Origin of the sequence: Flavobacterium sp., from assembly GCF_031423415.1 — a bacterium.
Lineage (GTDB): Bacteria > Bacteroidota > Bacteroidia > Flavobacteriales > Flavobacteriaceae > Flavobacterium.
The window spans coordinates 1-115343 of record NZ_JANPFL010000123.1 but is presented as its reverse complement, the minus strand read 5'-3'; the positions used below and the strand labels follow the sequence as shown (position 1 = coordinate 115343).

Sequence of the window (115343 nt, the reverse complement as noted above, 5' to 3'; positions counted from 1 at the left end):
ATACTTTTGATGACTTGTTCTTGTAAACCTTTGAATTGGCTAAAGCCAAAAAACTTCTTTAATTCTCTATGGATGTCAATTTCGTTTGAATTCATTATTTATTAATGGTATTTTATCTAAATTTGCGTTTCATAAAGATACTACTTTCTTTCATACATACAAATTTTTATAAAAAATTCTACTTTGAACACAAAAGAAAATATATTGATTTTAGCAAAAAAAACCATTCTTTCTGAGAGTGAATCTATTGCAAAACTAATTGATTATATTGACATTACCTTCGCCGAAGCCACTCAAATCCTATTCAATTCTCACGGAAGATTAATTGTTACGGGAATTGGAAAAAGTGCCATTATTGCTCAAAAAATGGTTGCCACATTTAATTCAACAGGTACTCCTTCACTTTTTTTACATGCTTCAGAGGCTATTCATGGCGATCTAGGCATGGTACAACCAGAAGATATTATACTTTGTATTTCAAAAAGTGGTAATAGTCCAGAAATAAAAATTCTGATTCCTATCGTGAAGCGTTTTGGCAATATTTTAATTGGGATGACTGGCAATATGACTTCGTTTTTGGCAAAAGAATCCAATTATGTTTTGAATACCACTGTCGATGCTGAGTCCTGTCCACACAATCTAGCTCCAACAAACAGCACCACGGCACAACTCGTTATGGGAGATGCTCTTGCTATGTGTTTAATGGATTTGCGAAATTTCACTCGTGAAGATTTTGCAAAATACCATCCAGGTGGTTCTTTAGGTAAAAAACTTTTACTTCAGGTAAGAGATTTAATTGAAAACTCATTGAAACCAATGGTAAGTCCTGATGCCTCAATAAAAAAGGTAATTTTTGAAATTTCAGAGAAAAGGTTTGGAGCCGCGGCGGTAGTCGAAAATGACAAAGTAATAGGCGTAATCACCGATGGTGATATTCGTAGAATGCTCAATGAAAATGATACTTTTTCGCATTTGACAGCCAAAGATATTATGACAAAAAACCCAAAAATGGTTCAATCTTCAGCAATGGTTGTTGAAGCTTTTAATATTTTGGAAGATTTTTCAATCACTCAATTAATTGTTAGCGACAATGACCAATATATAGGAATTATCCATTTGCATGATATTTTAAAAGAAGGAATCGTATAATGGAGAAAAAGGAATTGAAAGAAATGTCTTTTTTAGACCATCTTGAAGAATTAAGATGGCTTTTAGTAAGAAGCACAATCGCCATAATCATAATGGCGTTCCTAACCTATTTTGTAAGTGATTATTTGTTTGATACCATCATATTTGGACCAACAAGACCGTCTTTTTATACCTACAGATGGTTTTGTGATTTGTCGCACCAATTGAATTTTGGCGAAAGTATTTGTGTTGAAGAATTGCCTTTTATAATTCAGAATACGGAGATGGAAGGACAAGTAAATATGTTTGTATGGATGTGTCTTTTGGCTGGTTTTATACTCGCTTTTCCATACATATTGTGGCAGATTTGGGGTTTTATAAGCCCTGCTTTGTATACCAACGAAAAGAAAAATGCTAAATTTTTTATCTTTATTTCTTCGTTATTGTTCTTTTTAGGCGTGCTTTTTGGCTATTTTATAATCATCCCAATGTCAGTAAATTTTGTGGCTACATTTACAGTTAGCGAAATGGTTAAAAATCAATTCACTTTGGATTCTTATATTGGAATGTTTAAAACGTCGGTTATCGCGGGAGGGTTGTTTTTTGAATTGCCAATAATCATTTATTTCTTGACAAAACTAGGATTAGTTACGCCGGAATTTCTAAGAAAATACCGAAAATATGCGATAGTAATTGTACTGATAGTTGCAGCAATTGTAACTCCACCTGATGTCGTAAGTCAGACAATAGTTGCCATTCCGATGTTGATAATTTTTGAATTAAGCGTAATCATATCCTCCATTGTATATAAAAGTAAAAAAAGGTTGGAAGATGCAAGTTAGAAGATGAAAGATTGAATTGATAGTGAGGAGTTTTGAATTTTGAATACCAGCAGAGATGCTGAAATAAATCCAGCAAAAAATGAAGTTAAGAGCCGAAAATCTAGTAAAAACATATAAAGGAAGAAGTGTTGTAAAAGGCGTTTCGGTAGAAGTAAATCAAGGCGAAATCATTGGACTTTTGGGTCCAAATGGTGCTGGGAAAACCACTTCTTTTTATATGATTGTAGGATTGGTAAAACCAAATATGGGTAACATTTATCTCGATGATTTAGATATAACTGAATTTCCAATGTACAAAAGAGCGCAACAAGGCATCGGTTACTTGGCTCAAGAAGCCTCAGTTTTTAGAAAACTAAGTGTCGAAGACAATATTTTGAGTGTTTTGCAGCTCACCAAACTTTCCAAAGAAGCCCAAAAACAAAAAATGGAAAGTTTAATAGAAGAATTTAGTTTGGGACACATTCGTACTAATCGTGGCGATTTACTTTCTGGAGGCGAACGTCGTCGTACTGAAATTGCTCGTTGTTTGGCGACCGACCCAAAATTTATTCTACTTGACGAACCATTTGCGGGCGTTGACCCCGTTGCAGTAGAGGACATTCAACGTATAGTAGCCCAATTAAAAAATAAAAACATTGGGATTCTTATTACCGATCACAACGTTCAGGAAACTTTGGCGATTACCGATAAAACCTATCTAATGTTTGAAGGTGGAATTTTGAAAGAAGGAATTCCTGAAGAATTGGTCGAAGACGAAATGGTACGTCGTGTTTATTTAGGACAGAATTTCGAATTGAGAAAGAAGAAATTGGAGTTTTAAAAGAGTAATCAGTGGTCAGTTTTTGAGTGATCAGTTTGAAAAACAACTAAAATTAGTGAACAATGAATCCAAACAAAAAAATAACCGAAGACTGGAGAGACAATGATCCTGACAAAGAAACTTCAGAAAGATGGAAAAACAACCCTAACAACTGGAAATTTGGAGGTTTCATTTATTTTAACAAAGAAGACAAACGACTTTTTATATCAAAAAAGGTAGAATGGATGGGAACAACTATCAACTTTGATAATCCAAAAGCGGTGCTTTTTATGATTGGATTTATTTTATTTTTTGGTTTTGTAAACTTTATGATATTGAGAAATAAATAACTACTCCATAGTTATAAACCGCAACTGCCCAACATCGCCATTATAAATATTGACATCTACATTGCCATTGATTCCGGAAATTGTAGCTTTTTCGGTGAATTGCCAAAACAGCCAATCGTCTTTTATTTTTTCTCGATAAAAATTATAATTGGCAATCCAAAAAAGATAACCTGAGAAGTCTTTTTTTAGAAAATCATCGTAGTATTTCTCCCCTGTATAAATAATAGGTTTTACTTTATAATGTGCTTCGATAGCTTTCAACCAACGCCTTAACCCTATTTTTAAACTGTCTAAAGATTGTCCTTTTGGTAGTTTTTCTATATCTAAAACGGGCGGTAAATCGCCTTTTTTCAGATGAACCGTTTTGATAAAAAGCTGTGCTTGTTCTAATGAATTTTCGTTGGGACGATAATAATGATATGCCCCTCGAATGATTTTTCTTTCTTTGGCACCAAGCCAATTTTCTTCAAATTGACCGTCTTCTCTATCCTTTCCAGCGGTGGCACGAATAAAAACAAATTCAATTGGATATTCGTTTTCTATGTTTTCGACCAAATCCCAATCGATTTTTCCTTGATATTCTGATAAGTCTAGCCCAATTGCTTTGCCTTTGTGTTTTTCTAAAACTTGGTAATTACGAATATCCGAAATGCGTTTGGCTTCAGCTTGTTCGTACTTTAATTTATAGGATTTAAATCCGAGGTAATACAACAATCCATCGCGATAATGATAACCTACTCCAAGAAAAAGTAAGATAAAAAATCCAATTATTGAATACTTACGAAGTTTTCCCCAGAAAAATGAAGCTTTCTTTCTAGGTTTTCTTCGGATAGTAGTTTTGCTTCGGGTTATTTTTTGCCTCATGCTGTAACCTACTTTTTCAGAAATTTGTTATTAATAACGGACAATAAAACGTACGAAATTATTACCAAAGGAATGGCCAAATACTGAAAGAAAATCAACAATATAACACATAAGCTCAAAAATACAATTTGAAGCGCGTTTTTCTTGAATGTAAAATCTTTTATTTTTAAGGAAAATAAGGGGATTTCGGCATTCAGGATGTAAGCACTAAATAAAGTAATCACCAGCAAAATCCAGTTGTTAGTCAACATATCAAAAAATATCATCGAATCAGAATACTTGATAACCAAAGGTAAACTAATTATAAAAAGGGTATTGGCGGGCGTTGGTAGACCTATAAATGAATCGGTTTGACGTGTATCAATATTAAAATTTGCCAATCGGTAGCAGGATCCTAAAGTGATAATAAATCCTAAATAAGGTATAATCTGCTTTCCATCTGCTGGATTTTGGCCTTGCTTTAGCATACAAAACATCACAAAACCTGGTACAACTCCGCTAGTAACCATATCAGCGAGAGAATCTAACTGCAAGCCTAACGGACCAGCTACTTTGAACAACCGTGCAAAAAAACCATCGAAAAAATCTAGAAAAATACCAAGACTCACAAAATAAAAAGCCATTTCAAAATTCAACTCTGATGCAAAAACGAGGGCAATACAACCACAAAAAAGATTCAATAACGTAATGATATTTGGTATATGTCTTTTAATTTGCATTTTTAGATGGTTTAGATTATCAAAGTTCACAAATTTAATATAATAAGTCAATCATAAGTGCGTTTTTAAAAGAGATTTATTTTTTACGAGTCTACAATTCTGAAAGGGTTGTTAAAAAAGAGATTAGCTCGGTAAAAAATTATATTTTTGGAAAAATTTTAAATGTCCTCGAGTCGGCAAACTAATTCATCTTGAAAAATAACTTATTCTTCCTTCTCCTATTGCTTTGCGCCAGTTCGCCTGCACAAACCTTAAGAAAATATTCAAACGAGTTTATGAATATTGGTGTCGATGCAGCAGCCTTAGGAATGGCAAACGCAACAACTGCAAGTACCAATGACGTGAATTCGGGTTATTGGAATCCAGCAGGATTGGTGCATCTCGAAGACCACCAATTGTCGCTGATGCACGCAAATTATTTTGCTAATATTGCCCAATATGATTATATCGCTTACGCCAATAGCATCGATGACGAAAGTTCTTGGGGCATTTCCTTGATTCGTTTTGGGGTTGATGATATTATGAATACGACTGAATTAATTGACAGCCAAGGTAATATTAATTATAATCGCATTAGTCTATTTTCGACTGCTGATTATGGTGCTACTTTTTCTTATGCACGAAAACTTCAAGTTCCCGGATTTCAGTATGGTATAAATGCCAAAGTGATTCATCGAATTATTGGAAAATTTGCCAGTTCTTGGGGTTTTGGATTTGATGCAGGATTGCAATTCGAAAAAAATGATTGGCAATTTGGTTTGATGCTGCGGGATATTACAACTACGTATAACGTTTGGAGCATTAACGAAGTCGAATATAAAAAGATTGCTAACGCTATTCCGGGACAAAATCAGGAATTACCTGAAAATACCGAGATTACAGCTCCTAAAGCACAATTAGGTTTGTCTAAAAAGTTTATTATTCGCTATGACTACAGTATTTTGGCTGCAGCCAATCTCAATATGCTGTTTGCCAAAACAAACGATATTATTTCGACAGATTTTGTGAGTATTGACCCTGCTTTAGGTTTTGAATTTGGTTATACCGACTTGGTTTTCCTTAGAGCCGGTGCAGGAAATTTTCAAAAAATTCAACAAATTGACAATTCAGAAAAAATAGGTTTTCAGCCCAATATTGGTTTGGGATTTAAATACAAAGGCATCCAAATTGACTATGCTTTGACTAATTTAGGCAATCTAAGTGCGGCTTTATACTCGAATATTTTTTCGGTAAAAGTAGATTTGGGACTTTTTAGAAACTAAAATCATTTAAAATGAAATCCTTTTCATTAAAAAAAATAGCTCTGTTGTTCTTTCTAATTGTATCGATGAACTGCTTTGGACAAAATATTTTATTGTCAAAAAATGCTCGTGCAAGCGTGATTACTTGCGATACTGGTAACGAATCGTATTCGCTTTTTGGACACACCGCTATAAGAATTACTGATTTAGAAAACAATCTGGATGTAGTTTATAATTATGGCGCTTTTGATTTTGGAACTCCTAATTTTGTTGCAAAATTTGCCAAAGGCGATTTACAATATTTTGCTGTTGCCAATACTTTTTCGGACTTTATGAGTCAATATACGTTTGAGCAAAGAAGTGTTTTCGAGCAAGAATTAATGATTCCGCTAGCTTATAAACAAAAATTATTCGATAATTTGACTACCGTTTTAGCGTCAAGCGAAAGTTATTATACTTATAAATTTATTGATAAAAACTGTACTTCGATGGTTGTGGACATCCTGAACAAAACGTTAGGCTCTAAAATAATCACTAAGAAATTTGACACTGACAAAACGTATAGAAGTATTTTGTTTCCATATTTTGACAATTTCTTTTATGAAAAATTAGGTACAAGCATCATTTTTGGAACAAAAGTCGATGAATATAGCAATCACATCTTTTTGCCATTTGAACTTCACAAAAGTTTACAACAAACTCGGTTCAAAAATCATTTGCTTTGTAAGGAAAGTACAAATTTACTAGAATTCAAAAAACAAATGCCAAATTCTTGGTGGAATAACATCTACACGTACCTAATTTTTCTTGTACTTATCCTAGTTTTAAACAAAAAATATAGTGATATTTTTTATCTTTTAGTTATGGGTCTTTTAGGGGTGTTCTTCGCCAGCGTTGGTTTTTATTCTTTTCATCAAGAGCTGTCAAATAATTATAACACACTGTTGTTTAACCCAATGTTACTAATTTTAATGTATTTTGTGGCAGTGAAAAACAAAAAATGGAGTATTAACCTGGCCGTATTTAATGTCATTTCGATCGGGGTTTATTTCTTCATTATTATTAATAAAGTACATCTATTTATTGTACTTCCGCTGATGCTAACAAGCCTATTTTTATTGGCTAAAATCATATACAAAAACAGTAAACGTATTCCGGTAGTTATTTGATTATTGACCTCTATAAAATAAAATAGTACTAAAAGTTTTAATGGTAATATTTAAGTCCAAAAAGATGCTTCGATGTTTTATATAATACAAATCATATTGTAGTTTTATAAGACTATCTTTTATAGATTCGCCATAGGAATAATTAACTTGAGCCCAACCAGTTAGTCCTGGTTTTATAACGTGCCGCGTTTCATAAAAAGGCATAATATCTGCGATTTCCTTAACAAAAAATGGCCGTTCAGGTCGTGGTCCAATAACGGCCATCTCCCCTTTTAAAATATTGACGAATTGAGGTATTTCATCGATTCTTGTTTTGCGTAAAAATTTTCCAAATGTTGTTATTCGGGTGTCACTTGAAGTCGAAAAAACAGCTCCATCTTTCTCAGCATTTTTAATCATAGTCCTAAACTTCAATATCTGAAATATTTTACCGTTTTTGCCCACTCGTTCTTGAGTGTAAAATAATTTTCCACGATTTCCGAGTGCATTTCCCAATATTATAACCGGCATTAGTAGTAATCCAACAACAATTCCGATGATGGAAAATATCGTTTCCATTATTCGAACATGCAACAAGTAAAACTGATTGTTATTACTGCGATTAAATAGGAAAAATTTATAAAAATCTCGAGTAATGTGATGAAGAGGTATCCGTTGTGTTTTATCCTCATACACTTGCGTATACTCACGAATTGTCATCCCTGATTCCAATAAATGGAGCAATTGCAAATACAAATTCGGAGTTATATCTTCGTTATTTTGTGAAGCAATAATAATTTCAAATAATTTATTTTTATTGACAAACGTAACCAAATCATCTATCCAAATATGTTGAAGATTTTCATTTTGCAGAACATCATTACTATCTCTATCGTAGTTTACATAAGCAATAACTCTATAATGAGGATCTGATTTTTCTAAATCATTTACCAATTCTTCTAATTGATTGCGATTACACACCAATAGTACATTTTGAACAAATCGATTAGAGGCCAAAAATTTTACGTAAAAAACCCTCCATAAAATTAAGGCAAAAAGTATGGTCAAATAAAATACTATTATTTGTAGTCTGTTTTTAGGCAATTCAGCTGATAAAACCGGAGTAAATAAATAAATAAAAAAAGTAGAAGAAGCAGTTAAAATAACACTTTTCAATACTTGGTATTGGTTACTAGCTACTTGTAGATTATACATTTCGAAAACTGTTCCCAAACTAGTTACATATAAAGCTATTATTATTAAATAATACTTATATTTTACTGAATCATTTAAATATTTCAAATCCAAAAAATGCCCCACCAAATATAGCGCTCCCAAAACAAAAACTACATCAAATACCTTCAGCAAAACTTTTCGCTCGGAGACTTCAAAATGTATTTTATTGTTCTTATTCATTACTTTCTTTATTTGAGTATTAAAGACCACAAATTTACACAAACATTCAGTAAAATCATCAAGATAGAACAACAACTAATTGAAAATTTTCTAGTAAGTGTGTAAATAATCCTAAAAAATTATTATGGTTGTACAGGTATCTGGTCTTCTTTTTTTGGTGTAGCAACTAAATATACATTAATTAAAGATAATGAGTAAACAAATGCTGGAGCTGCTGTACGCATTGCTGCATGATTAATTGTAAAAAACCAAAATGCGACAAAACACAGTAAATACATATTGAACTTGTTATCTACATACAAAAAAAGTGGTGTAAAAAACAAAATTAGTAAACCGAATATGCCCAAAGTCCCATGTTCAGCTAGCATCCTCGTAATTTCATCGTGTGACAAAGTTGCAATTCCTGTTTTGTCAAAACGAACCTCTACACCTTTTCCCACTCCAACACCGAAAATGGGATTATCTAAAAAAACGTCTATTTCTCCCTTGGCAACTTCTTCCCTACCTGTAAATCTACCTTCTTTAACCCTTCCAGCAGCATCTTGATTAGCATAACGCTTGTCTATTAGTCCCCTAGTCTGAAAAGAAGTATAGGTCCAAGTCGCAATCATCGTTACAGCAAACAAAACTATTAAATAATTTAGTTTTATCCTTCCAGCAAAATTTGATTTTGTATAGAGAAAAAATAACAATAAGACAATCATCAAAAATCCTGTAATCATACCTCCTCTCGAAAAAGTAATAATACCGCGATAACTGATATTCAACATGATTAGCAAATTGATGATAAGCATATATTTTGTTCTCGATTCCAAAATAATTCTTGAAAAAAAAATAAACATCCCTAATCCTAATATAGTAGAAACCTGATTAGGACCAAAACCCCCTGATGTTTCAAAATTTGATTGCGTACTTGTAATTGTGTCCCGAATATTTGGGGTATAAAAGGTAAGATATGTCATGCAGGTAACAATCGGCAAACCCATGCAAAGCAATATAGAATTCATTTGATCAATTAGCACCGTACGTTTAAATGTATAGAGCGACGCTACAGCGAGACAAGCAGGACCAGAAATATTAAACGCGATAGCATTTTTAATATTAGTGTCAAAATTCAAAACAAATGTAGAGAGAATAACACCCGGAATCAGCAATAGTATAAAAATCCAATACGGCGTGGCGTTTTTTGAAATTCCGCTGAAATACATACCAATAAAAATAAAAACCATTACTCCATATTTGGAAATTTCATACAATGGATTTCCTCCTGTCATCCTTAAAAAAACCTCACTTCCAACGACATAAGCAGCTGCCATTAATGCTTCGTGATTCTTATTTTGATTCTTAATTATATAAATAGTAGCCAAAATAAATATGGCATAGCCATATAATTGAGAAAGAGCTGGAAATAAAAAAATTAAAAAGCCTACTCCAATATGAAATAGAATTAAATTGAGATATAAGATTTCATTTTTAGTCATTTGATACTATTTTAACCATTTCAAATACAAATGTAAAACGGCTTCTTCTGAATAATTATTTGCTATTGTTTTTTCAAGCTTAGTGCCAAAATCAGCACGTAATGTATCACTTTCAATTAATTTTACTAATGCAGCATAAAATAATGGCGCCGAACCTGTTTTAATTAAATAGCCATTTTTTCCACTCTTAATAACTAGAGGCATTTCACCTACATTAGTAACTACAACTGACTTTTCATATAAACCGTATTCCAATAAAGCAACGGGCAAACCTTCTGATTGCGAAGTTAAAATTCCTATTTCTGATTGATTAAGAATATTTTTTATATCATTTCTAGAACCATAGATAAAAACTATATCGCTCAAATTATATTCTAAAATCAACGATTTGATTTGATTAGAATATACATCATCAAAATCTTTGCCGACCAGATGAAATGTCCATTCCGGATGTGAGACTTTAATTTTTTTGGCTACTTCCAACAATAAAAAATGATTCTTCTGAACTCGTAAATTAGCCAAAGATACTATTCGTTTTCCTTGAATTCCTTGCAAAATTGTTTGTTTTGAAATTTTATTCTCAACGGATGGGAAATTAGGCAAATAAACAACATTTTTAAACTTTAGTTTCTGTTCTGCCCAAATTTTTAGGTTTTTGTTTACTGCAATAATTCCATTAAAAAATGAAAGAACAAAATTCAATACTAAAAAAGGTCTTTTGTTCAAAAATTCACTGTCTCCATAATGATCATGCCAAATCAATTTTACAGTTGGATAGGTAATTTTCAAAAGAAAAGCTAAAAAAAAAGACGTACTATGTGCATGAATAATTTCTACTTTATTTGCTATTACAAATTTTCGAAATTTGAAAACGGATTGAATATCAAGAACACTTTTTTTATTCAAAAAAAGATAGGACACATTGTTATTTATTTGACTCCAAAGTGGTCCTTCCTTTCGACTTACTACCAAGCCAGAAAATTGAATTGTATTCGCAAGCGCATTAGCATAATTTACCGCCATTCGCTCTGCTCCTCCGGCTTCTAGAGAATCTATAATTTGAAGTATTCTCATAATTGCAACATTTCTTTTAGCTCCATTTCGAAAACATCTAAAGTATATTGTCTAGACCAGTCACTCGCTTTTCGGCTCATCTTTTTATAAAAGATTTCATCTTTCAAAAGAGTTTCCAATTGACAAACATCTTTTTCCAAATCTAATGCAATCAAAACGCCTCTGTCGCCATAATCAAGCATAAACGGCACACAAGAAACTTTTGTAGCAACAGGAACACAGCCCCAAAACATACCCTCGGCAATTGCTTTTGGCCAGCCTTCACTTTCGGAAGGTAAAATAACAAAATGACTTCTTTCGTAAGCCATTTTGACAGTATCCTGAGTTTGATTTCCTTTCAACGAAACAACATTGTTTATTTTATTTTGATTGATATAGTTTTCTAAATTTTCTCTCTCAACGCCCTCACCAAACAATTCTAATGCAACATTATATCCCTTTTTATGTAACATTTCAACTAATTTAATGGCGTAAAAAGGTCGCTTTCCCGAAACCAAAGCGCCCACAAAAATAAAACAAATTTGGCTTTTGAAATCCTTTTGAATAATTGGTGATTTTTCGGATTCGTGATATGTAGCTGTAAAAAAGGGCTTGATGTTTTTAGAACTTCCCTCCCATTCACCATAAACCAAAACCTGCATATTTCGTGTCAAAAAAGTAGAACTCAATATCCATTTTTGCAAACGGTACGTTAAAGGCTGCTTAGACTTTGGGTCACAATTTCCTGCATATTTAGCAGTTTTGGTTTTATTTGGAAATAAAATCTGAACCATACTTCCTAGTAAACCAATATTCCCAGGGCATCTCAAATGAATATGATCGGCTTTTTGCATAGCGGAATAAATCTGCCAACTAATTTTTGGAATTCTAAAAATTGTATTAAAAATTGCCTTTACGCTTAAGATATCAAAACTTTCGATGGCAACAAAATCAATATTTCTATGCTCATAATTGATTTCAATAGGACTTTTTTGTGATTTAGATTTTGGAGCTACAATAAGTATTTTATCGGCGTATTTTGACCAAACATTCATTTCGCGAACATAAGGCGCATATGCGAAATATTGATTTTGATCTAGAATATGCGGCACATGAGTGATGATGGCAAAAGTCATTATAAAGTACTAAGTTGCAAATAAAATTTATTGCGGTAAATGTATTGCTAAATCTAATGAATATCAACACCCATATTTAAATTTTATAGATAGCAGTATTAAATAAAAGCATTCGTAAAATTACGAAACCATCAAAAAAACTACTGCTAATCAAAGAGTAACAAATGTTAACAAAATAGATTTTCAAAAACCATAATTAATTGTATTTTTACCATTCAAAATTTAGATATATAAATGGGCAAAATCATTGCGATTGCTAATCAAAAAGGTGGTGTTGGAAAGACAACAACTTCAGTAAATCTGGCAGCATCACTTGGTGTTTTAGAAAAAAAAGTGTTATTAATTGATGCTGATCCTCAGGCAAATGCTAGTTCAGGATTAGGAATTGATGTCAATACAGTAGAAATTGGAACTTATCAAATTATAGAACACAGCAATACTCCAAAAGAGGCTGTCGTGAAATGTTCTGCCCCAAATGTTGATGTGATTCCTTCTCATATTGACCTTGTGGCTATCGAAATCGAATTGGTTGATAAACCTGAAAGAGAATATATGCTTAAAAAAGCGTTGGAAAGTATCAAAAACGAGTACGATTTTATTATTATCGATTGTGCTCCATCGCTAGGATTACTTACTCTAAACGCATTGACTGCCGCTGATTCAGTAATTATTCCTATTCAATGCGAATATTTTGCACTAGAAGGATTAGGGAAATTATTGAATACTATAAAAAGTATTCAAAAAATTCATAATCCAGATTTAGATATTGAAGGATTGCTTTTGACAATGTTTGACTCCAGATTGCGTTTGTCCAATCAAGTGGTCGAGGAGGTTCAGAAACATTTTAACGATATGGTTTTTGAAACTATTATTCAGAGAAACGTGAAGTTGAGCGAAGCACCAAGTTTTGGCGAAAGCATTATAAACTATGACGCAACGAGCAAAGGAGCAAATAATTACCTGCAATTAGCTCACGAAATTATAAAGAAAAACAGCAAATAATTTTATGGCACAAGCACTAAAAAAACAAGCCTTGGGAAGAGGATTATCGGCATTATTGAAAGATCCGGAAAACGATATAAAATCAGTAAATGATAAAAATGCCGACAAAGTGGTTGGGAATATTATTGAGCTTGAAATTGAGGCGATAGAAATCAATCCGTTTCAGCCAAGAAGTAATTTTAACGAGGATTCATTAAGAGAATTAGCAACTTCCATCAAAGAATTAGGTGTCATTCAACCTATAACTGTTCGAAAACTTGACTTCAATAAATACCAATTGATTTCGGGAGAACGACGTCTTCGTGCTTCCACTTTAGTCGGATTGACAACGGTTCCTGCTTATATTCGAATTGCAAACGATAATGAATCCTTAATTATGGCATTGGTTGAAAACATTCAACGCCACGATTTAGATCCCATAGAAATTGCACTTTCCTACCAAAGATTAATTGACGAAATTCAGTTAACACAAGAACAAATGAGTGAACGTGTTGGAAAAAAACGTTCTACCATCGCTAACTATTTGAGACTTTTGAAATTAGACCCAATCATTCAAACTGGTATTCGAGATGGTTTTATCAGTATGGGGCACGGTCGAGCTATAATTAATATTGAAAATCAGGACATTCAAGCCGATATTTACCAAAAAATAGTGAGTAATAATCTATCGGTTCGAGATACAGAAACATTAGTCAAAAATTACCAAGAAAGCCTAAAACCAACCCGAGGCGAAGCCGAACAGAGCGGAGCTAAACCAGCTGCTAAAGCAAAAACAACCTCTTTTGAAATTGACGAGGCGAAAAAAACCAGGTTCAATTCTTATTTTGGAACGAAAGTCGACGTTAAAGTGGTTAGTAATGGCAAAGGAAAAATCACTATCCCCTTTCATTCTGAAGAAGATTTCAACAGAATTATTAAACTAATAAAAGGGTAGTGAATAAAATTTATTTCATAGTACTATTCCTTATTGCAATAGGAAATACTCCTGTTTTTTCACAAGCGAAAACTAAAGCAGCCCTAATTGCAAAAGATACTTTGAAATCGAATGACATAGACCCATTAACCCCAGCGAAGGCCGCTTTTTATTCGGCTATTCTTCCTGGTTTAGGGCAGGCATACAACAAAAAATATTGGAAAGTCCCTATCGTTTACGGAGCAATTGGAGTCAGTATGTATTATTATATTGACAGTAATCAAAAATACAATCAATATAGAGATGCTTACAAACGACGTTTAGAAGGCTATTCGGACGACAAATTTAGTTATTATGACAACGATAGATTAATTGCGGCGCAGAAATTTTATCAACGAAATAGAGATTTATCTGCTCTGTTTGTTGTTGGTTTTTATGTTTTGAATATTGTCGACGCTAGTGTTGATGCTGCTTTAATACAATTTAACGTAAATGAAAATTTATCTGTAAGGCCAGATATTTATAGGAATGATGTAACATATAAGGCTAATGTTGCACTAACGTTTAATTATAATTTTTAAACACACAAATCCCTAAAAGGGATATAAACAATAAATTTACAACGAATGAAAATTGCACTTTTAGGATATGGAAAAATGGGACAGACCATCGAAAGAATTGCGCTAGGAAGAGGACACGAAATTGTTTTGAAAAAAGATGAATTCAATACCTATGAAGGACTTTCGAATGCCGATGTTGCCATTGATTTTAGCATTCCAGCAGTTGCTGTTGAAAATATTTCGAGCTGTTTTTATGCCAATGTTCCTGTTATTTCAGGAACCACAGGTTGGCTAGACCGTTATGACGAAATGGAAGCTCTTTGCAATGAAAAAAAAGGAGCGTTTATTTCTAGTTCCAACTTTAGTTTGGGTGTCAATCTCTTCTTTGGACTCAATGAATATTTGGCTAAAATGATGTCGAAGTTTGATTCCTACACTGTAAATATGGAAGAAATTCATCACACTCAAAAACTAGATGCACCAAGCGGAACCGCAATCTCTTTGGCAAAAGGAGTTATTGAAAACAGTAATTACACCAATTGGACAATGGAAACTCCTGAATCCAACCAAATTCACATCGAAGCAAAAAGGATTGGCAATGTTCCAGGAACACATACTGTAACTTACAATTCTGGCATTGATACCATCGAAATAAAACACACCGCTCATAATCGTGACGGATTTGCACTTGGAGCTGTAATTGCAGCCGAATGGATTGTCGGAAAACAAGGGGTTTTTACAATGAGAGACGTATTAGAATTAAAGTAAACTTGTTTCAGGTTTAAGGTTTAAAGTTCCAAGTTGAACAACCTTAAACTTTAAACTTTAAACAAAATAATTATGACAGCATATCAATGGTTTGTATTTTTCTTACTAGTACAAATAATCCACTTTTTGGGAACTTGGAAAATCTATGAAGCGGCAGGTAGAAAACGTTGGGAAGCAGCTATTCCAGTGTATAATGCTATTGTTTTGATGAAAATAATTGGTCGACCAACTTGGTGGACCGTTTTATTTTTCATTCCAATCATTAACCTAATAATGTTCCCTGTTATTTGGGTTGAAACCTTGAGAAGCTTTGGAAAAAGATCTTCTTTAGACACCTTTCTAGGAATTATCACCTTGGGTTTTTACATTTACTATATCAATTACACCCAACAGTTAAATTACGTTTCTGATAGAAGTTTGAACCCTGAAAACAAAGCGGCAGACACCGTAAGTTCGTTACTTTTTGCTGTCATTGTTGCTACATTTGTACATACTTATTTCATTCAACCCTACACTATTCCAACTTCATCATTAGAGAAATCTCTATTAGTTGGTGACTTTTTGTTTGTGAGTAAAATGAATTACGGAGCAAGAGTTCCTATGACTTCGGTGGCTTTGCCAATGGTTCACGATTCTATTCCATTGACAAAAAGCAAATCGTATTTAAACTGGCCACAAATACCTTATTTTAGATTACCCTCGTTCCAGAAAATTGCTAAAAATGACATTGTAGTTTTCAATTGGCCTGTCGATACTGTATATCGGTTCTTTGATAAATCTGGAAGAAAAGCGGTAACTAAACCCATCGATAAAAAATCGAATTATGTAAAAAGATGTCAAGGAACTCCGGGTGATATTTTAGAAATAAAAGACGGTTTTGTGTATATAGACGGAAAACAATTAGTCCTTCCAGAAAGAGCAAAACCGCAATACCAACATACAGTGTACGCTGCAAAAGGAGTTTCGAGCGAGGTTTTATTAACGACGGGTTCAACCGAATTCAATAGAATTTACATTTTGAAACCAAACAGTGAGGAACAAATAAATGCTGTTCAACCTTATATATTGAATGCTTCACAAAACCAAGATAAATCATTTACTGTAATGACTGGTTTTACAGGAATTCCGTTGAAAGTAATTGAAAGTTCTGGGATTTATGCTCAAGAAGTTTATGAAGCGAAAAACGATGTAAATCTTACTTTAAAAGGCGCTGAAGATTTGCGAAAAAATGCTTCCATAGATTCTGTTGTACGATTTATTGCTAAAAAAACAGCCGCTTTCGACAAAGGAATTTTTCCGCACAATACCAATTGGACAGTGGATAATTTTGGTCCTATTACCATTCCTTCAACAGGGAAAACAGTTCAATTAAACCAACAAAACCTACCGCTTTACAAAAGAATAATTGTAAATTATGAAGGCAACACTCTAGAAAACAACGGACAAACCATTAAAATAAATAGTGAAATTGCCAATTCGTACACTTTCAAGCAAAATTACTATTGGATGATGGGAGACAATCGTCATCGCTCTGAAGATAGTCGTTATTGGGGTTTCGTTCCAGAAGATCACATCGTTGGAAAACCTGTTTTTATCTGGATGAGTTGGGATACCAATGGCAAAGGATTGGGAAAAATTCGATGGGAACGCTTATTTACCACAGTCGGCGGTGACGGACAACCACAATCTTATTTCCAATTTTTCTTGATTGCTTTGGTTGCCTTTTTTGTAGGTGAGTATTTTTGGAAAAAAAGAAAAGCAAATAAAGTATAAATGTTTAAAAGTTTAATATTGTTTAAAGGTTTAAGGTTCTATAGCTGGGGGAAAATTAAACTTTTAAACCATTTTAAACAAGAGTAAACCCTATTAAACTGAAAATAAAATGAATCTTTTACTACATCCCTCCTATTTTCCTTCGATTAGTCATTACGTTGTTATGGCTCAATCAGAGAAAATTGTGTTTGAAGTCGAAGATAATTTCCAAAAGCAAACCAATCGCAATCGAACTTACATTTATAGTCCCAACGGTATTCAACTACTGAATATTCCTGTAAAACATTCAAAAGAAACACATCAAAAAACAAAAGAAGTCAGAATTGAAAATGATTTCTATTGGCAAAAACAGCATTTCAAATCACTAGAAGCTGCATATAGATCCTCGCCTTTCTTTGAGTTTTTTGAAGATGAAATACGCCCAATTTTCGAAAAAAAACATCAATTTTTGATGGATTTAAATTTTGAAACCTTGGAATTTGTTACAAAATGTCTCCGAATGAAATTGGATTATGAAACCACAACTGAATATTTTCACAAAGTAGATTCAATAGCTATTTTAGATTGTAGAACTTTGGTTGACGGAAAAAAAGACAAATCTCAATTTGAAAGCTATACTCAGGTATTTGATGACAAACATGGATTTCTAAATAATTTGAGCGTTTTGGATTTAATCTTTAATGAAGGAAAATACGCGTTGGATTATTTGAAAAATCAAAAGCTGCAAATCAAATAAAATATATCCTCTCTATTCCATTGAAAGTCTTGCCATAATTGGATAATGATCGGAATTTTCGAAATCAGGAAAGCTTTCAAATTTTTTGACTTTCATCGTGCCGTCTGCAAAAATGTAATCGATTCTGGCAGGATAATAACGAAACTTATAAGTCGCCCCAAAACCAATACCTGCTTCTTCAAAACTATCTTTCAATCCGCCTTTTATATTTCGATAGACGTATGAAAACGCACTGTTATTCATATCACCACAAATAATGATGGGATACGGACATTCTTTTTTACTCTCCTTAATAATCTCAGCTTGTTGCTGTTGTTGTTTGAAAGCAATACTTATTCTATTGAAAAGCTTTTGTGATTTACCTTGATTAATTGCATCGATATTTTCATCAATTTCAGTTACATCAGGAGATATTTTTATGGATTGCAGGTGCATATTATAGACTCTAATAATGTCTTTTCCTTTTTTTATGTCAGCATAAACGACATTATTACTAGAGTTTGGAAACACAATATTCCCTTGATCTATAATAGGAAATTTAGAAAAAATGGCTTGACCAGTTTTAATTTGATTTCCATCTATGTAAATATAACGGTGCGGATAAAGTTTTAAATCGATATTGGCATAATTAGAATACTCTTGAATACACAATATATCTGGATTTTTTTCATTGATGAAACTTAGAATATCATCGGGAACATCATCTCGATCCAACCATTTGAATACGTTCAATAACCGAACATTATAACTCATTACAGTAAAATCCTTATCATCCTCGGGATATTCTTTAGCCGAAAATTTATAGAATTTATTGATAAAAGTAATTCCCATCATAAGTACCAAACCCGACAAAATCATTCTCTTCTTGAATTGGAATCCCCAATACAAGAAAAATAAGCCATTCAAAATAAAAAACAAGGGCATAAACAAAGTAAATACTGAAAGCAATGGGAAAAATTTTGGAGCCAAAAAAGGTAAAAGATACGCAACGAACGTTGATACAGTAAGAACTATATTCAAAAAAAACATTAGTTTATTAAACCAAGAAAGGTTTTTCATTTTTTTAGTTTCAAGTTTCAAGTTTCAAGTTTCAAGTTGCTCAACTTTAAACCTGAAACCTGAAACAATTTCATTTCCCTACTTTAAACAAAAATTCTTTTTCTTCTTTTGTTAAACAATCATAGCCAGAACGACTGATTTTATCTAAAATTTCATCGATTTGCTGTTGTGTTTTATCCTTAATTACAATCTTTGAAGGCGCATTTTCAGTAGGCTTTTTATAATTCCTATGCACCTTTTTGAAAGGAGTAGATGACTTTTTTGTGAACAAATTAACAAAAAAATCGAATAGGTTTGAAACAATTTTACTCAAATCGGTTCCGTTTTGTAGTAATTTAATAAAAATAAACCCAAAAAAAGCCCCAGCCAAATGAGCAATATGTCCGCCAGAATTCTCTGATTGAATTTGCATTAAATCAATCAAAAGAATAACAACGGTAAAATGCCAAAGCTTTACATTACCAATAATCAACAAACGTAGATTCATCAAGGGTTGATACGTTGTCGTGGCAACCAAAATCGCCATAATCGCTCCAGATGCACCCACAATTGGTGAAACAATATTCATTAAATAAAAAGAAAAAACAAAAACTACTCCCGAAAAAATAGCTGCCAACAGATACAATCCCAATAACTGTTTCTGATTGAAAAACGTCAAAAACAATTGACTGGAAAAATTTAGAACAATCAAATTAAAAAAAATGTGAAAAATACCCGAATGAAAAAAAGAATAGCTAATGATTGACCAAGGTTTCCACAATAAATCCATTGGATTCGAAGACAAACTTACATAGTGAAGAAAATCGATGTCGATGCTTACAAATCGCAACAATCCAAAAATAACGTACGAAATTAGAAAGCAAGCAATATTCAAGTAGATTAACCTTTGGGTTATTCCACCGAATTTGTACTGCATTTTTAAGTCGTCTAATATACTGCTCATTTTTAAGTTAGAAGTTAGAGGTTAGAGGTTAGATGTTGGATTTCATCACAACAACTGAACACTACAAATGGGAATACTGAACACTAATTTTTAATTCCATCTGTTTTTGTTAAATTGATTTTTCTTCCAAAACCACATCATCAAGAAACCTGTTATTGCACCGCCAACGTGTGCAAAATGCGCTATTCCAGTACTTCCTGCTCCAAAAATAGAACTTCCTTTGAATCCCAAAAACAAATCGATAGCTAAAATTCCGGGTACAAAATATTTGGCTTTTATTGGAATTGGTATAAACATTATCCCCAGTTCCGCATTTGGACACATATAAGCAAAAGCGACTAACAATCCATAGATAGCACCAGAAGCACCAAGCATTGGCACTTTAGAAATCATCGAAGCTTGTAGAATGGTATCAAATTGTTGTTGACTACAATGCACTCTTTCCAAAATAGTATTAATTTCTCCTGCCATCATCTGACCTTTGTCGTCAAACAATGAACTATAATCGGCATTCAATAATAAATGAATTTCAGAAGAAGATAATTTCAAACTTGAGACATCCGACAAGAAAGAATGTATCTCGTAATAATTCATTCCGGTATGCAATAATGCAGCTCCAAGTCCGCAAGAAATATAGAAAAATAAAAATTTTTTTCCACCCCAAAAATGTTCCAAAGCACTTCCAAAAGAATACAGTGCAAACATATTAAATAAAATATGTGCCACATTGGGAAATGGCGCGTGCATAAACATATGAGTAATTAACTGCCATCCTTTGAAACTATCGCTCTCAGGGTAATAAAGAGAAAATAAATCATAGGATACTGGCACAAAATACGAGCCAATAAAAAATAGAATGTTAATAATCAATAGTTGTTTTACAACTGGCGTGATATTCATCATAATGCAAACTTTTTATCTAAATCTTCCACACGCATCGTAATGAAAGTAGGTTTTTGAAATGGAGAAACATTCGGGTCTTTGCAAGCAAAAAGTCCGTTGACCAAGTTTTCCTGTTCTTTTTCGGTTAAATAGGTTCCGGTTTTTACAGCCAAACTTCGAGCCATCGATTTGGCAATCGTATCGTTCTGACTAAAACTACTTTCTGGAATTCCGTCTTGCAAATCACTCAAAAGCTGTTCCAAAACTATCGATGCTTCACTTTCGGAAACATTGACAGGCAATCCTGAAATGACCACGCTATCAACGGTGGTCTCTTCAAAAACAAAACCTGTATTGGTCAATGAAGGTTTCAATTCAGAAATTAATTGCATTTCATCATTCGAAAAATACAAATGCAACGGAAACAACAACTGCTGACTTGAAGCCAAATGAACTGTGATATTGGTCAGAAATTGTTCATACAAAATGCGTTGGTGCGCCCGTTGTTGATCCACAATTAACATTCCTGACCTTATTGGATTGACAATGTATTTTTTATGAATTTGATAGGTTTTATGTACGGTTTGCTCTACTTCGTCATTATTAAATAAAGAAGATGTTACAGTCTCATTTTCAAAAGTCATTGTATCAATTTCCTCTGAATCTTGTTTTAATCCCACGTACAAACTTTCCCAATTCGAAGTCGGTTCAGGTCTTCTGTAGCTTGAACTGGAATTCGTAAAATGTTTGTTGGGTTTATCCGTTTCAGAAAACGGATTAAAACTACCATCCACCTGAATCGTAGGTGTTTCTGCATCTAAATCTTTGTAATGGTAAGGAGTATCTAAATTGGCATCGCGCTCAAAATCTAAAATGGGTGCCACATTAAACTGTCCTAAACTGTGCTTAATCGAAGCCCGCAAAATAGCGTACAAAGCCGACTCGTCGTCAAATTTAATCTCCGTTTTTGTGGGGTGAATATTGATATCTATCGTATTTGGCGGCACTTGAAGGTAAAGAAAATAACTGGGTTGTGCGCCATCTTTTAGCAAACCATCGTAAGCAGCTATTATGGCGTGATGCAAATAACCACTTTTTATAAATCGATCATTCACAAAGAAAAACTGTTCTCCCCGATTTTTTTTGGCAAATTCAGGCTTGCATACAAAACCTTGAATATTTACAATTTCGGTTTCTTCGGTAACGGGAACCAACTTTTCATTGGTTTTTCCCGAAAAAATAGTTACAATTCGCTGTCTCAAACTGGAAGCCTGCAAATTGAACATTTCGCTACCGTTGTGATAAAACGTAAAATAGATTTGCGGGTGTGCCAATGCCACGCGCTGAAACTCATCAACAATATGGCGGTATTCCACCGTATCGGATTTTAAGAAATTGCGACGAGCAGGAATATTAAAAAATAAATTTTTAACGGCAAATGAGGTTCCTTTTGGCAAAACAGCTACGTCTTGCGAAACAAATTTGCTACCTTCAATCACAATATGCGTTCCCAATTCTTCCTGATCCTGCTTGGTTTTCATTTCGACGTGGGCAATTGCGGCAATCGATGCCAATGCTTCTCCACGAAATCCTTTGGTGTGCAATGAAAATAAATCTTCGGCTTGACGAATTTTGGATGTGGCGTGACGTTCAAAACACATCCGTGCATCGGTGACGGTCATTCCTTTTCCATTATCGATAACTTGAACCAATGATTTCCCGGCATCTTTTATAATGAGTTTGATGTCATTTGCTCCAGCATCAACGGCATTTTCAAGCAATTCTTTGACCACTGAAGCAGGTCGCTGAACGACTTCTCCAGCAGCAATTTGATTAGCAACGTGATCAGGAAGTAATTGAATAATACTCGACATTAGTTCAGTTTATGGTATTTTGTTTATGGTTTATAGTTTGATCTGTAGTGAGCAAATTTAAGTATTTTCTATTGGGATTACTACCAAAATAAATCATAAAAAAAACAAAAAACCTATACCATCAATAGAATAGTATAGGTTTTAGTTCCGATAGCGATCGGAAGCAATATTATTTTATTCCTCAATCATCTTCAAACCTTCAACTTGCAAAGGTCCAGTAGACAATAATTGTTGATTTTTGAGTTGGTGACTAAAGGACGCTTGATGTCTTAAATACGCCATTTTTATAGCTGCAACAGCAGCTTCGGTTCCTTTGTTTCCGTGCTTTCCGCCGCTTCTGTCTAAGGACTGTTGCATTGAATCATCGGTCAAAACGCAAAAAATTACTGGAATATCAGTTTGCACATTCAAGTCTTTGATTCCTTGTGAAACGGCTTCACACACAAAATCAAAATGCTTGGTTTCGCCTTGAATGACACAACCAATAGCGATTACAGCATCGACATTTTGAGTTTGTAACATTTTTTTTGCTCCATAAATGAGTTCAAAACTCCCTGGAACATTCCATCTCAGGATATGTTCTGATGGCACTTCATTTTCTAGAAGTCCTGTAACTGCCCCTTTAAAAAGTCCTTCAGTTATCATATCATTCCATTCTGAAACAACAATCCCAAACCGAAAATTTTTCGCGTCTGGGATTGAGTTTTTATCGTATTCGGATAAATTTTTATTTATAGTTGCCATCTTTAATTTAAGATTTTAAAGTTTAGATTTAATATGGTAAAAATACGAATCTTAAATCTAAAATCTGCAATCTAAAATTATATTATTGTGCTAATCCAATTAACACATCAATTGTGGCAGCTTCTGACGAAGCATCAAAATTGTCTTTAATATCTGTAAAATATTTAAGCGCATCTTCTTTATTTCCTAATGCCAATGCTGTTTTTCCTGCTTTCAACAAGAAGCGCGGTGTAGTAAAATTATTTTTATCAGATTCTGCAGCCTTAACATAATTCTCTAAAGCTTCTTTAGGCTGATTTTTTTGCGAATACGCATCTCCTATTGCTCCTTTTGCCATAGCACTCAAAACAATGTCATCAGATTTGAATTTTCCTAAATACTCAATAGCTTCTGTGTATTTTCCGGTGTTCAAATAAGCAACACCTGAATAATAATTAGCTAAATTTCCAGCGTCTGTTCCCGCATATTCGTCGGCAATTTTTATAAAACCAAATTTACCTTCTGAACCATTTAAAGCTAATTTATATAGGGAATCGCTAGCAACTCCTTCTGTAGCCTTTTGAAAATTTTGTTGCGCAACAAACATTTCGATTGCAGCTTCTTCCTCTTTTGGCGCTGAAACAAATTTTTGATAGGCTAAATATCCAACTGTCATTAAGGCGATAGCACCAACAACTCCTATAATAATTCTTTGATTTTTGGCTACAAAATCTTCTGTTTTTGACGCAGTTGCATCTAATGTGGAGAAAACTTCAGCAGTTTTACTGTTTTTTTCTAATACAGATATATCTTCAGTTACTTCTTTAACTTCTTTTTCTTTTGCTGGTTTGTATCCTCTTTTATTATAAGTAGCCATTTAATTTTTAATTTAGTGAGCCGCAAAAATAAAATTTTTATTCATATCGTCATAAAAAAAATGGCTTTAAATTCAAATAAAAATACATTATCTACTATTTAATTACTACTTTGTTTCTATCTGAAAAATATTTACCATTTGAAAATGCCAAAAAGTAATTTTTATCGATAATTTTCGATAATTTGCACCCTCTTAAAACACATTCTCAAATACCTAATTTTCTATTCCAGTAAGACCTAAATGTATTTAAAAAAAATTTCACTATTCAATTACAAGAATTTTTCTGAATCAGAGTTTGAATTTGTGGGCAAAATAAATTGTTTTGTAGGCAAAAACGGAATCGGAAAAACCAATGTCTTGGATGCGATTTATCATTTGTCTTACGGGAAAAGTTATTTTAACCCCTTGGCGGTCCAAAACATCAAGCACGGCGAGGAGTTTTTTGTGATTGACGGCGAATTTGAAATCAACAACAGAAACGAACAAATTATTTGCAGCCTAAAGAAAGGACAGAAAAAAATATTGAAACGCAACGGAAAAATCTACGATAAATTTTCGGAGCACGTTGGGTTCATTCCTCTGGTAATTATTTCGCCTGCTGACCGAGATTTGATTGTAGAAGGTAGCGAAACCCGCAGAAAATTTATGGACAGCGTGATTTCGCAATTGGATTCTAAATACCTAAAGCAACTCATTCAATATCAAAAAGTAATAAGTCAGCGCAATGCTTTATTGAAATATTTTGCTTTGAATTTTGTTTTCGACAATGATACACTTTCTATATATAATGAGCAACTCGATACTTTTGGAAAATACATTTTTGAAAAACGCAAAGATTTTATAGAACAGTTCATCCCAATTTTCAATACCCATCATCAAGCGATAACGGGATCTCAGGAAACGGTACAATTGGTTTATGAAAGTCATTTATTAGAGAAAGATTTGCTGTCGCTTTTAGAAGAAAACATCAACAAAGATAGGGCTTTGCATTTTACAAGCGTTGGAATTCACAAAGATGATTTATCTTTTGAAATTGATAATTATCCAATTAAAAAATTCGGCTCACAAGGGCAGCAAAAAACATTTTTAATTGCCTTAAAACTGGCGCAATTTGAATTTTTAAAAACACAAAGCGGTTTGAAACCCATTTTATTATTCGATGATATTTTCGACAAATTAGACGAAAATCGAGTTGCCAAAATCGTCGATATGGTTAATAGCGACACTTTTGGACAACTTTTTATTTCGGATACACATCCTGAAAGAACCGAACAAATCGTCAAGTCAACACATCAAACGTATAAAATATTTAAACTATAATTACAGTAAATATTTTAACTTTTACTTTCAAAATCAATGCTATAAATTACTTATTTTAGCCATTTAAAAATTTAATCAAGAATGAAACTAACTACCAAATTCTACAGTTTATTAATCTTTTTAACCATCCTGTCTTGTAAGGGACAAACGTCTGAAAATATTATAAACGTTGATCCGAAAGGCTTTTCAAAAGAAATAGCAATGATTGAGGAACCTCAGCTAATCGATGTGAGGACTCCTGAAGAATTCAATGCAGGACATATTTTAGATGCTAAAAATATAAATTGGCTTGGCAATGATTTTGTACCAAATATTGAAAAACTAGACAAATCACAACCCGTTTTCGTTTACTGCAAAAGTGGCGGAAGAAGCTCAAATGCCGCTAAAAAATTAGAGGAATTAGGATTCAAAAAAATCTACAACCTACAAGGCGGGATGATGAGTTGGGATGCAAACGATGTATCAAAATCGAGCGATCAAATTATCGGAATGTGCAGTCAAGAATACGCTGCGTTATTAAATACGGACAAAAAAGTACTTATAGATTTTAATGCCAAATGGTGTGCGCCTTGCAAAAAAATGGCTCCTTATTTAGACAGAATGCAAAAGGACTGCGCAGAGAAGGTAGTTATCATCCGATTGGATGCAGATGAAAATAAAACTTTAATTAAAGAAATGAAAATCAGTGAACTTCCTACTCTCCTATTATATGAAAAAAAGGAATTGAAATGGAAAAATTCGGGATATATTAGTGAAGAAGAATTGAAAAAACAATTACAATAATCTAAGAAATATGCTTTCAAAAGACAGTTTACAATTTCTTGACGATTTAAAATCCAATAACAATCGCGATTGGTTTTTAGATAATAAAAAACGTTATGAAGTTTTCAAAAAAGACTATCAACAACTGGTTGGGGATTTTCTGGACGCGATGAAACCACTTGACCCATCGCTAGAAATGCTTGAAGTAAAAAATTGCACCTTTAGAATCAATCGGGACATTCGATTTTCAAAAGACAAATCGCCATACAAGGACCATATTGGAGTTTGGCTATCCAGCGGTGCCAAAGGAATGAATCGTTCTGGTTATTATGTTCATCTTGCAAGAAATGGTAGTTTTATAGCAGGTGGATTATACTGCCCTGAAGCTGAAGATTTAAAAAAAGTTCGAAAAGAAATTGCCTATTTCCAAGAAGATTTGGAAGAAATTCTTAAAGAAAAAAGCTTTCAAAAGGAATTTACTGATTTTGATCGGAATGAAACAAACATGCTGAAAAATCCTCCACGAGGTTACGAAAAAGAGCATCCTGCCATTGAATTACTCAAATTAAAAAGCTTTGAAACTTCTCAGAAATTCAATATCGAGGAAGTTACCAATGAAGATTTTGTTGCCAAAATGACAAAAAAACTTATCGTCTTGAAACCCTTGAACGATTTTATCAATCGAGCACTAACTTCCGAAGATTAATTTATAAAAATGAAAAAAAGAAAAATACTTTTTTTGGGAGAAACCTACCGAGCGGACGCTATTACTTGGATGAATGGACTAAAGGATTTTGGCGATTTTGAAATTATCACTTGGGAATTAAGGACGCCAAACCACAATTTATTTAGCCGTACTTTTAGAATGTTAGAGTTTTGTACTGTGCTTTTTCAAATTAGAAAACTAGTCCAATTAAAACAACCCGATATGGTCATTGCTGAAAGAACAACTAGTTATGGTTTTCTTGCCGCATTATCCGGTGTCAAACCCATTGCCATTGCCCAACAAGGAAGAACTGATTTATGGCCCGAAAATTCTATTTTATTGCCTCTTAAAAAAATTATCCAAAATTACGCTTTTGAAAAAGCCGATTTGATTCACGCTTGGGGTCCAGTAATGACTATCTCGATGCAAGAAGCCAATGTAGAGATGAAAAAAGTGTTGGTCTTACCAAAAGGAATCGATTTTAATCTATTTGGTACTAATAAAAACAAATCTTCCGAAAAATTAACTGCAATCGTAACGCGATCGTTAATGCCTGAATACCGCCACGATACCATCCTCAAAGCCTTTGGTATCATAAACCAAAAAGGAATAGATTTTGAATTGACTATTGTTGGAGACGGAAAATTGCTACCGCAGTTAAGAGAACTAGCAACGAAAATGAATATTGAAAAAAAGGTTAATTTTACGGGTAGAATTCCAAATACAAAATTACCAGAATTGTTGCAGCAGTCCAATTTTTATATTAGTATGCCCATAACTGAAGGCGTTTCTGCTTCATTGTTTGAGGCGATGGCTTCGCATTGCTATCCCATTGTAACTGATATTCCTGGAAATCAAAGCTGGATCAAACACCGCGAAAACGGTCAATTAATAAGTATTGATGATACTGAAATGCTGGTCGATGAACTCCTTTGGGCTTTTGAAAATAAAGTATATCGAAACGCAGCCGTATTAGAAAACAGAAAATTTGTGGAAGAAAATGCAAATTATACAGTAAATATGAAGATTATTGCCGACAAGTATCACGAGTTAATTAACAATACAAAAACCAATTAGCTATGTGCGGAATTAATGGAATCTTGCATTTGCAATCAAATAAAAAAGTAGACGAACGCATTCTAACAAAAATGCGTGATGCGCTGGAACATCGTGGTCCTGACGATAAAGGTTTATTTATCGAAAATAATATTGGTTTGGGGCATAGAAGGCTTTCTATTTTAGATGTTTCGGCAGCCGGACATCAACCATTTCTATCCGATGATGGTCGATATGTTATGACCTATAATGGAGAAATATACAATTTTAAAGACTTTTATCCTGAACTAAAAGCGAAAGGATTTGACATAAAAACTAGTTCAGATACCGAGGTTTTAATAAAACTTTTCGAATTGTATGGAACAAAAATGCTCAATCGTCTTAACGGAATGTTTGCATTTGCAATCTGGGACAAGAAAGAACGAAAACTTACTGCTGTTCGAGACAGAATGGGTGTCAAACCTTTATATTATTCGTTTTACAACGAGACTTTCTACTTTGCTTCGGAACAAAAAGCACTTTTCACAGCTGGTGTTCCGTTAAAAATGGCAAAAGACGGTATGGAAGAGTATATTTTTAATCGGTTTGTGGCTGGTGAAAATACGTTGTATGAAAACATAAAAAAAGTACTTCCAGGACACATTCTAACTATTGAAGAAAGTGGAAAAACTACTTCCGAAAAATGGTGGGATTTGAAAGCTGAAATTCAGAATCAGCCAAAAATTAAAAATCCAGTAGAATGGTTTCGTGAAACCTTTGACGATTCAGTAAAATTGCGAATGGTAAGCGACGTTCCTGTGGGCGTTTTACTAAGTGGTGGACTGGATTCATCCTCGATTTTGGCTTCACTAAAGCAACAAAATTTCAAAGACATCCAAACATTTAATATTGGTTTCAAAGAAAAAGAACACGACGAATCGCAGTTGGCCAAAATGATATCCGATAAATTTGGTTATGAATTTCACACCATGCAATTGGAGGACAATATCCTTTTCGAAAAGCTAGTTGATTCTACTTATTTTCAGGATGAACCCATTATGCACTTGAGCGAACCCCATATCTTGGCTCTTTCTCAATTAGCAAAACCATCCGTAAAAGTATTGCTTTCAGGCGAAGGCGCAGATGAATTAATGGGTGGTTATGTGCGGTACAAAGCATTGAAATATCCAAGCCTACTAAATACAATAGGAACTATTGGACATATGGATTATTTTACGACCAAACCACGATATGAAAAACTGGCACGATACTCCCAGATAAAAAATAATGATGATTTGGTTATATTTAATGGTTGCAACATTTACCCAAAAGACATTGCAAAAACTTTTGGCATGGTCAATCCTCCAATAAACGAATACAGAAAGCAAATTTTGGAAGACGCAAAATCACTATATCCAAATAATTTAAGAAGACAAGCACTGTATTTTGACCAACATACGTATTTATGCTCGTTACTCGACCGAAATGACCGTTGCACAATGGGCGCTTCAATAGAATGTAGAGAACCATTTTTAGACCAAAGACTTGTTGCAGGATTAGGTTCACTAGATGATGAATGGCTTTTTACAGGTAAAAAATGGAAATACGTTTTAAAATCAGCAATGAAGGATCGGCTTCCTGATGAAATTCTCAACTTCAAAAAAATTGGATTGAGTGTTCCTTGGGGTGATTATTTAATTAAAAGTCCAGGATTTATTGTTGAATTAGAGTCGTTTTCAAAAAGTGATTTGTTCAAAATGCCTTATTTCGAGCATATCGATGCCAAAAAACTTGTCGGGAATTTACGAAAAGGTGATACCACAATGATTCCGTACATTATGCCACTATTTATGATGCATACTTGGCTGAAAACGTACGCAAATAAATTTTGATATTGATTTCAGATTAAGGCTAGAAACCTAATGATTCTTATGGAACTACAACTTAATTTTTCTCTAAAAAACTATAATACTTTTGGCATTCAAGCCAATGCAAAAGAATTTGCTGCTGTGCACAATATTGCTGAATTAAAAGCAATTCTAGAACAAAGTAAATTCAAAAAAAAATTTATTTTGGGAGGCGGAAGCAATATGCTTTTGACCAAAGATATTGATGCCTTGGTAATTCACATCGATTTGCAAGGTAAAAAAATCATCAAAGAAGACGACGATTTTGTGTGGGTCGAAAGTCAAGCAGGCGAAAACTGGCACGAATTTGTGCTTTGGACGCTAAACCAAAACTTGGGTGGACTAGAAAACATGTCTTTGATACCAGGAAATGTGGGAACAACTCCTGTACAGAATATTGGTGCATACGGAACTGAAATCAAAGATACTTTCGATTCTTGCGAAGCGATGAACATTGAAAACCAAGAAATGAAAACTTTTACCAAACGGGAATGTCATTTTGGTTACCGCGAAAGTATTTTTAAAAACGAGGCAAAAGACAAATACATTATTACATCGGTGGTTTTCAAATTGACGAAGCGCAACCATAAAATTAATACTTCCTACGGAGATATTACTGCTGAATTGGCAAAAAACAACATCACGAATCCGACTTTAAAGGACGTGAGCAATGCTGTAATTGCCATTCGACAAAGCAAATTACCCGATCCAAAAGAACTTGGAAACAGTGGTAGTTTCTTCAAAAACCCTGTCCTTTTGAAAACTGATTTTGAGAAAATTCATCAAAGTTTTCCAGACATGAAATATTACGTCGTTTCTGAAACTGAAGTAAAAGTTCCTGCTGGTTGGCTCATTGAGCAAGCCGGATTCAAGGGAAAACGTTTTGGCGATGCAGGAATTCACAAAAACCAAGCTTTGGTCTTAGTCAATTACGGAAATGCGACTGGACAAGAAATTTTGGATGTTTCCAAATACATTCAAGAAACTATTTTCAACACTTTTGGAATTCATATAGAAGCAGAGGTCAATATTGTTTAAAGCCATACAGCATCATATTAAATTCATAATTGATAATTGATAATTGCTAATTGATAATTGATAATTGATAATTCATAATTGATAATTGATAATTCATAATTCCTAATTCCTAATTCTTAATTCATAATTCCTAATTCATAATTCCTAATTCATAATTCATAATTCGTAATTCCTAATTAATAAGTATCTTTGTACCGATTTTAAAAGAAGCCAAGCCTATATGTTACTCATTACTTTATACTTTTTTATTGTTATAATTGCCATTCAACTTGCGTATTATGTGATTGTTTTCGGGAAATTTGCCTTCGCCAAAACACAGAAATCAAATCCAAAAAGAATTTCTATTTCCGTTATTGTTTGTGCCAAAAATGAAGGCGAAAATGTGGCAAAATACATTCCATTGCTTGCTGAACAAGAGTATCCCGATTTTGAAATTATCGTGATAGACGATGCTTCAAGTGACAATACTTTGGAAATTTTCGAAGAATTTGAAAAACAATATTCCAATGTCAGATTAGTAAAAGTAAAAAACAACGAGGCGTTTTGGGGAAACAAAAAATATGCCTTGACACTGGGTATAAAAGCTTCTAAAAAAGACTATTTGTTGTTCACAGACGCCGATTGTTATCCCAATTCCAAAGATTGGATTACCACGATGAGTTCGCAATTTACAATGCAAAAAACCATCGTTTTAGGGTATGGCGCCTACGAAAAAGTAGCGAATTCTTTCTTGAATAAAATCATTCGTTTTGAAACCTTGCTGACCGCAGTTCAATATTTTTCTTGGGCAAAAATAGGTCATCCTTATATGGGAATTGGTCGCAATTTAGCCTATAAAAAAGAAGAATTTTTCAATGTAAACGGCTTCATCAGTCACATTCAAGTGCGTTCTGGTGACGACGACTTGTTCATCAATCAGGTTGCGACAAATAAGAATACTGCACTTTGTTATTTGCCGGAAAGTTTCACTTATTCCGAGCCAAAAACAAAATTCAAGGATTGGTTCACCCAAAAAAGAAGACACGTTTCCACTGCAAAATTGTACAAACCTTTCGATAAAATTCACTTAGGACTTTTTTATGCTTCACAGTTGTTGTTTTTGATTATAGCCTCAGTTTTATTGGCGTTCCAATACCAATGGATAATTGTTTTGAGCTTAGTAGCTTTCCGTTATTTGTTCACTTGGATTACGTTGGGATTATCGGCAGGAAAATTAAAAGAGAAAGATGTGATGTACTGGTTTCCCATTATTGAAATTGTGCTTATCTTCGCCCAATTAAATATCTTTATCACCAATATTTTTTCAAAACCTGTACATTGGAAATAAACCAACAGATAGAAAAAGCGAAAAAAGGCGATCAAGCGGCCTTCACTTTTCTATTGGATTTTTACTGGAATGAAGTCTATGGTTTTATGCTCAAACGTACCGAAAACGAAACCAATGCCGAAGATATTACCATAGAAACCTTCTCGAAAGCTTTTGATAAAATAACCACTTACAATCGCGAATTCCAATTCAATACTTGGCTGATTGCCATTGCTAAAAATGTTCATATCGATTTATTACGAAAAAAGAAAGCGAGTCTTTTTATCGAAATCACCGACGACGAAGACCAGCAAGCTTACAACATTGCCGACACCACTCCATCGGCGGAAGATGAATTGATTACCGAGCAAAACCTTTCCCGATTACTACAATTCATCAAGGAACTCAAACCGCATTATCAAGAAGTAATTCAACTGCGTTATTTTCAGGAAATGAGTTATCAGGAAATTGCCAACAAAATCGACGAACCACTCAGCAACGTCAAAATAAAACTACTTCGTGCCAAAAAATTACTAGCCGAAATTATTCAGGATAAACGTTGATTAATGGTTATGTATTGTCAATAATCTACGATTGTACTCGACAAATATTCACAAATAAAATTAACTATTGTTCGTCAATTAAATCCTAAATTTATACATTAGCAAGAAATTGATTACTACTTCATTGATTAAAATATGGAAAGACGGAATTTCATTAAAACAACATTGCTTTTTGTAACTTCAACGAAGTTGTTTTCAAACAATATATTCAATGCAAATTCAGCAATTGTAAGTAATTTTAAATATATTTATACTAACAGCAAACTCAAAAACGAGTTTTTTCTGTTTTTAAAAAACGTATTCAATTTATATCCTGAAAAGGAGTTTCATAAGTTAATTTATGACAATACCATTTCAAAAAATACTGATAAAGAGATTTATACAACGACGCAATCACAATTGGACGATATTGCCCCGATTTTATCAAGTTTCCGATACCAACTTCCTGCCTTGATGCACCAAAAAAATGAAATGTCCAAAGAAACTGTTGCTCTACTTGGAGAAGGTACCACATATAATGGTTATTTAGAAATAGGTTCTTCTGGAAGGTATTTAGATTATCTTGAAGAAAACATTTCAATTAAAGGCAAAAGGTATTACGCAGATGGTAGAAAACCAAAATATTCATTCAGTGAAATGGTTGATCGTGGACAAATTGCCGTAGGAGCCGAATACATACAATTTACGGATTACAAAACTAAATTTTCCGAACATATTCCAGCCAAAAGTTTAGATTTAGTAACAATATACATAGGTTTTCATCATTGTCCATTGGATTTACGTGTTCAATATATCTCTTCCATTAGAGACACTATGCGAGTTGGTGGAAAATTAATTTTAAGAGATCATAACTGTGACACCGAAGACCAAAAAGTTTTAGTAGCACTTGCTCACGATGTCTTCAATATGGGCGTTAATGAAAATTGGGAGTATAATAGTAAAGAGATTAGAAACTTTTATTCACTAGATTTTATTTGCAATTTCGTTGAAAAAATCGGATTTAAGTTTCATAAAAAAACATTATACCAAAAAGGAGATCCTACAAAAAATGCTTTGATGCTTTTTACAAAAATCTAACTTCTGCAGTACAAATTTATGAAAAAAATCTTCCATTTTATTCAAGTACTTTTAACTTATTTAATAAAGTTCATAAAACTTATCTGCTTTAGAATTAGTAAAGTAATCCAAATTATCAATCGCAAAAAAAGATTAGCAATCCCTTTCTATAGCTTAATTGCATTTGTTCTATACATTTTCTTATTAATCCAGTTTTCGGGAGACCCTGAATTTACTAAGACTCTTGAAAATAAAACACTAAACGATGTTACGCAAATAAATCCGATACAGGTAAATAAAATCATTAAACCTAAAACGGTAAACGAAATTGTTTATGCAATAAAAAATACTTCTGGACCAATTTCTATCGGTGGTGGAAAATACAGTATGGGAGGACAAACTGCTTTTGAAAATAGTTTGCATATTGATATGAGATCCTTCAATAAAATCATTAAAATAGATACGACAAAAAAACAAATTACAGTACAAGCAGGAATTCGATGGAGAGATATTCAAAAAGTAATTGATCCGTTGAATTTATCTATAAAAATAATGCAAACTTACTCTAACTTTACGGTTGGAGGTGCAATATCCGTAAATTGTCACGGAAGGTACATTGGTCACGGCCCAATCATTTCGTCTGTTTTAGAATTAAAAGTTATTACTGCCGATGGTAATATAATTATTGCAAATCGAAAATTAAATCAAGACGTTTTTAATGCTGCAATTGGCGGATATGGCGGAATTGGAGTTATCGCCGAAGCTAATTTGGAATTGGCGGATAATATAAAAGTAGAACGATTCCATAAAATAATGAATGTTGAAGAATACAAAACGTATTTTGATAAAAACATTCGAAATAACAAAGATGTTATATTCCAAAATGGTAATTTGTATCCGCCGAAGTATGACAAAATAATGAGCGTTTTATGGGTAAAAAGCACAAAACCATTAACCGATAAAGAAAGATTAATATCCGAAGATGAAAATTATTGGCTAGAATCAAAATTAACAGGTGTCGTTTCTTGGGGAAAATCGGGAAAATGGATTCGAGAATTTACCATTGATCCTTTGTATTACTCTAATAAAATAGTGAGATGGAGAAATAAAGAAGCTAGTTATGATGTAAGAGAATTAGAACCTACCTCAAGGGAAAACGAAACTTATGTCTTGCAAGAATACTTCATCCCTGTTGAGAATACAAAATCATTTATTCCAAAAATGTGCGCTGTTTTTCAAAAAAACAATGTCAATGTTATCAATGTTTCGTTAAGACACGCTTTGCCAGATAATGAAAGTGATCTTTCGTGGGCAAATAAAGAAGTTTTTGCATTTGTAATTTATTATAAGCAAAAAACAAATCAAGAAGCAAAAGACATGGTAAAAAAATGGACACTCGAAATGACCGATTCTATTTTAAGCGAAAATGGAACTTGGTATCTACCCTATCAACCGCACGCTACAATCGAGCAGTTTCAAAAAGGGTATCCAAACAGTGCTAAATATTTCGCATTAAAAAACAAGCTAGATCCAAATCAACGATTCACAAATAAGTTATTGGATAAGTACAATCCTTATTCAAAAAGTGAGCTAACTCAAGAAAAAAAGAAAATTAAAGAGTATTTCAGAGCCGAGGAACAAACAATTCTTACGGTTCCAGAATGGTACTTAGTTTATAACCCGAAAGAATATGCTGATTACCTAGAAAGTGGTAAAAACCCATCCAATTTCCCTTTCTACAAATCTATTGATGAGTATTGGAAACTTTACGATCGTTCTATAAAATTAACTTCAAAGGCATATCCTGAAAACAGTGAATACAAAACGATGCTACAAGTTATTGGTGTTAGTATGACTATGGAGTATGGATCAAAAATAATTTATGAAAACACGGTAGGGCTATTCTTTGCTTTATTTTCAGAGGAAAAAATATCCAAAGAAGAAGAAATAATAATTGAAGCACAAAGAGCCTACAGTAATTTTATATACCAAACAGCTTGGTACGAATTTAAGTTTTTACCTTGGATTAAAAAAGTATGGACCGCTTCTGAAAAATCAAACTGCAGTACACTTCGAAAATGGGAAAGAACCTTAATTTTTACATTCGAATTTTCATTCAAAGCATTTTATTCACAACTAATTGAGTGGGCAGCAAAATCTACTTATGAAACTCCTGCAAATTCTATTTATTTAATCGTTTCTAATGTTGATTCCGTTAAAGAAAATAAAAACTTAAAAATCATTAAAAGAGATGGCGACAAAATGATTATTGCCATTACTAGATGGGCAAGTTTTACAACTGAAATAATCAAACTATCAAATCAAGATCTGAAAATTTATGAAATTTCTGGAAATGATGAAATTTCAGTTTCTACAATTACCGGGAACCAACAAGAAATAAATTCTAATGACATAAAGTTATTGTACCAATCAAAAATAGTTACTAATGACAGTGTAAAAAGAAATCTTTACTTTTTACCTGTTGGCAAACTGTTGCCTTTTATCAAAAATGTATTGCGCACACACGGAACAGTTGAACATGTTTATGATTATTAAACTGGTACCTTCTATCCAAAAACTGAAATAAAATAAGACGTTATCGAAATATTGGAAAGCTATGCGAAATCCCCGTTATGATCAAGCATAGAAAAGTAAATAAACATCATAAACTATAATGAAAAACCAAAATAAAGTTAGGGTACTATTCTTTGCCAGTTTGTTGGTTTTACTATCGGCCTGCTATACTCAAAGACTTGCTGACACAGAATATTTTAAAGGTACAGCTCGAATTACAAGATTTGGAGTAAAATATATTCCCAATTCAGGTTCGATGGATACCGTATATAGCGGAATCATTAAATTAAAAGAAACTGGGAAAGCCACTAGGCTTTATCGTTTCAAATCAACCCTAAAAACGTGTGAGAAAAAAAGATATTTCGTTATTCACTTCAGTGACAAAAATGATAACTTTATTGCACCAGGGCTATCATTTGATATTAGTCAGAATGGCTTAATTATGGGTCAGTATGCTACTCTGGTTATAATCAATACAAAAATTGAAGATAGTAAAATGACAAAGGCAGCAATGCTAGAAATAATTCTTACTTGGTTAAATAAAGACCGCTACAAGTAGTAAAATTTAACACTTTAAAAACGACTAAAGGTTTACCTGCCCATCGCGGCAGCTAAAATAAATTGGAGTTTCCATAGTTAAATGAAGTGCTAACTGCTCATAGCTGACAAACGTATAGAAAGAAATCGGTATGCTTTCCTCCTCCCCTTTTCGAATTCCACAGCAACCCTAAAATCGAACAATTAAAAATCAAATGCAACGTTAAACAAGTTATGACTCCAAAAATAAAAAAAATGAAATTTTTGAAACTTATTGTATTGACGATGATAACTCTTGCAGTTGTACAAGAAAGTATTGCGTGTAGTGGGTATAAAATTACAGTGGGTAATACCACCATACTAGGAAGCAACGAAGATGCGTGGAGACTAACACCTCATATTTGGTTTGAAAAAAAAACAGTCAAAAGCAACTTTGGGGCTGCCTTTACCGGTTCGAGATATGACGGAGGAAACGGCTACGCTCCGCAATCCGGAATGAATGAAATGGGTTTAGCCTTTGAGAGACTTGCTTCTTATCACCCAACACAAGAAATTTTTCCAAACAGAATAACCATATCCAACCCAACACAGTATCTAAAGGACATTCTTCATACTTGCAAATCAGTAGAAGAAGTTAAAGAATTCATTAGTAAATACGACCACAGTTATTTTATAGAAGACGTTTTTATTTACGTTGATAAATCAGGCAAATATCTAATTGTTGAGCCTTACACTTTGACAATAGGAAACCAACCAACCTACGTTATATCCAACTTTTGTCCTTCCATAACGCCAGAAAAAAATGCCAATAAATTAGACCGCTACCGAAACGGAGTTGCATTTTTAAAGAATGGCATTGACACTTCACTAGCGTTCTGCGCCGCCTTATCCGATACGATGCACGTGTGTAGAAAAAAAATTGGCGATGGAACTTTACTTTCTTCAATCTGGGACTTAAACAACGGGACGGTGAACTTGTATTTTTATCACGACTATAAGACAAGCGTTCAATTCAAATTAAGCGAAGAATTAAAAAAGGGCGACCATAGTATTGCGATTGACACATTATTCCCGCCTAACCCTGAATTTAAAAAATTACGCAATTTCAAAACCCCAAAAAATAGCATTGTAATTGGAGCGTTTATAGTGGCTGCTGCTGGATTTTTTTTACTGACTTCGATATTCTTTTTGATTCAATATTTAAGAAGAACCGAGCGTAAAAAGTATGCTTACATTCAACTAGTACTGTTTCCACTGGGGCTTATTTTGTTCTATTATATGTTTGTTTTAAGCGGAAGTGTCAACGTTTTCTACTTTCCTGCGCCATACAAAGACCCGACAAATGTTTTTAAAAGTGTAACCTCATACATTCCATTCCTACTACTGTTACTTATAATTCCCTTTTCTGTAATTAATTATAGGCTTTTTAAGGAGAATAGTTGGAATGTACTTGCCAAGTGGCTATTTACCTTAAACAATCTTATTTACGTGATACTCATTGGCCTATTTGCGTATTGGAGATTTTATGATATTTTCAGCTAATAGACAGAGCGCGAAACGCTAACAGCGCCTCACGAAAAGTTACGGTTCAGCGGTTAAATGAAGTTTTATGCTTGAAAAGTGCTAACTGCTTGTAACCTGAACTCGATTAATATTGAAAATTTTAAACCACACTTCGACTTCACACAGTGCAGGCTAGGAAAATATTGTTTTTTAATAGAAAGACGCGATGCTTATCATAGATTTCATAGCTATGTTTAAGTAAAACACCTATGAAAATCTTTGCTAATTATTATTTCACAATTTCTATGTGGTTAAAAATTATTATATCGAACTCCGGTTCATAGCTAAAAACGGTTAAGAAAGCATTTATAGCTACTATCTATTTTTTTTAAAGCAATGTCCAGAAAAAGGTAACTATAAAAAATAAGGCTATTTTTTTTTTTCTAGAATAGCTAACGAGCAATTTCTGCCTCAAAATTAACTTTGAAAAATTCAATTCTATTATCATTGTAACCTTCAATCAGCCCAAAAACAGACTATCTCATTCTTCCTGTTAAAATAATTGTAAAATAATCAACATTTTATATATTAAAAATACAATTATTTGCGTTGTATGTTAAAACCACTAATTATGACTCGATAAATACTTAACCCTTAAAATCATATATTATGTCTAGATTAAGTATTTACGAAACCCGCTGGATTGACCTTGTTTTCGAAAACAAAAACCAAGAATACGGTGCATATCAATTGCGCCGCGATAGTTCAAGAACTACCGTGATGGCTTTTTTCTCAGGAATTTTATTAATTGCTGCTTTTGGAACCATATTCACAGTAGCGCATTTACTCCGAAACCCAATAATTGTTGAAACGAATCCTATTATCGACGAGCCACTTATTGTTACACCATATCACATTGAGCCGCTACAACCGAAAACACCCATAAATACAGGGCATTCAAAAGCACCTCAAGAACCAACTGTGCTGCGTCCGATGGTAGTTGCTACAACTCCAGATGTTTTGGTTGATGTTCCAACAAATAGAGATGTCTTAGAAAATCATCCTTTAAGTTCGGGAACAGAAAGTGGAACTGGAATAAATACTACCTCTGGAACCATCGAAAGTCCGACATTACCAATCGATGATGTAAAAGAAATCAACAATACTACTGAATTAGACAAACTTCCTGAGTTTCCGGGTGGAATTAATAAATTCTATACGTATGTCGGCAACAATTTCGAAAAACCAGAAATTGATGGAATCAATACTTTCCGAGTGTACGTATCCTTTATAATTGAAAAAGACGGCAGTATGACTGATATCCAAGTAAAAAGAGATCCGGGTTTTGGCTTGGGAAAAGAAGCTGTTCGCGTTCTGAAATCCTTGAGAACCAAATGGTCACCGGGAATGATTGATTCAAAACCAGTTAGAACCGCTTACAACTTACCCATAGTTGTCGAAATGCAGTAACATAACCCCTTTCACGTCTCTTCGAGTGATTTTGAATAGTAATGCGATAGCTTTACTATTCAAAATTGTATCGAGAAGCTTTCGATGTTAGGTTGATTCTCGATACATTTTGTTAAAGTAAATAAAATCAAAATATTTACAAGACAAACAAAAAACAAAAAAAGCAGAACTAAAAAGTTCTGCTTTTTTTATACACAAAATTGAAATTCAATTATTTTTTCTTCGTAGCAGGTTTTTTTGTGGGTTTTGTTGTTGGTTTTTTTGTAGTCGTTTTTGGTTTGGCTACGACTGGCACTTGATGTACGTATGGTTTATACAACCCTTCATTTTCAGCTCTTTTTCTAGCGTTTTCAGCTCTTTCTTTAGAGTCCGGATGCGAACTCATCATTTTAGTCAGAAAATCAGTTTGAGCTCCTTCGCTCATTTTTGCCAAAATAGTAAAAGAAGATTCCACCGCATTCACGTCATAACCGTTATTCTTCATAAAATCATACGCAAACAAATCGGCTTCCGATTCTTGTTTTCGGCTGTGCTTGCTGTCAATCATTGCACTACCTATTTTTCCCAATTGACTATCTGTAATGGTTGCAACAGTTTTCGATTGCGAAGCAACACCATCTATCAAAGCTTCCTTTTGATACGCTGCTTTGATGGCATCTCGAGAATCGTGATTGACCACGTGACCAATTTCGTGACCAATAACCACTAGCAATTCGTTATCATCCATAACATCCATTAATCCAGTGTAAACACGAACACTTCCATCGGCAGTGGCGAAAGCATTTACTTCTTTGAGAACATATACTTGATAGTTTAAAGCCAACCCGTAAGCATTACTATATTTTCCAAAAATCTTGTTGAGACGAATAGCGTAAGGATCCGTTGGACCAGCAATTGTGTGCTCAGCATCCATTTTAGCTACGGCTTCTTTTGATAATTGAGCCGCTTGTGCATCGCTAAAAGTGAGTCCAGCAACTCCTTTCTGTAGCGCTCCCAAGGCTTTATCTCCAAAATTAATTTGTGCATTGGCAATTGAATAACCAAAAAAGGCAGGTAATACGGCTAAAAATACAGATTTAATTTTCATTTTTTAAGTATAAATTGATTAAGGACAAATATAAACCCAAGTTTGGATAAACAAAAATAAGAATTTAATTTTTTTAATAGAATAAAAAAAATCACATTCTAGAATCGTTAAATAAAGATTAAAAAAAAATTAAACAGTTGTTTAAATTAAACAGTTGTTTAATTTTGCATCTTTAAAATCAAAAAGTGAAAAACGATCTAAACGACAAACAAATTCAAATTCTCGAAGTAGCACAAACGCTGTTTGCCGAGAAAGGTTTTGACGGCACTTCGATTCGCGATATCTCAAAAGTGGCTAAAATTAATGTAGCTATGGTTTCGTATTATTTTGGGAGCAAAGAAAAGTTACTGGAATCCTTAGTATTATATAAAACATCAGGTCTTAATGAACAAATGATTCATTTGATTGACGAAAAACTTGAACCTTTTGCTAAAATAAATAAGCTTATTGAATTATATATTAACCGACTAAATAGCGATAGAGGAATGTACCGCATCTTGCATTTTGAATTAGCCTCAAAAAAAAGAGTGTTGGAGCTTCCCTCCTTTTCGGAAATAAGAAAGGCAAATTTAAAATCCTTAGAAGTCATTATTAAAGAAGGACAAGACCAAGGAGTTTTTAGAAAAAATATCATCATTCCGCTGTTGACGCCTACTATTTTGGGAACCTATTTTCACTTTCAAATGAATAAACCCTTTTTTGAAGACATTTTAGATTTGAAAACGGAAGACGCTTACAATAATTACGTGAAAACAGATTTAACAAAACACATTCAACAAACCATCAAAGCACTTCTAATAAATGAAAATTAATTATCTTTTACTTTTGGCAATGTACTTCATCGGAATCTCATCCGTTGGGGCGCAAGAAAGAACTAGTTTGACGCTTGACGAAGCCATTCATCTGGCTTGGACGAAAAGCAACGAAGTGAGCTTGGCCAATTCAAAAGTAAATTCATCGAAATACGAATTACAAGCCAAAAAGAATTCGCAATATCCTGATTTGAAACTATCAGGACAATATCAAAGTTTTATTGAGCCAAAAGTGGATATTAAATTTGGCGAAAGCGGTAAAGCTTTTCCCTCAGGAAACCAATTAATGATTGGACAATTGAGTGCCAGTCTTCCTGTTTTTGCTGGTTTCAAAACACAAAACAACATCAAGATTTCGGAGAACTTGTTTCAAGCTGAAACCGCAAACGCTTTGCAAACTAAGGAAGAAATTGCGATGCGAGTGGTCAATTATTACGCTAGTTTGTATAAGACTCAAAAGACTTTGGAATTGTTGAAAGAAAATCAAAAACAAGCCGAGCAGCGCGTGGTAGATTTCATCGAATTGGAAAAAAACGGAATTATTCCAAGAAACGACTTATTGAAATCGCAATTACAGGTCTCGAACATACAATTGTCTGTCGATGAAATGAACAAAAATTTGAATGTGGTCAACTATTATTTGGTTTCCCTTTTGAAATTGCCCGAAAACACCAACCTAAAAGTCAACGAAAGTGATTTTAGCAATTTCCAGATGAATAATGTTCCAACGGATGAAAAACCAGCATTGGAAAATCGTAAGGATTTAGAAGCGATAAGCTATAAAGAAAAAGCCAGCGAAGCCAGTGTAAAATTAGCAAAAGGGAGTTATTATCCTTCGGTTTCTCTCATCGGTGGTTACGCTACTTTGGGTATAGAAAATATAATTACCAGTCAAAACGCTATCAATTTTGGTGTAGGTGTTTCGTATGATTTGAGTGGCATACTTAAAAACAACTCTTCGATAAAAATGGCCGAAAGCAAATCAGTTGAAGCTCAAAATTACAAAGAAATCCTTACCGACAACATCAAGGTTCAAGTAAGAAAAGCCATTGAAGACTACAATTTAGCTTTAAAACAAAAAGAAGTGTACCAAGAAGCAGTAGCGCAAGCGACAGAAAATTATCGAATTGTAAAAGACAAATACGATAACGGACTTTCGAATACCAATGATTTACTCGAAGCAGATGTAGAGCAACTGAGTTCTGCTATCAATAATGCTTTGGCAAAAGCCAATATTATTCAAAAATATTACGAATTACTTTCAGTATCTGGACAATTATCACAAACTTTCAATCTCCCGATGGCTGTCGGGACAAAAATATAACCAATCTCTATCATGGAAAAGCAAAAAACCAATAAAAAATTCATCATTATAGTAACCATTTTGGTCATATTGGGTGGCACTTATGGAACCTATAAATACCTACATTCTTTGTCTCACGAGCATACTGATGATGCACAAATTGAGAAAAAAATGAACCCAATTATTCCTAGAGTTCCAGGATATATTAGCAAGGTTTACGTAAAAGACAATGATTTTGTAAAAAAAGGAGATACTTTATTCACGATTGATCAAAGAGATTATCAGCTAAAAATTGATGAAGCTTCTGCTGCTTTATTAGGTGCTGAAAGTCAATTTGAATCCGCAAAAGCTGATATTGGAAGCGCCAATGCCAACATTTCGGTATCGGATGCCAATATGAAATCGGCAAGCGGTTCAATAGAAAGTGCCAAAATCAGGTTGAGACAAATTACCAGCGATTACAACCGTTACAACAATTTATACAAAACGCATACAATCACCAAGCAACAATACGAACAGGCATTGGCAGCAAAGGATGAAGCCGAAAGTCAGGTTCGTGTTTTGGAGCAACAACAAAAAGCGAGTTCATATCAAAAAGCGGTTATAGAATCTAAATCGAAAGTTTCAGACAAACAAACCGAAGTGGCTGCAGCCAATATCAAAAGAGCTAAATCCTTGTTGGACGTTGCGAAATTGAATCTTACTTACACCGTTATTACAGCAGCTATTGACGGCCAGGTTTCAAAAGTAGATATTCAACCAGGACAATTGGTACAAGCAGGACAATCGCTGTTTTACATTATCAATAATAAGGAAGCTTGGGTTGTGGCAAATTTCAAAGAAACCCAATTGGACAAAATGATTGTGGGTCAAAAAGTGAGTTTGAAAGTAGATGCTTATGCTGATTATGAATTCAAAGGAGTTGTAACTTCATTTTCTCCAGCAACAGGTTCCCGTTTCTCCTTGTTGCCTCCTGATAATGCTACAGGAAACTTCGTAAAAACCATACAACGTTTACCCGTTAAAATTAGTTTAGAAACAGAAAACGATCCTGAGAAAGTGAAATTATTGCGTCCTGGAATGAATGTTGAAGTAGATGTACATTTGAATTAAGATTTTAGATTTCAGATTGGCATTACTAATGAATTATAGATTTTTAAAAATCATCCCTTTATTAGTAAATCCATTTTATAATTCATCCAAATGACAAAAGTACAAGCAGCAGACGACGATTTAGTAGAATACGGCTACCGACGTGTAATCATTACGATTACCGCGGTACTTTGCGCGTTATTAGAAATCGTTGACACAACCATCGTTAACGTGGCGCTAACCGATATGCGTGGTAGTCTTGGAGCTACATTAACTGATGTGGCTTGGGTGATTACCGCTTATGCCATTGCGAATGTAATCGTGATTCCAATGACCAGTTGGTTATCGCAACAATTTGGGAGACGCAATTACTTTGTAGCCTCTATTATACTTTTTACGGTTTGTTCCTTTTTGTGTGGAAATGCCACTAATATTTGGGAATTAGTCGCTTTTCGATTCGTTCAAGGAATTGGTGGTGGCGCCTTATTGGTAACGGCTCAAACCATAATTACAGAAAGTTATCCTGCTGCCAAACGTGGCATGGCTCAAGCTATTTATGGGATGGGCGTAATTGTTGGTCCTACTTTGGGTCCGCCATTGGGAGGTTATTTGGTCGATCATTATTCTTGGCCTTATATATTTTACATCAATATTCCGTTGGGAATTATTGCCGCAATTTTGGCTATTTATTTCGTGCGAAGTCCTAAATATGGCGAAAAATTAAAAGCAAATCAAGTGGATTGGTGGGGAATTGCATTTTTGGCATCTTTCATCGGGTCGTTGCAATTTGTTTTGGAACACGGACAACAAGATGATTGGTTCAATGATAATTTGATTACAGGTCTAAGCGTCGTGACCGTTTTTGGTTTAATACTTTTTATTTGGAGAGAACTCACTTACAAGCATCCCATTGTAAATTTAAGTGTTTTAAAGGATGGAAACCTTCGCATAGGAATCGTGATGTGTTTTATTCTTGGTTTCGGATTGTATGGATCCACCTTAATTATTCCAATTTACACTCAGGCAATCTTGGGTTGGACTGCTACTGATGCGGGATTACTGCTCATTCCTGGGTCTATAACTACAGCCTTTATGATGCCAATAGTTGGTACATTAATTCAAAAAGGAGTGCCACAAGGGTATATGGTTGGCGTTGGATTTTTAATCTTTTTCTTGTTTACTTTTATGATGCATAATAATATGACTCCCGATACAGGAACAGAACATTTATTTTGGCCACTAATTTTAAGGGGAATTGGTTTGGGATTGCTTTTCGTGCCAATAACTACGCTTTCTCTTTCCACTTTAAAAGGTAAGCATATTGGCGAAGGAGCAGCTTTTACCGGTATGATGCGACAATTGGGTGGTTCTTTTGGAATTGCGATTATTACAACCTTTATCACGCGATTTACTCAGGAACATAGAGTCAATTTACTTTCCCATCTAGACCCAAGTAAATATGAGGTGCAACAGCGAATTACTGCTTTACAAAGAGGTTTTATGTCAAAAGGTTTTAGCAGTAACGAATCCCTTCAAAAAGCGTATCAAGTATTAGATTATTCTGTTCTAAAACAAAGTACCGTCTTGTCTTATATGGATATTTTTCTTTATTTGGGGATTCTGTTTTTATGTTGTATTCCGATTATTCTTTTCATCAAAAGAGGAAAAAACAAAGTTGATTTATCTGAGGCGATGCATTAAGATTGCAGATTTTAGATTTGCGATTTTTGATTGCTGATTTGTGTTGATAAATCCGAGATTTCAATTTTATGAAGTAAAACTTCTGAAATCAAAAATCGTTAATCTGCAATCAAAAATCATTTTATCTTGTAAAAACCAACTGGTTCCCTTTCGATAAATTGGCATCAAACTGATAGCCTTCATAGTCGAACCCTTTCAAATCTTCGACTGTTTCCGCATTGGTATCGATGATGTAACGCACCATTAAACCTCTCGCCTTCTTGGCAAAAAAACTAATTATTTTTAGTTTTCCGTCTTTATAATCTTTGAATTCTGGAGTTATTACAGGAACTTTCAAGGCTTTTACATCTACAGCCGAGAAATATTCGTTGCTCGCCAAATTGATAAACAACTCCCCTTTTTTGAGTTCTTTGTTTAATGCTTTGGTAATAATTGGTTTCCAAAAATCATATAGATTTTTGCTTTCGCCAATGGGTAATTTCGTTCCCATTTCCAGACGATACGCTTGCATCAAATCCAAGGGTTTCAAGAGTCCGTATAAGCCCGATAAAATTCGCAAACGGTCTTGTAAAACATCCAATTTCTCCAATGGAATCGAATACGCATCTAATCCTGTATACACATCTCCATCAAAAGCAAAAACAGCAGGTCGTGCATTTTCTGTCGAGAATGGCGTTTTCCAATCTTGGTTGCGTTGCCAATTCAAATCGGCCAATTTATCTGAAATATCCATTAATTCAGAAAGCACTGTTGGCGATTTTTGCTTCAATATTTTGTGTACTTGACGTGACTCTTTTAGAAACAAAGATTCCGAAAAATTTTGTGTTGGCAATACTTTTTCGAAGTTTAAAGACTTAGCTGGTGATATAACGATTTTCATAAGGGTTGACTCTGGTTTGAAAGTTTCAAAAATACAAATTGAAAATCCGAAAAGAAAATTGTTTTCATTTTATTTGTGTATTTTTGAATGAATTATGAATTTATAATCCAATCCATTTATGAATCCAATTACCATTAGAAAAGCAACCATTTCCGATCTTGAAACCATCCAAGAAATCAGTCAGCAAACTTTTATAGAAACTTTTGCAGCAGTAAACACGCCTGAGAATATGGAAAATTACATTCAGAAAAATTTAAATTCTCAACAAATAGCCTCAGAAATCAACAATCCCGAATCGGCATTTTATCTCGCCATTTTAGATCATAAAACTATTGCTTATTTAAAACTAAATTTTGGAAACGCTCAAACTGAAATTCGAAGCGCTCAGTCTATGGAAATTCATCGCATTTATGTTCTGAAGAATTTTCACGGAAAAAAAATTGGACAATTATTACTAAATAAAGCTATAAAAATCGGACAACAATCTGGCGTTGAAACGATATGGCTTGGCGTTTGGGAAAAAAATCACAAAGCAATACAATTTTACAATAACAATGATTTTGTTGAATTTGACAAACATAATTTTACTTTGGGCAAGGATGTACAAACCGATTTATTGATGGAACTCCGAATAATCAATCAAGCTAATTACTTATAATAAAGTGGATTTCTTGTTTTTGAAATAGGTTATGAACAACGCACATTATCACGAATTACTTTGTAGTATTTCAAGATAGAATAAAAAATTAATCTCCAAAACTTATTCCAATTCCTTTAGCGGTTTTTACCAAATCGCAGTCTGGATCCACTAATTTTGCATTGTCTATAGCATCTTTAAAGGGAACTGAAATAATATCGGGATGGCGATAAGCCGCCATTTCACCAAATTTACCTTCTAAAACCATTTCAAAGGCTTTCACACCAAATTGTGTAGCCAAAATTCTGTCGTAAGCGATTGGACTACCACCTCTTTGCAAATGTCCCAAAACGGTTTCACGCATGTCTGGCTCAAAACCTATCGCTTTTAAATCATTAACTAATTTGCGGGCAACTCCACCCAATCTTAGATTTTCATACCCTATTTCATCGCTCTTTTCGGATAACAGCGTTCCGCCTTTAGGCATTGCACCTTCAGCAATTACTACTATCGCATTTCCTTTTCCTTTCGAGTTGTAACGACTTTGCAATCTTTGCGCCACAAGCTCTATATCATAAGAAATTTCAGGGATTAGACAGACTTCAGCTCCACCGGCAATAGCGGCATTCAAAGCAATCCAACCCGCATTCCGACCCATTACTTCAAGAACCAAAACCCGATTGTGACTTGCGGCAGTGGTCACCAACTTATCAACAGCTTCCGTTGCAGTTTGCACTGCGGTTTGAAATCCGAAGGTAAAATCGGTTGCTGATAAATCGTTGTCAATGGTTTTTGGAACACCAATAATATTCAACCCTTTTTCAAAAAGTCTTTGTGAAATTCGTTGCGAACCATCGCCTCCAATACTTATCACGGCATCAACTCCCATAGACTGCAACTTACGGATCATTTCCTCCGATCGGTCAACAGACTTCCAAGTTCCGTCTTGATTTTTTATAGGCCAAGCAAATGGACCACCTTTATTGGTCGTGCCAATAATAGTACCACCATCAACGTGAATTCCTGCAACTGCTTTGTCATCTAGGGTTACAATTTCCAACTCATCCTGAAGAATACCATCAAAGGATTGAATACTTCCAATAACTTCCCAATCTTTTTCCTGTGCAGCTCTTTTTACAATTGCTCTAATCACGGCATTTAAGCCCGGGCAATCGCCTCCGCCTGTGGCAACTAATACTCTTTTCATTCTATATCTTTAAATTAATTATTTTGATCTGATTTTTCTAAAACTGATGGTAAATATAATAAAAAATAAAATGCTTGAAAATGATATATATCAGGTCACATACATAAGATAAGTTAAATGCATTTTTTGACTAATATGCTATACGAAGCGTCCAATTTGCATAATTCCTAATGTACCGCTATTAAATAAATTTCTTTTTAGAAGCGAAATCGGAAACATTCTCAGAGCATTATCAACGAATAAATTACAAATAAATCCTCCCGATAGCTATCGGGATTATCCGCCAAAATCCGCGTCATCAGCGTTCCATTTACTCCTCCTCCTCGCTAGTATGCGTCTTCGAATAGCCTCGCCATTTATCGAAACAATCCTGAAAATCTTGCGGTAATTCGGTATCAAAACGCATCATTTCTCCCGTTGTCGGATGCTTAAAACCAAGCGTTTTAGCATGCAAAGCCTGACGAGGCAAAGCCTTGAAACAGTTTTCTATAAATTGTTTGTATTTGGTAAACGTAGTTCCTTTTAGAATCAAATCACCACCATAACGGGCGTCATTAAAAAGTGGATGACCAATGTGTTTCATATGCACTCTGATTTGGTGTGTTCTTCCCGTTTCCAGATTACAAGAAACCAAAGTCACATAACCAAAACGTTCCAATACTTTATAATGCGTCACCGCAGGTTTTCCTATTTCAGGATCGGCAAAAACCGCCATTTGCATACGGTCTTTTAGGTGTCGGGCAATGTTGCCTTCAATCGTTCCTTCATCGGCGATGACATTTCCCCAAACTAATGCGATGTATTCTCTTTCGGTGGTTTTGGCTTCAAATTGTTTGGCGAGATGCGTCATTGCGGCTTCAGTTTTGGCAATCACCAAAAGTCCTGAAGTGTCTTTATCAATGCGGTGCACCAGTCCAGGACGTTCGCTGCTGTTCATGGGCAAATTCTCAAAATGAAATGCCAAAGCATTCACCAAAGTCCCTGTATAATTGCCGTGACCGGGATGAACCACAAAATCAGGCGGTTTATTAACAAGCAAAAGTGCATCATCTTCATAAACAATGTTCAGCGGAATATCTTCCGGGTCAACTCGGTTTTCAAATGGTGGATGCGACAACAAAATCCGAATCACATCCAAAGGTTTTACCTTGTAATTCGATTTTACAGGAATATCATTTACATAAATATCACCTGCAGTTGCGGCATTTTGGATTTTGTTTCGAGTCGCGTTCGGAATCATATTCATCAAATACTTGTCGATTCTCAAGAGCAATTGCCCTTTGGGAACGTCAAATCGATAATGTTCGAACAACTCGTCTTCTAAATCTTCGGGAGTGTCACTATTATTGTGCATTTGTAGGTATCGCTTCTATTGGTGTGGCTGTAGTATCCACTTCTTCTACATAACTTTCCTTTCCATCACCCAAAACCAAATCAATTTTGGAAGCTTTCAAAACGCGGTCACCCACCTTTAAATTTCTTCCTTTAAAACGCATTTCGAGCACCATATCTTTTCCAAGATTCGGAATATACGTAATCGTTCCTTCTTCAAGTCCTAAGGCTTTCAAGGTTGGAACTGCTTCACGATAGGTTTTGTCAATCAAATCAGGAATTCTCACAGACGAAAATCCCGAAGCGTTTATTTTAATATATACTTTTCTACCCTCTTTCACTTTGGCTCCAGGTAAGGGATCTTGCTCGACAACGCTGTATTTTGGATATTCACTATTGTAATCTACACTGTCCAAAAGCACATAATCCAAATCCAACTCGTCTAACTTGTCTTCCACTTGCTCCTCTGTCAACTTGGCTAAATTGGGCACAATGATTTCGTGACCGTGATCGGTAGTAAAAGTCAACCAATGCATAAACAAATAGGTTAAAACAGCAAGAATAACAAGAGCGATTGCTAGTTGTCCGAAAAACACGCGACTGCTAAGATATTTACCTAAACTCATAAATTTATTTTTATAAGTCACAAAGATAAACCTATTTCGTTTGAAAAAAAATTCTAATTTTGTTTAATCGTTTTCAGGAGCTAGTTCCCGCTATCCGTTACAAACGAAGTTCACTGAACTCCTATGTAAATGAAAGCATAGTGAAGTAATCTTTCGTGCCGAACACCGGCACAAAAGGATTTCCACTACTATCGGGGCTAGAAACATCCTAATAACAATAACATTTTTTTTCCAAAACCCAGAACCCAATACCCAATACCTAAAAATATGAAAAACATTGCCATCATAATGGGCGGATATTCAAGCGAATATAAAATCTCACTAATCAGCGGAAATGTCGTCTATCAATTTCTAGACAAAACCAAATACAACGGCTTTCGAATCCATATTTTCAAAGAAAAATGGGTGTATGTTGATGAGAACGAGGCTGAATTTCCAATTGAAAAAAACGATTTTTCGACCACAGTAAATGGTACAAAAATTACTTTCGACTGCGTTTTCAATGCCATTCACGGAACGCCAGGAGAAGATGGCTTGATGCAGGCTTATTTCGAATTAATTGGAATGCCGCAATCTTCCTGCGATTATTACCAATCGGCGTTGACTTTCAACAAACGAGATATGCTTTCGGTATTGAAACCGTACGGAATCAAAACCGCTACTTCTTATTATTTGAATAAAGGCGAACACATCGACACTGCCGCTATCGTAAAAACGGTTGGCTTGCCTTGTTTTGTAAAACCAAACAAATCGGGTTCTAGTTTTGGAATTTCAAAAGTAAAAACTGCCAATGAGTTGCCGATTGCCATTGAAATAGCCTACAAAGAAGACAACGAAATCATCATCGAAAGTTTCCTTGACGGCACAGAAGTTTCTGTTGGCGTGATCAATTATCAAGGAAAAGTTATTGTTTTACCGATAACCGAAATAGTTTCGGAAAATGATTTCTTCGATTATGAAGCCAAATACCACGGGAAGTCACAGGAAATCACGCCCGCCAGAATCTCCGACGAAATGACCCAAAAAGTGAGCGATGTAGCCAAACGAGCCTACGAAGTTTTGAAAATGAAAGGCTTTTCGAGAAGCGAATTCATCTTTGTGGATGGCGAACCTTATATGCTCGAAATGAACACGATTCCCGGCTTGACCACCGAAAGTTTGATTCCACAACAAGCCAAAGTAGCTGGAATTTCTTTGGAAGATTTGTTTAGTAATGCTATTGAATTGGCTTTGGCTTAATTAGACATTTTTAGGCCACGGATTAAACTGATTAAACTGATTTTCGCGGATTAATTTGTGAAATTTATAAAGAAAAATAATCTGTGGAAATCTGTAAAATCTGTGGCGGATTTTTTTTGGAAATCAAATAAATAATTTAAACTATGAACAAAAACCGACTCGAAGCCTTTAGCGATGGGGTATTAGCGATTATCATTACGATTATGATTTTGGAAATTAAAGTGCCTGAAGACAGTAGTTTCGAATCCTTGAAACCGCTAATTCCTGTGTTTTTGAGTTATGTTTTGAGCTTTGTTTACGTAGGGATTTATTGGAATAGCCATCATCATATGTTGCAAGCTGTTAAGAAAGTGAATGGTTCAATTTTATGGGGCAATCTTTTTTTACTGTTTTGGCTATCACTTATTCCTTTTGCTACTAGTTGGATTGGTTCGCAACATTTTGCGGCAGTCCCAATGAGTGTTTATGGATTTATTCTTTTAATGTGTGCTATTTCTTATACATTGCTTCAAAATCGAATTATAAAACTCGAAGGCAAAGATTCCATCTTATACAAGGCAGTTGAAAAAGATGTCAAAGGTAAAATATCCTTACTATGCTATATTTCAGCAGTTCCATTGGCATTTGTTTCGCCTTGGATTTCAGGATTACTTTACACCACAGTTGCTCTAATGTGGATTATTCCAGACACTAGAATTGAAAGACAAATCAATAAAAATTAAAATGAAAAAAGCCATATTTCCTGGGTCGTTTGACCCTATTACATTGGGACACGAAGATATCATAAGAAGAGGAATTACTTTATTTGATGAAATTGTAATCGCCATCGGAATTAATGCCGAGAAAAAATATATGTTTTCACTCGAAGAAAGAAAAAAATTCCTAGAAGAAACCTTTGCTGACGAACCTAATGTTTCCATTATTACCTATGAAGGGTTAACCATTGATTTGTGCAAAAAAATAAAGGCCAACTTTATCCTTCGTGGATTGCGAAATCCTGCCGATTTTGAGTTTGAAAAAGCCATAGCCCATACTAATAGACGAATGTCTAAAATTGAAACCGTGTTTTTATTGACTGCTGCAAAAACGTCCTATATCAGTTCCAGCATCGTAAGAGATGTAATTAGAAACAATGGAGAATATGAATTATTAGTACCTGATGCGGTGCGAGTTAAAAAATAAAATTTAAAAAACTCCTATTAAAGCCTACATTCGGAAAAAAAATAACAAAACACAAAATGAGTATAGAAAGAGAATTAATCAAACGTAGTGGCGGAAAATGTGAGCTTTCAGGAGTTATCGAAGATCTAAAAGTATATCAAATCCTTCCCGCACGAAAAGGCGGAATGGACGAAAGTATTTTAATACATACAACCCTAATCGACCAAATCGAGCATCCAGAAAAAATGGATGTCAATCTTTGGCGATGCCTGAATGACAGTATGTGGAGCGAACATCTTCCCGTTCAAGTGGTTTCTTGGCGAATGTTGAGCCGTTTGGGCAATCAAGAATTGTTAGAGCAAATGTATCTTGACGAAGAGGATTTGGCTTGGGCGCAAGCCACCGGCGAAGGCGAAGAAGACGAAAATAAAGTAATCCACCGTGACAGCAACGGAGTAATTCTTGCTGCAGGAGATTCCGTAGTTCTCATCAAAGATTTGAAAGTAAAAGGTTCGAGTATGGTGGCCAAACAAGGAACTGCGGTTCGTAACATTAGACTAGACCACGAAAATGCCGAATATATCGAAGGTAAAGTAGACGGGCAAACGATTGTGATTATTACGCAATATGTGAAGAAAATATAGTTGCTTAGCAATTTATAAGATGGTGATGGAAGACAAACTCTTAAATTATTTTTCAAGAATAATGCCTATTTCAACCGAAGAAGCTGATGCTATTGCGGCAACTATGGTCATTAAGCATTATAAAAAAGGGGAAGTTTTACTAAAAGAAGGACAAATTTCAACAGAGGCTTATTTCGTTTTGGAAGGTTGTGTTCGACAATATTTTATAGTTGATGGAGAAGAAAAAACGGCTAATTTTTTTAGCGATGAACAATGGGTAATTTCTTTAAATAGTTTTAGTAACAACCTTCCATCAACTCATTATATGGCTTGTGCTACTGACTGTTTTTTGGTAGTTGGTAACAGAGAAAAAGAAGAAGATTTATACCGTCGTTTTCCTAAATTAGAAACCATTTCCAGAAAAGTAATGGAAAAAGTGTTTGCTGAGCAGCAGGAGCTAATGTCAACATATACCACTGACACTCCTGAACAACGATACCTGAAACTCTTAGATACAAGACCTGCATTATTTCAAATAATACCACAGTATCAAATAGCTAGTTATATTGGAGTAAAACCAGAATCTTTGAGCAGAATTAGAAAAAGAATAATTACTAAAAGCTAACGTATTTCTGGTCATATATTGATAATAATATTGCGTAAGTAGATAGAAAAATAGGCGTGATTTTACAACCTTGGAATATAATTATTAACAGAATTTGCTTGTTGTAAACTGAAGCTCTTCTGTTGTGCTTTCTGACTCGTAAAAAACATCTTGCTTCGAAATGTCCGTTTTATTTATTCATTTTGACTTTTCGTTTCGATTGCTTTATTGTTTCTGCTCCATTCACTCCAAGAACCAACATAAAGTTTTGGAATTTCCAATTCAGCATACGCAATGGCTAAAAGTGTGTGACAAGCGGTAACTCCCGAACCACAATGAACAATTATATTTTCCGTTTCAACGCATCCAAATAGTTCTTGATACTTCTTTTTCAATAAATCTGGAGATAAAAACAAACCGTTTTCATCTAAATTTCCTGTAAATGGAACATTAATTGCTCCAGGAATATGTCCAGCAATTAAATCTATTGTTTCCGTTTCCCCATTATAACGCTCAACATCGCGAACATCAATTACAATATGGTTTTCAGTCTGTGAATTTTTTTCCACTTCTTCTATTTCGGCAATTCCTAATTTCCAATGGTCGACTTTATATAATTCAGTTTCGTTTCTAATTTCTATTTTTGAACTTAATGGGTAGCCGCTAGCTTCCGCTTCTTGAATTCCACCATTAAGAACTTGAACTTTTTCGTGACCGATAGATTTCAGCATCCACCAAAATCTAGCGGCGGCGTTCGAACCATTTTTGTCGTCGTATAGTATGATATGACTTTTTGGAGAAATACCCAGATTTGATACTGTTTTTGCAAAGTTTTCAATTTTCGGTAATGGATGTCTTCCTCCATTGGACAAATCATTTTTAATTTCTGCAAGCTGAGTGTTTAAATCTACAAATAGTGCTCCATCTAAATGTTTTACATCATAATTTGATTTTGCGTCTTTTCCATTACTTACGTCAACAATAATCAAATTGTCAGATTTATAGGATGTAAGCAATTCTGATGCTTGAATAATTGGGGAAATTTTTTGGTTCATTTTCTTTTATTTTTTATACTATCGAGACTTAAATTATAAATTAGTTTTGGCTTAGTAGCCATGTGGCGTATTGTTAGTGCTAAAATTCCAAATAATTCCAAAATTTGAATTTCTTTCTTTCATAATTTTTAATTTTCACAAACCATCCTCTAATTTTTTAGTAGAATTAATGGTTTAAAACAACTATAAAGTGATAGCTACATTTCCTTTTTTATGTCCTTTTTCAACATAAGTATGCGCTTCTGCCATTTCTTCCAATAAATACGTTTTATCAATTACTGGTTTCAACTGACCTATTTCAATTAGCGTTTTAAGAAAATTGATGTCGTCCGCACTATGACTAATCAGACCAGTTAGCACTTTTATTTTTTTGTTGCTTGTCATTGCTATCCAAGCACCTTTTAACGTTTCCGATAATCCTGCTGCACTCAAAATCAATGTTCCATACATTTTTAATGAGTCCAAACCATCTGAAACCGACATTTTATTTACCGAATCAAAAATCACATCATACATTTCTCCGTTTTTAATAAAATTTTCTTTGGTATAATCAATCACTTTGTCTGCACCTAATGATTTTACTAAATCAACATTCATAGAACTACAAACTCCAGTAACAATGGCTCCATAATGTTTTGCCAATTGAACAGCAGTAGCGCCAACTGCCCCTGAAGCACCAAAAATAAGCACTTTTTGCCCAAGTTGTATATCTGCTTTTTTGAGAAAATGCAAAGCTGTAACTCCTCCAAATGGGATTACTGCCGCTTCTTGATGGGTAAAAATTTTAGGTTTTAATGCAATAGAACTATTTTCCGGAAAACATTTATATTCAGCATAAGTGCCAAAACTCATATCCGTATGACCAAAAATTTCATCACCAATTTTAAAATGCTGCACGTCCGAACCAATATTCTCGATTTCACCCGAGAAAACACTTCCAAGAACAGTTGTTTTTGGTTTAAAAAGTCCAAAAAATAAGCGCACTGCAAAGGGATCTGCTTTTCGTAGTCGTACCTCACCCGAATTAACGGCTGTAGCTTTAATATTTATTAGGATTTCATTGTATTTTGGAATTGGTTTTTCGATATCTTTCAATTGAAGAACCTTTGGAGAACCGTATTCTTTAAAAACTATTGCTTTCATAAAACTTGTCTTTTTTTAATTAAATATTTCGGAAGCAAAAGTATTTCTATCTTATATTAATTTCATTGACTTGAGTTAAGAAACATTATGCAAGACTACAACTGCAGAATATTTCGAAAGTCGTTTGATGGTCAGGCGATTGTAATTGTTATACGATACGCAAAGAAGTTAGAAGTGGGAAGTTACCTGCCTGCCGGCAGGCAGGGAAGTTAGAAGTAAACAAAATAAAGAGTGATCAGTAATTGCTGTAAATTATAAATCGTTAACTGTAAAATAAATTACGGTTAACGATTTTTTTTATGCTTATCTCACTGACTACTAAAAAACTGAACACTGATCACTAATTACTCCTCTTCTTTCTTAATCACTTTCCTCGCTATTTCAATTTTAAATTTCTTGCCTTTCATTTTTTCGTCCTTGATGTTGTGCAGCAAGTCTTTTACTTTATTGTATTTTACTGCAGCAAACGAAATAAAATCCTTCACTTCGATTAGTCCTAAATCGCCTTTCTCCAACTTTCCTTTTAGGAAAAAGAAGCCTACAACGTCTATTTTATTCAATTTATTTTTCTTTCCGCCACTGATGTAGATGGTTTGAAATTCAGGTGGTTTGGGTAAAGTGGTTGAATTTTCAACCTTCAAAAGTGGCATACCATAATCGATATAATCCAGTTTTTTTTCGCTTTCGTGAGTAATAATATAAGCTGTCCCAGAAGCTTGCATTCGAGCCGTTCTTCCGTTTCGATGGGTAAACTCATCTTCCTTTAAAGGCAAATGGTAATGAATAACGTGCTTCATTTCGGAAATATCCAAACCACGAGCAGCCAAATCGGTGGTGATTAAATAACTCATACTGCCGTTTCGGAACTGGATTAGCGCCCGTTCGCGTTCATCCTGATCCATTCCTCCGTGATAATAGGTGGCGTAAATTCCTTTTTCATTCAAAGTATCGCTAATCCGTTCTGCCGCATCGCGATGGTTGCAAAATACCAATGCCGATTGCGATTTCAAAGAACAAATCAAATTGAACAAACTTCCCATTTTGTCTTTTTCCTTTGAAAGGACCATTTTGGTCGCCAGATTGCTGGTTGCGGCTTCAGTTGGAATAAAATCCAATATCGTAGGATTGACAACTCGGGTATATTTAGGAATTTCAATATCGGAAGTTGCCGACACCAAAATGCGTTTGTTTAGTTTGGATAATTTTCCAATGATGAACGACATTTGCTCGTGAAAACCCAATTGCAAGGATTTATCAAATTCATCGAGAATCAAAGTTTCTATTTTGTCCAAACGAAAAGTACCTCGGTCAATGTGATCGGCGATTCGTCCCGGGGTTCCAATTAAAACCGCTGGAGGATTGCTCAAATTCTTAATTTCAGTATCGATGGAATGTCCGCCGTAGCAAGCGTTTACTTTGTAATCGGTTCCCATTTTTTTCCAAACTTGTTCAATTTGAAGCCCTAATTCCCGTGATGGCACTAGAATCAAGCATTGTACAGAAAGTATTTCGGGTTTTAACATTTCGAAAATAGGCAAAAGAAAAGCTAATGTTTTCCCAGAACCTGTTGGCGAAAGCAGTAAAATATTATTGTCGCTCAAAATGGTTTCTTGCGCAGCAACTTGAATTTCGTTTAGGCTTTCAATACCTAAATTGAGAAGTATATTGTTGGAATGGTGTTTTGTATTCATTTGGCAAAGATAGGAGAAAAGTGTTCAAGTGGGAGAAGTGGGAAGTTGGGAGTTAGAAGTGGGAAGTGGGAAGTTAGAAGAGGGAACTTAGAAGTCAGAAGTTAGAAGTTAGAAGTTAGAAGTTTGAGGAAAACTGCAATCTAAAATCTGAAATCTAAAATCATTATTTCCCTATTCTGTTTTTCTCATCTTCTAATCCAGTGCTTCTATTTCTGGCTTTTTTTACCTGCTCGCTACCAAAATTATAACTCAAATTGAACCGCACTTGTCTGCTGTCGTTACCACCATCACCAGTAATCACTAAATTAGGAAATGTGGCATTTGCTCTCCAAGGCGATGTAAATAAAACATCTGAAAAAGCCAATCTTGCATTGAGTTTTTTATTTAAAAATTGTTTTTGAATAGCCAAATCTAAAGACCCTAAACTCTTAGTTCTAAAGGTGCCACCCCAAACAGATGGAGAACTAAACCAGCCTGAAACCTCTAAATTGAAATCTTTAGGTAACGAAAAATTGTTTTGCCCATATAGCGTTAAAGTCTCCTGAGTAACTCCCGTAAAGCTATCATTTGTTGCCATGTATTTACTTTGAAAAGCGTTTACAGAGGCATAAATATTCCACCATTGATTCACTTTAAAAGGATAAGAAATACCTAAATCTACGATTTGTTGGTTAGCCACATTTCTTGCAATCAGGAAGCTTTTGGTATCACCATCAGCCACGCTCACTTGAGCAAAGAAATCAGTGATATAGCTATAACTCAAGGAGGTATTTAAAGTGTATTTGTAGGTATGGTTTAATTTAATATTAGTGGTGTATTGTGGTTTTAAGAAAGGATTTCCTTTTTGGAAAGTCAATTCATCAATTTGAAATTCAAATGGATTTAAGGATTGGTAACTTGGTCTTTCTATTCTACTGCTGTACAGTAAGGCAACGCTATTGTTATCATTGGCTTGATAGGTAACACCGCCACTGGGGAAATAATCCGTATAATTTCTTGGTACGTTTTGATTTGCATTTTGTTGTGTACTAATCAGATTGCCTTCTGAATTGGTGTTTTCGACGCGTAATCCAGCCTGGAAATTAAATTTTTTAACCATCCGGTTGTAATTGACATAGACTGCATTAATGTTTTCATCAAATTTAAACCGATTGCTCAACTGTGCATTAAAAACGGGTTGTCCAGCTGGATAATTAAAAACTTCAAAAGTATTATTGGTTTTAACCAAAGAGGTTTTGAATCCTGCGCCAAACTTTCCCTTCCATAACCTTTGCTCGTAGTCGCTTTTTAAGGAAAAAATATCAATCACTATGGGCGTGTTTTGCGAATTGATGGATTGACTTAAAATACTAGTTTCGGTGTTGTTGTAGTAATAGTTAGGTAGAAAATTAGTTCTATCGCTGTTGTACTTTCCGTAATCAAGATCGGTACTCAATGATGTGCCCGTAGTATCTTGATATTTATAATTAAAGTTTGAATACAAATTGTAATTCGTATTACGAGCATCGCTTCTTGCTACCAAAATTCTATCTATGGTTGATGAATTAATGCCGGTAATGGGTGTTCTTGTATTTCCGTTTTCAAATGAATTATTAAAATTACCACTTACTACCACGCCAAATGTATTTTTTGCATTCGCATAAAAATCATATCCCAATTTGATATTGTTAGCATTGGTTTGGTTTACGGATGACGAACGAGAATCGAAGATCGTATTGCTTTGCAAGCGGTTAATATTAATATAGTCGTAATTGCTGCCAAAGCGGTTACTATAATTCCCGTATAAATTGTTCTTTTTATTTCTATTGTTAAACGAGGCCGAACTTAATGAGGTACCATATTTTCCGTAATTATAACCCGAACTGATGCTGCCATTTGTTCCGTAATTTTTATTCTTTTTTAGCTTGATGTTTATGATTCCTGCATTTCCGGCCGCATCATATTTAGACGAAGGTTGGGTGATGATCTCTATAGCTTCAATATCGTTGGCTTGAATGGTTTTTAAATAGTTCGACAAATCAGTTCCTGTTAGAAAGGATTGCTTACCGTCTATATAAATCAAAACACCTGATTTTCCTTCCACAATAAGGTTGTCATTATTATCGATCACCACTCCTGGGGCTTTACGCAGCAATTCAAATCCTGAAGTTCCTGTGGCATTGATGGTGTTTTCAACATTAAAAACCGTTTTATCCGCCAGTACCTGCACCATTGGTTTTTCCTTTTTGATGACCACTTCTTTCAATTCCGACGTTGCTTTTTGCAAAGCTATTACCGGCAATTCAACATTTTTATCAGCAATAGTAATTACTGTACTCATGTAAGATTCAAAACCGATATAGTTAATTTTTAGTACATAATTACCCGCCTTAATACCTTGGAAAGTGAAGCTTCCAGAAGCATCAGTAACCACAGCTTTCAAAAGGTTTTGATTGTTTTCAGGATAAAGAAGCACCGAAGTAACGGCCATTTTTTCGTTATCCTCTAATGCAATTTTGCTGGTGATGGAGAAGGATTGGGCGTTTAAAAAATTTATGGCGAAGACTAATAATAGTAGTAATTTTTTCATCTGATTTTTGATTTTTGATTTGTTGCATTAGTAGAAGAAGTGGATAATTGTTACAAATTATTTTTAAAAAATCCTCGCAGGATTCAAAACCATGGGGGGTTAGCAAAGTTAATTCTAAATTCAACCTGAAACCCGAAACCTAAAATCTAAATCCATCAAGGTTGCAAATCCGCGCTGTCCAGACAAGAACTATTTTATAAATCCGAGCGACCGGGTTTATATTCTTCTGCAATCATCCATTTTTCACGTAGGCGAAAGGCAGGAATGGTTTGCCTTTTGGCTTTGTTGGCAGCCACGTTTGGTTTAATGGCTTTTTGCAAAGCCCATATTGAAAGCGGAATTATTTTTTTTGCCGTAAGTATGGTTATTCGTTTGTGCAATGTTTCTTGCAACAACAAGGCAAACAATTCGGTAAAACCTCCAAATTTCATTGTTGATTGGTACCGGGTAAATAGCGGATAGTATTCGGTGTTCTTGCTTTTGTTTTGAATGATAATAGGCGGTAATCCTGCATTCATTAACTGCAAGTTGATTAAAACCCTCCCCATTCGTCCGTTGCCGTCAACAAAAGGGTGAATGGTTTCAAACTCTGCGTGGAAATGTGCAATAGCATCTAAAAAATAGCTGGTTTTATTTTGGTTGTAATTATCCACCAACTCGTGCATAAGCGTAACTACAAACTGCGGATTTGCACCCAAGTGATTGCCAACCCTTACCCATTCTTTACCACTTCTAAAACGACCTGCAATGTTGTCGTCAATATGGGTAAGTAAGGTTTTATGCAAACTTAAAATGAACTTGATGTTGAGTGTAGATTTATACTTTTCTAATAAGGTTTCAGTGAGTTTTGCCAAATTTTTGGCTTCGTACACCTCACGTATATTTACTTTCCGCTCTAAACTGCCTCCCGAAAGAATTTTTTCGGTGTCTTCTAAGGTAAGTGTTGAGTTTTCGATCGCGTTTGAGTTATAAACCATTTCGGGAATTTCGGCAAGGGCTATCTCTTTCAGCAAAGGTTCATTTCCCTTTGCCAAGTTTATGTATTGCTGGTGCAATGCCTCAATTTTATCTTTTGTAGTTTGGTTTATCATTTTACGCTTGTATATTTATCGTGAAAATCTGTGCAAAAATACACATTTTCACGATTAATTAGCTCTTGCTGTTTATAATTCCCTACGAAAAGTGTGTTCTTAAACGCTGTATTTCATACGTCACGAGATCCTGATAAATATCCTGTTAGATAACCATAAAAAACCGAGCAATTTACTTGGTTTTTTGTTGGCTTGTTTTGGTTGCTCCCCAAGATTGTCTATTGGAATGGGTGCGAAGTCGGAGACATTCGCACAGCACCCTAAAATAGAACTGTATTTTTATTGTAGGAAAGACTTCGTTGAGCGAGCCTCGTAGAGCGGGAGACTTCGCAAAGCAATCCGTTAGTTTTAATGACGTTTTCTTTATATCGAACACTTCGTACAGCTGGGCATTTTTGCATATTATTTTTTTAACCTTTTTATATCTTCTTCAATTTCTTTCAAGCTTTGTTCTTTTTCAATTATTTTTTGCTCTAATTTAAATTTTTGAAATTCCTCTTCCGATTTGTCTATTGCCATTTGATGCGAAATAGTGCCCGCATGTGTTAGTAATTCTCGCCCATTCAATTGAAGTAGACCATCTAATCTTGCAATCCAATCTTTCATATACATAGGAGTTTGTTGTTGTGTCATAGTTTCAGCAAAAGCCAAATACTGCTCCACTAAAAGTCCTAACAACTTCAATTCATCTTCATTCAAATAATTTTTAGCAACGCTAACTTCTTGTTTTGTTACCGATTTTGCTTCTTTTTTATCATACGAGAGCATCCCCATTAATGGCAAACTGGCATCTACTCTTCGATATACCAACTCGGCTGCGGTATTTTGAGAAATCGCCCAAAGCAATTTATTTTGAACGATTTTAAAAAATGAAACTGTCTTTTCGTCTTTTGGGTCATAATCTATACTGGTGGTGTAAATATCTTTGATTTTTTGGTAAAAGAACTTTTCAGACAAACGAATTGCACGAATGCGATTTTGCAATTCATTGAAATAATTCATTGATGAACCCGATTTAAAACGGTCATCATTCAGGGCAAAACCCTTTATAATATATTCTTTTAATCGTTGCGTTGCCCAAATTCTGAACTGTGTGCCTTGTTGTGATTTTACGCGATACCCTACGGAAATAATGACATCAAGGTTGTACAGTGTAACTTCTTTTTCTTGTGTTTTGCCTACAATAGCACCATGAGAAGTGGTATGTCGGAATTTCCGACTGACCACTTTTTCACTCAATTCACCTTCCTTGAAAATATTACCAATATGTTCCGTAATGGTACTTCTACCTTTCCCAAATAGTTGTGCCATTTGGTCTTGCTTTAGCCAAACGGTTTCTTCCTCTAGCCGAACATCCACTTTAATGTTGCCTTCTTGGTTTTGATAAATTAGTATTTCGCCTGTGTTCATACTTTAATTATTTTATATCCGAAACCTTTTGTTCCTGTTACAAAGATAGCAGAAAAGTGTTTAGTTGGAAGTTAGGAGTTGGGATTATGAAGCACTAGTTGTCTATTGGAATGGGTGCGAAGTCGGAGTTTCGAGGAGCTATCGGAATCGCACAGCGCCCCAGAATAGAACAATAATTTTATTTTAAGGAAGACTTCGTTGAGCGGGGAAGACTTCGTTGAGCGTGGGGATTTCAACCCTATCTCTAATGAAAATTGCTTGCTTTGCGATACTAAACTGAAATGGTCTCATTTAATTTGTATAATCAAAAATTTAATACCAACGATTATAAGCCAAACCAGCCACAACGTGCTTCCAATAAAACCCGCCATATCCCATACCGGAAAACCTTTTAGTACCGTTGCAAATAATTCAGCTTGTGCCAATAGGTAAATGACAGAACTGATAATCCCCAGCCCGTTTACCCATTTTGGCATCAGTTTTAATTTGGCAAAGGAAAGGGTCATCATCACGGTCCATGCAATGGTAAAAAGCTGTCCTAAATGTTCACCCAGTAGCACGCCTCCAAACTGATGAATGGTTTTAAAGGAAACGATGGCAGCCGCTTTCGTTGCTTCGTCTGTTGCGTGTACAAACGTATCAGCCAGTATCGGTACAACAAATGTCCATCGTAATAACCCAATCATCTGAACAATTAAACCAATTACACCAAGGGTTGTCGCCGTGCGCACCAATGGTGCCTTGTTTTCAAATTTTTGCCCGAGCATGATATAAGCAGGGAGTAACGGGATACCGGTTATGGCGAACGCAAACCATGTCCATATCAAAGAATTTCCACCTTGGTAAAATTTGGTAAGGATGATTCCGGTGTCCTGCCTTAAAATATCAGGATACTCAAAAATGATGGTTAACATCGTATACGGAATGAGTAATGCCACCGCACCTATAAGGAATAAGATTCCTATTGTTTTTTCTGTTTTCATAAACCTATTTTTTAAAATTTGAATGAAATGTACTGTCATCTAATTTATATTTTCCAATATGCGGCACCACATCACCACCAAGATATAAGAAACCGTTTTGCTCTTTTACTGCGCCTGCTTCGGGCATAATAATTCCTTTTGTATCAAAAAGGGACTGAAGGATTTTCCCCTCTGCAGAAACATTTAAAACCATCCCAAATTGATCTGCTTTGGGCTGAAGAAAACCCGGGAGTGCATACACTAATTTTTTAATTCCGGTTTTGGTATGCATTTTATCCAAAGCATCATTGCGCTTAGTGGTAAAGCCAAGCCAGTAGCTGCCGTCTTCCCTGATAGAAATTCCATTTGGGAAGCCGGGAAGATTGTCAATGAAAGTTTCTGTTTGCCCGGCCTTGCTCCCTTTTAACCAATAACGCAGCACCCGGTATTTGGTGGTTTCAACCAACAGCACATAGTCTTCATTTTTTGAAAGTACCACACCATTGCCGAAATAAGTGCCATCAATTAAGGTGGCGACTTTCTTTTGTGCTGGGTCGTAGCAATAAAGCCCACCCAATGGCTTCATTTCTAAAATTATCTTCCGGCCATACTTAATACTATAGCCTGATTTTTCAGAACTGCTGGAGAAATAGATTTTTCCATCGGAAGCGATATCCAATCCATTGGGAATTAAAAATGATTTACCATTTTCATCTTTGGTTGCCAGCACCCTTACTTTTTTATCTTTACTGATACTGATTAGCCCTTCTTTATGACTAAGGGCAATCAGGTTTTCGTTTGAATCAAAATGCAAACCAGCGACCCACGAACCAGCGTTGTAATAAATTTCAATCGTACCTGAAGGATCTATTTTCAGAATCTTCCCATCGCTGAAATCAGTTGCTTTACTATGAACGCCACAATACATATTTCCTACCTTGTCAAAAACAATGTCTTCTGGGCCGTACCAGCCATCAAGTTCAATTTTTTGAGCAGCAGTTAATTTTTCATTGAGCGCTGTGGCGCCTGCAAATACCGGTTTTGGCAAAGGTTGCCAAGCAAGTGGCTGTAATGCACAAGAGTTAAATACTAGTAGTATACTATGTGCAGCTGCAATTTGTAAGATTCCTATTGTTTTGTTATTCGTTTTCATTTTGTTTTAGTTTTTGAGATTGTCGAGTACCATTCCACCGTTTCTTTTACGATCTCTGATGGATACGTAATGTGGTTACCGAAGCGGTTTACATATTTATCATGGTTAACCTAGTAGGGATATTCAAACTGATACGCCATTTCATAAAGTTCTCTGATGAATGAATTAAATAGTCCAGCGATCCGGATGATAAACTTTGGCGTAACAGATGATTTTATTTTTTTATTGGTCACCACTTCAAACAGGTGAACCCATTTATCCAAGCTTAATGCAGGTGCATTGGGTACGTGCCATAGTTGTCCAAAGGTATCATTGGCGGTACCCACATTGATCATTGCTGCTGCAAAGTCATTGATATAAGTAAAAGTGTGCGGTAAGTCGATATTGCCAAACAACATCACTCTTTTTCCATTGTGTATACGGTCTAAAAAATCGGTTCCGAATATCCCTTTGTGAATGCGTGGACCGATAAAATCTGCCGCCTTTACAAAAGCAACCCTATTGTTGTAGGATTCGCCAGAGTACAGCAGCGTATTGATAACCCCTGCTCGTATTTTTCCCTTTTTAGTTTTGGCGGAATGTGGCATTTGTTCGTTCATTTCTTTGCCCATTACATTTCCGTAGGAGTACAAGTTATCTGCAAAAACCAACTTTGTATTGGTTTCACGCAATGCATACGCTAGTGCACTGGCTGTTGCTGGATAAAAATGCGCCCATTGATCATACGGCACATCGGTACAATTAAAAATTAAATCCGACCTTTTGGCAATAGCTGCCATAGCGGTTTTGGAGGTTGCATCTGCTGCGGTTAGCTCTACGTTTGCCGGAAGTGGTAGGTGCAGTTTTCCAGTTCTGTTTACCAATACAATTTCTTCGTTCGGGTTTTTATCCAATAGCAATTGCATAATGGCAAGTCCCAGTTGCCCAGTTCCTAATATTGTTTTCATACAAATTATTTAAAAGAAGAATGAATAACTGATACCAGGTGTTGGATTGATTTTCACATCATGCCCGTTGGCGGCTACACCAATTACACCAATTCTGACGTTTAGCCCTTTCCAAACCATCCAGCGAAAACCAGCTTCTACTGCCACAGCATTCTCTTTTTCATAATCAAGGTTCAACCCTCTTAAATAAGAGGCACCTGCGTAAAAAGAAGACGGGTTTTGTTTTTTGCCAACAGGCAGAAACCAAAGCGTGGCACCAGTTTTAATAAACTTGGTGGTTACGCCACTTTCAAATGCGGTAACGTAATAGCCTGCGTGAACGGAGACGTTCTGATGACGGTATTCTAAACCGACCGAAGGATTGCGGAATCCATTGATGCTGAATTCGTTTTTTGAAAATTTGCTTTGAGAAAAAGCAGCTGTTGAAGCGAGTACACTAAGTACGATAATTAAATGTTTCATGTTTTTTACATTTTTAATTGTTAATTAATAGTGCAAAGATTGAAACATAGGAGTTCGTTCTACTAGACAAATGTCTAAAAGAGAAAATTAGCGTATTTTACCTCTTATTCTACTCAGGTGGCGTGGAGTTACGCCAAGCATAGAGGCTAAATGTTGTAGTGGGATTTGCTGTAAAAAATGGGGTTCGTTTTTTAGCATTTTTTCGTACCGCTGTTCTGCTGTTAGTACAATCAGGTCATAGCGACTGCCATCAATGCCACAAAGAGAGGATTCTAGTAAGCCAATATAAAAGTCCTTGAACGCAGGAATTTCATGCAACAACATTTTTAGATTTGTTTTACTAATCATACTTATGCTGCCATCCACTAGCGCTTTTACATTCTCTAAGGACGGTGTTTCGCTAATAAAACTTAAGACCGAAGCAAAGAACGTGTTTTCGATAGAGACATAGTTGGTTTTTTCTTCCCCGTCTTGAACCACATAGTATTGAAACATACCCGTTTCTACAAATCCCATATAGCGGCTGGTCTTCCCCTCCTCTACTACAAAATCATTTTTTTTGAAGGACTGTAACTCAAAAGCATCTACTATTTTTTCTAAGTCAACACCTGAAAAACCAATCGTTTCAAAATATTTTCTAACTTTTAACATATCTTTTATTTTAAATTAGGAGATGTCTTTTTAGGCTTGCAGTTCACGGCAGTTGGTCTAAAAGCCCTACCCTGTCCATACAAGAACTATTTTATATATCCGAGCGAATGGGGTTTGTGTAAAGTTTTATTTCCTAAATCCCATACTTTAGGTTTTATGCATTCATCATTTTTTTTGAAATAAGTTTCATTTGTTTTTTTTAAAACTTGTTTGTTAACTTGCGTAGAAATCAAAACACTTGATAGAGCCATTTATCTAAAGTGGCAATAGCGATATCCTATTGGGAGCTAATTACAATCATTTATTGAATTCATCATCAACCCATTTTTTAGGATTGTCAATTATATATTGTGAAATTGCATCATACGATTTTGTATTTCTAATAATGTGGTCATGAAATCGGGATTGCCAACCAAATTCAGGATTTATTTTCCTTGCCTGGATCGTAACGGCAGATTTGAATCCACGTAATATAGATGACAAATTTTTAGATTGTGGACCAAATTCATTTTTGTAAATACCATTTGTAGAGACGCCATGCATGGCGTCTCTAACATGCATGGCGTCTCTACAAATCGTATCACCATCCGAATTGAATTCATTATTTCCAATAAATATAATCCCGTGAAAATGATTGGGCATTACCACAAATTCGCCTAATTCTAAATTCATATCAGGTCTTATGTCGGGCGTTTTAATCCATTCTTGTTCAACAATGATTCCAATCGCAGAAAGAGACGCCGTGCATGGCGTCTCTCCTTGATTTTTTATTTTTCCAAAAAAATGTTCTCTATTGGCGGTGCAAATGGTTATGAAATATGAGGCTTGTCGAGAATAATCCCAATTTTTCAATCGGGTTGATTCTATTCTATATTTGTTTTTGAATATTGCCATTATAATTTATTTTATGGCCCGATAATTTAGATGCCAATAATTTAGACGTCAATAATTTAGACACCGCTACCGCACAAATCCCTTCGTGTGTTTTTTGAATTAATTTGTTAACCTATAACGCTCTTGTAATTCCTACTCATTTTTTAAACTTTTCGAATTTCAAATTTATTACTATCGTTAGCATTTTACGCGTTAGCTGGGTGGGGGGCAAGAAATAAAAATTGATTTACTCATGAGTTACTATTTTTAATTGCTTCTTCAACCCAACTTTCAATATTGCTTTTAATATCGTTATATGCGTCTGTTGATGAAGGTGTTTTGCATGGAATTGTCTTAATGTTGCCCTTGCTATCTTTAAAAGTAAACTGGTCAAAGGGGTTTGTTCCTTTCGTACAAGCGCCTGTTTTTGGGTCTTTCAAATTATTAATATGAATTCCCAAAAGCCCTTTCCCTTCTGACCAAGCCTTTTTAATTTCATATTTTACCCACGGCCTTTTATAAGTGTCAGTGCCGATTAATACAACTACACAACTTCTATAGTTCATATTATCGTTAATCCACTTTTCAATTGCTTTATCTCCACCTTTTTTAATCGTTTCCCAGTCATTGTGAGATACTGGTTTATTGTCTTCCAATGCTCCCATGTTTCTAATTTGTTGAACACGAAAAACATCATTGTTATAATGAAAACTGTAGAAAATTTGTCTTTTTGTTGCCATTTTATTTTGAATTTAGATTGTTTATAATTTTTAAAGTTGCTTCAATGATTTTTGAATTTTCAACGGTTTGGTCTCCTAGTATTTTGAAATCTTCTAAGAGAAAACTGTGATTCGGATAGAATTTGTCGAATGAACCAATTACTTTATTCCACAAAGTTTTTGAAACAAAACCTGTTGCTCCTATCGGGATTACAAGTAATCCTTTTTGTACTGCAATTTCAAATTCATCAATTACTCCAGTTGCTTCTTCAATCTCTCCAGTAGTTTTATTTTTCTTATTTCCAAAAACATAAATAGCAATTCCTGCTAAAGGAATAAATCTATTTCTATATTCAGTCCAAAGTTCTTTTAGATTCTTTCCTTTTGTTTCAAACTGAGGAAATGGTCGCATAATTAAAAAATTGTCCAGATTTTGATTTCTTTCAGTTTCCATATTTTCTAGAACTCCATTAATAACTGCACTGCCAACACCCCAGCCAAACCCAGTCAAAATTTTATATGAATTTTTTGATAATGCCTTACTTAGGTCATGCAAAAATTCAGTTGCCCTTAGTTCTCCAAAACTTCCATATTGTTCTGCACTTCCTGAAATTAAAATTGTTGTTCTTAAAAACCTAGATTCTATTTCTTTTAAAATCAAAGTTATTTCTGAATAGTCGCTTATCCACATTGGATTCAGTCCGTATTTTTTCAAAGAATTTGCTCGTAATTCTTGCCTTCTTTGATTTCTTACTATACTTTCTTTTTTGATGAAGTAATAATCAGGTTTAATATTTTGACCAAGTGTAGTTCTAATTCTGCTAATCAGATAGTCGAGATTTGGGTCTGTAAAGCTAAAACCAATAAAAAGAAAGGTTCTAGAGACATAATCGCTTTTAAAAGCGTTACTAAAAAGTTCTCTTTTCTTGTTATAATCTTCATATTCATGCTTTGTTAAAACTGTCTCGGATACTGTTTCTATATCCCCGTGCATTTTATAAATTATAGCATCTCTCTTTGGCAAATTTACAGTTAAATCCGATTGAGCTTTTTTGATGTCTGGAGTTTTTCCTTCTTCTAATAGAGACTTTTCAATTAACCTGTCATAATTTGTTGTCCAATAAATTTGAATTGGAAGTCTTGCCAAAATCCTATGATTGTCCGAAACTGCAAGATTTGATTTGCCATATTCTTCAACAAGAATTTGGTCTAGTTCGCCTCTTACACCGCCATGGTCATCAACAAAGAATTGTGCTAGTGCTGTCAGGTCATGTTGTTCTTCTTCAATGTCCAATCCAAGTTTGTCTGCGATTGGCTTGAGAAGTTTTTTCCAGTCAAAAAATCCTTGTGAAACAGACATGCCAGCACCCGCAAAAACAACTGCATTCTTTTCTTTTAGTGCTTTCACATAATTTTTTATGAAAGATTCGATGTCTCTGTCAAATGTCATAATTTCTATTGTTTTAGCCAGTTAAATAAACTTTTTATTGAACCATCAGGATAATAGACATTGAAGGAATTTGGCGTTAGACTGCTTTCTTCAATTCGTGGATAAATTTTTAAATATTCTGAACCATTCCACGTAGAAGCATTATCGGCTAAAGGAATTAAGGCTATGTGTTCAATATATTTATGAGCATCTCCAAATCCAAGTTCCCAATTACACCATTTAGAATCGATTGCTCTATTTGTTGCAACAAGAATGAACTTTCTATTTAGTTTAATTTGCTCTTTAATCGTTTTTGCTGTATTAGCATTAGTAAATGGCGGTAGAGATGAATCTTTTGAATCAATATAAACTTTAACACCTGTCCTTCTTAACAGTACAATTATTTTATCTAGATCACCATCAGTTAAATCACCGTGACTATGAGATAAAAATACTGTTACTTCGGAATTTATTTTTCTTTCTTGTTTTGCCTCAAATAAAGTTTGACTAAATAATCTAGTACCCAGAGTGTTTTCAGTAACGTTTGTAAGTCTTTCTTTTGTTAATATGGCCATTATTTCTAATTTTATTAATTTTTTTATACCTACTCTCCCAGTTTTCGGCTTCCCTGTTTAAAAACCCTTTAGGGGTGCAACCTCTAGCTAAAATATTGTAATTCATTGATTTATAGCTATAACTCTGAAATATGGAGCTGTAACTCTTAAATTATGAGCTATAACTCTCAAATTTGGAGTTGTAACCCTAAAATCTGGAGTTGTAACTCTGAAATTCGGAGCTGTAACTCTGAAATATGGAGTTGTAACCCTAAAATCTGGAGCTGTAACTCTGAATTTAGGAGTTGTAACTCTGAAATCTGGAGCTGTAACTCTGAAATCCGGAGCTGCTGTTCCGAATTTCAGAGTTAATACTCCAAACCCTTGTTTTCGCGAACAAAATAGATGAAATATCTAGCTTTGTTTTTTAGCTCTAGATTTTTTCTGAGCAGCAAATCGCTCACCAATTAAAGCCACCATCTCTTTTACGCTAGCATCGCTTTTGGCAGACGATTTTAAACTTGTATATACTTCGCTAGAAGTACCCATAATGTCTATTCCTCCTGCCGCCATAGTATCGTCTATTAGTTCGAGTAGGCTAGCTACTGCCACTCTAACGCCTAATAAATTGTTCACTAAGGTTACATCTTTTTGATATTCTGCTAAATTAAAATTAGCTTTCAACTCTTTAGGGAAAGCAATTGCACCTTCTAGACATTGCTGCGCATAGGCAACACTTTTAGGCCCCATGTTGCCATAGTTTTTTCTTTCTTGTTCTGGTAAACTGATCAGAAAGGGCATCTGCGCTTTTGCCTCATTAATTTTTGTTACAGCAGCAGTTTTGGCTGTTGCTGTAAAATCGGCTGAAATTTTGTTTGTTCTTGCCATTGTTTATTTGTTTTTGTTACGCCTACTCTATTGATCCCCTTTTTCGGCTTACAGGGGTTTTATAATATATTAAACCATTGTTCCGTTAGCGTTAATCGTTTGAGATAAATCCCAATTGTTTTTGTTGATGGCGTCCTGAAAACATTCGGTTCGGTACACCGTGTTTCTCAAAACTGTGTTGGAATGAAATCTAAGCCATTCGTCTCTTACGGCTACATATTGCTTGATCCATGTTTTTTCGTCTCCTCCATTTTTAGGCACCGATGCTGGAAATTTATTTCTTAAAAATGGCAAAATAGACCCACTGTGAATGTAGCTGTCATAAATCACCAAAAGGCTCAATGGCTGCGTAAACATCATTGAGGAGAACCACGTAAAAGCGGGTTGATAGTACAATTGATCAAAAAAACTGTCCTGCGTAGTTCGCATAATCGGGTCTAATTTCCCGGCGTTTTTCAGTGCGTTTTTAAAAACCGCATCGGTACACAAACTGGGTTGCTTTCCAATTTTGGCCACATAGGGTTTCATGGCGTTGGCATACAAGCCATTGTTGGCGATGTATTGCTGCACCAAAATTTTCAATACGCCATATTCTGTGGTTTGGCTTCTGCCATAGGTAATTTGCTTGATGCGATTCCCACCGATGATGGGTCCATCGGCATAGATAGAAATAGCGTCGTATTTCCCGTTTATAGAGCCGGTTTCAAAAACATTGACTGTTTGGGATATTTTCAATTTTTGTTTGGGTGTTATTGCCATGGTGTTTTTAGGGTTTTAGTTTGTCTATTTTTTGTTTTCTTTTTCGGCTTGCTTGGGTATGGGTTTACTTATTTTTGTGGCAAGACTTTCGACTTTTGCTTACTGGTCAAATTCCACGATATTGCCGCAAACCAGCCCGTCTTGAATTGCGGACTTGTGACGTTTTCGGTTTGTAGTTGTTCAGTATACTCCGTTTTTGTATCATAAATTGCTTTTAACTGAGTGACTCTTTTTAAGGCTGGTCCGACAGTAAAAATCAATTTCTCTTTCTTGCCTATCAATAAACTTATGCCCGGGAAAAAAGAATTAAAGTTTAGTTTGGTCACATCAATTGACGCCCCTAGTGAAAATCCAAAGGCAAACATACTGTTGCTTCTAAAACTGGTGTGCAACAAACCAGCGATAGTTGGTGTGTATTCAGATGAGCTGTTTTCGATGATTCGATTTGTAGCTACTTTAGCTGGTATTGCAGGCGTATCGCCTATTGCTGGTATAGCATCGGCTGCTGGTATGGACTTTATTTCGTATTCTTGGTTTTTAATACCAAAATCAAACACAGTACCTACGCTGAAATCCCATCGTACACCCTGTCTTACATATTCAGTATAGGTAAATTCTTTGTCATTTTCTTTTAGGGTCGAGGTTCCTAAGGTTTTATTTTGGGTTATTTTAACCTTAAATTCAAGGTAATCTTGAAAAGATTGAATGGGGTTGGAATATACTGTAAAAGCATGGTCTCCAGACAACACATTATCAAATAGTTCAACATTGTGTAATTTTGCTCGCAGTTCAGTTGTGTTGACTAACTTATTGATGCGTTCTACTTCTTTTTTTAAGTTTTCAAGATTAAGTTTTACGAGTTTAGAATAAGAAGAATTTTCATCTAAATGTATCACTTCATAATACGCATCACTATTGAACAAAGCATTATACTGCTGGTTAAATTGAGCATATACTCTTTCAAATTCATTGATATATCGATAATATTCGTTTCTTTTATCTAACCTTAAAACAGAACATATATTATAAGCATAAGCGGAATACTGCTCTTTTGTTAATGTCGGTATAATAATAAAATTTAAATAATTACTATAAGATGAGTTTATTCTATTGATATTCATTAAATTCATTTGAATGTCGTTGAATTTTTCGTTGATTTTGCTTAAGTGTAATTTGAAGTTTATTAAATTGTCATTATAAAGTATCAATTTAGTTTCTTCCCTCTCTATATCTGCATAGAGTACATCGACTTTATTATCTAAATTTCTTATGTCAGTTTTTACACCTGGAATTAATTCATTTTTCGTTTTTATATCGGTACCAAAATTGGTAATCTTAACAGAATCTGGCGCTTCATTCGATTGTTCAACTTTAATACTATTTTCCAATGTTGCCACATCGGTTTCAAGTCTTACAAGCTCTGTTTTTTTTTCGTTCGGTTTCATTTTTAATGTTTTGCAATTCACTTTTTTTAGCATTAATAGAAGTTTGCAATTTTTCTATATTGGTATTACCATTATCCGCAGCAGTACTACTAGCCTCGACTAGTGACTTCGGAACGTCTACTTGCATACTTGTCGTTTCGCTGGTTATTTCCGCTACTGGTTTGCTTTGGTCAAGGATTGTTCTAGCGGTTTCTAAATCGGTATCCAAATATTCATCTTTAATTTTTACGTCATTTTCAGTTATAAGTACATTGTGAGCAAACTTATTAATACTAATGATTTTTAAAACCACTGGTTGCTTGTGTTTGGGTCTTAATTCATCATTTAGATAAATTTGCTTTTCATAGTCATAAACTGCTACCAATGTAGGTTGACTTAATTTATCCTTTTTTGATTGCTTTGATTTTCCATTAATTTGTTGAATTGCTTGCCCAGTAGCTTGTTTTATTGCTTGTCCATTATTTGTTTGGATTGGTTGCTGTTCTTTGGGTTGTTCAACTTTGGGTTGTTCTACTTTGGGTTGTTCTACTTTTGGTTGATCTACTTTTGGTTGATTATTATTCCAAAATAATTTTAATTCTTCACTATCTCCATTAAATACATTAATATCAATATCATATTCAGTTCCAGGAATATTATACAAGCAACTTCCAGTTTTTTTACAATTTATTTCAGAACTGAACTGCCATAACGAAACTTTATCCCAAACTTTAGTACTTAATGTAGGTAGTGATGTTTTATATCTTGCATACCACAGCTGGCATTTAGCAAAGACACTATTTTTATCATATTCTTTGTTTATACGATCAAAAACTTTGTTGTTTACATATACAATCGGATATCTTTTTGTTTTCTCATATATTCTATTAATAAATTTTTCAGCATTTATTAATTCTATAAATGGGCTTTTCGTTTGTTTAGGATCTTGTTCATAGTCCTCAATATCTAATGCCATTGGTTGATTTATATTATCTTTTATTGTATTTAAATAGAAATCTGCTTGTTGTATCGGATCTGAATTATCTCCCAAATGATACGAAGCAAAAAGTAAATTTTTCTCTTTAGATTTAATACTCCTGTTTTTATATTCACTATCCATTATTAAACCTTCTGACGCTTTATGAATATTGCCCATTACATTTTTATCGGTTATTAATTTATCAAAATCTATTTTATTACGACGATAAGGGTCAATTATGATTGGGTATTTTTTATTTTCCCATGGTTTAGTATTGAAATCGTTTTGAGCAAATGCATTCAATATGACAAGCACAGTTGCTAATAGTGTTAAATTTGTTTTCATAATTGTTTTGTTTAAAATTATTTTTATCATTTTGTTGGTGTTTCTACTACTTTTTTAGAACCTCTTAGTTGCATGAGTTTGCTTAATAAATCAAACCAAAAAGGGGCTCCCAGTGATATCGCAAGTGCAGTGAGCATACAACCTAGTACACTAAAAAATATTTCTTCGCTTTTAATGTCATTCCAGCCCAGACCCAAAACAGCATTCGCATTTTGTATATCGCTATTACTAGCCACTAATTTTTGTGCAGTAGCCATAGAGGCTCTAATTTGTTCATCGGCTTCTTTGGCGGGCACGACTTCACTAGCTTTAGAGGCTTTTAAATATTTATCAGCCATTTCAACCACGGCTGTGGCCAGTTTAGGATTTGCCGACAGGTTTTTTACAATACCAATAGTGTCCACATTAAAAGAAAGTGCTACTATAAAAGCGACCAGCAACGTAATTCTTTGGGTTTGCTTTTTATACCAACCCGTGGCTCTGTCCATCGTTTCATTGAACCAAGTTTCGGATAGCGCTTGAAATTTTACTAAATCTCCGCTAGCGTCTGCATAAAGTGTTTCAAGAAATTTTCCCGTTTGAGGATTTATTTTTTTAATTTCTTTAATGCCAGTCAGCAATTGCGCCTGAGTATCTGGAGCACCAGCAGCAAGGTCATCACACAAATGCACTAAGGCGGACGAAAAACTAGCACTAGTGAGATAGGCAGGTTTTTTAGTGTTATCCTCTCCTAAATATTTTATCAAAGGTTGTTGATAGAATTGATCAACTATCGAATTGACTTTGTCGCCATTGTCGGTCAACATGCGTTTGATTCCTTTTTCTAGGGTCTTAGCTCTTAAGCTAAAAAAGGAAGCGATAATTTCATTTAAAGTGGTTACTAACAAGCTGTAAAGCGAGTAGATAAAAACCAAACTTATTACAACGTTTAAAGCAATTGAATCGAACATAATTTTATTTTTTTTATTTATAATTTCACATTTCCAGCTCCCAACTTCTACCTTCCCTGCCTGCCGGCAGGCAGGTAACTTCTAACTTCTAACCTCTAACTTCTAACCTCCAACTTACTCTTTCACTTCAAAATGCATCCAGTCGTAGTTTTTTTCTCTACCAAGGGATACAAAGCCATGTTTATAGAATATATCAATCATCGGTTTGTATTCTGCCCGTGCAAAGCGTGCGGTTTTTTTAGTTTCTTCTAGTTTGTTTCTATCCGGGTCAAGGTCTATGGCAACACCCCAAGCGTGACGACTCCAATCGTTACCGCCTCTCATCTTCCGATAGTTGAAACAACCACCATATAAATCGATGCCTAGGTCTTGTATTTTTTGCAAACCATATACAGCAAGGATTTCATCAAATATTTTTTTCAATTGGTCAGCCACCAGTTTGTGGCAGGTGATTTTGGTCACCTTTGTACCTCGGTCCCAAGCCAAAGTCATAGGATAAGGAACGGCTAGTTTTACCAAATAAGGCGAACCGTTTTCAGTTGGTGTACCATACTTTCTAATTAATGTTGCAGTGGTAATCATAATTTCCAAATTTTTATTTCCGCCTACTCTAGTTCCTCTTTTCGGCTACCGAGGTTTTTATAGTATTGGTTGTAATTTTTTCTTAACCATTTCTTGAAGTTGGCACGCTCAAGCAGCTCCCACATCAATTTAATTTTAAATGGCATTAAAGTTTTTCAGCGTCTCTTACTACCCTCAAACTGATCCCGAAGCTTCGGGACTGCGATCTAAAATCTACAATCTGAAATCTAAAATCTGAAATCTAAAATCTAAATCACCCTTCTTCCTGCCAGTTCTAAATAACCAATTAAAAATAAACGACAGGAGTTCAGGCAACTAATCCATCTATGAATCTTTTCAAAGGTCAAAAGTTTAAAATAAATTAACCTCCCTAGTAATGGGGATTTTTCAATTATTTTTGACACGTATTTTTAAAACTAGAATGTAGTTAAATCATACAAAATCAACGTTTTAAAAAATATTACTCTCTTTTTTGGGAAATTGAAGTAAAAAATGGCTGTTTTTAAAACGTCGTGAAAAGCAAAAAATGAAGATTTTTTGAGAATGGATTTCTAAGTACTATTTTGATACTAGTTAGAAGTGAGAAGTGGGAAGCTGGGAGTTGGGTTTTAGGAGTTGGGTTTTGGGAGTTGGGTTTTGGGAGTTGGGTTTTGGGTTTTGGGTTTTGGGAGTGGGGTTTTGGGAGTGGGGAGATGGGAGTTGGGAAGCTGCGAGTGGGAAGTGGGAAGTTAGAAGTTAGAAGTGGGAAGCTGAAAGTGGGAATTGGAAGTGGGAAGTTGGGAGTTGGAAGTGGGAAGTGGGAAGAATCTAAAATCTGCAATATACAATATACAATATACAACCTGCAATCTAAAATCACCAATCTAAAAGCTAATATTCTCTTCTTCAAACAATAATTTGATGTTTTCGTAAGATTTTTTTAATACTTCGGGCATTTCTTTCGGGCTGAGCCAGACCGCTTTTTCGATACCTTCTTCAATTTGACCCTTTGGAATTCCTTCAAAATCACTGTGCATTTCAAACCATTGGGTGATTTTTAGTTTGTAGACGCCATTTCTTTTGAAAATATGGTAGGTTTTTTGGAGTTTTTTGGTAATTCTTAAACGGTTGACTCCGGTTTCTTCTTCCACTTCGCGCATAGCAGTTTCTTCTATATCTTCGCCTTTTTCGGTTCCGCCTTTTGGCAAATCCCATTTGCCGCTTCTAAAAATGAACAACACCTCCCCTTTTTTGTTATAAACTAATCCACCACCGGCTTTAGAAACAGGGATTTTAGATTTCAAAGTTTTCATAATCTCTTTTTCATCAGGATGATAGAGATAGGCTTTTTGAATTTTATTTTGAAAAATTTTGACTATAAGTTGGACTATATCAACACTTTCTAACAAAAACAATTGAAAATTAGTCTCCTTCGAGATTTCATTTGTCAAAAAAAGTGGTTTGTCGTTCACAAAAACTTTATACATTTGTACTATGATATTTAATAAAGATACTGCCGAGAAAACTGCCGAATTACTTTTGCAAATTAATGCAATTAAATTGAATCCAAGAAATCCTTTTACATGGGCTTCGGGATGGCAATCACCAATTTATTGTGATAATAGAATAATTCTCTCATTTCCAACCATTAGAAATTACATCCGAGACGAATTTTCGAAAAACATTGAAAAACAATTTGGAAAACCTGATGTAATTGCCGGTGTTGCCACTGGAGCCATCGGAATTGGAATGCTCGTTGCCGAGAGTTTAGGTTTGCCGTTTGTGTATGTTCGCCCAGAACCCAAAAAACACGGACGACAAAATCAGGTGGAAGGTTTTTTGCAAAGAGGTCAAAACGTGGTCATTGTTGAAGATTTAATAAGTACCGGAAACAGCAGTTTGCTTGCCGTTGCAGCTTTGCGTGCTGCAGGTGCCAATGTCAAAGGAATGGCCGCCATTTTTACCTACGGTTTTGATGTGGCTCAAGAAAACTTTAAAAATGCCAATGTGGATTTGTTTACTTTGAGTAATTATCAAAATTTATTGAATTTGGCTGTAGCCAAAAGATACATTACGGAGCACGAAGAAGAAACGTTAAGGGAATGGAATTTGAGTCCATCGACTTGGAGTGTACAAGTTTAAAATATAGAAAAAAAACAAATAATAAATTGAGGATTAGATTGCTTCGTTCCTCGCAATGACAAGAAAATGAACCTAGAAAGTCCCAAAGTTACTGTTGAAAAATCAGCACACGAATTATTTGATTTGTTGAGCGATGTTCGCAATTTCGAAAAATTAATGCCGGAAAACATTGCTAAATTTGAAGTTATTGGCGACGATGCTTTTATTTTTGGTTTAAAAGGTATGCCCGAAATTAAACTAAAAATGAAAGAAAAAATAGCGCCAAACAAAGTAGTTCTAGGTGCTGCAAGCGATAAATTACCTTTTACCTTAGTAGCCAATATCAATGCCATTTCAGAGAATTCAAGTGATGTACAACTAGATTTCGAAGGCGAATTCAACGCCATGATGGCTATGATGATCAAAGGACCGATTTCAAAATTTATCGAGACTTTGGCTGGAAATATGTCGAAATTATAAAACTTTAATTCATTTAGTATTTGAACCTTTTAGCGAAAACTAAAAGGTTTTTTTGTGTAAAATCACTTACTACAACCCGTTGGGTGTAATTTAAAATGTTATTTTTTTAAACGCATAGCATCATAGATTTTATGAATTCTATCAAGGGGTTCCACTTTTGGATAGTGAAACATAGCTATCTGAAGCCAAGCATTGGTCTATCTAATTCTTTTTTTCTATGTTTCTATGAGTTTAATTTTATATTTCAAAATTTCTATTAATGCGCCCACCGTTTAATATAACATCCGAATTTGTTTAATATCAAACTCAGCAACGGAATCGTCTTCTAAAAGAATTTCGAGTTTTCCAATGGGAGAAACGCCCTTAATAATACCCATAAAGTTTTGTTGATTTTGGTCTTCAAATGGCATTGGAATCCCTTTTTTGAAGAGTTTCATGGTATATCTCGACCAAAATAAATCCGAATTTTGATTCCAAGTCTGGATATTTTGTTTCAATCTTTCGACAATCTTTATAAGAATTTCTTCTTTGTCGAAAGTGGTGTTGCAAATCACCGCCAAAGACGATGCTTTGGGCAAATTTTCAAAATTAATTTGGTTGACATTCAAACCCAAACCTACAATAGAATTAATACTTCCGTCACTTTTGATGCTGTTTTCAATCAGAATTCCGCCAACTTTCTTTGTGTATGACATAATGTCGTTTGGCCATTTAATACTTAATTCAGGAATTTTCAAATCTTCTAAAACCTGAATTATGGAGATCGAAAATACGATATTAATATCAAATATTCGATTAATATCTATTACAAATTCATTAACCAAAACACTCACTATTAGATTTTTACTTGGTTCAGAATTCCAAACAGACCCCATTTGTCCTTTGCCTTTGGTTTGATTTTCGGCACTAACAACGGTGAAATTTTCTAAAAATTGATTGTTCGATAATCCTTTTAAGAAATCATTTGTAGAATCTATGGCATTGAGTTTGATTAATTGCATCCAGCTTTATTTGTATAACAGAATTTAATATTTTGTTAAGGTTCAAAAATAATGACAAAAAATGGTAACTTTACCAACTTATAGTAAAAATAATTCATGGCAAAAAAGACAGTAAATAATGATGTTCTATTGGCAAACATCATCAAAGGGATTGAAGAAGTAAAAGGAAATGATATCGATATTCTAGATCTAAGAGAAATAGACACTGCCGTTTGTGACTATTTTGTAATCTGTAACGGAAATTCAAATACTCAAGTTAATGCAGTGGTCAACTCAATTCAAAAGATAGTTTCAAAAGAATTGAAAGATAAACCTTGGCATGTCGAAGGATCTGACAATGCTGAATGGGTTTTGATGGATTATGTAAGCATTGTGGTTCACGTTTTCCAAAAGCATATTCGCGAATATTATAATATCGAAAGTCTTTGGGGTGATGCTAGAATCACCAAAATCGAAAATAAATACTAAAGAAATATACCTCTAATGGCAGCAGATAATAAACCCAATTTGAATAAATTTAAAGTTAGTCCTTGGTTAGTTTACAGCGCAATTTTATTGATTTTTTTGGCAATAAGTTTTTTAACTGGTGGTTCTAATTTTCAAGAACCAGTCAAGTTAGAACAACCTGAATTCAACGCATTGCTTGAAAAGGGAGAGATTGAAAAAATTATTATTTACAATAAAAAAGATGCAGAAATATATTTGAAAGCTGAGGCTTTAAAATTAGCATCTAATAAAAAAGTAGCTAAAAATGTTTTAGATCAACCCAATAAAGGGCCACACTATGTATTGAGCCTTGGTGATGTTCAAATTTTTGAAAAAAAATTGGAGGCATCAGTAACCGAAGGAAAACTAAAGAATTATAATTTTCAAGAAAGCAGTAATTGGAGTGATATTATCATCAGCCTCTTACCTATCATCATTATCATTGGAGTATGGATTTTCATCATGCGGAGAATGTCTGGTGGTGCAGGTGGCGGTGGCGGACAGATTTTCAATATCGGAAAATCAAAAGCGAAACTTTTTGATGAAAAAACAGATATTAAAACCTCATTCAAAGATGTTGCTGGCCTTGAAGGTGCAAAAGAAGAAATTCAAGAAATTGTTGAATTCCTTAAAAATCCTGAAAAATACACCAATCTTGGCGGTAAAATTCCAAAAGGTGCTTTGCTTGTTGGACCTCCTGGAACAGGAAAAACATTATTGGCAAAAGCAGTAGCAGGAGAAGCTCAAGTCCCATTTTTCTCCTTGTCAGGTTCTGATTTTGTCGAAATGTTTGTTGGTGTAGGTGCTTCTAGAGTTCGTGACCTATTTAAACAAGCCAAAGAAAAATCTCCTGCGATTATTTTCATTGATGAAATTGATGCCGTTGGTAGAGCGAGAGGGAAAAATAATATGTCGGGCGGAAATGATGAAAGAGAAAATACTTTAAATCAATTGCTTACAGAAATGGATGGTTTTGGCACTAATTCGAATGTAATTGTTTTGGCGGCAACCAACAGAGCCGATGTTTTAGACAAAGCCCTGATGCGTGCTGGTCGTTTTGACAGACAAATTTTTGTGGATTTACCAGATATTCGCGAACGAGAAGAAATCTTCAAAGTTCACCTTACACCATTGAAAAAAGTTGAAAATTTAGATACTGACTTTTTAGCCAAACAAACCCCAGGTTTTTCAGGAGCTGATATAGCTAACGTTTGTAATGAAGCCGCTTTGATAGCCGCTAGAAATAACAAAACCGCAGTTGATAAACAAGATTTCTTGGATGCAGTAGATCGAATTATTGGTGGTTTAGAAAAGAAAAATAAAATCATCACTCCCGAAGAAAAGAAAGCTATCGCAATTCACGAGGCAGGACACGCCACAGTTAGCTGGATGCTAGAACACGCAGCACCACTTATTAAAGTGACTATTGTTCCTCGTGGACAAAGTTTAGGAGCTGCTTGGTATCTTCCTGAGGAAAGACAAATCGTGAGAACAGATCAAATGCTGGACGAAATGTGCGCCACAATGGGCGGAAGAGCCGCTGAGAAAGTAACTTTTAACAGAATTTCGACAGGAGCTTTAAGCGATTTAGAAAAAGTAACGCGACAAGCTCGTGCTATGGTAACCATTTATGGTTTGAACGAAAAAATAGGAAATGTTACCTATTATGATTCAACGGGGCAAAGCGAATACAGCTTTTCTAAACCGTATTCCGAAGAAACTGCTAAAACTATTGATAAGGAAATTTCGATTTTAATTGAAAGCCAATATGAAAGAGCTATAAAAATATTAGAAGAAAATAAAGATAAATTGAATCAACTTGCGGATATTCTTATTGAGAAAGAAGTAATATTTAAAGATGACTTAGAAACCATATTTGGCAAAAGAACATTTGACGCCAATCTGGTAGAGGAAGTTTCTTAATACTCCCTTAACATATATTATTTTAAAATCTTAATTCAAAAGTGCCTTTTGAATTAAGATTTTTTTATCTTTGAACGATTTCGAGTAATTTATCAAGTAGCACAGAAAAACATGAGTCTTTTTAGAAAATTTTTTGGTTCAACTAACCCCGCTTCGGAAGAGGAAAATGATAAGGGAAATAATAAATCCTTAGAGAATGATGCACCCATAGAAGAGCAGTTCATATATAATTTTAATAAAAATGGTGGCAAATTTTTGTATTGCGAAAATGAGACTGAAGTAAAAGAGCAATTCGAAAATATACTGGAAGAAAACGATTGGTTCGAGGGCGAAGCTTTGTGTTATGAAGAAGACCTTTTTCCTATTCTTGAAGAAAATAAAATCACACATCATAAAACACAAACCCCTTCATTTCTTTTGGCAAATTGTGAAAACCTTATTGCAGACGAAGGGTCGATTCTATTTTCTTCCAAACAAATTAAGCAACACAAACCAAACGAACTTCCGGCGAACATAGTTATTTTCGCAACCACAAGTCAGATAATTGAAACAAAAAGTGACGGATTAAGTGTGATAAAAAAGAAATATGTCAAAGATTATCCTACAAATATTACCACTATAAAATATTTTAAAAAAGCAGTTGACGAGGATTTTACGCAGTACGGAAGTTCAGCAAAAAATATATATTTATTGCTTTTAGAAGATTTATAAGATGAATGAAACGCTCAAGAGAACTATATCTGGTGCTATTTATGTAATTTTATTACTGACTTCGATACTTTTTTCGACTGAAAGTTTTTTTATATTGTTTGGAATTTTCTTAGTAATTGCGATTTATGAATTTTGCAATTTAGTACAAGCAAATAAAGTTTTCCCGATGCTTTTTGGAATCGCTCTTTACACCACTGTTAGCCTACTCAGCAGCTACAACACAGTGACGACTGAAACCATCAACAAAATATTAAATACTAATTTCAATCTAGGCGTCAACATAAAGCACTTAGACATCGTGTTAATGGCCGTGTCATTGGTGGTTTCCATAAAATGTATTCTATTTCTATTTTATGATCAATTTCAAAAAATAAGCACTTCTTCAAAATACCTGTATTTATTAGGATATATTATACTTCCTTTTATTTTTATCACCAAAATATCTTTTGGTGTCAATGATTACAATCCTAAAATCATTATTGGTTTATTTATCATTATTTGGACCAATGATACCTTTGCCTTTATTGTTGGAAAATCTATCGGGAAAAATAAGTTATACGAAAAAATTTCGCCCAAAAAAACCATTGAAGGATTTATTGGAGGAACTATTTTTGCCATTTTAGCTGGCTTTCTAATCTCAAAATATTACATAAGAGCAAGCCCTAAATTTAGCGAAAAATCAATTATGATTTGGGTCTCCATAGCATTAATCGTTGGTGTTTTCGGAACCATTGGAGATTTAATTGAATCAAAATTCAAACGTATTGCTGGCGTAAAAGACAGCGGAAACATTATGCCTGGCCACGGGGGTATACTAGATCGTCTAGATAGTGTTATATTTGTAGCACCAATTATTTTTTTATTTTACCAAATTCTAAACTATGTTTCATAAAGAAGGAGCTCAATCCATATTGCTAGGAACCGTTATTACTGCAATCGTACTATTATTGTCCGATAAATTTATTGATACCTATTGGATTCTAAAATCAATTCAAATAGCAACATTATTGTTGTTGATTATCATTTTGCAATTTTTCAGAAATCCGAAACGTAATTATATTTTAGACGATAACCAAATTCTTTCTCCAGTAGATGGGAAAGTTGTGGTAATTGAAGAAGTTTACGAAGGCGAATATTTTAAAGAAAAACGCATTCAGGTCTCAATATTTATGTCGCCCTTAAATGTACACGTAACGCGTTACGGACTTAGTGGACTTGTGAAATTTAGCAAATACCATCCAGGAAAATTCTTGGTAGCTTGGCATCCAAAGGCGAGCGAGGAAAATGAAAGAACCACGATTGTTATCGAAAATAAAACTTTTGGAGAAGTGCTGTATCGACAAATTGCTGGAGCTTTGGCACGAAGAATCGTCAATTATGCCAAAGAGGGAATGCAAGTTGTTCAGGGTGAAGATGCTGGTTTTATAAAATTCGGTTCGAGAGTCGATGTGTTTTTGCCTCTAGGTACACCAATCAATGTGGTTTTAAACCAAAAAGCAATTGGCGGTAAAACAATCATTGCTACAAAGCTGAATGAATAATAAAGATTTAGATACCCGTTTTCTTGAAGCGGTTGAGATTGCTTCAAATATGACTCAGGCATCGCTAGCTCAGGATGTCCAACTCCGACTTTATGCTTTTTACAAACAAGCTACATTTGGCTCACTAAGCTATAATCATTCAGAAAGTTATGATTTGAGAAATGCCTTCAAAACCAATGCCTGGATTCAAATCAGTCATTTGTCTGTAGACGAAGCCAAAGAACAATACATAGAAATCATAAATTCCTTACTATAAAAAATAGATTATGCAAAAGATAAAATTTATTCTAATCAATTTATTTCTTCTTACACTATTGATTGCTTGCAACAATAAAAAATACACCGAAGTCGTTGATGTTCCTTTGCCAGAAGCAGAACAGAAAACAGCAATAATGGGAATGCCTGATGATGTAAAAGCAGACGAAGGCTCTTTTCAACTGGAGAAATTGCCTTATTCTTACAATGCTTTGGCACCAAATATTTCCGTATTTACTATGGAAAACCATTATTCGAAGCATTATTTGACCTATACCAATAATTTGAATAAAGCCATTGTGGGCACTCCGCTAGAAAATTTAACCATCGAAGAAGTATTGGCTAAATTAGATCCAAGCGTTCTTGACATTAAAAACAATGCAGGTGGATACTACAACCATTCCTTGTATTTTAAATGTATGGGGCCAAAAGCCGGAGGACAACCACAAGATACTTTGGCAGCCGCCATCACCAAAAAGTTTGGATCTTTTGACGAATTTACCACTGCATATAAAGACGAAGCCACAAAACAATTTGGTTCAGGTTGGGTTTGGCTTATTGTAGATCGAACTGGAAACCTTCAAATTACCAGCACGCAAAATCAAGACAACCCTTTGATGCGAAATGCAACAGTTCCCGGAAAACCCATTCTTGCTTTAGACCTTTGGGAACATGCGTACTACTTAGATTATCAATACAAAAGAAAAAATTATGTTGAGGCATTTTTCAATGTAATTAATTGGAAAAAAGTAGGTGAGAATTATGAAGAGGCGTTGAGGAAATAAGGGAAAAAAGAGTTCTAACGCAACAAAAAGTCCCAACCATAATTATAAATTTGGCAACTAATTTGTGGTTTTTTTAGCTACTATTTATAAATTAGTTTCTGCCTTTTTACGGTATTCTTTCGGTGTAGTTCCTGTGAGTTTTTTAAAGAGTTGATTAAAATTAGAGGCCGTTTTATAACCGCATTTATAGGCTATTTCAGAAATCCCCATATCGGTTTCAATGAGTAATTTACAGGCATTAGAAACCCGAATTTCATTGAGATACTCTACAAAGCTCTTTTTTGTTTTTAATTTAAACATTCGGCAAAAAGAAGTTGGAGTAAGATTAGCAATTTCAGCAATTTTAATCAGTGAAATTTCTTCATTATAATTTTCTTTCAAATATTCGAAAACAGCCGAAAGTCTATCTTTCTTGGACTTTTCGTTTGTTGGAACATATAAGTCACTGTTGATAAAAGCAATATCTGAACTTTCTGAAAGCAAAGCCAAAATTTTGAAAAGACCTACTATCATTTCAAAGTCCTTTTTTTGAACGAGTTTCTCTAGTTTTTTTGCAATTAATTGATTTGTTTTGCCAGTTATTGCCACTCCCCTAACAGCTTGGTTAAAAAAGGAATTGATCTTTTGTGTCTCTTTTAATTCATAAAAAGCTGGGCCGAAAATTTCTTTGTTAAAATAAACAACAATCGCTTTTGCTTTTAAGGTACTAATGCCTTGATAATAAATTTCGTCATTCAGCCAAACGTGTGGAATATCTGAACCCAAAAAAACCATATCCCCAGGTACAAATTGCTCTACTGAATTTCCAACAATTCTTTTGCCGTAACTTTCTTTAACATAGACTAGTTCCAGCTCAGGATGCGAATGGAAAGGCGCTTGAAAAAAAGCTTCTTCACGCGAAATAACAGAAACAGAGCTGTTCTGGTAAGAAGTTATTTTTGTCTTTTCAATTTTCACTTTTTTTACAAAGATAATTAATAATTAAACAAGGATAATATTGAATTAATAAATGTACTAAAGTCATTCTATCTTTCACACTTCAAAATGATATTAATTTAATCTATTAAATATGGCCGTAATTCCGCAATCGAATACAAATAACAAAACTGTTGTTAGTGAAACTAAAAACTGGTTGTTCCCTTTTATATTGGTAACTAGTTTATTCTTTTTCTGGGGTTTTGTGCACAATTTAGACCCGATTTTAATTCCTCATCTAAGAAAAGCATTCAATCTTACAGATTTGCAATCCTCTTTAGTTGATTCTTCGGTTTTTATTGCCTATTTCGTTATGGCATTGCCCGCAGGCTATATTATGAGAAAATATGGTTACAAATCGGGAATTATGGTAGGATTAATTCTTTTTGGAATAGGCTCAATACTTTTTGTTCCCGCAGCTAATTCGCTTCAATACAGTTACTTTTTAGGAGCCTTGTTTATAATAGCTTGTGGTCTTACTTTTTTGGAAACTGCAGCAAATCCGTATGTCACCATTTTAGGACCAGCTGAATCAGCAACCAAAAGATTGAATTTTTCACAATCATTTAATGGATTAGCAGCTTTTATTGCACCAGCCTATATTGGTCCAATGATATTATCCGATAAAAATTACACGCAAACTCAAATAGAAGCAATGACTCCAGCTATCAAACACGCCTATTTAGTGTCGGAAGCAGACAGTGTTAAAATGCCGTACCTCATTTTGGGATTGATTATTTTGGCAGTAGCAGTAATTTTTTATTTTACCAATATGCCCGATGTTAAAGATGAAGATGTGGAGGGCGCAGATGGAGCTAGTTTTGGCGGTGCTCTGAAATCAATGCGTTTGCGTTGGGGAATTTTGGCTCAGTTTTTTTATGTGGGTGCACAAGTCTGTGTGGGAAGTTTTTTTATCAAAATGGCAACTACTTCATCGGGAATTGACGAAGATTCGGCAGCTAAATATTTAGGTTTTTTTGGTCTAGCGTTTATGCTAGGACGTTTTTTCGGTACGTTTTTAATGCAATACATTAATCCTCGAAAATTATTAATCATCTATACCTTTATTAATATCGCACTTACAATCATTGCCATTACAGGAACAGGAATGATGGTCGTGTATTGCTTGATTGCTATTGCGTTTTTTATGAGTATTATGTTTCCTACTATATTCTCGATGGGAATTGATGGGTTAGGACACAATACCAAAATTGGCTCGTCCTTAATAGTAATGTCTATTGTAGGCGGAGCATTTTTACCACCCATATTAGGAATAATATCAGATCAAACTGCAAACATTCAATATGGATATATCGTTCCGTTGGTTTGCTTTTTAGTCATTTTATTATTTGCATTTAACGTACACAAAACAGACAAAGCCTAATTCAAAGTTTAAAATAATGTCACAAAACGAATTAAAAAAAATAGTAGTTAAATTACATCCAAACGATAATGTATTGGTAGCTTTAACCGATTTAGAGAAAGGAAAAATAGTTGTTTTTGAAAATGAATCTTTCGAAATGCAAGATACTATCAAAGCAAAACATAAATTTTATATGTCTGATTTTCAACTTGGAGATGAAATTTTTATGTACGGTGTTTTAGTTGGGAAAGTACAATCTGATGTTGCCAAAGGAAGTTTAATGACTACCTCTAATCTAAAACACGCCGCAGAACCTTATAGTTATCGTCAAGTGGATTATACTTGGCAAGTTCCGGATATTTCCAAATTTAAGGACAGCACTTTTAATGGTTTTAAAAGAACGGATGGTCGTGTGGGAACTGCCAATTATTGGCTATTTGTCCCCACAGTTTTTTGCGAAAACCGCAACCTTGATGTGATTAAAGAAGCCTTGCACAATGAGTTAGGTTATTCGGTTAGCGATAAATACACACAGTACACCCACCAACTTTTAGAAGCTTATAAAAATGGATTGGATATAGAAAATGTTGCTCTTGATTTATTGCCAACAGCCAAAGCCAATCGGATTTTTAAAAATGTTGATGGAATCAAATTTCTCAATCATCAGGGTGGTTGCGGTGGTACGCGCCAGGATTCAGCGACACTCAGTTCTCTATTGGCATCTTACGCAAACCATCCCAATGTGGCGGGAATTACCCTGTTAAGTTTGGGTTGTCAGCATTTACAAGTCCAAGATTTTATAAATGATGTGAAAAAACAAAATCCATTTTTCGACAAACTGATTTATACTTTTGAACAACAAACCGCTCAAAGTGAAGAACAATTAATTGCTGATGCCATCAAAAAAACATTTGACGGTCTAATTGAAATCAACAAGCTCGAAAGAACTCCGCAGCCGTTAAGCGCACTGTGTATTGGTGTTAAATGCGGTGGTAGTGATGGTTTTAGTGGGGTTTCTGCCAATCCCGCTGTAGGTTATACTGCCGATTTAGTGGTAGCTTTGGGAGGGAAAGTATTGCTTGCCGAATTCCCTGAATTATGCGGTGTAGAACAAAACCTAATTGATCGTTGCCAAACAGAAGAATCGGCTAAAAAATTCATACATTTAATGCGCTCTTATGATGATTTAGCACATAAAGTAGGCTCAGGATTTCATATGAATCCGTCTCCTGGAAACATCAAAGACGGATTAATTACTGATGCAATCAAGAGTGCTGGTGCCGCCAAAAAAGGTGGATCTTCGCCAGTAGTTGATGTACTGGATTATACCGAGCTTGTTACTAAACCCGGATTAAGTTTGGTTTGTACTCCCGGAAATGACGTAGAAGCAACCACTGGTAAAGCTGCAGCTGGAGCAACTTTAATTTTATTTACAACAGGTTTGGGAACTCCAACAGGAAATCCAGTTTGTCCTGTTATCAAAGTGGCTACTAATTCCGTTTTGGCTACCAAAATGAAAGATATTATTGATATTGATTGTGGTCCAGTGATTAGTGGAGAAAAAACCATCGAAGAAATGGGTGAAGCCATTTTGGACTATTGCATTAAAGCAGCCAGTGGCGAAATTATTCCAAAAGCGGTATTGTTAAACCAAGACGATTTTATTCCTTGGAAACGAGGAGTTTCGTTATAAAACATTTAGCCACAGATTCACAGATTTTATATTTTTTTAATCAGTGACCCGAGACCAAAGGTCGAATAGGCGAAGCAAAATCAGTGAATCAGTGGCAAAAACACCCGAAGCGAAGCTTCAAATAAAAAACTTAAATTCAAAAAAATATGTTTTCATTACAAAATAAAAAAGCAGTAATCACCGGCGGCGGAAGCGGAATTGGAAAGGCCATTTCGGTTTTGTTCGCCAAACAAGGAGCCGAAGTTCACATTATCGAATTAACAGAAGAAAGTGCCCAAGATGCAGTTTCAGAAATTAGTGCTAGCGGTGGAAAAGTAATCTCGCACGCCTGCAATGTAGCCAATCACGAGGCGGTTGTTGCCGTTTTTGAAAAAATAGGTGCCTTAGATATATTGGTAAACAATGCCGGAATTGCCCACGTAGGTAAAGTGGATACAACATCCGAAGCCGATTTTGACCGCATTATGAATGTGAATGTCAAAGGGGTCTACAACTGTTTGTATGCTGCCATTCCGCAATTGCGACAATCCACAGGTGGCGTAATTGTTAATATGGCTTCGATTGCAGCTTGGGTAGGAATTCCTGATCGATTTGCCTATTCTACTGCCAAAGGTGCTGTAATGGCAATGACTTTATCGGTAGCTAGAGATTATATGAGCGAAAATATTCGTTGTAATTCCATTTCACCAGCACGAGTACATACGCCTTTTGTTGATGGATTTATTGCCAAAAATTATCCCGGACAAGAAGCTGAAATTTTCGAAAAGTTATCGAAATCGCAACCCATTGGTCGCATGGGAAAACCCGAAGAAGTAGCCGCGTTAGCCCTATTCTTGTGTAGCGATGAATCTGGTTTTATCACTGGTTGCGATTATCCTATCGACGGAGGTTTTATAAAATTAAACAACTAATGCAAGTCGCCCTATTCATACCCTGTTATATCGACCAGTTTTATCCCAATGTAGGTATTGCAAGCTTGCAATTATTGGAGAAATTAGGTTGTGATGTTTCTTTTCCACTTGAACAAACCTGTTGTGGTCAACCAATGGCAAACAGCGGTTTTGCTAGTTTGAGTAAAGGATGCGATGCTAATTTTGTAAAAAACTTTACGGGTTTCGATTACATTGTAGCGCCATCTGGCAGCTGCGTTTTCCACATAAAAGAACATTTGCACGATGACAAACATCCATTAGAAGCAGAAAAAATTAGAAATACGGTCTATGAATTGACGGAGTTTTTAGTAGATGTCTTGAAAGTAAAAAATATAAAAGCGCGTTTCCCTTTCAAAGTGGGTTTGCATAATAGTTGCCATGGCCAGCGAATGTTACACCTTTCGTCTATGTCCGAACGGGTACTACCCTATTTCTCCAAACCGGAGCAATTATTGAATATGGTTGAAGATATTCAATTACTAAAACCCAAACGAAATGATGAATGTTGTGGATTTGGAGGAACATTTTGTGTTTTTGAAGAAGCGGTAAGTGTCAAAATGGGAAAAGATAGAATTAGCCAGCACGAAGCCAACGATGTCGATTACATTACTGGTGTAGACACCAGTTGTTTGATGCATTTGGAAGGAATTTTAAACCGTCAAGGCAACAAAATAAAAACGATTCATATTGCCGAAATATTAATTAATAATATTTAAATGATATCCAACCCTGTCAGGGTTTTGAACCCTGACAAGGTTAAATACAGTATAATCTAGTATGACACCAAAACACGCTGACTTAGCGGAACAATTTATCGCTGACGAGTCAAGAACCAATTGGCACGACGAAACACTATGGTTTGTCCGTGAAAAAAGAGACAAAGCTGCACATGGTATTCCTGAGTGGGAGGATTTACGTGAATGGGGTTCTCAAATTAAAAACCATTCTCTGTCAAATTTATCTCAATATTTAAAAGAGTTTGAAGAAAAAGCAACTGCAAATGGAATCCAAATTCATTGGGCGGCTACTGGCGAAGAACACAATCAAATTATTCATAAAATCATTCAAAAACATAACATTCAAAAAATTGTAAAGAGCAAAAGCATGCTCACCGAAGAATGTCATTTGAATAACTATTTGGAACAAAGAGGAATTGAAGTAGTCGATTCCGACCTAGGAGAACGCATTGTTCAATTCAGGAAAGAACCGCCAAGCCATATTGTATTGCCCGCCATTCATTTAAAAAAACAGGATGTAAGTGAAACTTTTCACACACATTTACAAACAGAAAAAGGCAATCACGATCCACAATATTTAACCGAAGCTGCCCGACACCATTTGCGAAACAAATTTGTTGAATCGGAATTATCCATTACTGGAGTTAATTTTGCTATTGCCGAAACTGGTGGATTTGTAGTTTGCACCAATGAGGGAAACGCAGATATGGGCGCACACACGGCTCCTATACATATTGCCAGTATGGGCTTTGAAAAAATAATTCCAAAAGCCGAACATCTTGCCGTTTTCTTGAGATTATTATCACGAAGTGCAACCGGTCAACCCATTACTACTTTTTCTAGTCATTTTCAAAAACCGCGAGCTGGACAAGAAATGCACATTGTAATTGTGGATAACGGTCGCAGCAAACAATTAGGAAGGGAAGATTTTAGAAATTCACTTAAATGTATCCGTTGCGCGGCGTGTTTCAACACCTGTCCTGTCTATCGTCGAAGTGGAGGTCATAGTTATCATACTTCTACTGCTGGTCCAATAGGATCTATTTTGAATCCCAATTTAGATATGAAAGCCAATGCCGATTTGCCTTTTGCCTCTACACTTTGCGGCAGTTGTACCAATGTTTGTCCCGTGAAAATCAATATTCACGAGCAATTGTGGAAATGGAGACAAGAAATTGTTAAAAACGGTTATGTAGATACTAGCAAAAAAATTGGAATGAACGGAATGGCACTATTGTTTTCCTATCCTGCAATTTATCGCTTTACAGGGAAAATTGGACGATGGGTAATGCGTGTTTTTCCGTTTGTTACCAACAATAAACTGAATCCTTGGTACAAACAACGAGAAATGCCAAAACCTCCTGCAACATCATTTCGAGATTGGTACATTAAAAATGGAAAAAACATTAAAAATTAATTGTGTAAAGAATGACTTCAAGAGATAAAATACTAAATGCCATTGCTGCAAACCAACCCGAATTGGTTGCTTTGCCCACCGTTGATTTAGATAGTGTAATTCATTATGATGATAATTATACCCAATTCAAAACTGTACTCGAAAGCATAGGCGGAAAAGTGGAATTGATTCCAAATATTTCGATAGTAAACAATCTATTAATAGCCGAAAAAGCCAATGGCAAACTCATCATCAATACCCTGGATGAAACGGATAAGCAAATAATAGCTTTAACCTCACTAGAATTAGAAGTTCTGGAAAAAGTGTGTATCAAAGGAAGCCTTGGTGTGGCAGAAAATGGCGCTGTTTGGGTTTATGAAAGTCAAATGATTAATCGATTGTTACCCTTTATTTGCCAACATTTGATATTAGTAATAGAAAAGTCGGACATTGTACCAACGATGCACCACGCCTATCAAAAAATTGATATTGCCAAAGAAGGTTTTGGGGTTTTTATAGCTGGACCTTCTAAAACTGCAGATATTGAGCAATCATTAGTCATAGGAGCTCACGGAGCAAGAACGGCTACAATATATGTAGTGGAATAATAAAATTTAAATACTTTGAAACACACTTTTTTTATCCTGCTTTTAGTCTTACACCTGAACACTACTTGTGCACAAAAAAGTATTTTACCCGAATTACCAAAGTCTATTGACAATCTGGTGCTTCAAGCGCCCGTCAAATCTTGGGATGAAGCGATTCCATTGGGAAATGGTTTGATGGGTGGACTGTTGTGGGGCGAAAACAATATCATTCGCTTGTCACTAGATCGCGGCGATTTATGGGATGAGCGTACCAATGGCGAAACAGAATGGTGGAAAAAATACACCTATCAAAAAGGAGTAGATCTTATTAATCAAAAAAAATTTAAATTAGTAAATGACTGGTGGGATAAACCGTATAATGGGGTGTCTCCTACCAAATTACCAGCAGGTCGTATAGAAATACAATTGCCAGTTTCAGAAATCGTGAAGGATTTTGAATTAAATCTATCCTCAGCTGAGGGAATTGTGCATTTCAATTCGAATGGAATGATAAAGGTATTTTATAGTGCTACAGAACCAGTTGCTCTTATTTCCGTAAAGGGAATGATTCCCAATGCAATCAACTTATTAAGCACTATGGATGTATTTCGTGGAAAAACTAAAGTAAAATCTGAAACATCAAGTGGCGGAACTATGGATAAATTGGGTTATCCAGATGCAGTTAAAGGGAAACTTAATAATTCACAATGGTACATACAAGAAGCTGCAGATGGATTTAAATACTGTGTCTATGTTCAGTCAAAAATAGTCCAAAACGAGACGCTTTTGGCAATAACTATTACAACAACAAATGATTCAAAAGACCTATTGTCAATGGCAAGCCGACGTTGCGAGGCAGCTTTAAACAAAGGATATATGGCTATTTTAAAAAGGCATAAACAATGGTGGGAAAAATTTTGGCTACAGTCTAGCGTAAGTATTCCCGACGTTGCTATCCAAAAACAATACAATTTAGTGCAATATTTTTATGGTGCTGCCTCGAGGTTTGATGCTCCACCAATGCCACTTCAAGGAGTCTGGACTGCAGACAACGGTTCTTTACCCCCTTGGAAAGGAGATTATCATAACGATCTAAATACGCAAATGACTTATATGGCCTACCAAGAATCGGGTCGATTTGAAGAGGGATCTTCTTATATTAATTATTTGTGGAATAAGCGTAAGATATTTAAAGATTTTGCTAAGGATTTTTATGGAACAAATGGATTGACTTGTCCAGGTGTTATGTCTTATTCCGGACAACCGTTAGGCGGATGGGGACAATATAGTTTGTCACCAACGATGAGTGCGTGGAGTGCTCATTTATTTTATTTGCATTGGTTATACACCGCCGACGACGATTTCCTGAAGCAAAAAGCCTATCCTTGGTGTTCAGAAGTTGGAGAATGTATGTTGGGCTTACTTAAACCAGATGATACAGGAATTCTAAAGTTACCGCTTTCCTCCTCTCCTGAAATTTTTGACCAAAGTCCTAAAGCTTGGTTGCAACCCAATAGTAATTATGATTTAATGTGTCTAAAAATGTTATTCCTTTCATTGACAGAAATGGCTACAATTCAAGGGAAAACTTCAGAGTCAAAAAAATGGTCAGATGCCGCGTCAGCCCTTGGAGATTTTCATACAAAATCTGACGGTACTTTATTAGTCGACGCTGTAAGCGAACTGCCTTCTAGTCATAGGCATTTATCCAATATTATAGGATTGTATCCTTTTAATCTAATTACAAATGGTGGTAGTGAAAAAGACCAAAAAACTATTACGTCAAGTTTAAAAAATTGGGAAAGCAAAGGAACTAGTGAATGGTGTGGCTATACTTTTTCGTGGATGAGTTGCATGCAGGCTAGAGTTGGAAATGCAGAAGAAGCTCTACGAAACCTTGACATTTTTGTAAAGGCTTTTGTACTGCGAAACGGTTTTCACGTAAACGGAGACCAAACTAAAACAGGATATTCAAACTATAAAGGAAAACCATTTACATTAGAAGGAAACTTTTTAGCTTCACAAGCTGTTCAGGAAATGTTGTTGCAGAGTTGGAGTCCTACACCTGGAATAATTAATACCGGAATAATTCGTTTGTTTCCTGCAACCCCAAAAAAATGGGATAACGCATCTTTTGTTGATCTCCGCGCGGAAGGTGGCTATAAAGTTTCAGGGACTCGCAAAGACAATAAGACGGTTTGGTTTAGCATCATTTCAAAAAAATCTGGAATAGTTCGCGTGAAAGATAACTTCGAGGGACAAATACCAAAATGGAATCTCGATAATGTGAAGAAGATTGGAGATATATTTGAAGTAAAATTAGCAAAAGGTCAAAAACTGGAAGCTACATTTTAGTGTTTAAAAACTTAAAAAAAAATGAAACTAATAATAAAGAAGCATCTAATATTACATCTAGCAATAGCAACTTTTGGTTGGTGTTCTCCTATTCTTGCTACGGAAAATAGTTCAAAAACAGATAAATTTACTATTTCAAACTCACAAATAAAATTGCATTTCAATACTGACGATAAAAGCTTAGTGGCTGTTTCAATAATGAACGGAAAATCATTTTTGAAAAATATTTTTGCAGATGGAAAAGTACTTGATTGTCAACAAAAAGTAGTCCATAATCCAACCTTCGGAAAAGGAACAGCTTTAATTTTAGATACCAACGAAGGAAATTCTATTTCATTTACGCTCTATGATATCAACCCTTTTTTGTTTGTGCAACAAAATTTTAAAAATAAAAGAACAAGTGAAATTGATATCCAAACCACAAAGCTGCTATCCTTTTCGGTCGATTTGCAAAAACAAACTAGTGAACTTAAAACGCTAGGAACTGCCGGGTTACTTGATGTGGATAAAAATCCTGGTAGTTATGTTTTTTTGACTACCGTTGCCCCTGCAACTCGCAATGGAGTTGTTGCCGGCTGGGTTACGAATGAAAAAGGAAGTGGCGTTTTGTTTTCTAAAACAAAGAATGATTTAGTTCAAATCGATGCTCAAATCGAATACGGTCATTTTAGAATTCAAGCTGGAAAAGAAGAAAAAAGCGAAACCTTAGTCATTGGTTATTTTGATGATGCACGTTTGGGCGAAGAACAATTTGCCGACTTGTTAGCCAAAGAAAATAAAATAAAATTGCGGGAACGCAGTGCCGTTTATTGTACTTGGTATTCCGAAAAAAATGGTGGAGCAGGAAGCGAAGAATCATCGATAGAAATGGCTGATTTTATTGGTAATAATCTAAAAAAATACGGATTGGGCGTTGTTCAAATTGATGATTTATGGCAAGATGGCGGCAAATACAATGGTCCGACTCGTGGTTTTGATCGAGTTAGAAAAGAAACGACCAAAGGCGGCACGGGCATTGACGGAAAAAAAATACCTGAGTTAAAACCCACTTATCCCAACGGAATGGAAAAAACAACCAAAGCCATTGCTGATGCTGGCTTGTCGGCGGGAATTTGGTGGATGCCTTTCGCCCGAAATCATCAAGATCCTGAATACAAAGACCGTCAGGATTGGTTTGCTTATCGCACCAACGGAAAACCATTCGAAACCGCTTGGGGCGGTACTTCTCTTGACTTGACCAATCCCAAAGTTCAAAATCATATAAAATACGTATCTAAAACATTGCAAGGATGGGGATTTAATTATTTCAAAATGGATGGTTTATGGACTGGAACGGTAACCGAACAAATTTATATTAATGATGGGTATAAAAATGATAGCATCGGAAATTGCAAACCATTATTTGATCCTTACACGCCCCAAATTCAAGCGTACCGAAATGGGTTGCGATTGATTAGAAAAGCCACAGACGGAAAAGTATTTTTGTCGGGGTGTTGTGTGAGTCAAAATATGCGTTCCTTCGGAGCTTCTATTGGATTGGTCGATGCGATGCGGATTGGTCCAGATTTTAATCACGATGGTCAAGGTATTCGCACTGGCGCTATTAGAGCTTCCAGATTATACTTCCTAAATGGAAGAGTTTGGTGGAATGACCCAGACCCTTGCCCGATAAGAGAAAAAGGGAGTGCAGCAACTGATGGTGCTAGTAAAGGAATTGGCTCGATCACGAGAGCGCAATTATTACCTTCCTTTGTAGCCGTTTCGGGACAGTTTTTTTTGAGTAGCGATTGGTTGCCCAATTTACCTGAAGAGCGTCTCGAAATTATGAAACGAACTATGGCGTCGCATACTGGAGTGGCTCAACCAGTCGATGCTTTTTCAAAATCATTACCTTCAATTTGGTTAGCGTCTGATTCAAAAACAGGAACAGAGCGCAATGTGATTGGATTATACAATTGGGAACTCACACCACAAACCATTCAATGCGATTTAGTTTGGGCTGGATTAAAAGCGAATACCAGTTATTATGGTTTTGATTTTTGGAATAATCGCATCATAAACAATATTGACACTTCAATTTCCGAGGAGCTAATGGCTGAGTCTTGCAAAGTAATTGCTGCTCGTGCTAAAACGAATCATCCCGTTGTTGTTTCTACTTCTCAGCACGTTACGCAAGGAATGATAGATTTGGTAAAAGAGAATTGGAACAACAATATACTATCAGGAGAAAGCAAACTCATTGCAGATGATCCGTATGAAATTCGGATTGCAGGAATCAACGATGGGGAAGAACGAAAAATAAAATCGGCAAACTTATCCAAAAAAAACAACGATGTTTCTATTGAAATTATGCCAATTGAAGAAATAGGATGGCTTCGCGTTCGAATACTTAGCAAAAAAAGTCAATTGGTTCAATGGCAAATACAATTCGATGAATAGCAAAAATACAATTCACTAATACAACCAAAATAAACTAAATATGAAAAAAGCACTTTTAACACTTGCAACCGTATTCCTATTTCTAGGAAACGTAAATGCCCAACTTCCAAAAGAAACTGCCGAGCAAAAAACAGAAAGAATGAAATGGTGGACTGAAGCACGCTTCGGAATGTTCTGCCATTGGGGGCTTTATGCTATGCCAGCGCGCCACGAATGGGTTCGCAGTAACGAAAAAATTACCGATGAAGATTACCAAAAGTATTTTGAATTGTACAACCCCGATTTGTTTCAACCCAAAGAATGGGCAAGAATGGCAAAGGAAGCCGGAATGAAATATTTTGTAATCACCGCAAAACACCACGAAGGTTTTTGCAATTGGGACAGTAAGTTTACCGACTACAAAATTACCAACACTCCATTCAAACGTGATGCTTTAAAAGAAGTTGCCGATGCAATGCGAGCCGAAGGAATCAAAGTTGGTTTTTATTATTCATTAATCGATTGGCATCATCCCGATTTTACTTTGGATCAATTTCATCCCCTAAAACCAAGCAACAATCCTGCTAAAATGGACAGTATTAACAAAACGCGTGATATGAATAAATACCGAACTTACATCAAAAATCAGGTTACGGAATTGCTGACCAATTATGGCGAAATTAGTTTAATCTGGTTTGATTTTTCATACAAAGAAAAAGGACAAAACGAATGGGCATCCGAAGATTTATTGAAAACCGTTCGTAAATTGCAACCTAAAATATTGGTAAACAATCGTTTGGATTTAAATAAAGTAGAAGGCGGTTGGGATTTTGTAACCCCAGAACAATATGTTCCGGCAAAATGGCCAGAAGTAGATGGCAAGCAAGTTCCGTGGGAATCGTGCCAAACCTTTTCGGGATCTTGGGGGTATTATCGCGACGAGAAAAATTGGAAAAGTCCAAACCAACTTATTGCTATGCTAATCGAAAACGTGAGCAAAGGCGGTAATTTACTATTGAACGTGGGACCAACGGCTCGTGGGTATTTAGATTATAGAACTGAAAGTGCCTTAAAAGCTATGGGAGATTGGATGAAATACAACAGCCCTTCGATTTATGGTTGCACTCAAGCTCCAAACGAATATAAAGTTCCTGCGAATTGCTTGTACACTTTCAATCCAACGACAAAGCGCTTGTATCTACACCTAATAAATTACCCAATGGGAAAAATTGTTTTACCTGAAATGCAAGGAAAAGTGAAGTATGCACAATTTCTTCACGACGATTCCGAAATTAAGTTTATTGGCAAATCCACACACCAACCTGATTCCGAAAAGGTAGCAGGGGAATTGGTTTTAGCACTACCGGTAAACAAACCAAATGTAGAAATTGCTGTTATTGAATTGATAATGAATTAGAAAAAAATTATCCTTTACTGAATGTAAACCAAGGATATATTATAAATTAGATGTTGGTAATAAATTGTTGAATTATACTTTTAAAAACTAAATAAAATGAAACTAATACGCTTTGGAGCAGCTGGTCAAGAAAAGCCAGGAATTTTAATTGAAGAAAAAAGATTTGATGTCTCTTCAATTATTGCAGATTACAATGAATCTTTTTTTGAAGAGAAAGGATTAGAAAAACTAAAAAAAGCCTTAGAAAACAATCCGGTATTGCCGGAAGTGGATGCGACTGTTCGTTTGGGTTCGCCAGTAGCTAGACCTTCAAAAATCATTTGTATAGGATTGAATTATGTCGATCATTGTCTTGAAACCAATGCGCCAATTCCCACTGAACCTATTATTTTCTTCAAATCAACCACCGCTCTATGTGGACCAAATGATGATGTAATTATACCAAAAAACAGCGAAAAAACCGACTGGGAAATAGAATTGGCCTTTGTAGTTGGCAAAAAAGCCAGTTATGTGGATGAAGCTGATGCAATGGATTATGTAGCGGGATATTGTTTGCACAACGATTACAGCGAAAGAGCCTATCAATTAGAACGTGGCGGACAATGGGCGAAAGGGAAAGGTTGCGATACTTTTGCACCACTTGGCCCCTTTATGGCAACAACGGATGAAATAGCCGATGTGGATAATTTATCAATGTGGTTGACTGTTAATGGGAAAACATTCCAAAATAGTAATACTTCTAATTTGGTTTTCAAAATCCCTTTTTTGGTACATTATTTAAGTCAATTTATGACCTTACTGCCAGGCGATGTAGTTAGTACAGGAACGCCTCCAGGAGTTGGATTGGGAATTAAACCAAACCCAATTTATGTAAAAGAGGGCGACGTTATTGAATTGGGAATGGAAGGATTAGGAAGCAGTAAACAACTGGCAGTAGCTTATAAATAATATGGGAACTCAAAAATTTTGTCTGGCACTCGACTTGAAAGACGACGCGCAATTGATGGCCGAATACAAAGCCTATCACCAAGAAGTATGGCCAGAAATTATTCAAAGTATCAAAGAATCTGGCATTACGGTTTTGGATATTTACAGTGTTGGCAACCGAATGTTTATGATTATCGAAGCCAACAAAGAATTTTCTTTTGATAAAAAATCGGCTGCCGATGCCAATAATCCAAAAGTGCAGGAATGGGAAGATTTGATGTGGAAGTTTCAGCAGGCGTTGCCTTGCGCAAAACCAGGCGAAAAATGGATGTTGATGGAGAAAATATTTGAACTTAAGTAAAAGTTTAATTCGCCACAGATACCAAGGATTAAACGAATTTACACGGTTTTAATTGAAAAGTGTTTGACACAATAATTTGCTAAAATTCGTGTAATTTATGGTAAAAATTTAACCACTAAGGACACGAAGAAGGCACAAAGTTCACGAAAAAAAATCTGTAAAAATCTGTGCAATCTGTGGCAAAAAAAATCCAATCTGCAGCAAAAAAATAAACCTTTAAATTAAATGAAAAAAATAGACAGTCATCAGCATTTTTGGAAATACAATCTCGCAAAAGACGCTTGGATTACTGATGATATGAAAGTAATTCAGCGAGATTTCTTGCCCGAAGATTTAGAACCACTATTAAAAGAAAATCAAATCGATGGTTGCATTGCAGTCCAAGCCGATCAAAGTGAAGAAGAAACTCTTTTTTTGCTGGAATTGGCAAAAGACAATGATTTCATCAAAGGCGTTGTGGGCTGGATTGATTTGAGAAGTTCAGAATTAAAATCCCGATTAGACTATTTTTCAAAATTCAAAAAATTAAAAGGTTTCAGGCATATTGTTCAAGCAGAACCGGAAGATCATTTCCTTCTAAGAGCCGATTTTTGCAACGGAATTGCGCAATTAGAAAAGTATAATTTTACGTATGATATTCTAATTTTACCTAAACACTTACCCATTGCTTTTGAGTTTGTGAAAAAATTCCCCAATCAAAAATTCGTGATCGATCATTTGGCAAAACCCAATTTCAAGCAAAATAATTTTGCGGACTGGAAAAAGGGAATAACTGCCATTTCAAAATGCGAAAATGTATATTGCAAAGTTTCAGGTTTGGTGACCGAAGCTCATTGGAATAATTGGACGGAATCCGATTTCACATATTGTCTAGATGTAGTGACTAAAGTTTTTGGAATAGAACGATTGCTATTTGGTAGTGATTGGCCAGTAAGTTTACTGGCAGCATCATACAAAGAATCTTATGCTATTGTTGAGCATTATTTTTCGAATTTTTCTACAGAGGAACAGGAAAAAATTTGGGGCGGAAATGCTATAAAATTTTATAATTTATAAAAAGTAAAAAAATGGATCTAAACTTAAAAAACAAAGTAGTTGTTGTAACCGGCGGAGCCAAAGGAATTGGTTTGGGAATTTGCAAAGTGTTGGCTTCCGAAGGAGCAATTCCAGTTATAATTGGACGAAAAGAGGTAGATAACTTGAAAGCAGCTAAAGAAATTGAAGATTTAGGATATTCTGCTGTTTGCGTTGAGGCTGAACTTACCAATCCTGCCGATTGCGAAAAAGCCATACAACAAGTTATTGCAAAATGTGGTCGAATAGATGGGCTAGTTAATAATGCAGGAGTAAATGACAGCGTTGGATTAGAAAACGGAAATTATGAAGATTTTATGGCTTCGTTGCACAAGAATTTAGTGCATTATTATTTGATGGCACATCACGCTTTACCAGAGTTGAAAAAGTCTAAAGGAAGTATTGTCAATATTGGTTCTAAAACTGCTGACACAGGACAAGGAAATACCTCGGCTTATGCCGCTTCAAATGGCGGACGAAATGCTTTAACTCGTGAATGGGCAGTCGAATTATTGCCTTATGAAATTAGGGTAAATGCCTTAATTGTAGCAGAATGTTATACTCCGTTATATGAAAATTGGATACAAACTTTTGACAATCCAGAAGAAAAACTTCGTGAAATAAGCGATACAATACCATTGGGAAAACGAATGACCACCGTTGATGAAATATCCAATATGGTTGTATTCTTACTTTCGGAAAAATCCAGTCATACTACAGGACAACTTATTTATGTGGACGGTGGTTATACCCATTTAGACAGAGCTTTGTAATAAACCATTTTAGATGTAATTTTTACAAAGCTCTGATTATCCTTTAAACTAAATAAATTCTACATTACAACTGAAAAATAAACGATTCAGATGAACCAATGCTTATTTGTGCTTTTCCCACTCCGTTTTCTACTCGCAATTGAGTTGTTTTTTTATGATACAACTGATCTGTGATGGTATAAGTCCCATCTTTCAAATTCCATTTTTGAATAATATCCGCTGGAATTCGTAAATCAAAATTACTAGAAGCCAGTGCATAAAAATTAGTCACGACTATTAATTTCTGAGTGTCAGACCAACGAGTATAAGAATAAATAGCAATATCATAACCCGATGTTATGTTGCGATTGGCAGTTTGTATTTCTTGAAAATTACCCATCAAAGCAGAACTGCTGATAGAAAAATTCAACAATCTTTTGTAAAAATCACGCAAATCTTTTTCGCTTTGCGAAAGTTGTCCTCCATCAAATTTTCCTCCATTCATCCAGCGTTGGTGATTTGGAACTCCAATATAATCAAAAATAGAAGTTCGGGAATGGGTTCCAAAACCAGCGTTTTCATTTCCGGCTTCTCCCACTTCCTGACCAAAATAAATCATCGTTGGTGCAGTACTTATGGTTGCAGAAACTACCATTAGCGGTTTTCCTTTTTCTGGTGTTCCTGCGAATTCAGGACTTGCCAAACGTTGTTCGTCGTGATTGTCTAAAAACTTAAGCATATGATGTTCGATATCTGCCATTCGGTGTTGAATATCCGAAAGTCCATCTGGCCAAGTTTTTCCTTGAATTACAGCTTTCAAATGGTCGTATGTTTCGACTTTATCATACAAATAATCCATTTTTCCGAGACGAATGTAATTGCGATACTCGTTTGGATTATACACTTCTGCCATCAAAAAAGCATCTGGATTCTTCACTTTTATTGCCGAATTCATATAACTCCAAAACTCATAAGGCACCAGTTCGGCCATATCATAACGGAAACCATCCACACCTTTGGCAGTCCAATACAAAGCAATATCACGAAATTTAATCCAAGAATTAGGCACATCTTTATCAGCCCAAAAATCGAAATGCTCTTGATAGGATTTGGTATCAAAACCTGCTGGAAGTTCTGGAAAATCTTTCGAACCATCAGGACGAATTCCGTAATTTACTTTTACAGTTTCATACCAATCATTTTTATCTGGTTTTGCCAATCTCGAACCGTTACCTGTCCATTTCGCTGGAAATTCAGCAAATTTTCCGTCAATTAGCGGATTACTTTCGCCGTTTAATGGTTTTGCCGTATCTGGAATTTCAAAACGGGTATTCGGAATATAATAAAAATTGTTTTCGCGTTTGTATTCCACCGAAACATCATCATCGGCACCAAAATCTTTAACGCCTTTTGGATTGCTTTTTCCTTCGTATTTTCGAGCAATATGATTGGGAACAATATCAATAATGACCTTCATTCCCACTTTGTGCGTGCGGGCAATCAAGGCTTCAAATTCTTTCAAACGATTGGCTGGATTTACCGCCAAATCTGGGTTTACATTATAATAATCTTTCACTGCATACGGCGAACCAGCACGACCTTTTACTACTTCGGGATCATCATTCGAAATGCCAATAGCTGTATAATCACGCACCAAAGCATGATGCGGAACTCCAGTGTACCAAATAGATGTAACGCCCAAATCTTTTATTTCCTGCAGGGCTTTGTCAGTAAAATCATTGAACTTCCCTACTCCATTTTCTTCAATGGTTCCCCAGGGTTTATTGGTTGTATTTTGGTTTCCAAACAATCTTGTAAAAACCTGATAGACAACTTCCTTCTTCTGTGGTGTATTTTTATTTTCTGTATTCATTTTTATAGCTGTAGTTTTACAGGCTGTTGCCAAAAGTAGTACGCTTATACTTGCAACAATAGTTATTTTTTTTATCATAGTAAATTATTTTTCCTGATTTTTAATGCTAATTACGAAATCCAATCCAAATGGATTAACAACTTCTAAAAATACTATTTTTTTAGCTTCAATCTGAGAATTATTCAAAAACTATTGGTTTGAATTGGAACTACAACGAAATATTATTCCATTTTGTTAATAAATTTTAACCAAGTCGAAAGCTATTTGAAGTACTAGCACGAGTTATAAATAAATCATAATATAGATTACGGTTGTTTGCTTTTTCTTAAATTTGGCAAAAAATAAATCCATTGAAGAAAGTTTTCTTTTTCATAAGTTGTTGTTTCGTTGTTTTAGGTTTCCAAAACCTTGTGGCGCAAGCTCCAAAAAAAATTATTATAGAACATTCTGATTATTTTGATGTAAACCAAGTTGAAGCGCCAGATGCTGCTTTGCTTACTGGAAATGTGCGAATCAATCACGATGGTATCATCATGACTTGCAATAAAGCCTATTGGTTTCAAAAGGAAAACTACATCAAAGCCTTTGGAAACGTGCAATTAGTTCAAGGCGACACACTATATTTAAACAGCAAGTATGCCGAGTACAATGGCAATATGAGACAAGCTTTTGCCACAGGAGATGCCAAAATGCGTTCGCCAGAATCGATGATGGTCACGGATACCATTAACTTTGACAGAAATACACAAGAAGTTTTTTATAACACCAACGGAACAATTACCAACAGAGATAATACGCTAAAAAGCAAATCTGGACGTTATTATGTTGCCGAAAAAAAATTCCAATTCCTGACTGCTGTTACTATTACAAATCCTAAGTATGTTATCAAGTCGAATCATTTGGATTATTACAGCAATTCGGGGCATTCCTATCTTTTTGGACCATCGACAATTACCAGTAAAACCAATTATATTTATACCGAAAATGGGTTTTATGACACCAAAAAAAATCTAGCTCATTTTCTTCGAAAGTCCTACATCAAATACGATGATCGCCTTATTGAAGGTGACAGTTTGTATTATGATCGAAATCGGGAATTTGCTTCGGCGACACGAAATGTAAAAATCACCGACGACGCCAATCGCAGCATCATCAAAGGGCATTATGCCGAATTATACAAAAATCAAGACTCGATGTTTGTGACAAAAAGAGCCGTTGCAATCAATTTAGTTGAGAAAGATTCTGTTTATATTCACGGAAAAAAAATGATGGTTACTGGACCTGAAGGCAACCGTATTATTCGCGCTTTCAAAAACGTTCGATTCTACAAAATTGATATGAGTGGCAAATGCGATTCCTTACATTCCAGTTCAAAAATAGCCTTAACAAAATTGATTGGGAATCCAATCCTTTGGAACGGTGAAAGCCAAATTACAGGAGACATTATGCATCTTATTGGTAAAAACAACACTCAAAAACTCGATTCGCTCAAAGTCCTTAACAATACGTTTCTAGTTTCGAAAGACACGCTTGGAACAGGTTATCATCAGGTCAAGGGACAAAATCTGTTTGGAAAATTCATAGAAGGAAAACTCCACGATGTCGATATTGTAAAAAACACCGAGGTTATTTATTATATGCGAAATGATACCCAAGAACTCATTGGCATTAACAAAAACGTGAGTAGCAAAATCAACATTATTTTTGATAAAAACGAAATAGAAGACATCACTTTTTTCAAGCAAGTGGACGGCACCATTTACCCTGAAAAAGAATTATTAGAACCTGATAGAAAACTACGCGGATTTGTCTGGCGCGGCGACGAAAGGATAAAATCGAAAGAAGATATTTTTCCACCCGAAGAAAATGTAGAAAACGAAAAACTGGTTCAACAAGGAAAAGACGAAGCTGCAAAGGAAAATGTCCCGATGAAAATCCGGAAGGAAACCTTGAATTACGATAAGAAAAAGAAAAAGTGATCAGTGGCCAGTTTTTAGTGGTCAGCTATTTCATCATTGTCAGGAAGTAACCTAAATAATACTAATTTAAAAAAGAAGTCCTCAAAAACAATCACTTATAAGTAAATCTTTAAAAAATGAAAAAATACAAAATCCTTGCTTTACTATTTTTCACTTTTCATTTTGCATTTTCTCAAAAAATAAAAGTTGAATTTTTAGTCAAAAATGACTCACTTCCAAAAAAACAAAGAAACGATTTCATTTATTTAGAAAAAAACACTGACGTTTCAAATGCTAAATATATTGGAAGATTGAAAGTAACAAATAAACTAAATTCTATTGATATGGCAATCTATTTATTAAAAGATAAAGCTCAAAAAAAAGGGGCAAATTCATTTAGGTTTATTGAATTTAAAAATGAAAATAATATAACCGAACTAGTAGTTGATGCTTATGTCATTACGGAAGAAATTAAAATAATAAACAGAAATAATTTACCTAAAAATAAACTGTATTTTTTCGGAAAGGATAGTATCGAAAAAGAAACTACTGAAGAATATATCTTGAATGATAATGTAAAACAGATAAAATCATTTCATTACACTGTTGTTGATTTTGATAAGGAAGTAAAAATATATAAAGGAAAAGCTTTTGGTTCTTCCTTAACATTAAAACCGTCAGACTTCAATAATCTACAATTTATAAATTTTTCAGGTTTTGGAGCATCGAGTACTTCTATGGCTTCTGGTGGGGTTGGGTTAAGTTTTTCAGGCGGAAGTATTATAGAAATGGATGCCGACTATGGTTTATTGCTAACCAATATCTTTGCATTAAATTAAAATACCGTGAACAACGATTTCATAAAATACCAAGCCCAAACGTCTCCCTATCCTTTAGGAATGGAAGTATCGCACGCAAAAGGTTCTTATATTTTCGACACCAACAACAAAAAATATTTGGATTTTGTGGCTGGAGTTTCGGCTTGCACGCTAGGACACCAACCGCCAAGAGTCAATCAGGCGATAAAAGACCAATTGGACAAATACTCGCACGTGATGGTCTATGGTGAATATTCACAAAGTCCAGCAGTCGAATATTGCAAATTGATGGCTTCACTCCTACCCGAACCTTTAAATAAAACCTACTTAGTCAATTCGGGTACCGAAGCGATTGAAGGCGCTTTAAAACTCGCCCGAAGAACCACAGGAAGAAGTCAATTGATTTCTTGCCACAATGCCTATCACGGCAACACGATGGGTTCGCTAAGCGTAATGGGATTCGAAGAACGCAAAAGCATTTTCCGCCCTTTGATTCCCGATGTCGAGTTTATCACCTTCAACAACGAAGCCGATTTAGAAAAAATAACCACAAAAACTGCTGGAATTCTGCTCGAAACCATTCAAGGTGGCGCGGGATTTATAGAACCTGAAAACAATTTTCTAAAAAAAGTGCGGGAACGTTGCACCGAAGTAGGCGCAATGATGATTCTCGACGAAATCCAACCGGGTTTCGGTAGAACAGGAAAACTTTTTGGGTTCCAAAATTACGATGTTGTTCCTGATATTGTAGTAATGGGAAAAGGAATGGGTGGCGGAATGCCTGTTGGCGCTTTCACGGCATCATCAGAAATGATGGATTTGTTGAGCCACAATCCGAAATTGGGTCACATCACAACTTTTGGAGGTCATCCTGTCATTGCGGCAGCCTGTTTGGCAACTTTGAAGGAAATTACAGAAACAAATTTGCTGGCAGAAGCTTTGGAGAAAGAAAAGCTCTTCAGGTCACTTTTGGTACATCCTTTGATAACAGAAGTTCGAGGAAAAGGATTAATGTTGGCGGCAATGACAGAAAGTTCAGCTATTACTAACGAAGTAATTCTGAAATGTCAAGACAAAGGATTGATTTTATTTTGGCTTTTATTCGAAGCCAATGCCATCCGAATTACACCGCCATTAACCATTTCAGAAAATGAAATTCGAGAAGGTTGTACGATTATGATTGAGGTGATGAATGGAATAAGCCCCACCCTAACCCTCCCCAAAGGGGAGGGAACAGAGCATTAAACTACTTTTTTAATACTCTGGAATTCCCCCTTCGGGGGTTAGGGGGCTTGTTAATTAAATTGTTGACAACAATTCAAAATTTTTCTCACAACAATACTTAGGTTGCCTACTTTTATTTTGGGCAAACTCAAAAAAATAACCTATGCAATTAAGCGAAGAAGAAGAGGAATACAACTTATCCTTGTCTAAATTTGAGTCGATGTTGAAAACCAACAAAGTGCTCTTTTTTGACTCCGAGGAATTTGAAGACATCATCCTTCATTATCTCGATATGGGAAAAGCTAATTTGGCAAAAAAAGCATTAAAATTAGCACTCGAACAACATCCAAAATCAACAGGATTAAAACTTGTCCAAGTTGAAATGTTAGTGTACGACGACAAGCTCGAACAGGCTGAAAAGCTCTTGAACGAATTATATGCTATCGAACCTACAAATGAGGAAATTTACATTCAGAAAGCCAATATTTTTTCCAAACGAGACAATCACGAAAAGGCGGTTGAATTACTCAATATTGCTTTAGAATATACCGATGATTATGCCGATGTCTACAACTTAATCGGTATGGAATACCTCTTTATGGACAATCTCGAAATGGCCAAAGATAGTTTCATCAAATGTTTGGAAGTTGATCTCGAAGACCAATCGGCCTTATATAATGTGGTGTATTGTTTTGAATTTTTAGATCAAAATCGGGATGCTATTGATTATTTGACCAAATACATTGACCAAAATCCGTATAGCGAAATCGCTTGGCATCAAATGGGTCGTTTGCATTATGGGTTGAAAGAATACGAAAGTGCCATTCGCGCTTTTGATTATGCTACTCTAATCGACGATGAATTTATGGGGGCTTTTATGGAAAGAGCCAAAGCCTTAGAGCGCTTGAAAAAATACGAAGAAGCCATTGAAAGTTACAACAGAACCATCGAATTGGACGATGTCACTTCTTACGCTTTGCTGCGAATAGGAAAATGTTACGAAAAACTAGGCAACAAAGTTCAAGCGTTAAAATACTTCAATAAAACGGTTCACGAAGACCCCCTTTTAGACAAAGGTTGGATCGCCATCACCGATTTTTACGTTCGCCAAAAAAACTTCCAAAAAGCCTTGTTTTTTGTCAATAAAGCGTTGGCGATTGACAATCAAAATCGTTTGTATTGGAAACGATATGCTACAATAAACAAGCAAATGAACTTCTTCGAAGAAGCTGAATTTGGTTATAGAAAAGCCGTAGAATTTGGTGATTATTCCTTAGATACTTGGTTGTTTTGGGTAGATATTTTACAATTTTTAGGAGAATTCGAAAGTGCGATTCAAACCTTGCTGCAAGCTTCTGAATATTTTCCAGAAGAGAATGAAGTTGAATACCGTTTAGCTGGATTGTATTTTATGATTCAAAACACCATCAAAGCCAAGTTTCATTTAAGCAATGCCTTGCGTTTGAATTTTGACAATTACATCATTTTAGAAGATTTATTCCCAGTAGTTTGGACTCGAAAAATGGTGCAGAACTATATAGCGAAACATAAAAAATAAGTAGTTCAATTTAACCACAAATTTAGCTCATTGACAATTATCTATATGGTATTCGATGAGCTAAATTTGTGGTTATTTTTTAAAAGATAAAATCACTAAAAACGCATAGTTTAAAACTAAATTACATAATGCTAGACACTATAAAAAAACGCTTTGGTTTACTAGGACGCAACATCAGTTATTCCTTTTCAAAAGGATATTTTACCGAAAAATTCAACAACGACAAACTTTTTGAAGGTTGCACTTACGAAAATTTTGATATCCCAGAAATTACCGCTCTCCCCGAAATCATAAAAAACACGCCAGACCTCAAAGGAATGAATGTGACGATTCCGTACAAAGAAGTTGTGATTCCGTATCTGGATAAATTGTCTAAAATCGCCACAGAAATTGGCGCCGTAAACACCATAAAATTCACCAAAAAAGGCAAACTAAAAGGTTACAACACGGACTATTATGGCTTTATGAAATCATTAGAACCGCTGCTCCAACCGCATCACAAAAAAGCACTGATTCTAGGAACAGGTGGCGCGTCTAAAGGCGTGGCTTATGCCTTGAAAGAATTGGGAATTCTGTATACCTTTGTTTCCAGAGAAGCCAAAGAAGGTGTTATCGATTACGACCGAATCAACGCCACGACTTTTGATAATTACCAAATCATTATCAACTCGACACCAGTGGGAACAAGTCCAAATACGGATGCTTTTCCGTTGATTCCTTACGAATATTTCACTGAGAAACACATAGCTTACGACTTGATTTACAATCCTGCGAAAACCCAATTCCTCAAAAAAGCAGCAGCAAGTGGAGCACAAACCAAAAATGGTCAGGATATGCTAGTTTTACAGGCGGAAAAAGCTTGGAGGATTTGGAATAAGTAGTCGTTAAAAATACTTATTATCTTGACAAAAAGCAACATAACAGAATAATTGCCGATTGATTACTACTTTAACAACAAAGAATCTCCTTCAAGAAACAACATGAATAATCACGATTCAAAATACGATGTAAAAAAAATTTTAGAAAGTCAAATGCCATATTTGATTAAATTATTAAATGGGCAAAGTATTTCGTGGACGAAGATTAACAAAAATCTTAAAAAACAACATCAATTTAGAAAAGACAATTGTACGAATGGTGAAGTAGTAGATGTAAATATTTTTTCAATAATAATTGAATTCATTTTTGAAAATAAAGACTCATTTGGAATGTTTGACTTTTTTAATTCCACATTTGAACAATTGTTTTACAGATTGACAGATAAAGAATTGAAATTTACTCATAGAATGATTAAATGTATATTACTCAATTTGGATTATAAATATTTAAATTTTATTGGGGAAGTAGCCACTTTAAATGCATATATGTCAAGTGGTGATTTTGAGTTATTGAACATTGAGGAAAAAATTTATGAACAGAACAATGTTTTAGCAGATTTATTCCTTAAAAGAAAAAAAGATGGAGTCGAATTCTTGATTGAAGTAGTTAACATTCATATTGAAGATAAAGAGTTTACAACCACTGATGAAATTGAACTTTTTATTGGTGGAAAATTCAAAGAAAAGTACGAAGCCACTTTTTTTGACAATCCACGGTTTAACTTAACCATACAACCTGTTATCTGGACAAAAAGTATTGAACAAATAAAACTTCTTGAAAAAGCATTTGAAAAACATCAGAAAAACGTAAAATATATTCGTATGCCCATGTGCTACTTAACATATGAAGATTCTAATGGAAATTATGAACATCGTTTTGAATATATAACAACAATATTAAATGATTAATAATGTCTCGTTCAAAATAAGTTTACATACTTTTATCAACCAGAAGGCGCGGATATGTCCTCAACGGATAACAGAGAATTACTGCGTCTGTTCGCTGTCGCTCGGGTGCATTCTGCGCCCACAAAGTTAAACAGGCAATACAAAAAGTCTAAATTTTGGTTTCCCTAATTCTGAGAAAAAGTTTAAATTTCCCTAAACTCTTTATTCAAGATTTCCTTTTGTAACTTTGCCTTTCTCAAAAGCTTTACATGAAATTCCAAGTCATATCCGAGTACCAGCCCAAAGGCGACCAACCACAAGCTATTGCAAAATTAGCACAAGGCATTGAGGCTGGCGAACGTTATCAAACTTTATTAGGGGTAACAGGTTCTGGAAAAACTTTTACCGTTGCCAATGTCATTGAAGAAGTGCAGAAGCCAACTTTGATTTTAGCGCACAACAAAACCTTGGCAGCGCAATTGTACTCCGAGTTCAAGCAGTTTTTTCCGAATAATGCCGTGGAATATTTCGTTTCTTATTACGATTATTACCAGCCGGAAGCTTTTATGCCCGTTTCGGGAGTGTTTATCGAAAAGGATTTATCCATCAACGAAGAGTTGGAAAAAATGCGATTGAGCACCACTTCTTCCCTACTTTCGGGACGAAGAGACATTATCGTGGTGGCGTCGGTTTCATGTATTTATGGAATCGGAAATCCAGTTGAATTTCAGAAAAACGTCATTGCAATCGAAAAAAACCAAATCATTTCTCGTACCAAATTATTACACACTTTGGTTCAAAGTTTGTATTCCAGAACCGAAGCCGATTTTACTCCAGGGAATTTTAGAATTAAAGGCGACACACTCGAAGTTTATCCGAGTTATGCCGATGATGCGTTCCGGATTCATTTCTTCGGTGATGAAATCGAAGAAATCGAAAGCTTTGATTTGAAAACATCCAGAGTTATTGAGCGATTCGAACAACTTACCATTTATCCAGCAAATATGTTTGTGACTTCGCCAGATACTTTGCAAAGCGCGATTTGGGAAATCCAACAAGATTTGGTCAAGCAAGTCGATTATTTCAAAGAAATTGGCAAACATTTGGAAGCCAAAAGACTCGAAGAACGCACTAATTTCGATTTGGAAATGATTCGCGAACTGGGTTATTGCTCTGGAATCGAAAATTATTCCCGTTACCTTGACGGACGAGAAGCTGGAACAAGACCGTTTTGTTTATTAGATTATTTCCCTAAAGATTATTTGATGGTTGTTGACGAAAGTCACGTGACACTTTCGCAAGTCCACGCGATGTATGGTGGTGACAGAAGTCGAAAAGAAAACTTGGTGGAATATGGTTTCCGGCTTCCCGCTGCGATGGACAATCGTCCGTTGAAGTTTGAGGAATTTGAAGCGATGCAAAATCAGGTCATTTATGTTTCGGCAACGCCCGCCGATTATGAATTGCAAAAATGCGACGGCGTTTATGTAGAACAAGTCATTCGTCCAACGGGATTATTGGATCCAATTATTGAAATCCGTCCGAGTTTGAACCAAATAGACGATTTAATTGAAGAAATCCAAACCCGAGCAGAAATTGACGAACGTGTTTTGGTCACTACTTTAACCAAAAGAATGGCGGAAGAATTTGCAAAATACTTGGATAAAGTTTCCATTCGTTGTCGTTACATCCACTCTGATGTGGATACTTTGGAACGAATAGAAATTATGCAAGACTTACGAAAAGGATTGTTTGATGTTTTGATTGGAGTGAATTTACTGCGTGAAGGCTTGGATTTACCCGAAGTTTCTCTTGTTGCGATTCTCGATGCCGATAAGGAAGGTTTTTTGCGAAGTCATCGTTCACTGACGCAAACCATTGGTCGCGCCGCGAGAAATTTGAATGGAAAAGCAATTATGTACGCTGATAAAATTACAGCGAGTATGCAAAAAACCATTGACGAAACCAATTATCGTAGAACAAAACAGATCAATTTCAACACTGCAAACAACCAAGTTCCAGAGGCTTTGAACAAAAAAATAGAAAGTGCTTTTACTAAAAATCCATTGGCAGATTATGAATTGGGTTATACCACTCCAATAGCCGCAGAACCACAAACGGAATACCTGTCGAAACCAGAAATCGAAAAACGCATTCGGGAGAAACGAAAAGCAATGGAAAAAGCAGCAAAGGAATTAGATTTTATGCAAGCGGCAAAGTTGAGAGATGAAGTTAAGTCCTTGCAAAATCAGCTTTCATAATTTTTATATTTTTTAAAATCACTAGTTAAATTCAACCTGAAATAAATATAATTTCTTGCGCTTTGATATAACTAATGAAATATTGCTCCTTGGATGGATTATTAAGAATGTAAAAGCGGTATAATAATAATCTTATACCGATTAGCAATACATAAGAGTCCAATAAATCGTACTCAATATATTGTCTATCGGCATTAACCATTGTAAAATTTTAAAATGGATTAGACCATTTTAAAATTACAATTGGTATTATTTTGGCGAATAAAAACCCGCCACATGCAGTGTTGAAGTGGGTCATACTGGATTCGAACCAGTGACTTCCACGTTGTCGACGTGACACTCTGAACCAACTGAGTTAATGACCCTTTTCTTTGTATAAAAAAACTCCCTAATTTCTTAAGGAGTTTCGTGGGCGATGAGGGGTTCGAACTTTCCTCTTAATGCACTATTCTTTAGCACTATACAATTAAGTTTAAAATTGGGTAACCGAATTTACCCCCTTTTTTATCGTTTGGACTTCCATTAACTTGTGAAGCATAAAAGTACGTAATTAAATTGATAAAACATAACTTAAAGTGTAAAGAATACCAAAAAATGAACTAGTTTTTGAAC

108 protein-coding genes and 1 tRNA gene (1 of these 109 running past the window's edge) are annotated in these 115343 nt (G+C 35.1%); 65 read left to right on the top strand and 44 right to left on the bottom strand.

The annotated features are described in order from the left end of the window. A protein-coding gene (locus tag RMO83_RS11205; RefSeq protein WP_310559775.1) for an ATP-dependent DNA helicase RecQ crosses the window boundary here: on the bottom strand, nucleotides 1–95 show its beginning. Its footprint begins 2101 nt before the window's first position; only the first 95 of its 2196 coding nucleotides appear in the window; its start codon is at nucleotides 93–95; its stop codon lies off the left edge, out of view. 88 nt (nucleotides 96–183) lie between these two features. Here RMO83_RS11205 and RMO83_RS11200 point away from each other — a divergent pair, with 88 nt between their 5' ends. The 4 genes from RMO83_RS11200 (at nucleotide 184) to RMO83_RS11185 (ending at nucleotide 3119) form a co-directional block, all read left to right on the top strand. Then, complete coding sequence (locus RMO83_RS11200; RefSeq protein ID WP_310559774.1) at nucleotides 184–1149, top strand: KpsF/GutQ family sugar-phosphate isomerase; 966 nt, start codon at nucleotides 184–186, stop codon at nucleotides 1147–1149. Further along, the gene (gene tatC / locus RMO83_RS11195; protein WP_310559773.1) at nucleotides 1149–1970 is read left to right on the top strand and encodes a twin-arginine translocase subunit TatC; all 822 of its coding nucleotides are present in this window, start codon (nucleotides 1149–1151) and stop codon (nucleotides 1968–1970) included. The genes RMO83_RS11200 and tatC overlap by 1 nt, the downstream gene beginning before the upstream one ends. 79 nt (nucleotides 1971–2049) lie before the next feature. After that, a complete protein-coding gene (lptB, locus tag RMO83_RS11190) occupies nucleotides 2050–2790 on the top strand; it encodes an LPS export ABC transporter ATP-binding protein (protein ID WP_310559772.1) in 741 nt (246 codons plus the stop codon). A gap of 62 nt (nucleotides 2791–2852) precedes the next feature. Further along, nucleotides 2853–3119, top strand: a complete 267-nt coding sequence (locus RMO83_RS11185) for a hypothetical protein (RefSeq protein ID WP_310559771.1) — start codon at nucleotides 2853–2855, stop codon at nucleotides 3117–3119. Here the strand turns inward: RMO83_RS11185 and RMO83_RS11180 are convergent, their stop codons facing one another. Then, on the bottom strand, nucleotides 3120–3983 hold the full coding sequence (locus tag RMO83_RS11180; RefSeq protein WP_310559770.1) for a glycoside hydrolase family 25 protein: 864 nt from the start codon (nucleotides 3981–3983) through the stop codon (nucleotides 3120–3122). 8 nt (nucleotides 3984–3991) lie between these two features. Next, nucleotides 3992–4702 carry a CDP-alcohol phosphatidyltransferase family protein gene (locus tag RMO83_RS11175; protein ID WP_310559769.1) on the bottom strand — a complete coding sequence of 237 codons (711 nt, stop codon included), beginning with the start codon at nucleotides 4700–4702 and terminating at the stop codon, nucleotides 3992–3994. A 275-nt stretch (nucleotides 4703–4977) separates the two neighbouring features. Between RMO83_RS11175 and RMO83_RS11170 the strand changes: the two genes are divergently transcribed. Both RMO83_RS11170 and RMO83_RS11165 read left to right on the top strand, forming a co-directional pair. Continuing rightward, nucleotides 4978–5964: a PorV/PorQ family protein gene (locus RMO83_RS11170; RefSeq protein ID WP_310559782.1), complete on the top strand. Its 987-nt coding sequence runs from the start codon at nucleotides 4978–4980 to the stop codon at nucleotides 5962–5964. Nucleotides 5965–5975: 11 nt separating this feature from the next. Next, a complete protein-coding gene (locus RMO83_RS11165; RefSeq protein WP_310559768.1) occupies nucleotides 5976–7112 on the top strand; it encodes a DUF4105 domain-containing protein in 1137 nt (378 codons plus the stop codon). On the opposite strand, the gene RMO83_RS11160 is transcribed toward RMO83_RS11165, so the two are convergent. The 4 genes from RMO83_RS11160 to RMO83_RS11145 all read right to left on the bottom strand — a co-directional run bounded on the left by RMO83_RS11160 (nucleotide 7113) and on the right by RMO83_RS11145 (nucleotide 12177). Then, nucleotides 7113–8507 (bottom strand): exopolysaccharide biosynthesis polyprenyl glycosylphosphotransferase, encoded by a 1395-nt coding sequence (locus RMO83_RS11160; protein WP_310559766.1) that lies wholly within the window; start codon nucleotides 8505–8507, stop codon nucleotides 7113–7115. 122 nt (nucleotides 8508–8629) lie between these two features. Further along, on the bottom strand, nucleotides 8630–9988 hold the full coding sequence (locus RMO83_RS11155) for an O-antigen ligase family protein (RefSeq protein ID WP_310559765.1): 1359 nt from the start codon (nucleotides 9986–9988) through the stop codon (nucleotides 8630–8632). Between the two features lie 6 nt (nucleotides 9989–9994). Then, nucleotides 9995–11062 carry a glycosyltransferase gene (locus RMO83_RS11150; RefSeq protein ID WP_310559763.1) on the bottom strand — a complete coding sequence of 356 codons (1068 nt, stop codon included), beginning with the start codon at nucleotides 11060–11062 and terminating at the stop codon, nucleotides 9995–9997. Next, the gene (locus RMO83_RS11145) at nucleotides 11059–12177 is read right to left on the bottom strand and encodes a glycosyltransferase (RefSeq protein ID WP_310559762.1); all 1119 of its coding nucleotides are present in this window, start codon (nucleotides 12175–12177) and stop codon (nucleotides 11059–11061) included. Before RMO83_RS11145 ends, RMO83_RS11150 begins: the two co-directional genes overlap by 4 nt. A 234-nt stretch (nucleotides 12178–12411) precedes the next feature. Here RMO83_RS11145 and RMO83_RS11140 point away from each other — a divergent pair, with 234 nt between their 5' ends. The 6 genes from RMO83_RS11140 (at nucleotide 12412) to RMO83_RS11115 (ending at nucleotide 17929) form a co-directional block, all read left to right on the top strand. Next, on the top strand, nucleotides 12412–13179 hold the full coding sequence (locus RMO83_RS11140) for an AAA family ATPase (RefSeq protein ID WP_310559761.1): 768 nt from the start codon (nucleotides 12412–12414) through the stop codon (nucleotides 13177–13179). 4 nt (nucleotides 13180–13183) lie between these two features. Beyond that, complete coding sequence (locus RMO83_RS11135) at nucleotides 13184–14113, top strand: ParB/RepB/Spo0J family partition protein (RefSeq protein ID WP_310559760.1); 930 nt, start codon at nucleotides 13184–13186, stop codon at nucleotides 14111–14113. Beyond that, nucleotides 14113–14673 carry a DUF5683 domain-containing protein gene (locus RMO83_RS11130; protein ID WP_310559759.1) on the top strand — a complete coding sequence of 187 codons (561 nt, stop codon included), beginning with the start codon at nucleotides 14113–14115 and terminating at the stop codon, nucleotides 14671–14673. Before RMO83_RS11135 ends, RMO83_RS11130 begins: the two co-directional genes overlap by 1 nt. Before the next feature lie 45 nt (nucleotides 14674–14718). Further along, complete coding sequence (gene dapB / locus RMO83_RS11125; protein WP_310559758.1) at nucleotides 14719–15420, top strand: 4-hydroxy-tetrahydrodipicolinate reductase; 702 nt, start codon at nucleotides 14719–14721, stop codon at nucleotides 15418–15420. A gap of 72 nt (nucleotides 15421–15492) precedes the next feature. Beyond that, on the top strand, nucleotides 15493–17193 hold the full coding sequence (lepB, locus tag RMO83_RS11120) for a signal peptidase I (protein WP_310559757.1): 1701 nt from the start codon (nucleotides 15493–15495) through the stop codon (nucleotides 17191–17193). Between the two features lie 109 nt (nucleotides 17194–17302). Next, nucleotides 17303–17929, top strand: a complete 627-nt coding sequence (locus tag RMO83_RS11115) for a WbqC family protein (RefSeq protein ID WP_310559756.1) — start codon at nucleotides 17303–17305, stop codon at nucleotides 17927–17929. Between the two features lie 12 nt (nucleotides 17930–17941). Here RMO83_RS11115 and RMO83_RS11110 read toward each other — a convergent pair whose 3' ends face one another. The 6 genes from RMO83_RS11110 to RMO83_RS11085 all read right to left on the bottom strand — a co-directional run bounded on the left by RMO83_RS11110 (nucleotide 17942) and on the right by RMO83_RS11085 (nucleotide 24287). Beyond that, nucleotides 17942–18988 (bottom strand): endonuclease/exonuclease/phosphatase family protein, encoded by a 1047-nt coding sequence (locus tag RMO83_RS11110; protein WP_310559755.1) that lies wholly within the window; start codon nucleotides 18986–18988, stop codon nucleotides 17942–17944. 70 nt (nucleotides 18989–19058) lie between these two features. After that, nucleotides 19059–19931, bottom strand: coding sequence for a rhomboid family intramembrane serine protease (locus RMO83_RS11105; protein ID WP_310559753.1), 873 nt, complete (start codon nucleotides 19929–19931; stop codon nucleotides 19059–19061). A 90-nt stretch (nucleotides 19932–20021) separates the two neighbouring features. Beyond that, a complete protein-coding gene (locus tag RMO83_RS11100; protein ID WP_310559752.1) occupies nucleotides 20022–20834 on the bottom strand; it encodes a rhomboid family intramembrane serine protease in 813 nt (270 codons plus the stop codon). Continuing rightward, on the bottom strand, nucleotides 20831–22687 hold the full coding sequence (mutL, locus tag RMO83_RS11095; protein WP_310559751.1) for a DNA mismatch repair endonuclease MutL: 1857 nt from the start codon (nucleotides 22685–22687) through the stop codon (nucleotides 20831–20833). Before mutL ends, RMO83_RS11100 begins: the two co-directional genes overlap by 4 nt. Nucleotides 22688–22861: 174 nt before the next feature. Further along, complete coding sequence (gene ribH / locus RMO83_RS11090; protein ID WP_310559750.1) at nucleotides 22862–23431, bottom strand: 6,7-dimethyl-8-ribityllumazine synthase; 570 nt, start codon at nucleotides 23429–23431, stop codon at nucleotides 22862–22864. Nucleotides 23432–23513: 82 nt separating this feature from the next. After that, entirely contained in the window at nucleotides 23514–24287 is a 774-nt protein-coding gene (locus tag RMO83_RS11085) for a tetratricopeptide repeat protein (RefSeq protein ID WP_310559749.1), read from the bottom strand. A 240-nt stretch (nucleotides 24288–24527) separates the two neighbouring features. Here RMO83_RS11085 and recF point away from each other — a divergent pair, with 240 nt between their 5' ends. The 13 genes from recF (at nucleotide 24528) to RMO83_RS11020 (ending at nucleotide 40064) form a co-directional block, all read left to right on the top strand. Continuing rightward, complete coding sequence (gene recF / locus RMO83_RS11080; protein WP_310559748.1) at nucleotides 24528–25607, top strand: DNA replication/repair protein RecF; 1080 nt, start codon at nucleotides 24528–24530, stop codon at nucleotides 25605–25607. Between the two features lie 81 nt (nucleotides 25608–25688). Next, nucleotides 25689–26390: a thioredoxin domain-containing protein gene (locus RMO83_RS11075; RefSeq protein WP_310559747.1), complete on the top strand. Its 702-nt coding sequence runs from the start codon at nucleotides 25689–25691 to the stop codon at nucleotides 26388–26390. A 10-nt stretch (nucleotides 26391–26400) separates the two neighbouring features. Then, on the top strand, nucleotides 26401–27075 hold the full coding sequence (locus tag RMO83_RS11070; protein WP_310559746.1) for a DUF2461 domain-containing protein: 675 nt from the start codon (nucleotides 26401–26403) through the stop codon (nucleotides 27073–27075). A 9-nt stretch (nucleotides 27076–27084) separates the two neighbouring features. Beyond that, nucleotides 27085–28152, top strand: a complete 1068-nt coding sequence (locus RMO83_RS11065) for a glycosyltransferase (protein WP_310559745.1) — start codon at nucleotides 27085–27087, stop codon at nucleotides 28150–28152. A gap of 2 nt (nucleotides 28153–28154) precedes the next feature. Beyond that, nucleotides 28155–30002 carry an asparagine synthase (glutamine-hydrolyzing) gene (gene asnB / locus RMO83_RS11060; RefSeq protein WP_310559744.1) on the top strand — a complete coding sequence of 616 codons (1848 nt, stop codon included), beginning with the start codon at nucleotides 28155–28157 and terminating at the stop codon, nucleotides 30000–30002. 39 nt (nucleotides 30003–30041) lie between these two features. Beyond that, nucleotides 30042–31055, top strand: coding sequence for a UDP-N-acetylmuramate dehydrogenase (murB, locus tag RMO83_RS11055; RefSeq protein WP_310559743.1), 1014 nt, complete (start codon nucleotides 30042–30044; stop codon nucleotides 31053–31055). 220 nt (nucleotides 31056–31275) lie between these two features. Further along, a complete protein-coding gene (locus RMO83_RS11050; protein WP_310559742.1) occupies nucleotides 31276–32382 on the top strand; it encodes a glycosyltransferase in 1107 nt (368 codons plus the stop codon). Then, the gene (locus tag RMO83_RS11045) at nucleotides 32373–32924 is read left to right on the top strand and encodes a sigma-70 family RNA polymerase sigma factor (protein ID WP_310559741.1); all 552 of its coding nucleotides are present in this window, start codon (nucleotides 32373–32375) and stop codon (nucleotides 32922–32924) included. The genes RMO83_RS11050 and RMO83_RS11045 overlap by 10 nt, the downstream gene beginning before the upstream one ends. Before the next feature lie 135 nt (nucleotides 32925–33059). Further along, nucleotides 33060–34001 carry a hypothetical protein gene (locus tag RMO83_RS11040; protein WP_310559740.1) on the top strand — a complete coding sequence of 314 codons (942 nt, stop codon included), beginning with the start codon at nucleotides 33060–33062 and terminating at the stop codon, nucleotides 33999–34001. 18 nt (nucleotides 34002–34019) lie between these two features. Further along, entirely contained in the window at nucleotides 34020–36536 is a 2517-nt protein-coding gene (locus RMO83_RS11035; protein ID WP_310559739.1) for an FAD-dependent oxidoreductase, read from the top strand. A 118-nt stretch (nucleotides 36537–36654) separates the two neighbouring features. After that, nucleotides 36655–37113, top strand: a complete 459-nt coding sequence (locus tag RMO83_RS11030) for a hypothetical protein (protein WP_310559738.1) — start codon at nucleotides 36655–36657, stop codon at nucleotides 37111–37113. A gap of 233 nt (nucleotides 37114–37346) precedes the next feature. Further along, nucleotides 37347–38633, top strand: coding sequence for a hypothetical protein (locus RMO83_RS11025; RefSeq protein ID WP_310559737.1), 1287 nt, complete (start codon nucleotides 37347–37349; stop codon nucleotides 38631–38633). A 630-nt stretch (nucleotides 38634–39263) separates the two neighbouring features. Then, nucleotides 39264–40064, top strand: a complete 801-nt coding sequence (locus RMO83_RS11020; protein ID WP_310559736.1) for an energy transducer TonB — start codon at nucleotides 39264–39266, stop codon at nucleotides 40062–40064. 211 nt (nucleotides 40065–40275) lie between these two features. On the opposite strand, the gene RMO83_RS11015 is transcribed toward RMO83_RS11020, so the two are convergent. Further along, nucleotides 40276–41151, bottom strand: coding sequence for a M48 family metalloprotease (locus RMO83_RS11015; RefSeq protein WP_310559735.1), 876 nt, complete (start codon nucleotides 41149–41151; stop codon nucleotides 40276–40278). A gap of 185 nt (nucleotides 41152–41336) precedes the next feature. Between RMO83_RS11015 and RMO83_RS11010 the strand changes: the two genes are divergently transcribed. The 4 genes from RMO83_RS11010 (at nucleotide 41337) to RMO83_RS10995 (ending at nucleotide 46059) form a co-directional block, all read left to right on the top strand. Next, nucleotides 41337–41963 (top strand): TetR family transcriptional regulator, encoded by a 627-nt coding sequence (locus RMO83_RS11010; RefSeq protein ID WP_310559734.1) that lies wholly within the window; start codon nucleotides 41337–41339, stop codon nucleotides 41961–41963. Further along, nucleotides 41953–43287: a TolC family protein gene (locus RMO83_RS11005; RefSeq protein WP_310559733.1), complete on the top strand. Its 1335-nt coding sequence runs from the start codon at nucleotides 41953–41955 to the stop codon at nucleotides 43285–43287. Before RMO83_RS11010 ends, RMO83_RS11005 begins: the two co-directional genes overlap by 11 nt. A 12-nt stretch (nucleotides 43288–43299) precedes the next feature. Beyond that, complete coding sequence (locus tag RMO83_RS11000; protein ID WP_310559732.1) at nucleotides 43300–44379, top strand: HlyD family secretion protein; 1080 nt, start codon at nucleotides 43300–43302, stop codon at nucleotides 44377–44379. A gap of 90 nt (nucleotides 44380–44469) precedes the next feature. Further along, nucleotides 44470–46059: an MDR family MFS transporter gene (locus RMO83_RS10995; RefSeq protein ID WP_310559731.1), complete on the top strand. Its 1590-nt coding sequence runs from the start codon at nucleotides 44470–44472 to the stop codon at nucleotides 46057–46059. Between the two features lie 121 nt (nucleotides 46060–46180). On the opposite strand, the gene yaaA is transcribed toward RMO83_RS10995, so the two are convergent. Beyond that, on the bottom strand, nucleotides 46181–46939 hold the full coding sequence (yaaA, locus tag RMO83_RS10990) for a peroxide stress protein YaaA (protein WP_310559730.1): 759 nt from the start codon (nucleotides 46937–46939) through the stop codon (nucleotides 46181–46183). 118 nt (nucleotides 46940–47057) lie between these two features. Between yaaA and RMO83_RS10985 the strand changes: the two genes are divergently transcribed. Next, on the top strand, nucleotides 47058–47597 hold the full coding sequence (locus RMO83_RS10985) for a GNAT family N-acetyltransferase (RefSeq protein ID WP_310559729.1): 540 nt from the start codon (nucleotides 47058–47060) through the stop codon (nucleotides 47595–47597). A gap of 88 nt (nucleotides 47598–47685) precedes the next feature. Here the strand turns inward: RMO83_RS10985 and RMO83_RS10980 are convergent, their stop codons facing one another. The 3 genes from RMO83_RS10980 to RMO83_RS10970 all read right to left on the bottom strand — a co-directional run bounded on the left by RMO83_RS10980 (nucleotide 47686) and on the right by RMO83_RS10970 (nucleotide 50741). Beyond that, nucleotides 47686–48783 (bottom strand): ATP-dependent 6-phosphofructokinase, encoded by a 1098-nt coding sequence (locus RMO83_RS10980; protein ID WP_310559728.1) that lies wholly within the window; start codon nucleotides 48781–48783, stop codon nucleotides 47686–47688. 310 nt (nucleotides 48784–49093) lie between these two features. Next, on the bottom strand, nucleotides 49094–50137 hold the full coding sequence (locus RMO83_RS10975; protein ID WP_310559727.1) for an RluA family pseudouridine synthase: 1044 nt from the start codon (nucleotides 50135–50137) through the stop codon (nucleotides 49094–49096). After that, nucleotides 50127–50741 carry a PASTA domain-containing protein gene (locus RMO83_RS10970; RefSeq protein ID WP_310559726.1) on the bottom strand — a complete coding sequence of 205 codons (615 nt, stop codon included), beginning with the start codon at nucleotides 50739–50741 and terminating at the stop codon, nucleotides 50127–50129. Before RMO83_RS10970 ends, RMO83_RS10975 begins: the two co-directional genes overlap by 11 nt. Before the next feature lie 267 nt (nucleotides 50742–51008). On the opposite strand from RMO83_RS10970, the gene RMO83_RS10965 reads away from it, so the two are divergent. The 5 genes from RMO83_RS10965 to RMO83_RS10945 all read left to right on the top strand — a co-directional run bounded on the left by RMO83_RS10965 (nucleotide 51009) and on the right by RMO83_RS10945 (nucleotide 54389). Then, nucleotides 51009–51980 (top strand): D-alanine--D-alanine ligase, encoded by a 972-nt coding sequence (locus RMO83_RS10965; protein WP_310559725.1) that lies wholly within the window; start codon nucleotides 51009–51011, stop codon nucleotides 51978–51980. 143 nt (nucleotides 51981–52123) lie between these two features. Continuing rightward, on the top strand, nucleotides 52124–52702 hold the full coding sequence (locus tag RMO83_RS10960; RefSeq protein ID WP_310559724.1) for a TMEM175 family protein: 579 nt from the start codon (nucleotides 52124–52126) through the stop codon (nucleotides 52700–52702). Nucleotide 52703: 1 nt separating this feature from the next. Next, on the top strand, nucleotides 52704–53162 hold the full coding sequence (gene coaD, locus RMO83_RS10955) for a pantetheine-phosphate adenylyltransferase (protein ID WP_310559723.1): 459 nt from the start codon (nucleotides 52704–52706) through the stop codon (nucleotides 53160–53162). Between the two features lie 56 nt (nucleotides 53163–53218). Then, on the top strand, nucleotides 53219–53785 hold the full coding sequence (locus tag RMO83_RS10950) for a PhnA domain-containing protein (protein ID WP_310559722.1): 567 nt from the start codon (nucleotides 53219–53221) through the stop codon (nucleotides 53783–53785). A gap of 25 nt (nucleotides 53786–53810) precedes the next feature. Beyond that, a complete protein-coding gene (locus RMO83_RS10945; protein WP_310559721.1) occupies nucleotides 53811–54389 on the top strand; it encodes a Crp/Fnr family transcriptional regulator in 579 nt (192 codons plus the stop codon). 173 nt (nucleotides 54390–54562) lie between these two features. On the opposite strand, the gene RMO83_RS10940 is transcribed toward RMO83_RS10945, so the two are convergent. The 21 genes from RMO83_RS10940 to RMO83_RS10840 form a co-directional block, all read right to left on the bottom strand. Beyond that, the gene (locus RMO83_RS10940; protein WP_310559720.1) at nucleotides 54563–55423 is read right to left on the bottom strand and encodes a sulfurtransferase; all 861 of its coding nucleotides are present in this window, start codon (nucleotides 55421–55423) and stop codon (nucleotides 54563–54565) included. A gap of 183 nt (nucleotides 55424–55606) precedes the next feature. After that, nucleotides 55607–56566: an NAD(P)-dependent alcohol dehydrogenase gene (locus tag RMO83_RS10935; protein ID WP_310559719.1), complete on the bottom strand. Its 960-nt coding sequence runs from the start codon at nucleotides 56564–56566 to the stop codon at nucleotides 55607–55609. A 344-nt stretch (nucleotides 56567–56910) separates the two neighbouring features. Next, a complete protein-coding gene (locus RMO83_RS10930; RefSeq protein ID WP_310559718.1) occupies nucleotides 56911–58257 on the bottom strand; it encodes a DEAD/DEAH box helicase in 1347 nt (448 codons plus the stop codon). Nucleotides 58258–58420: 163 nt separating this feature from the next. After that, nucleotides 58421–60826, bottom strand: coding sequence for a TonB-dependent receptor domain-containing protein (locus RMO83_RS10925; protein ID WP_310559717.1), 2406 nt, complete (start codon nucleotides 60824–60826; stop codon nucleotides 58421–58423). A 194-nt stretch (nucleotides 60827–61020) separates the two neighbouring features. Then, entirely contained in the window at nucleotides 61021–61917 is an 897-nt protein-coding gene (locus RMO83_RS10920; RefSeq protein WP_310559716.1) for a Fic family protein, read from the bottom strand. Between the two features lie 402 nt (nucleotides 61918–62319). Continuing rightward, nucleotides 62320–63327, bottom strand: coding sequence for a virulence RhuM family protein (locus RMO83_RS10915; protein ID WP_310559715.1), 1008 nt, complete (start codon nucleotides 63325–63327; stop codon nucleotides 62320–62322). Between the two features lie 287 nt (nucleotides 63328–63614). After that, nucleotides 63615–64310, bottom strand: a complete 696-nt coding sequence (locus tag RMO83_RS10910; RefSeq protein WP_310559714.1) for a DUF4386 domain-containing protein — start codon at nucleotides 64308–64310, stop codon at nucleotides 63615–63617. Between the two features lie 4 nt (nucleotides 64311–64314). Then, nucleotides 64315–65442, bottom strand: coding sequence for an SMP-30/gluconolactonase/LRE family protein (locus tag RMO83_RS10905; protein WP_310559713.1), 1128 nt, complete (start codon nucleotides 65440–65442; stop codon nucleotides 64315–64317). A 110-nt stretch (nucleotides 65443–65552) separates the two neighbouring features. Then, nucleotides 65553–66389, bottom strand: a complete 837-nt coding sequence (locus tag RMO83_RS10900) for an NAD-dependent epimerase/dehydratase family protein (protein ID WP_310559712.1) — start codon at nucleotides 66387–66389, stop codon at nucleotides 65553–65555. 9 nt (nucleotides 66390–66398) lie between these two features. Further along, complete coding sequence (locus tag RMO83_RS10895) at nucleotides 66399–66851, bottom strand: hypothetical protein (RefSeq protein ID WP_310559711.1); 453 nt, start codon at nucleotides 66849–66851, stop codon at nucleotides 66399–66401. Between the two features lie 87 nt (nucleotides 66852–66938). Further along, nucleotides 66939–67502 (bottom strand): Crp/Fnr family transcriptional regulator, encoded by a 564-nt coding sequence (locus RMO83_RS10890; RefSeq protein ID WP_310559710.1) that lies wholly within the window; start codon nucleotides 67500–67502, stop codon nucleotides 66939–66941. A gap of 297 nt (nucleotides 67503–67799) precedes the next feature. Further along, nucleotides 67800–68396: a transposase gene (locus RMO83_RS10885; RefSeq protein WP_310559709.1), complete on the bottom strand. Its 597-nt coding sequence runs from the start codon at nucleotides 68394–68396 to the stop codon at nucleotides 67800–67802. A 230-nt stretch (nucleotides 68397–68626) separates the two neighbouring features. Then, nucleotides 68627–69115 (bottom strand): TIR domain-containing protein, encoded by a 489-nt coding sequence (locus RMO83_RS10880; RefSeq protein ID WP_310559708.1) that lies wholly within the window; start codon nucleotides 69113–69115, stop codon nucleotides 68627–68629. Between the two features lies 1 nt (nucleotide 69116). Next, entirely contained in the window at nucleotides 69117–70502 is a 1386-nt protein-coding gene (locus RMO83_RS10875) for an SIR2 family protein (protein WP_310559707.1), read from the bottom strand. A 47-nt stretch (nucleotides 70503–70549) separates the two neighbouring features. Continuing rightward, nucleotides 70550–71098 carry a toll/interleukin-1 receptor domain-containing protein gene (locus RMO83_RS10870; RefSeq protein ID WP_310559706.1) on the bottom strand — a complete coding sequence of 183 codons (549 nt, stop codon included), beginning with the start codon at nucleotides 71096–71098 and terminating at the stop codon, nucleotides 70550–70552. 393 nt (nucleotides 71099–71491) lie between these two features. Further along, nucleotides 71492–71965 (bottom strand): hypothetical protein, encoded by a 474-nt coding sequence (locus RMO83_RS10865; RefSeq protein ID WP_310559705.1) that lies wholly within the window; start codon nucleotides 71963–71965, stop codon nucleotides 71492–71494. Between the two features lie 69 nt (nucleotides 71966–72034). Continuing rightward, nucleotides 72035–72700, bottom strand: coding sequence for a chitosanase (locus tag RMO83_RS10860; RefSeq protein WP_310559704.1), 666 nt, complete (start codon nucleotides 72698–72700; stop codon nucleotides 72035–72037). A gap of 92 nt (nucleotides 72701–72792) precedes the next feature. Further along, a complete protein-coding gene (locus RMO83_RS10855; protein WP_310559703.1) occupies nucleotides 72793–74169 on the bottom strand; it encodes a hypothetical protein in 1377 nt (458 codons plus the stop codon). Beyond that, entirely contained in the window at nucleotides 74129–75472 is a 1344-nt protein-coding gene (locus RMO83_RS10850; protein WP_310559702.1) for a glycoside hydrolase family 25 protein, read from the bottom strand. Before RMO83_RS10850 ends, RMO83_RS10855 begins: the two co-directional genes overlap by 41 nt. 26 nt (nucleotides 75473–75498) lie before the next feature. Then, a complete protein-coding gene (locus tag RMO83_RS10845) occupies nucleotides 75499–76422 on the bottom strand; it encodes a hypothetical protein (RefSeq protein WP_310559701.1) in 924 nt (307 codons plus the stop codon). 114 nt (nucleotides 76423–76536) lie between these two features. Further along, nucleotides 76537–77004, bottom strand: coding sequence for a M15 family metallopeptidase (locus RMO83_RS10840; protein ID WP_310559700.1), 468 nt, complete (start codon nucleotides 77002–77004; stop codon nucleotides 76537–76539). Between the two features lie 563 nt (nucleotides 77005–77567). Between RMO83_RS10840 and RMO83_RS10835 the strand changes: the two genes are divergently transcribed. After that, on the top strand, nucleotides 77568–77900 hold the full coding sequence (locus RMO83_RS10835; protein WP_310559699.1) for a hypothetical protein: 333 nt from the start codon (nucleotides 77568–77570) through the stop codon (nucleotides 77898–77900). On the opposite strand, the gene RMO83_RS10830 is transcribed toward RMO83_RS10835, so the two are convergent. Continuing rightward, entirely contained in the window at nucleotides 77868–78470 is a 603-nt protein-coding gene (locus RMO83_RS10830) for an NUDIX domain-containing protein (protein ID WP_310559698.1), read from the bottom strand. The two genes, RMO83_RS10835 and RMO83_RS10830, sit on opposite strands and share 33 nt — an antisense overlap. A gap of 7 nt (nucleotides 78471–78477) precedes the next feature. On the opposite strand from RMO83_RS10830, the gene pyrE reads away from it, so the two are divergent. Together pyrE and RMO83_RS10820 are read left to right on the top strand one after the other, a co-directional pair. After that, nucleotides 78478–79125, top strand: a complete 648-nt coding sequence (gene pyrE / locus RMO83_RS10825; protein ID WP_310559697.1) for an orotate phosphoribosyltransferase — start codon at nucleotides 78478–78480, stop codon at nucleotides 79123–79125. Between the two features lie 66 nt (nucleotides 79126–79191). Beyond that, complete coding sequence (locus RMO83_RS10820; protein ID WP_310559696.1) at nucleotides 79192–79584, top strand: SRPBCC family protein; 393 nt, start codon at nucleotides 79192–79194, stop codon at nucleotides 79582–79584. A 272-nt stretch (nucleotides 79585–79856) separates the two neighbouring features. Here the strand turns inward: RMO83_RS10820 and RMO83_RS10815 are convergent, their stop codons facing one another. After that, a complete protein-coding gene (locus tag RMO83_RS10815) occupies nucleotides 79857–80585 on the bottom strand; it encodes a biotin--[acetyl-CoA-carboxylase] ligase (protein WP_310559695.1) in 729 nt (242 codons plus the stop codon). A 96-nt stretch (nucleotides 80586–80681) separates the two neighbouring features. On the opposite strand from RMO83_RS10815, the gene rsfS reads away from it, so the two are divergent. The 7 genes from rsfS to RMO83_RS10780 all read left to right on the top strand — a co-directional run bounded on the left by rsfS (nucleotide 80682) and on the right by RMO83_RS10780 (nucleotide 86286). After that, a complete protein-coding gene (gene rsfS / locus RMO83_RS10810; RefSeq protein ID WP_310559694.1) occupies nucleotides 80682–81053 on the top strand; it encodes a ribosome silencing factor in 372 nt (123 codons plus the stop codon). A gap of 15 nt (nucleotides 81054–81068) precedes the next feature. Beyond that, nucleotides 81069–82994: an ATP-dependent zinc metalloprotease FtsH gene (gene ftsH, locus RMO83_RS10805; RefSeq protein ID WP_310559693.1), complete on the top strand. Its 1926-nt coding sequence runs from the start codon at nucleotides 81069–81071 to the stop codon at nucleotides 82992–82994. 111 nt (nucleotides 82995–83105) lie between these two features. Beyond that, entirely contained in the window at nucleotides 83106–83705 is a 600-nt protein-coding gene (locus RMO83_RS10800) for a lactate utilization protein B/C (protein WP_310559692.1), read from the top strand. Between the two features lies 1 nt (nucleotide 83706). Beyond that, nucleotides 83707–84597, top strand: a complete 891-nt coding sequence (locus RMO83_RS10795; RefSeq protein ID WP_310559691.1) for a phosphatidate cytidylyltransferase — start codon at nucleotides 83707–83709, stop codon at nucleotides 84595–84597. Then, nucleotides 84587–85246: a phosphatidylserine decarboxylase family protein gene (locus RMO83_RS10790; RefSeq protein WP_310559690.1), complete on the top strand. Its 660-nt coding sequence runs from the start codon at nucleotides 84587–84589 to the stop codon at nucleotides 85244–85246. The genes RMO83_RS10795 and RMO83_RS10790 overlap by 11 nt, the downstream gene beginning before the upstream one ends. After that, the gene (locus RMO83_RS10785; RefSeq protein WP_310559689.1) at nucleotides 85239–85502 is read left to right on the top strand and encodes an acyl-CoA-binding protein; all 264 of its coding nucleotides are present in this window, start codon (nucleotides 85239–85241) and stop codon (nucleotides 85500–85502) included. Before RMO83_RS10790 ends, RMO83_RS10785 begins: the two co-directional genes overlap by 8 nt. Before the next feature lie 10 nt (nucleotides 85503–85512). Then, nucleotides 85513–86286, top strand: coding sequence for a superoxide dismutase (locus RMO83_RS10780; RefSeq protein ID WP_310559688.1), 774 nt, complete (start codon nucleotides 85513–85515; stop codon nucleotides 86284–86286). An 84-nt stretch (nucleotides 86287–86370) separates the two neighbouring features. On the opposite strand, the gene RMO83_RS10775 is transcribed toward RMO83_RS10780, so the two are convergent. Further along, the gene (locus RMO83_RS10775; RefSeq protein WP_310559687.1) at nucleotides 86371–87243 is read right to left on the bottom strand and encodes an AraC family transcriptional regulator; all 873 of its coding nucleotides are present in this window, start codon (nucleotides 87241–87243) and stop codon (nucleotides 86371–86373) included. Nucleotides 87244–87355: 112 nt separating this feature from the next. Between RMO83_RS10775 and fucP the strand changes: the two genes are divergently transcribed. From fucP to RMO83_RS10710, 13 genes are all read left to right on the top strand, one after another. After that, nucleotides 87356–88645: an L-fucose:H+ symporter permease gene (gene fucP / locus RMO83_RS10770; RefSeq protein WP_310559686.1), complete on the top strand. Its 1290-nt coding sequence runs from the start codon at nucleotides 87356–87358 to the stop codon at nucleotides 88643–88645. Nucleotides 88646–88661: 16 nt separating this feature from the next. Next, nucleotides 88662–90317: an altronate dehydratase family protein gene (locus RMO83_RS10765; RefSeq protein ID WP_310559685.1), complete on the top strand. Its 1656-nt coding sequence runs from the start codon at nucleotides 88662–88664 to the stop codon at nucleotides 90315–90317. Between the two features lie 146 nt (nucleotides 90318–90463). Beyond that, on the top strand, nucleotides 90464–91228 hold the full coding sequence (locus RMO83_RS10760; RefSeq protein ID WP_310559684.1) for an SDR family oxidoreductase: 765 nt from the start codon (nucleotides 90464–90466) through the stop codon (nucleotides 91226–91228). Beyond that, complete coding sequence (locus RMO83_RS10755) at nucleotides 91228–91965, top strand: (Fe-S)-binding protein (RefSeq protein ID WP_310559683.1); 738 nt, start codon at nucleotides 91228–91230, stop codon at nucleotides 91963–91965. The genes RMO83_RS10760 and RMO83_RS10755 overlap by 1 nt, the downstream gene beginning before the upstream one ends. Before the next feature lie 61 nt (nucleotides 91966–92026). After that, nucleotides 92027–93403, top strand: coding sequence for a lactate utilization protein B (locus RMO83_RS10750; protein WP_310559682.1), 1377 nt, complete (start codon nucleotides 92027–92029; stop codon nucleotides 93401–93403). 11 nt (nucleotides 93404–93414) lie between these two features. Then, entirely contained in the window at nucleotides 93415–93990 is a 576-nt protein-coding gene (locus RMO83_RS10745; protein WP_310559681.1) for an LUD domain-containing protein, read from the top strand. A gap of 15 nt (nucleotides 93991–94005) precedes the next feature. After that, the gene (locus RMO83_RS10740; protein ID WP_310559680.1) at nucleotides 94006–96324 is read left to right on the top strand and encodes a glycosyl hydrolase family 95 catalytic domain-containing protein; all 2319 of its coding nucleotides are present in this window, start codon (nucleotides 94006–94008) and stop codon (nucleotides 96322–96324) included. Nucleotides 96325–96345: 21 nt separating this feature from the next. Next, nucleotides 96346–98763, top strand: coding sequence for a hypothetical protein (locus RMO83_RS10735; protein ID WP_310559679.1), 2418 nt, complete (start codon nucleotides 96346–96348; stop codon nucleotides 98761–98763). 40 nt (nucleotides 98764–98803) lie between these two features. After that, entirely contained in the window at nucleotides 98804–100159 is a 1356-nt protein-coding gene (locus RMO83_RS10730; RefSeq protein ID WP_310559678.1) for an alpha-L-fucosidase, read from the top strand. 96 nt (nucleotides 100160–100255) lie between these two features. Beyond that, nucleotides 100256–101107 carry a fumarylacetoacetate hydrolase family protein gene (locus RMO83_RS10725; protein WP_310559677.1) on the top strand — a complete coding sequence of 284 codons (852 nt, stop codon included), beginning with the start codon at nucleotides 100256–100258 and terminating at the stop codon, nucleotides 101105–101107. 1 nt (nucleotide 101108) lies between these two features. Beyond that, a complete protein-coding gene (locus tag RMO83_RS10720; RefSeq protein ID WP_310559676.1) occupies nucleotides 101109–101447 on the top strand; it encodes an L-rhamnose mutarotase in 339 nt (112 codons plus the stop codon). Between the two features lie 225 nt (nucleotides 101448–101672). Beyond that, complete coding sequence (locus RMO83_RS10715) at nucleotides 101673–102503, top strand: amidohydrolase family protein (RefSeq protein WP_310559675.1); 831 nt, start codon at nucleotides 101673–101675, stop codon at nucleotides 102501–102503. 11 nt (nucleotides 102504–102514) lie between these two features. Further along, on the top strand, nucleotides 102515–103294 hold the full coding sequence (locus RMO83_RS10710) for an SDR family oxidoreductase (protein ID WP_310559674.1): 780 nt from the start codon (nucleotides 102515–102517) through the stop codon (nucleotides 103292–103294). Nucleotides 103295–103358: 64 nt separating this feature from the next. Here RMO83_RS10710 and RMO83_RS10705 read toward each other — a convergent pair whose 3' ends face one another. Continuing rightward, the gene (locus tag RMO83_RS10705; protein WP_310559673.1) at nucleotides 103359–105224 is read right to left on the bottom strand and encodes an alpha-amylase family protein; all 1866 of its coding nucleotides are present in this window, start codon (nucleotides 105222–105224) and stop codon (nucleotides 103359–103361) included. A 272-nt stretch (nucleotides 105225–105496) separates the two neighbouring features. Between RMO83_RS10705 and RMO83_RS10700 the strand changes: the two genes are divergently transcribed. The 7 genes from RMO83_RS10700 (at nucleotide 105497) to uvrB (ending at nucleotide 114731) form a co-directional block, all read left to right on the top strand. After that, nucleotides 105497–107125 carry an OstA-like protein gene (locus RMO83_RS10700; protein WP_310559672.1) on the top strand — a complete coding sequence of 543 codons (1629 nt, stop codon included), beginning with the start codon at nucleotides 105497–105499 and terminating at the stop codon, nucleotides 107123–107125. Nucleotides 107126–107241: 116 nt separating this feature from the next. Beyond that, on the top strand, nucleotides 107242–107943 hold the full coding sequence (locus tag RMO83_RS10695) for a hypothetical protein (RefSeq protein ID WP_310559671.1): 702 nt from the start codon (nucleotides 107242–107244) through the stop codon (nucleotides 107941–107943). A 6-nt stretch (nucleotides 107944–107949) separates the two neighbouring features. Then, nucleotides 107950–109167, top strand: a complete 1218-nt coding sequence (locus tag RMO83_RS10690) for an aspartate aminotransferase family protein (protein ID WP_310559670.1) — start codon at nucleotides 107950–107952, stop codon at nucleotides 109165–109167. A 142-nt stretch (nucleotides 109168–109309) separates the two neighbouring features. Continuing rightward, nucleotides 109310–110704: a tetratricopeptide repeat protein gene (locus tag RMO83_RS10685; protein WP_310559669.1), complete on the top strand. Its 1395-nt coding sequence runs from the start codon at nucleotides 109310–109312 to the stop codon at nucleotides 110702–110704. A 128-nt stretch (nucleotides 110705–110832) separates the two neighbouring features. After that, a complete protein-coding gene (gene aroE / locus RMO83_RS10680; RefSeq protein WP_310559668.1) occupies nucleotides 110833–111585 on the top strand; it encodes a shikimate dehydrogenase in 753 nt (250 codons plus the stop codon). Between the two features lie 99 nt (nucleotides 111586–111684). Further along, nucleotides 111685–112491 carry a hypothetical protein gene (locus RMO83_RS10675; protein WP_310559667.1) on the top strand — a complete coding sequence of 269 codons (807 nt, stop codon included), beginning with the start codon at nucleotides 111685–111687 and terminating at the stop codon, nucleotides 112489–112491. Between the two features lie 248 nt (nucleotides 112492–112739). Next, nucleotides 112740–114731 carry an excinuclease ABC subunit UvrB gene (uvrB, locus tag RMO83_RS10670; RefSeq protein WP_310559666.1) on the top strand — a complete coding sequence of 664 codons (1992 nt, stop codon included), beginning with the start codon at nucleotides 112740–112742 and terminating at the stop codon, nucleotides 114729–114731. A 290-nt stretch (nucleotides 114732–115021) separates the two neighbouring features. Here the strand turns inward: uvrB and RMO83_RS10665 are convergent. Then, nucleotides 115022–115096, bottom strand: a tRNA-Val gene (locus RMO83_RS10665). Nucleotides 115097–115343 lie beyond the last annotated feature (247 nt).

Excerpts from the sequence above, each read along its gene's own strand:
- tatC (WP_310559773.1), top strand. The coding sequence starts at position 1,149 with ATGGAGAAAAAGGAATTGAAAGAAATGTCTTTTTTAGACCATCTTGAA.
- lptB (WP_310559772.1), top strand. The coding sequence starts at position 2,050 with ATGAAGTTAAGAGCCGAAAATCTAGTAAAAACATATAAAGGAAGAAGT.
- RMO83_RS11185 (WP_310559771.1), top strand. The coding sequence starts at position 2,853 with ATGAATCCAAACAAAAAAATAACCGAAGACTGGAGAGACAATGATCCT.
- RMO83_RS11180 (WP_310559770.1), bottom strand. The coding sequence starts at position 3,983 with ATGAGGCAAAAAATAACCCGAAGCAAAACTACTATCCGAAGAAAACCT.
- RMO83_RS11175 (WP_310559769.1), bottom strand. The coding sequence starts at position 4,702 with ATGCAAATTAAAAGACATATACCAAATATCATTACGTTATTGAATCTT.
- RMO83_RS11170 (WP_310559782.1), top strand. The coding sequence starts at position 4,978 with ATGAATATTGGTGTCGATGCAGCAGCCTTAGGAATGGCAAACGCAACA.
- RMO83_RS11165 (WP_310559768.1), top strand. The coding sequence starts at position 5,976 with ATGAAATCCTTTTCATTAAAAAAAATAGCTCTGTTGTTCTTTCTAATT.
- RMO83_RS11160 (WP_310559766.1), bottom strand. The coding sequence starts at position 8,507 with ATGAATAAGAACAATAAAATACATTTTGAAGTCTCCGAGCGAAAAGTT.
- RMO83_RS11155 (WP_310559765.1), bottom strand. The coding sequence starts at position 9,988 with ATGACTAAAAATGAAATCTTATATCTCAATTTAATTCTATTTCATATT.
- RMO83_RS11150 (WP_310559763.1), bottom strand. The coding sequence starts at position 11,062 with ATGAGAATACTTCAAATTATAGATTCTCTAGAAGCCGGAGGAGCAGAG.
- RMO83_RS11145 (WP_310559762.1), bottom strand. The coding sequence starts at position 12,177 with ATGACTTTTGCCATCATCACTCATGTGCCGCATATTCTAGATCAAAAT.
- RMO83_RS11140 (WP_310559761.1), top strand. The coding sequence starts at position 12,412 with ATGGGCAAAATCATTGCGATTGCTAATCAAAAAGGTGGTGTTGGAAAG.
- RMO83_RS11135 (WP_310559760.1), top strand. The coding sequence starts at position 13,184 with ATGGCACAAGCACTAAAAAAACAAGCCTTGGGAAGAGGATTATCGGCA.
- dapB (WP_310559758.1), top strand. The coding sequence starts at position 14,719 with ATGAAAATTGCACTTTTAGGATATGGAAAAATGGGACAGACCATCGAA.
- lepB (WP_310559757.1), top strand. The coding sequence starts at position 15,493 with ATGACAGCATATCAATGGTTTGTATTTTTCTTACTAGTACAAATAATC.
- RMO83_RS11115 (WP_310559756.1), top strand. The coding sequence starts at position 17,303 with ATGAATCTTTTACTACATCCCTCCTATTTTCCTTCGATTAGTCATTAC.
- RMO83_RS11110 (WP_310559755.1), bottom strand. The coding sequence starts at position 18,988 with ATGAAAAACCTTTCTTGGTTTAATAAACTAATGTTTTTTTTGAATATA.
- RMO83_RS11105 (WP_310559753.1), bottom strand. The coding sequence starts at position 19,931 with ATGAGCAGTATATTAGACGACTTAAAAATGCAGTACAAATTCGGTGGA.
- RMO83_RS11100 (WP_310559752.1), bottom strand. The coding sequence starts at position 20,834 with ATGATGAATATCACGCCAGTTGTAAAACAACTATTGATTATTAACATT.
- mutL (WP_310559751.1), bottom strand. The coding sequence starts at position 22,687 with ATGTCGAGTATTATTCAATTACTTCCTGATCACGTTGCTAATCAAATT.
- ribH (WP_310559750.1), bottom strand. The coding sequence starts at position 23,431 with ATGGCAACTATAAATAAAAATTTATCCGAATACGATAAAAACTCAATC.
- RMO83_RS11085 (WP_310559749.1), bottom strand. The coding sequence starts at position 24,287 with ATGGCTACTTATAATAAAAGAGGATACAAACCAGCAAAAGAAAAAGAA.
- recF (WP_310559748.1), top strand. The coding sequence starts at position 24,528 with ATGTATTTAAAAAAAATTTCACTATTCAATTACAAGAATTTTTCTGAA.
- RMO83_RS11075 (WP_310559747.1), top strand. The coding sequence starts at position 25,689 with ATGAAACTAACTACCAAATTCTACAGTTTATTAATCTTTTTAACCATC.
- RMO83_RS11070 (WP_310559746.1), top strand. The coding sequence starts at position 26,401 with ATGCTTTCAAAAGACAGTTTACAATTTCTTGACGATTTAAAATCCAAT.
- RMO83_RS11065 (WP_310559745.1), top strand. The coding sequence starts at position 27,085 with ATGAAAAAAAGAAAAATACTTTTTTTGGGAGAAACCTACCGAGCGGAC.
- asnB (WP_310559744.1), top strand. The coding sequence starts at position 28,155 with ATGTGCGGAATTAATGGAATCTTGCATTTGCAATCAAATAAAAAAGTA.
- murB (WP_310559743.1), top strand. The coding sequence starts at position 30,042 with ATGGAACTACAACTTAATTTTTCTCTAAAAAACTATAATACTTTTGGC.
- RMO83_RS11050 (WP_310559742.1), top strand. The coding sequence starts at position 31,276 with ATGTTACTCATTACTTTATACTTTTTTATTGTTATAATTGCCATTCAA.
- RMO83_RS11040 (WP_310559740.1), top strand. The coding sequence starts at position 33,060 with ATGGAAAGACGGAATTTCATTAAAACAACATTGCTTTTTGTAACTTCA.
- RMO83_RS11035 (WP_310559739.1), top strand. The coding sequence starts at position 34,020 with ATGAAAAAAATCTTCCATTTTATTCAAGTACTTTTAACTTATTTAATA.
- RMO83_RS11030 (WP_310559738.1), top strand. The coding sequence starts at position 36,655 with ATGAAAAACCAAAATAAAGTTAGGGTACTATTCTTTGCCAGTTTGTTG.
- RMO83_RS11025 (WP_310559737.1), top strand. The coding sequence starts at position 37,347 with ATGAAATTTTTGAAACTTATTGTATTGACGATGATAACTCTTGCAGTT.
- RMO83_RS11020 (WP_310559736.1), top strand. The coding sequence starts at position 39,264 with ATGTCTAGATTAAGTATTTACGAAACCCGCTGGATTGACCTTGTTTTC.
- RMO83_RS11015 (WP_310559735.1), bottom strand. The coding sequence starts at position 41,151 with ATGAAAATTAAATCTGTATTTTTAGCCGTATTACCTGCCTTTTTTGGT.
- RMO83_RS11005 (WP_310559733.1), top strand. The coding sequence starts at position 41,953 with ATGAAAATTAATTATCTTTTACTTTTGGCAATGTACTTCATCGGAATC.
- RMO83_RS11000 (WP_310559732.1), top strand. The coding sequence starts at position 43,300 with ATGGAAAAGCAAAAAACCAATAAAAAATTCATCATTATAGTAACCATT.
- RMO83_RS10995 (WP_310559731.1), top strand. The coding sequence starts at position 44,470 with ATGACAAAAGTACAAGCAGCAGACGACGATTTAGTAGAATACGGCTAC.
- yaaA (WP_310559730.1), bottom strand. The coding sequence starts at position 46,939 with ATGAAAATCGTTATATCACCAGCTAAGTCTTTAAACTTCGAAAAAGTA.
- RMO83_RS10985 (WP_310559729.1), top strand. The coding sequence starts at position 47,058 with ATGAATCCAATTACCATTAGAAAAGCAACCATTTCCGATCTTGAAACC.
- RMO83_RS10980 (WP_310559728.1), bottom strand. The coding sequence starts at position 48,783 with ATGAAAAGAGTATTAGTTGCCACAGGCGGAGGCGATTGCCCGGGCTTA.
- RMO83_RS10975 (WP_310559727.1), bottom strand. The coding sequence starts at position 50,137 with ATGCACAATAATAGTGACACTCCCGAAGATTTAGAAGACGAGTTGTTC.
- RMO83_RS10970 (WP_310559726.1), bottom strand. The coding sequence starts at position 50,741 with ATGAGTTTAGGTAAATATCTTAGCAGTCGCGTGTTTTTCGGACAACTA.
- RMO83_RS10965 (WP_310559725.1), top strand. The coding sequence starts at position 51,009 with ATGAAAAACATTGCCATCATAATGGGCGGATATTCAAGCGAATATAAA.
- RMO83_RS10960 (WP_310559724.1), top strand. The coding sequence starts at position 52,124 with ATGAACAAAAACCGACTCGAAGCCTTTAGCGATGGGGTATTAGCGATT.
- coaD (WP_310559723.1), top strand. The coding sequence starts at position 52,704 with ATGAAAAAAGCCATATTTCCTGGGTCGTTTGACCCTATTACATTGGGA.
- RMO83_RS10950 (WP_310559722.1), top strand. The coding sequence starts at position 53,219 with ATGAGTATAGAAAGAGAATTAATCAAACGTAGTGGCGGAAAATGTGAG.
- RMO83_RS10945 (WP_310559721.1), top strand. The coding sequence starts at position 53,811 with ATGGAAGACAAACTCTTAAATTATTTTTCAAGAATAATGCCTATTTCA.
- RMO83_RS10940 (WP_310559720.1), bottom strand. The coding sequence starts at position 55,423 with ATGAACCAAAAAATTTCCCCAATTATTCAAGCATCAGAATTGCTTACA.
- RMO83_RS10935 (WP_310559719.1), bottom strand. The coding sequence starts at position 56,566 with ATGAAAGCAATAGTTTTTAAAGAATACGGTTCTCCAAAGGTTCTTCAA.
- RMO83_RS10930 (WP_310559718.1), bottom strand. The coding sequence starts at position 58,257 with ATGAATACAAAACACCATTCCAACAATATACTTCTCAATTTAGGTATT.
- RMO83_RS10925 (WP_310559717.1), bottom strand. The coding sequence starts at position 60,826 with ATGAAAAAATTACTACTATTATTAGTCTTCGCCATAAATTTTTTAAAC.
- RMO83_RS10920 (WP_310559716.1), bottom strand. The coding sequence starts at position 61,917 with ATGATAAACCAAACTACAAAAGATAAAATTGAGGCATTGCACCAGCAA.
- RMO83_RS10915 (WP_310559715.1), bottom strand. The coding sequence starts at position 63,327 with ATGAACACAGGCGAAATACTAATTTATCAAAACCAAGAAGGCAACATT.
- RMO83_RS10910 (WP_310559714.1), bottom strand. The coding sequence starts at position 64,310 with ATGAAAACAGAAAAAACAATAGGAATCTTATTCCTTATAGGTGCGGTG.
- RMO83_RS10905 (WP_310559713.1), bottom strand. The coding sequence starts at position 65,442 with ATGAAAACGAATAACAAAACAATAGGAATCTTACAAATTGCAGCTGCA.
- RMO83_RS10900 (WP_310559712.1), bottom strand. The coding sequence starts at position 66,389 with ATGAAAACAATATTAGGAACTGGGCAACTGGGACTTGCCATTATGCAA.
- RMO83_RS10895 (WP_310559711.1), bottom strand. The coding sequence starts at position 66,851 with ATGAAACATTTAATTATCGTACTTAGTGTACTCGCTTCAACAGCTGCT.
- RMO83_RS10890 (WP_310559710.1), bottom strand. The coding sequence starts at position 67,502 with ATGTTAAAAGTTAGAAAATATTTTGAAACGATTGGTTTTTCAGGTGTT.
- RMO83_RS10885 (WP_310559709.1), bottom strand. The coding sequence starts at position 68,396 with ATGGCAATATTCAAAAACAAATATAGAATAGAATCAACCCGATTGAAA.
- RMO83_RS10880 (WP_310559708.1), bottom strand. The coding sequence starts at position 69,115 with ATGGCAACAAAAAGACAAATTTTCTACAGTTTTCATTATAACAATGAT.
- RMO83_RS10870 (WP_310559706.1), bottom strand. The coding sequence starts at position 71,098 with ATGGCCATATTAACAAAAGAAAGACTTACAAACGTTACTGAAAACACT.
- RMO83_RS10865 (WP_310559705.1), bottom strand. The coding sequence starts at position 71,965 with ATGGCAAGAACAAACAAAATTTCAGCCGATTTTACAGCAACAGCCAAA.
- RMO83_RS10855 (WP_310559703.1), bottom strand. The coding sequence starts at position 74,169 with ATGAAACCGAACGAAAAAAAAACAGAGCTTGTAAGACTTGAAACCGAT.
- RMO83_RS10850 (WP_310559702.1), bottom strand. The coding sequence starts at position 75,472 with ATGAAAACAAATTTAACACTATTAGCAACTGTGCTTGTCATATTGAAT.
- RMO83_RS10845 (WP_310559701.1), bottom strand. The coding sequence starts at position 76,422 with ATGTTCGATTCAATTGCTTTAAACGTTGTAATAAGTTTGGTTTTTATC.
- RMO83_RS10840 (WP_310559700.1), bottom strand. The coding sequence starts at position 77,004 with ATGATTACCACTGCAACATTAATTAGAAAGTATGGTACACCAACTGAA.
- RMO83_RS10830 (WP_310559698.1), bottom strand. The coding sequence starts at position 78,470 with ATGTATAAAGTTTTTGTGAACGACAAACCACTTTTTTTGACAAATGAA.
- pyrE (WP_310559697.1), top strand. The coding sequence starts at position 78,478 with ATGATATTTAATAAAGATACTGCCGAGAAAACTGCCGAATTACTTTTG.
- RMO83_RS10820 (WP_310559696.1), top strand. The coding sequence starts at position 79,192 with ATGAACCTAGAAAGTCCCAAAGTTACTGTTGAAAAATCAGCACACGAA.
- RMO83_RS10815 (WP_310559695.1), bottom strand. The coding sequence starts at position 80,585 with ATGCAATTAATCAAACTCAATGCCATAGATTCTACAAATGATTTCTTA.
- rsfS (WP_310559694.1), top strand. The coding sequence starts at position 80,682 with ATGGCAAAAAAGACAGTAAATAATGATGTTCTATTGGCAAACATCATC.
- ftsH (WP_310559693.1), top strand. The coding sequence starts at position 81,069 with ATGGCAGCAGATAATAAACCCAATTTGAATAAATTTAAAGTTAGTCCT.
- RMO83_RS10800 (WP_310559692.1), top strand. The coding sequence starts at position 83,106 with ATGAGTCTTTTTAGAAAATTTTTTGGTTCAACTAACCCCGCTTCGGAA.
- RMO83_RS10795 (WP_310559691.1), top strand. The coding sequence starts at position 83,707 with ATGAATGAAACGCTCAAGAGAACTATATCTGGTGCTATTTATGTAATT.
- RMO83_RS10790 (WP_310559690.1), top strand. The coding sequence starts at position 84,587 with ATGTTTCATAAAGAAGGAGCTCAATCCATATTGCTAGGAACCGTTATT.
- RMO83_RS10785 (WP_310559689.1), top strand. The coding sequence starts at position 85,239 with ATGAATAATAAAGATTTAGATACCCGTTTTCTTGAAGCGGTTGAGATT.
- RMO83_RS10780 (WP_310559688.1), top strand. The coding sequence starts at position 85,513 with ATGCAAAAGATAAAATTTATTCTAATCAATTTATTTCTTCTTACACTA.
- fucP (WP_310559686.1), top strand. The coding sequence starts at position 87,356 with ATGGCCGTAATTCCGCAATCGAATACAAATAACAAAACTGTTGTTAGT.
- RMO83_RS10765 (WP_310559685.1), top strand. The coding sequence starts at position 88,662 with ATGTCACAAAACGAATTAAAAAAAATAGTAGTTAAATTACATCCAAAC.
- RMO83_RS10760 (WP_310559684.1), top strand. The coding sequence starts at position 90,464 with ATGTTTTCATTACAAAATAAAAAAGCAGTAATCACCGGCGGCGGAAGC.
- RMO83_RS10755 (WP_310559683.1), top strand. The coding sequence starts at position 91,228 with ATGCAAGTCGCCCTATTCATACCCTGTTATATCGACCAGTTTTATCCC.
- RMO83_RS10750 (WP_310559682.1), top strand. The coding sequence starts at position 92,027 with ATGACACCAAAACACGCTGACTTAGCGGAACAATTTATCGCTGACGAG.
- RMO83_RS10745 (WP_310559681.1), top strand. The coding sequence starts at position 93,415 with ATGACTTCAAGAGATAAAATACTAAATGCCATTGCTGCAAACCAACCC.
- RMO83_RS10735 (WP_310559679.1), top strand. The coding sequence starts at position 96,346 with ATGAAACTAATAATAAAGAAGCATCTAATATTACATCTAGCAATAGCA.
- RMO83_RS10730 (WP_310559678.1), top strand. The coding sequence starts at position 98,804 with ATGAAAAAAGCACTTTTAACACTTGCAACCGTATTCCTATTTCTAGGA.
- RMO83_RS10725 (WP_310559677.1), top strand. The coding sequence starts at position 100,256 with ATGAAACTAATACGCTTTGGAGCAGCTGGTCAAGAAAAGCCAGGAATT.
- RMO83_RS10720 (WP_310559676.1), top strand. The coding sequence starts at position 101,109 with ATGGGAACTCAAAAATTTTGTCTGGCACTCGACTTGAAAGACGACGCG.
- RMO83_RS10715 (WP_310559675.1), top strand. The coding sequence starts at position 101,673 with ATGAAAAAAATAGACAGTCATCAGCATTTTTGGAAATACAATCTCGCA.
- RMO83_RS10710 (WP_310559674.1), top strand. The coding sequence starts at position 102,515 with ATGGATCTAAACTTAAAAAACAAAGTAGTTGTTGTAACCGGCGGAGCC.
- RMO83_RS10705 (WP_310559673.1), bottom strand. The coding sequence starts at position 105,224 with ATGATAAAAAAAATAACTATTGTTGCAAGTATAAGCGTACTACTTTTG.
- RMO83_RS10695 (WP_310559671.1), top strand. The coding sequence starts at position 107,242 with ATGAAAAAATACAAAATCCTTGCTTTACTATTTTTCACTTTTCATTTT.
- RMO83_RS10685 (WP_310559669.1), top strand. The coding sequence starts at position 109,310 with ATGCAATTAAGCGAAGAAGAAGAGGAATACAACTTATCCTTGTCTAAA.
- aroE (WP_310559668.1), top strand. The coding sequence starts at position 110,833 with ATGCTAGACACTATAAAAAAACGCTTTGGTTTACTAGGACGCAACATC.
- RMO83_RS10675 (WP_310559667.1), top strand. The coding sequence starts at position 111,685 with ATGAATAATCACGATTCAAAATACGATGTAAAAAAAATTTTAGAAAGT.
- uvrB (WP_310559666.1), top strand. The coding sequence starts at position 112,740 with ATGAAATTCCAAGTCATATCCGAGTACCAGCCCAAAGGCGACCAACCA.